This window comes from Aromatoleum toluclasticum ATCC 700605 (genome assembly GCF_000378245.1).
Taxonomy (GTDB): domain Bacteria; phylum Pseudomonadota; class Gammaproteobacteria; order Burkholderiales; family Rhodocyclaceae; genus Aromatoleum; species Aromatoleum toluclasticum.
This window is the reverse complement of sequence record NZ_KB899503.1, coordinates 1-112,661: the sequence shown is the minus strand read 5'-3', so window position 1 is coordinate 112,661 and position 112,661 is coordinate 1. Positions and strand designations below refer to the sequence as shown.

Sequence of the window (112,661 nt, the reverse complement as noted above, 5' to 3'; positions counted from 1 at the left end):
GCGGCGCGCCAGGGTTTCGAGCGACAGCTCCAGGCTCGCGGCGATATCGGCGAGCCCGTTGACGACAGCGATCGACGGGTCCGCCGGCGTCGACAGGGTCTTGAATATCGCCGGCTCGGCGCCGTCGCGCGTGACGACGAAGTCGGTGAAGGTGCCCCCGACGTCGATTCCGATCTTCAATGTCATCAGATGTGCTCCATGAACGTTTTGCGCGCGACCAGCCGGCGCACGTCGTCCTTGCGGACCTTGCCCAGCGCGGTGCGCGGGAGTTCGTCGACGAACAACACTTCCTTCGGCAGCTTGTAGCGGGCGATGCGGCCGTCGAGGAGTTTCAGCACCCCGCTGGCGTCCAGAGCCGAACCTTCGTGCCTGACGACGACCGCGACGACGCATTCGCCCCAGCGCTCGTCGGGGCGGCCGACAACCGCAACTTCGGCGATGTCGGAGGATTCGGCGAGAAGGTTCTCGATCTCGGCCGGATAGATGTTCTCGCCGCCGGAGATGATCATTTCCTTCTTGCGACCATCGACCCAGAGCCAGCCCTCGGCATCGAAGTGCCCCATGTCGCCGGTGTGGAACCAGCCGTCCTTGAGCGCGGCGGCGCTGGCCTGTGGGTTGTTCAGGTAGCCCGTCATCACGTTCGGGCCGCACACCAGGATTTCACCGCTGGTCCCCGCTTTCGCGTCGGCACCGCCGTCGCCGGCGACGCGCACGCTGCAATGGAGTGCCGCCCGTCCAGCCGCGCCCGCGTGGGTCCGCGCGTCGGCAGCCTTCACATAGGCCGCGATCGGGCAGGTTTCGGTCGAGCCGTAGATCTGCACGAGGGGGATGCCGCGCTCGTGCACGGCGCGGATCAGCCGGTCGGGCACGATCGTCGAGCCCGTCGTGATCATCCTCAGGCTGGACAGATCGGCCTTCGCCCAGCGCGGGTGCGCCAACATCGCCTCGATCTGGGCCGGCACAAGGACGGTCAGCGTGATGTGTTCGCGCTCGATCGCGTCGAAGCTCGCGTCGACGTCGAATTTCGGATGCAGCACGACCGTACAGCCCAGCGACAGGGCAGGGGTCGTCTGGTTGTTGAGCCCCCCGACGTGGAACAGCGGCAACGTCGTCAGGATGCGGTCGCCGCCCGTGAATTCATGCAGGTCGACGCTGTTCGCGGCGTTCCACGCCAGCGCGTCCTGGGTCAGCAGTGCGCCCTTGGCCTTGCCCGTCGTGCCCGAGGTGTAGCAGATCAGCAGCGGCGTGCCGGGCCCGACCCGCGGGTCGCGCGCCACGGGCAGGCCGCCGCGCCGCATCAGGTCGTCGAAGGCGATCCAGCCCGCCGGTGGCGCGCCGAATACGACCAGCGTCACGCCCGCGAGCTCATCCCGGAAGGCGTCGATCTGTTCGACGAAGCGCGGCTCGACGAGCAGCACCGTGGGCGGGCAGTCGGCGAGCAGTTGCCGGTGCTCGGGCCCCGCGAGCCGCCAGTTCAGCGGCAGGAACAGCGCGCCCAGACGTGCACAGGCGAACAGCGCCGCGAGCGTCTCGGGCCGGTTGTAGCCGAGAAACGCGACGCAGGCGCCGCGCTCCACGCCCGACGCATGCAGCGCCGACGCGAGCCGCTCGATGTCCGCGGCGAACGCCGCGTACGTGAGGTCGCGCTCCGGAAAGCGGATTGCCGTCTTGTCGGGCGCGAGCCCGGCGTGACGGACGATCCATTCGGACAGGTCCATCCCCACTCCTCCTCCAAGTTCGGTCATGGGCGCTTTGCGCGCCTCTTCTGACTCGTTCGAATCCGGTTGGGGATGCTGCTCCGGGCGCTTTTGCGCCTCTCGTTTCTCCCCAGGGGGAGAGGTGGTGCGTAGTCCTGTACTGCCTTGCGCCGCTTATCCCTTCGACGGGGGCCGCGCGCCTGCAACGCTTACCGGTCGCCGACCTCGACGACCACCGCCATCGCCGTGTCACCCGCCGCGCAGCCGGTGAAAAGCCCGAAGCCACCGCCGCGCAACGTCAACTCCTCGACGAGCTCGATGATCGCGCGTGTGCCCATCGGCGCCTGCGGATGGCCCCACACCAGCGAGCAGCCGTAGTTGTTCATGCGGTCGAGATCTGCACCGGTCTCGCGGGCGAAGACGATATCGTTTACCGCGAACGGGTTATGGGTCTTGATCGCGGTCATGTCGGCGATGCCGCGGCCAGCCTGATCTAGCGCTCGCCGCGCAGCCGGGATCATCGCTTCGGGCATGTGGGCGAGTGCGGTGCGCGCCAGGCCGAAACCATGCAGGCGCACCGCGATGGACGGGTCGCGCGACAGCTCCTTCGCGCGCTCGGGCGTTGTTACCAGGATCGCCGCATTGCCATCGGCCGGGTGCGTCTGGGCGCCGTACGTTACCGTGCCGCCTTCCATCGCCGGCTTCAGTTTTGCGAGGCCCTCGGCCGTCGATCGGGACACCCCTTCATCGCCGTCGAGCGAACCCGCGCTCTTGCGGAAGTCCGCGCTCGGCACGTCGAACGGCAGCGTCATGAAACGTCGCAGGAAGGCCGAGTCGTCCTTCAGCGCATCGGCGTATTGCGCCTCGCGCCGCAGCACCAGTTCGTGCTGCCGGGCCGTGCTGACACCGTGCTTTGCCGCGACGTTCTCCGCCGTCTGCAACATCGAATGTCCGCCCAGCGGGTCGCAGCCGAAGTTGTCCATGACCCAGTTCTCGGACGCGCCGGTGCCGCCGGGGCCTTTCGGATTCGGATAGTAGAGATGCGGGCCGTTCGAGGTGCGATCGCAATTGACCGCCAGCGCGACCTCGGCGAGACCGGCTTCGATCTCCTGCGCCGCGGCGAGGAGCGTCCGAACGCCGGTCGCGCAGGCCTGCATCATCGTCGGCCCCCCGGCGCGCGTCGCACCGACCAGACCGGCGAGCCAGGGCAGGCCGTAGAAGGCTTGCTGCTGCGGCACGGAGAAGCCGAGCACGCCGTAGTCTATCGACTGCGGGTCGATGTTCCGCTTCGCGAGTTCGTTGCGCGCGACGTGCGCGGCGAAGCGCACGCTGTGCAGCGACGCGAAACTGCCCTGCCAGCGCGCGAAGGGCGTGCTCCAGTAGGCGCCGTACGGAATTTCGGCCGTGTAGCGTGTCATCGTCTGCGGTCTCCGGTATTTGTTCTTCTAGCGCACGGGCAGTCGAATGCCCGGGTCAGGCCTGGCCGTCTTCGGTGAGGCCGACGGCGGCGATGAACGCCCGCTTCGCCTCGACGAGGTGTTCGAGCATGGCTGTGGCAGCCGTGTCGCCGTCACCCGCAGCCAGTGCCGACGAGATGCGGTTCAAGCCGCGCAGCACGATCGTGCGGATCTCCGGATCGTCGAGCGTCAGCGTGCGGATACGCTGCATGTGATCGGCGTACTGCTCGACGATGCGCACGAGCCGCGGATTCGGCACCACGGCGAGCCACGCGGCGCGGAAGCAGATCGTCGCCTCCCGGAACCCTGCGGCGTCGCCCGCCTTGTGTGCGCGGACGATCGCCGCGAGCGCGTCCTCGATGCCGCGGCGGTGCTCGGACGAGCGCGTCAGCGGTGCGATGCTACGGATCGCCGCCGGCTCGATGAGGAAGCGGATCTCGTAGATGTCGTTGACGTCCTGCAGCGTGAGCGCCGGCACGACGAAACTGCGGTTGTCGGACACGAGCAGGCCTTCGCTCGCGAGGCGCCGCAGCGCTTCGCGCACGGGAGTCCGCGAGACGCCGAGCTTTTCCGCGAGCTGGACTTCCTGCAGCGGTTGGCCGGCGAGGATCTGGCCGCTGCGCAGATGATCACGCAAGGTGTGATAGACCCGTTCACCGAGGGCAAGAGGGCGTTCGACGGGCTGAAGCGTGGAAACCATATTCCGGAGCCTTTGATGGTTCGTTGTTGGCGGCGGCTTTCGAGTTGATGTGTACTGTATACAGTATTTTTTAGGGTGTAAAGTACATCTTGTCTCTACCGGTGGAATCGGCTTCGGCACGGACTTCGCCGGTCCCGCGTCCGAAACTGTCCGCCCCCGAAAGCCGCTGCAGCAGTTTGCCGGCACGACGGCGGCTTGGCTATGATGGATATCCAATCAATTGAGTGATGCGCATGAGCCTTGATGCCTGCCATGAAGAAGAGCGTCGCGCCCCGGACGTCGAGGCTGCGATCCTTGGGCTCGCGCGCGACGAGCCGGGGCTGGGCCAGGCCGCGGTCTCGGCGCGGCTGCGGCGCGACGGATTCGCGATTTCGCCCTCCGGGGTGCGCTACATCTGGCAGAAGCACGGCCTCGAGACTGCCGTGAAACGCTTGCGGGCGATCGCGCAATCGACGAGCGAGGGCGTCTCGGCGCTGACCGATACCCAGCGCGGATTGTTGGCGCGCGGGGCGCTCGCTGCGCAGCTCGTCTCCGCCGACGCCGCGACCGACGGCGAGCCGCCCGACCGCCGTCAGGTGATCCTCGATGCGGCGGCCGCGCTCTTCGCGGAGCAGGGCTACGACAGCACTTCCATTCGCGACATCGCCAGCCGGGTCGGGCTCCTGCCCGGGTCGATCTACCATTATTTCGCGTCGAAGGAAGAGCTCTATCTGGCTGTGCACCGGGAAGGCTTCCGGCGCCTGATGGCCGCCGTCGCAGACGCGCTGGCCGGTGCGAGCGATCCGTGGGAGCGACTCACCCGCGTCTGCCAGGTGCACGTCGCGGCGATCACCAGCGGCACCTATATCGACCGCGTCACCGGTCACAGCCTCGCGATGACGGGCAACCCGGAACTCTTCGCCAAGATCCGCCCGATGCGCGAAGCCTACGAGAACGTCTACCGCGGGCTCATCGAGGACTTGCCGCTCGCACCCGGTGCCGACCGCAGCCTGCTGCGGCTGATGCTCCTGAGTTTCCTGAACTGGGTGCACGTGTGGTATCGCGAAGGCCGGCGCTCGACCGACGAGATCGCCGCGGCCATGGTGGACACGCTGCGCCACGGCGTGGAATCGCCCGGCATCGCGTCGAAACCCCTGTCGGCGTTCTGAAGATTTCCGGTGCTCGCCTCTCGGTGCCGGTTCATCCGGCGCCGGAGCGGTTGCTTTTTTTCTTAAGTGCACAGGATACTGTATACATCAAAGATAAACGGCGGCAGAAGACCGCCCACCGCCCTGAACGGGTGCCCCAGAGGAGTTAGCCGGCCGGCGCCGTGTGGTCGGCCGATAAGGATGCGTGCCGCAAAGACGGTTCGCCGCTCACGAGACAACCGAAGGAGGCTCCCTGATGGTCACCCGTTTCGCCAATCCGCTGCTCGCCACGCCGCAGCGCCCGCTGCCGCGCACCGTCGCGATAATCGGCGCCGGCACGATAGGTCCGGACATCGGCTATTACCTGAAGAGCGCATTGCCGGGCCTGAAGCTGATCCTCGTCGATGTCGCCCAGGCGGCCCTCGACAGTGCATTGCAGCGCTTCGCGGACTACGCCGCAAAAGCGGTCGCGAAAGGCAAGATGAACGAGGCCGAAGCCGCGGCGGTCACCTCTGGCGTCGTCGGCACGCTCGACTATCGCGACCTCGCAGAAGCGGACTGGGTGCTCGAGGCGGCAACCGAGAACCTCGCATTGAAACGCCGCATCTTCGCCGACGTCGAGGCGGTCGTCGCAGCGGACGCGCTGATCACGTCGAATACGAGCTCGCTGCCGGCAGCGCAGATCTTTTCCGCGCTGAAGCACCCCGGGCGCGCCACCGTCACGCACTTCTTCGCCCCCGCCTGGCGCAACCCGGTCGTCGAGGTCGTCCGCTGGGCGCGCACCGATCCGGCCGTCGTCGAATACCTGCGCTGGGTATTCTGCACGACCGGCAAGGTGCCGCTCGTCACCGACGACGTGGCGTGCTTCATGCTCGACCGGATCTTCGACAATTGGTGCAACGAGTCGGGACTGCTGCTCGACCGTGCGACCGCGGCCGAGATCGACAGCGTCGCGGGCGAGTTCGTGCACGCGGGGCCGTTCTTCGTCCTGAACCTCGCCAATGGCAATCCGATCATCACCGAGACGAACACGCTGCAGGCCGAACTCGAAGGCGAGCATTATCGCCCCGCGCTCGTGTTCCGCTCGGTCGACCGCTGGCTGACCGCGCCCCCCGGAAAGCCCGTCGGCGTCGCGGACGATACAGTGTCGATCGTGCGTGAACGCCTGCTCGGCGTGCTGTTCTCGCAGACGGTGGACATCCTCGACCGCGACATCGGGGAACCGGCCGACCTCGATTTCGGCTGCCGTCAGGCGCTCGGGTTCAAGAAGGGGCCGCTGGAGCTGATGCGCGATCTCGGCGAGGCCGACGCTGGCCGCATGCTCGCGCACTTCTGCGACGAGCGCCGCGGCATGCCGGCGGCGCGAAAACCGCTCGGCGACTACCAGGGCTTCCTGCGCCATGTGCTCGTGGACGACATCGGCGACGTCAAGGTCATCACGCTGCGTCGCCCCGAAGCCCTGAACGCGCTCCACGACGAATTGACCGACGAGATCCTGTCCGTCATCCAGCGCTTCGAACACGATCCGGCCGTGGCGGGCTTCGTCCTCGTCGGCTACGGCAACCGCGCGTTCTGCGCCGGCGGCGACATCGGGCGCTTCGTCAACATGCTCGGCGATGCGCCAGCGTCCGCGCAGTACGCCCGCGACTGTTCGCGTCTGCTCGTGCATCTCGATCGCATGAAGAAGCCGGTTGTCGCCGCGATCAACGGCATGGCGCTCGGCGGCGGCTTCGAACTGGCGATGCGCTGCCACGGCATCGTCGCGCTGGCGAGCGCTTGGATGCAGATGCCCGAGATCACGCTCGGCATCGTCCACGGCATCGGCGCGATGGTCGTGCCGTATCGTCGCTGGCCGCAGGCGTCGGCCGAATTCCACGGCATGCTGCGCCGGGCCGAGCGGCTGAAGGCGACGAAGGCGTTCGAGCTGGGCGTCGTCGACGGACTCGCCCGCGACTATCCGGAACTCATCCAGGCCGCCGTGGCCCGCGTCAAGGCGCTCGACGGCAATGTGGGGGGCATCCCGGACGGCGCGGTGGAGATCGCCCGGCTCGACCCCATCGCCCCGGTCGCCGCCAGCGGCCAGCCGCTCAGCGCCGAAGTCATCGGCATCCTCGAGCGGGCAGTGGAGGCCGCAGCAGCTGCGCCGACGTTCGAGGATGCGCTGGAGATCGGCTACCTCGCGTGGGGCGACAGCGCCTGCACGGCCGCTGCCCGCGAAGGCATCACGGCCTTCCAGGAGAAGCGCAAGCCGGATTTCACGAAGACGCCGTGAGGGGAGGGGGCCATACCGGGTGGGGGGGGCGCCCGAGGCGGCGCGTGGATACATTGGGCCCATGACCACGCGCAAGGGAGATACCACGATGACAGACCTCAGCAACGCCATCGCGTTCGTCGGCGACGCCGAAGCGAGGAAGTCCGCTCCGGCGCGCCCGGCGATGTTCGAGCGCGAGGTGCTGGTGCGCTTCGCGCATTGCGACCCGGCGGGCATCGTGTTCTATCCGCAGTACTTCGTGCTCCTCAACGGGCTTGTCGAAGACTGGCTCGCGGACGGGCTCGGCACCTCGTTCGCGGATCTGATCATGACGCGCCGGCTCGGAATTCCGACGGTGCGCATGGACTGCACCTTCACGCGGCCGAGCCGGATGGGCGACGCGCTCGTGCTCGGGCTCACCGTCACGCGCATCGGCGAAAGCTCCATCAATCTCGACGTGCAGGGACGGGTCGGCGATGAGCTGCGCCTGCGGGCCAGGCAGACGCTCGTCACGATGGACCTCGAGACGATGAAGTCGGTGGCGATCCCCACGGACATCCGTGAGCGTCTCGGGCGCTATTGCCAGCCGGTGCCGGAGATCGCGCCCGATGGTCTTTCCATTCCCGCCGACGGCACGCGGCGGGAAACTGACGGAGGCAAGCATGCAGATTGAACTGGAAGCGGACGAACTCGCGACCGCAGAGGATTGCTTCGGCGACCTCGCGCCCTGGCAAACCATGCTCGACCGGTGCGCCGTGCTCTTCACCGACATGGACGAAGGCTCGTCGGTCGGCTTTGTGCCGCGGAGCGGCTCGGGCATCCAGCCCGGCAAGCATGTCGCGGGGCTCGTCGACAACCACGGCGACGTGCCGATGATGAAGTGGACCGCCCACGGCAGCGGCATGAACGCCAGCCTGATGCCCTACCGCGGCTTCCAGGACGCGCGCGTGGATCTCCTGTTCGTCGCGGACGACGCGGCGCTCGAAGCGATGCGCGCGAGCCTCGCCGGAGACAGCTTGTCGCTGATCAAGCGACTGATCCGGCAGGGGCATATCATGTTCTTCGTGCTGCGCACGAAATTCGAACTTCAGGACGCGGGCTACGAGGAATTCCTCGATACGCTCGGCCTTGCCTTCCTCGGAGCCTGCCGATGATCTTCCAAAATCCCGCCGGCGCGCCCGAGCTCGCGTGCGAGCAGTGCGGCTGCCGCTGGTTCGACCGCATCCACGACACCTGCTATGAGTGCGGCACGAAGGTGAGCGACGAATCGATCGCGGAGTTCAACCAGGCGGTGGAGCGCTTTCGCGCGCGGGAGACCCTTCGCGCCGACACGCCGGAAGCATCGGCGAATTCCTCCGTCCGCTAGGTTCCGCATCCTGAATCCCGCCGCAGCCCGATGAAGAAGACCGCGACTGCCGTCCCGTATCGTCTCGCCCTGAAGACGATGCCGCCGCATTCGGCGCGCCAGGCGGTGGCCCCGCCGCGGCTGCTCGCGAGGCTGCGCGAGGCCGTCGAGCAACCGCTGGTGGCGGTGACTTCGCTCGCCGGTTTCGGCAAGACCTCGCTGCTCGTGCAGCTGCGCCGCGAACTCCTCGCACCCGGCGCGGCCGTAGCGTGGCTGACGATCGAGGCGAGCGACGACCGGGCGAGCGTCGCGCCCGCGATCATCGCGTCGCTGAGCACCGCGCTCGGGCTCGAGATGCCTGCGCGCGCCTTCGATCAGGTGGGGCAGGCCGGTGCGGACCTGTGGGCCGCGAGCGAGCTGCTCGTGCAATTGCACGAACTCGCCCGCCCGACCTGGCTGTTGATCGACGACCTGCACCAGCTCGCCGACCGCGACGCGATCGATTTCATCTACTACCTCGTCACGAACGCGCCGTCCAACTTCCACGTCGTCGTCAGCTCGCGCACCGACCCCCCGTTCCCGGTCGAGGAACTGCGCGCGCACGGGCTCTACACCCAGTTCGTCACCGAGGACCTGCGTCTGCGGCTGGAGGACACGGTCGGCTTCCTGCGCCGGCGCCTCGGCGACGAGGTCGATATCGAAACCGGCGCGCGCCTGCACGAGCGTACCGAAGGCTGGCCGATGGCGCTGCAGATCGTGACCTCGGCGATGGCCCGGCGTCGCGACGTCGCCGGAACGGTGGCGAGCCTGTCCGGAGCGAGCGGGGACGTGGCGCGCTATTTCTCCCAGTTCGTGCTGGAAAGTCTCGACGAACGGGCGGTCGCGATGCTGGTGCGCGCGTCCCTGCTCGAAACCCTGCATCCGGGGCTGTGCGCGGCGCTCGGGGGCGGCGTCGACGCGGCCGAGATCCTCGTCCGGCTGGAGCAGCAGACCGGCCTCGTGACGTCGGTCGACGGTGGTGACGTCTACCGCATGCATCCGTTGTTCCGCGAGTACCTCGCGAGCCTTCTCGCGGAGCTGCCGGCTAGCGAACGCACCGCGCTGCACGCGAAGGCGGCGGAATGGTTCGCGGCCCACAACATGCTCGAACACGCCGCCGAGCACGCCTTCCTCGGCGGACTCGAGACGCGGGCGATGGACTGGATCGAGAAGCGCGTGCGTTACCTCGGCGTGCAGGGGCGCATCGTCGAGGTGCTCGCGTGGCTCGACCGCCTGCCGCCGGAGGAGATCGCGCGGCACGAAGGCATCCAGCTCACGGCGGCGTGGGCGTGCGCGTTGTGCTACCGACCGCAGGACGCGGAGCGCCTCACCGACGTGATCCTGGCGCGCGCCGGGGTGACGCCCGAGGTGGTGCTGCAGGCGAACATCGTGCGGTCGGCCGCGGCGATCCATTGCGACGACTACCAGCGCGCACGCGGCTGCATCGACACCTACGACCCCGCGCTCGGTCCGCTCTACTGCAACACGCTCTCCTTCATCGCGATCCACAGCGGGTTCCCGGAGCGTGCGCGCTACTACCAGCAGATTTCCGACGGCCACGGCCGCGTGGCGCGCAGTTTCTACGATTCGATCTACGGCGCGTTCGCGGTCGGGCTCAGCTACCTGATCGAAGGCCAGGCGAAGGAAGCCGCCGGCGTATTCGCTGCGGCGCTCGAACGCGCGGAGAGCGTGACGGGATGGCGGTCGATGCCGGCCGCGATCCACGCGGCGGGGCTCGCCGCTGCGAACTGGGAACTCGGCGCGGAAGACGAGGCGCGCGCGCTGCTCGCGAACCGGCTCGACCTGATCGAGCAGGCCGCGCTGCCGGACGCGGTGATCCTCGCCTACCTGACGCTCGCGCGCTACGAGAGCCAGAAGGGCAGCGAAGGCAAGGCCTTCGACGCGCTCAACAGTCTCGCCGCGATCGGCGAGCTGCGCGGCCAGCCGCGCCTCGTCGCCGCAAGCCTCGGAGAACAGATCCGCCAGCACGCGATCCGCAACCGGCTCATGTCGTGCCGCATGCTGATGAACGGTCTCGACGCGATCGCCACCGATCCGGACCGCGGCGATCGCGGTCTCGAAGCGGAATTGCGTCTGATCCGCGAAATCGCGGCGGCGCGCGTCGCCCTCCTCGAGCACGACGATGAGGCTGCACTTGCCGCGCTCGATCACGCCGGCGAGATCGCCGCACGGCTGCGGCGCGGGCGAGATCAGATCGCGGTGCGCATCGTGCGCGCAAGCAGCCTGCGCGACGACGACGAGGGCCCCCGCCTACTCGCCGAAGCGCTAAGTCTCGCCGAGTCCTTCGGCCTCGTGCGCGTGCTCGCGGACGATTGGCCCGCCGCACTCGACGTCCTGCCGGAACTCGACCGCTCCGGCTGCGGTGCCGCGGCCGGGGTATCGTCTGTTTTCGTCGAACGCGTCACCGAGCGCTGCCGCGTCGGCTGGGTCCCCAAGGCCGCGGCTCCCAAATCGGCCGCTACGAACCAGCGCCCCGCGCAGCTGTCAGCACGCGAAATGGAAATCCTTGGCGCGCTGGCACACGGGCGGACGAACAAGGAAATCGCGAACATCCTCGACGTCGGTCCCGAGACGATCAAATGGCATATGCGGAACCTGCTGTCGAAGCTCAACGCCGCGAACCGCCGGCATGCGGTGGATCGCGCGCGGCTGTTGGGGATCCTCGACTGAGCCCGGTCGGCACTCCTGCTCAGCGATTCGCCTGATCGTGGTCATGGCTGCCGCTCCACAGGGTTGAAGGTCGATCAGGCAGGCCTGCGGAAGTCGTCCGCGAGCCACGCATGCGCGCTGGCCGTTGTCAGTTTGAAGCCCGTATCGACGCGCAGCCGAGCCAGTTCTTCACCCGCGGCGTCGTAGGCCCCCAGCAGGGCATGGGGGTCGTATTCGTCGACCACGATGTCGAGCGTGACGATGACCGGGCCGGACCCGGTGTTCACGGTGATCTTCTTGTGAAGCGTCGCATGCAGCTGTTGCTCATGGCGGCGCAGGACTTCAGAGGCAGTCTTGACCAGGGTGTTGAATGCCGAGGAGTCGAGGGGCTTCGGGTTCTTCTTGTCGCGCCCCATCGTCCAGGGGCCGACCAAGGCGGGCTCGGGCTCGCCATCCTTGATCATTTCGACCGCCCATCCTTCGTCGTCCATGTTCTTGATGACGCGGGCGGTCCAGCCTTCGTCGCGCCACAGGCGTGGCTCGTTCACCGGGGTGGCCGCCTCGTCCGCTGCTGTTTCGTTCATTGCATTCGATGTCATGCGCGGATTTTACGTCGCGTGACGCTCACGACGCGAATCGTGGTTCGGGACGATCGCTCGAAGGACGGGTTCTGCGCCGGTTGGAGCCGGGCCTCGCGGAATTGCTGCGGGGCCGCGCGCCGGATGCGCTCGCGGAATTCCGCGAGCCCGGACTCGACCTGGACAGGTAACACGGAAAACGTTGCGGCCGGAGTCAGCTGCGCGTGTCCTTGCGACCCTCTTCCCGAATTTCGCGCAAGACTTCGCCTTCGATCACCATACTGTCACCCGCCGCCGGGCCGCGCGGGGCGGATCCTCCGGCCTGCGCCCGGGCTTCCTGCATCACCTTGCGCAGCGCGCGGGTTTTCCACCAGACATAGCCCCAGATCAGTCCGCCCGCTGCCACGACGACAGCGAAGAACAGGATGGAGAAGGTCAGCGCGAGGCCGAAGACGAGCACGGCAGCGGCGATCGCAGCGACCTTCTGCAGCGGGCCGGCAGGCTTGGGCGGGTTCTGCTTCAGATTGTTGAACAGGGCGTCGAGTCTCGGATCGCGTTGCATGCGGGGTCCTGCTTGTGGCTTGGCTTAGCGGATGGACGGGAGATGGCGATGGGAGTTCCGGTGAGGCGGAGCCGATTCTCGCCTTGGCGCACCGCAACGCGACGATTGCCGCCTCGTGGCTTCAGCTCCGGCTCGCCGCCTCGATCTCCTCGGAAAGCTGCAGCCAGTTGTCCTCGTGGGTGGTCAGGAGTTCTTCGATCTGCTGCAACTCCTTTCCCAATTCAGCGAGCAGCTGCACCGACGGCGAACCGGCCAGGCGGGCTTCGGTGGCGTGCTTGCGCGCTTGTACGTCCAGGATCGTCTGCTCCAGTTTGCCCAGGTCGCGCTTGAGGCTCTTGAGTTTCTCCGGACTGATCCGGTTGGCGGGAGCGGGTGCCGGCGCGGCTTCGTGTTTCGGGCTCTTGAGCGAGGCCTTGAGCTCTTCGCGGGCGCGGCGGGCTTCGTCGAGCAGGTATTGCTGGTAATCGTCCAGATCGCCGTCGAAGGGCTCGACGCCGCCGCAGGCCACCAGCCAGAACTCGTCGCACACCGAGCGCAGCAAGGCGCGGTCGTGGGAGACCAGCATCACGGTGCCCTCGAATTCGTTGAGCGCCATCGCCAAGGCTTCGCGGGTGGCGAGGTCGAGGTGGTTGGTCGGTTCGTCCAGCAGCAGCAGGTTGGGGCGCTGCCACACGAGCATGCACAGCACGAGGCGCGCCTTTTCGCCGCCGCTCATGGTGCCGACCGGCTGCTGCACCATGTCGCCGCTGAAGTTGAAGGTGCCCAGGAAAGTGCGCAGATCCTGCTCGCGGCCGCTCTGGCCCGCCGGCAGGCCTTCGCGGGCCATGCGGACCATGTGTTCGAGCGGATTGTCCTGCGGACGGAGCACGTCCAGTTCCTGCTGCGCGAAATAGCCGATGCGCAGGCCCTTGCCCTCGGTGACAACGCCGCTGATGGGAGTGAGGTCGCGCGCGATGGTCTTCACCAGCGTGGATTTGCCGCGGCCGTTAGCGCCCAGGATGCCGATGCGCTCGCCCGCCATCACGGACTTGTTCACGCCCCGCACGATCACCGTCGGCGGCGTGCCGGCCGGGGCGCCGTCCGCCGGCGGATACCCGAAACAGGCGTCTTCCATCGCCAGCATCGGGTTGGGCAGGTTGAGCGGCTCCTTGAACTCGAAGGTGAAGTCGGCGCTCGCGAGCACGGGCGCCAGCTTGTCCATGCGGTCCAGCGCCTTGACCCGGCTCTGCGCCTGCTTGGCCTTGCTGGCCTTGGCCTTGAAGCGGGCGATGAACTTCTGCAGGTGGGCGATCTTGTCCTGCTGCTTGGCGTAGGCGTTCTGCTGCAGTTCCAGCTGCAGCGCGCGGGTGTCTTCGAAGGTCGAGTAGTTGCCGCCGTAGCGGGTCAGCTTATGGTTGTCGATGTGCACCGTGACGTCGGTGATGGCGTCGAGGAATTCGCGGTCGTGGCTGATGACGACCAGCGTGCCCGCGTAGCGCTTGAGCCAGGCTTCGAGCCAGACCAGCGCGTCGAGGTCGAGGTGGTTGGTCGGTTCGTCGAGCAGTAGCAGGTCGGACGGACACATCAGTGCGCGGGCGAGCTGCAGGCGCATGCGCCAGCCGCCGGAGAAGCTGTTCACCGGATTGCACAGCTCGGTGGTCTTGAAGCCGAGCCCGAGGATCAGCGCCTGGGAACGCGCCTGCGCGTCGTGCGCCCCCGCGTCGTGCAGGGCCATGTAGGCGTAGGCCATGCGTTCGCCGTCGTCGCTCGCTTCGGCCGCGGCGACTTCCTGCTGCGCGGCGAGCAGCGCGGTGTCGCCCTCGATCACGAAATCGGTGGCGGACTGGCTGGTTTCCGGCATGTCCTGCGCCACCTGCGCCATGCGCCAGGCCGCCGGCATGTGGAAGTCGCCCGCGTCCTCATGCAGCGTGCCGTTGAGCAGGCCGAACAGCGAGGACTTGCCGGCCCCGTTGCGCCCGACCAGGCCAACCTTTTCGCCGGGGTTGAGCGTGACGGAGGTGCTGTCGAGCAGCACCTTGGCGCCACGACGGAGGGTGACGTCCTTGAGGGTGATCATGAGATAAGGCTCTGGTATCAGGGAGTTGCAGTTGCGGGCGGATAGGGGAACGAACGCGCACGGGACCGCACTGCGGAGCTCGACCGAACCGGGAAGGGCGCTAGGATACTTGCTTTGGCGATGTGTCGGTGCTGCAGGCGAAGGCGACGATCTGCTTCCCGAGCATCATTTTCACCGCAAAGCTCCGCAAAACGGGGCAGGCCGGAGCGATGCAGATGCGCCCGATCGATGCTGATTATTTCGATTTAATGAAGAATGTTTTTGACCATTCTTCGTTTATGGGTTTTGCTTTAGTCGCCACAATACGTCCCGAAATCGGCCGAACGTCTTAGTACCTTTTCTTCACAGGAGCAAATCATGGCCAACGTACAGAGCGGACAGAACGGACAGACTGCGGGTCTCCTTATCGGGCGGATCCTCCTGGGGCTGATCTTCGTCATTTCCGGCATAGGCAAGATCGGGAAATTTGCCGGTGTCGCGGGCTATATGAGTTCGAAGGGCATCCCGCTGAGCGAAGTTCTACTGGTCGGCACGATCGCCCTCGAAGTGCTCGGTGGCCTGGCCATCATCATCGGCTGGAAAGCGCGATGGGCGGCGGCTGCCATCGTCCTTTTCCTGGTTCCGGCGACGTTGGTCTTCCACCAGTTCTGGGCAGCCGATCAGGCCAGCTATCAGAACCAGCTGAATCACTTCCTGAAGAACCTCGCGATCATGGGCGGCATGATCTATATCGTTCTGACGGGCCCGGGGAAGCTCAGCCTGGACCGCAGCGCCGCAAACGAGGCGATGTCTTCCGCCCGCTAGAAAAACCGCGGAGGAGCGGTCAGTCTGCCTGACCGCTCCTGTCCCGAATGCGCAATCGCCGTACCACTGGCACAAGCTCGTCGAATTGAGCAGAATCAGCGGTTGGCGCGGGCATCCTTGCCCCGCCCTTAGCGGGTCGTCGCACCTTCCGGCGGAGGTGTCCCGGACCTGCAACACGGGTTTCTTCCATCGCCTACGGGCGTGGGAGGGAGGAAGGCTCCGATCGCGTAAAGCGGAGACAGGGAAGGGGACAAGATTGCACCGGCAACTGAGCGGCACATTGAACTTTCGCAGCCTGGCGGGCTTGCCGACAAAGGACGGACGTCGCATCGCGGGACATGTGGTGCTGCGCTCGGACCAGCTGGATCGTCTGCAGCCAGCGGACTGGGAGGTGCTTGCTTCGCTCGGCGTGAAGACGGTGTGCGACCTGCGCACGGCCTCCGAGCGCAACCGGTTCCCGAACAGCCTGCCGAAGCAGGGCATGAGGCAGATCCCCATCGAACTCGTCGGCGATGTGCGATCCAACCCCGAACTGGTCGAGCCGCTGCGCACGCGCCACGGTGTCGAAGGCGCCGTCGAGATGATGAGGCAGCTGTACCGCCAGTTTCCCGAGGCACTCGCTCCACATCTGTCCACGCTGTTCCGCCTTTTTCGCGAGGACGAAGTGCCGGTGCTCGTGCATTGCGTCGTCGGGAAGGACCGCACCGGCTTCACCGTCGCGGTGATCCTGCACGCGCTGGGTGTCGCGGATGAAGCCGTGATGGCGGATTACCTGCTTTCGGCGCGCATTCGTGAAATGGCGGATGAGGAGCGTCGCGCGGCGACAGCACGGATCATCAACCGCATCACCGAACGGGATGCGACGGAAGCAATGATCGACGCGATTCTCGACGCCCGCCCGGAGTATCTGAGCGCTGCCCTGGACGCCGTGAATGAGCGCTACGGATCGATGCTGGGCTACCTGAGGGCGCGGGCCGGCCTGGACGAGCAGGCGCTCGCCGAACTGCGCGAGCGCTGGCTGGAATCACGATAGGGCGGACTGGCGCGGCGCCCGCTCCGGCACGCCGGCGTTTCTACGCCCTCGTAATGTGACGGGCGAAAAATCCGGGCAAGCCGAACCTCATTGACCGCATCCCGCCCCTTCGGCAAGCTTCGCGGTTTTGCGGAGAGGGCGAATGCATAACGAGCGCTTCGTCGGCGCGGCATACGTAGCGGTGTCGGCATCGGCCTTCGGCGCGATGGCGATCTTTGCCCGGTTTGCGCGCGACAGCGGTGCGGACGTCGTGACGGTCCTGTTCCTGCGCTTCGTGATTTCCGCCGTGCTCATGTCGGCCGTGATGTTTGCGACCCGGCGCCGCTGGCCTTCCGCACGGAATACGGCGATTCTCGCTGCCATGGGCGGAATCGGGTACGTCGCCCAGTCGTATGCCTTCTTCGAGGCGCTCAATTTCGCTTCGGCGGGCCTCGTGGCCCTGCTGCTGTATCTCTATCCGATCCTCGTGACGGTCCTGGGCGCGGTATTCCTGCGGCAGCGGCTCACGACGGGGCGCGTGCTCGCCGTGCTGACTGCGCTGGCAGGAACGGCGCTGACGATCGGCGGCGAGCTCAGCGGGCGTCCGCTCGGGGTCGTCCTCGGGGTGAGCGCGGCCTTGATCTATTCCGTCTACATCCTCGTCGGCAACCGCGTGATGAGCCAGGAGGCGCCGCTCGCGAGCGCGACCGTGGTGATGATGGCCGCGGCCGTGGTGTTCGGCGGACTGATCGGGGTTTCCGGCGCCGCCTGGCCGCAGGGCGCGACAGGCTGGATCGCCGTGCTGATGATCGCCGTCGTGTCCACCGTGATTGCGATGGTCAGCTTCTTCATCGGAATGCAGAAACTGGGCGCGGCCGATGCCGCATGCCTGTCGACGCTCGAGCCGGTCGTCACCTTCGTGCTCGCGGCGATCTTCCTCGGCGAGGCCATCGCCCTCAACCAGGTGCTCGGCGGCGCCGTGATCCTCGGTGCGGTGATCTGGCTCGCGCGGCACCCGCCGGCCGCGACTGCCTTGCAAGTGCGCGAGGAGCGCGGATGACCTTCGCCGCGCCTTTCGCAGGAAGGCGCGGATGCCCGATCAGTCGCGGCGCTTGGGCAGGTCGGGCGTGATGTGGCGCAAGTCGGCCGCATACATGCGCGAGTTCTGCACGTAGTTCTTCGCGTTCTGGCGCAGGTCGGCGATGTCCTCGTCGGTGAGCTCGCGGATGATGCGGCCCGGCGAGCCGACGACCAGGGAGCGGTCGGGAATGACCTTGCCTTCGGGAATCAGCGCGTTGGCGCCGATGATGCAGTTCTTGCCGATCACCGCGTGGTTGAGGACGACCGCGTTGATGCCGATGAGCGTGTCGTCGCCGACCGTGCATCCGTGCAGCATCACCATGTGCCCGACGGTGACGCCGGAACCGATCTTCAGCGGCACGCCGTCGTCGTTGTGCAGGACCGACCCGTCCTGGATGTTGGTGTTATCGCCGATCGTGATCGGATCGTTGTCGCCGCGGATCACCACGTTGTACCAGACGCTCACGTTGGACCCGGCTTCCACGCGCCCGATCACCGTGGCGTTGTCCGCAACCCAGCACCCCTCGCCGAAGCTCGGGACATGTTCGCCCAGCGCGTAAATCGCCATCTTTTCTGTCTCCGTTGGAGCCGGCGGTGCGCGCCGGCAGCCCGCAATCATAGCAGGCAGTGTTAGCATTCGGCGCCTGACCCCGTTCCGCATCCTCCATGCTCAGTTACCGCCACGCCTTCCATGCCGGCAACCACGCCGACGTCCTCAAGCACTTCGTGCTGATCGAGCTCCTGCGCTATTTCAACCGCAAGGACAAGCCGTGGTGGTACATCGACACGCATGCCGGTGCGGGCTGCTATGCGCTCGACAGCGAGCAGGCCGGCAAGAACGCCGAGTTCGCGGGCGGGATCGGACGCCTGTGGGGGCGCGACGACCTTCCCGAGGCGCTGCGCGCCTATATCGACGCGGTCGCCCAGTTCAATCCGCACGGGCGGCTGACCTTCTACCCGGGCTCGCCCGCGCTGGCGATGACGCAACTGCGCGAACAGGACCGCATGCGCCTGTTCGAACTCCATCCGGCCGACGTCTCGTTGCTGGAACAGACCTTCGCGCGCGACACGGATCGCGTTCAGATCCGCAAGGCCGACGGTTTTGCCGGATTGCGCGGTCTGCTGCCCCCGGCTGCGCGGCGTGCGGTGGTGCTGATCGACCCGCCCTACGAGGTGAAGGAAGATTACAAGCGCGTGGTCGATACCGTCGCCGACGCGATGAAGCGCTTTCCGGGCGGCACATACGCGGTGTGGTACCCGATGCTGGCGCGCCCCGAAGCGCGGCAGCTTCCGGAGCGGCTGGCCGGCCTCGAGGCGGAGAGCTGGCTCGACGTGCGGCTCGCGCTGCGCAAGCCGGGGCGCGATGGCTTCGGGATGTTCGGCAGCGGCCTCTACATCGTCAACCCGCCGTGGGTGCTGCCGCAGACGCTGGAGTCGGTGATGCCGTGGCTGGTGCGCGCGCTCGGCGAGGACGAGAACGCCGGGTTCGATCTGGAGCACCACATCGAATGAGCGCCCCCGCCCGGCCGCCCGAAGGGGGCGCTCTTCCTCCCTTGGGGAGGGTGTCGCGCAGCGACAGGAGGGTAGTCCGGTGACCGGGCAGGACAGCCTCGACGAGCTGCGCGACGCGCTGCGCGCATTTGCCGCCGAACGCGACTGGGAGCGCTTCCACACGCCGAAGAACCTGGCCATGGCCCTGTCCGGCGAGGCCGGGGAGGTGATCGAGCACTTCCAGTGGCTGAGCGGCGAGGACTCGGTCGCATTGCCCGAGCAGACGCGGGGTGAGGTCGCGCTGGAACTGGCCGACGTGCTGCTCTACCTCGTGCGTCTGGCCGACGTTCTCGGCGTCGATCTGGCTGATGCCGCGAGGACGAAAATGCGCATCAACGCGGATCGCTATCCCGTCGACAAGGCCCGCGGACGGTCGGAGAAATACGATCGGCTCTGAGGAGCAGCCGGATTCTGCGAAAATGAGCGGCTTCGCCGTTCGCATAGTGGTCAGCTGAAAGTTGGAACTCAAACACATCGACGAAATCGACAAGGCCACGCGCCAGGGGCACGGCGAACTGCTGCGCCTGGGGGCGACCATGCTCTTTGTCGTCGGCGTGATGCTGTATGCGGCGCTCAAGGGCGGCGCGTCGGGCGGCGTGCTCGTGGTGATCGGCGCCGTCCTCGGTGCGTACATGGCCATGAACATCGGCGCCAACGACGTTGCGAACAACGTCGGGCCTGCCGTGGGCGCGCAGGCGTTGACGCTCACCGGCGCGCTCGGTCTCGCGGTGGTGTTCGAGGCCGCGGGTGCCCTCATCGCGGGGGGCGACGTGATCCGGACGATACGCAGCGGCATCATCGATCCCGCGGACATCGGCGACAGCTGGACCATGGTGTGGGTCATGATGGCCGCACTCCTTGCAGGCGGCCTCTGGATCAACGTCGCGACCGCATTCGGTATGCCGGTGTCTACGACGCACTCGATCGTCGGCGCGGTGCTGGGCGCCGGTGTCGCTGCGGTGGGTTTCGACATCGTGAACTGGAGGGTCGTCGGCGCGATTGCGGCGAGCTGGGTGATCTCGCCGGTGTTGGCCGGACTGTTCGCGGCGCTGTTTCTGTACCTGATCAAGCGCCGCATCACCTATCAGGCCGACATGGTCGCGGCCGCGCGGCGCGCGTTGCCCGGGCTCGTGGCATTCATGGCGTGGTCGTTCTGGACCTTCCTGCTGATGAAGGGTTTCGGGCGGCTGTGGGCCGCGGATTTTACCGTGGCGGCGCTCAGCGGCATCGCCGTCGCGTGCGTCGCGTACCTGTACGTGCGGCGGACCCTGTCGAACCCGAACTACATCATCGCGAATACCAAATCGGGCGTGAACCGCCTGTTCAACCAGCCGCTGATCTTCGCCGCAGCGCTGCTGTGTTTCGCGCACGGGTCGAACGACGTGGCCAACGCGGTCGGCCCGCTTGCGTCGATCGTCGATTCGCTCGCGCATCTCGACGGGCCTGTCGCGCAGGTGACGCCGGTACCCTACTGGGTGTTGCTGACCGGCGCCCTCGGCCTGGTGCTCGGACTCGCGCTGTTCGGCCCGCGCGTGATCCGCACGCTCGGCGAGGAGATCACTGAGCTGGATCAGATGCGCGCGTTCAGCGTGGCCCTGTCCGCGACGGTGACGGTGATCACCGCCAGCGTGCTGGGCCTGCCGGTCAGTTCGACCCACATCGCGGTCGGCGCGGTGATCGGCGTCGGTTTCCTGCGCGAGTACCTCAAGGGCAATTACGCCCGCATGGTCGCGGAGATGAAGGCGCACCACCCGGCGGACGACCAGGCGGCGATCGACGATTTTCTCGGCCGCTTCGAGCGTGCCGGCGTGTCGGAGAAGAAGGCGCTGCTCGCCGATCTGAAGGCGCGCTCCAGGGAGAAGGCCGATCCGGCGAACTTCTCGAAGCGCGAGCGCAAGGAATTGCGCGAGGTCTATCGGAAGGAACTGGTCACGCGCACGCAACTGCAGCGCATCTTCGCGGCGTGGCTGCTGACGGTGCCGTTGTCGGCACTGCTGGGCGGCGTGTTCTTCTTCGTGATGCGCGGCATGGAGCTCGAATGATGATCCGCTGTCTGCACCCGTTTTTGCGGAATCCGCGACAATGACTTTTGCCGAGTTGCTGGCCCTGATGCTGCTGTGCCTGTGCGGCTGGTTCTGGCTGGACAGCGCCAGGACGCGCGAAATCGGCGTCCAGGCGGCGCGTGCGGCGTGCCGTCGCGAAGGCGTGCAGTTCCTCGACGAAACGATCTCGGGCCGCTCGTTCCGTTTCGTTCGCGACGAGGACGGCCGCTTGTGCCCGCAGCGCGTCTACGAGTTCGAGTACTCGGTTTCGGGCAATGATCGCGTGCGCGGTTCGGTGATGCTGCGCGGCAAGCACGTCGTGATGCTCGAGATCGGCACACAAGGGGCGCCGACCTTCACCCTTCACTGAAGAGGGGAGTCAGCGCGCGCTGCGCCCTGAGACCGCGTACAGGAACTCGCTGCGCAGGTGCTCGCGTGTCTCGAATTCGCCGGCGAAGGCCTGCGTGACGACGCGCTCGTCGCCGCGCCGGTCCTCGCCCAGCAGCAGGCACAGCTGTTCCGCCTCGATGATGCACGCGGCACCCCGCGCATGGCCGTGCTGCAGCAGGGCATCGGCGATGTCGCGGGTCATCCACTCCTGATACGTGAAGCGGTGCCCGATGGCATCGACCAGGCGCGCGATGCGCCCGAAGCCGTGCAGGCGCCCGCCGGGGAGGTAGGCGACGTGAGCGACGCCGCGGAAGGGTACGAGATGGTGCGGACACACGCCATGCACGGCAATGCCGCGAATCACGACCATGTCCGAGCGTTCGTCGGGGAAGCCGTCGCCGAGTGCTTCGGCGGGATCGAGCTCGTAGCCGCCAAGCAGGCGCCGCTGCCACAGTTCGCGCACGCGCGTCGCGGTGCGGCCCATGTGGGTGGCGTCGGGGGCTATGCCGCAGGCGGCCAGAAGGTCGTTGACCGCGCGCTCGAACGCGGCAGGGTCGAATGATCCGCTGCGCGGAATGCCGACGCCGGTGCAGGGAGCGTGGGGCGGGTGTTGTTCGTCGAAGTGGCTCATCGCGGTCTTTCCCGGTCCGGAAGGCAGCCGATTCCGGTGCCGGAGCTGGTTGCAGGATCGCAGAATAGCACCTTGCGGACCTCGAGCCGCATTCGGCGCCGTCTCGTGCGGGGGATCGCAGCGCTGTGCGGCATGAAAATGCTGCGTAGCAGCAAAATGGCCTTTGCGCCTATATCTTTGGAAATATTGCGACGCAATGTGAGCCTTTTGACGGTGGGATCTTGCGGGACTTTGCGCAATGCAGCATGCTACTCCCACGGCCATCGAATCTCTTCATTCGAGCAGGGCTTCGACGGGCTCGGCCCGACCTGTTCTCGTTGCCGGATCGATAGCCATCAGGGCGCCTTGGCGCCGTCACCCTCGGCAAGCATGCAATGACACAATCAAGCTACATCTTCATGGATTTCGATGGCGTCACCCATCCCTGGGGCGAGGTCGAGGACTTCCGCTGCCTGCCGCAGATCGAAGCGGTGGTGAGGGACTACGCGGAGGCGCGTATCGTCATCACCGCTGACAGCCGGGCGCATTTCACGCTGGCAGATCTCGTCGCCCGCTTCGCCGAGGATGTCCGTCCGCGCGTGAGCGGGGTGACGCCGCACCTCGTCCCGAGGAGTGGCGCCGAGCTGCACGGCCTGCGGGAGCGCGAGGCAATGTTGTGGCTCGCGCAGCATGTGACGGACACGTCTTCTGCATCCTGGTGCGCGCTGGACGACGCACCGGGCAACTGGCTCACCCGCTCGCGCCTCATCCTCACCGATTTCAAGCGCGGTTTCGGTGACGAGGACGCGGCCGCATTGCGGCGCATGCTCGACAGCTTCCGTTCCGGCACGGCCCAGCCGCTCAAGTCGCGCGAGCCCTCCTTCCTGCGGCGAGCCTGACGGGGCGCCGTCAAAGCGACCAGAGCGGCGGCTCGTCCATCGCGGCGACCTGCTCGCGCAGTTCCAGCACACGGTCCTGCCAGTAGCGCTGGGTGTTGAACCACGGGAAGGCGAGCGGGAAGGCCGGATCGGTCCAGCGACGGGCAATCCACGCCGAGTAGTGGATGAGGCGCAGCGTACGCAGCGCCTCCACGAGATGCAGCTCGCGCGGGGAGAACTCGTGGAAATCCTCGTAGCCGGCCAGCACGTCACCGAGCTGGCGGCTCATTTCCTCGCGCGAACCGGACAGCAGCATCCAGAGATCCTGGATGGCGGGCCCCATGCGGCTGTCGTCGAAATCGACGAACTGCGGCCCCGGGGCGGCGGCGGACTCGCTCCACAGCACGTTGCCGGCGTGGCAGTCGCCGTGCAGGCGCAGGTGCGCGACGTTGCCGGCACGCTCGAAGCAGCGCCGCACCCCGTCCAGCGCCTGGTCCACGGTGCTCGTCCACGCTGCAAGCAGGTCGGCGGGGATGAAATCGTGGTCGAGGAGGTAGCGCCGCGGTTCGACGCCGAAGCTCGCAATATCCAGCGTCGGCCTCTCGAGGTAGGGCTGCAGGGCGCCGACGGCGTGGATGCGGCCGATGAAGCGCCCCATCCATTCCAGCGTTGCCGGGTCGGACAGCTCGGGCGCGCGGCCCCCGGCACGCGGGAAGGCCGCGAACCGCTGGTCCGCGAAATGGTGCAGCGTGGCACCGCCGAGCACGAGCGGCGCGACGACGGGGATCTCGCGCGCGGCCAGTTCGGTGACGAAGGCATGCTCTTCGGCGATCGCCTCGTCGCTCCAGCGCGCGGCGCGATAGAACTTCACGACCAGCGGCGCGGCGTCCTCCATGCCGACCTGATAGACGCGGTTCTCGTAGCTGTTCAGGGCCAGCATGCGGCCGTCGGGGCACAGCCCGACACTCTCGAGCGCGTCGAGAATGAGATCGGGGGTCAGGGATTCGAAGGGGAGGTCGGACATGGTCATCGCCATCGAGGAGGATGGACGCATTCTGGCAGGAATGACGCATTGCACAAGACCGGCCCTTGCGGCGTCGGGCGATATTTGCCGTCCGCTCGCGCGGGGCTCAGAATACGGCCCCTTCCAATCATCCTTCCAATCCTCCTTTTCCCGGACCGCAGACATGACGCAAGACGTATCCGCCGAACCGATCCCGGTCGACTCCCTCGCCGCACTGGCCGCGGTCGACGTGCAGAAGCTCGCCGCGCGCATGGCGCAGGACGGTTTTGCGCAGGTGTTCCGCCTGACGCTGGACGAGGACGATGCGGGTCGAACCCGCGGGGTCGAGACGCTCGCCGCGGCGCTCGGGAACTGGAGCCGTGCCGCAGCCGACGATGATGCGCGGGCACTGCGCCTGGCGATGCTCGTCTCGGGGCTGGACCAATGGGGGCTCGCGTACAGCCAGGCCTTCGGGCTGGTTGCGATTCCCGGTCTGTCGGAGCTCCTCGGCGCCCTGCGCACCGCGCTGGGGCCCGAGCAGGACGCGCGCTTCCAGCGCCAGTTCGCCGAGATTGAAGAAGGCGAAGGCAACGCCATCGACTTCAAGATCGACCTCAGGCGCGGCATCCATCTCGCCCTCTGGCACGCGATGATCGCCAGCGACGAGCGCGAGCAGGCGACAGCGATCCTGACCCGTCTCGGCGGGATGATGTTCGCGCTGACCGAGATGATGCCCGTGCTCGGCTGGCGCCTGGTGGCCGATGCGGTCGCACATATCCAGATCCAGTGCCTGGCCGAGGGCCTGGCGGCAGACGGGCTGGCGCGCGAAATGAACGAGTCGCTGTTCGGTGCCTTGTCGCGCGAACTGCCAGCGCAGTTCCGCGACCGCGTGATGGCGCACGCGACACAGGCGGTGCTCGCGTGGCAGCAGGCGCGCCGCGCCGCCGGAAGCACCACGCACTGAAGCGCTGCACAACCCATCAACCGCGGCCGAGGCCGCAGCGGGAACCGAACGACATGGCCCTCAAGGCAACCATTTTCAAGGCCGAACTCGTGGTCGCCGACATGGATCGCAACTACTACGGCGACCATAACCTGACGATTGCGCGCCATCCATCCGAGACCGACGAGCGCATGATGGTGCGCATCCTCGCGTTCGCGCTGTACGCCGATCCCGCACTCGCTTTTGCCAAAGGCCTGTGCGTGGACGATGAGCCGGACCTGTGGCAGAAGGACCTGACCGGGCTCGTCGAGCGTTGGATAGACGTCGGCCAGCCGGACGAGAAATGGATCCGCAAGGCCTGCGGCCGCGCGCGCGAAGTGGTCGTGATGAGCTACGGGCGCGCTGCGGACGTCTGGTGGAACGGCATCCGCGACAAGCTCACGCGGCTGACGAACCTCACCGTGCTGAATCTGCCCGGCGACGTTGCCCCCGCGCTCGCCGCACTGACTGCACGCAGTATGCGTCTGCAATGCACGATCCAGGATGGGCAGTTGTGGATCACCGACGGGGCCGAGACCGTGTCCGTCGAGCCCGAACGCCTGATGGCGCCGCGCGGCTGATCGCCCCCGGCGGGAAACGACGCGACATTCGTGACGGGATTCCCGCCGCTCGTCATCACCGATTCGCCTTTCTCGTCCGGACACCGTACATTAGACGAAGGTGTCAGCTTTCCGATTGCTGCAGGGGGATCGGCCATGAGACGCAGTTTGGCGAGTTGCATGCTTCTCGGATATCTCGCGAGCGGGGGGGCGGTGGCGGCGGACGAGCCGGGTGCGCCGCAGCCGACCGAGTCCGGATCGTCCATCCTCGACCGCAGCCGTGTGGTGGTGCACGACTTCACCGAGGGCGTCGCACGGCGCGTCGACAGCTGGTTCGGTGACAAGCCGTTCGAGCAGGGCGGGAAGGTGTCGGGACAAATCGGCTTCAAGTTCCTCGCCCGGCAGCACGAAAATCCTGACGCGAGTTTCCGCTTCGGCGCACGGCTCGACATGCCGAACGTGAAGGAAAGGAGCTATCTGTTCTTTGGCCAGGAAAACGAGCGCGAACTCGTCACCGATCAGCCTGAGCCCTTCACCCGACGCGAACTGCTGCTTCCCGAGGACCGCAGGCAGGACCAGACCCTGTTCGCCGGAGTCGGCTATGCGCTGCGCGACAACATCGACTTCCGCGCCGGCCTGCGCAGCGGCATCAAGCCCTACGCGCAGGCGCGCTACAAGAAGGATCTTGTGCTGGGAGAGCGCAACCGCTTCGACTTCCGCGAGACGATCTTCTGGAACCGCAAGGACGGAGTGGGTTCGACGACCGGGCTGAACTTCGGTCACGCCTTTACGCGATCCGTCGCATTCCGCTGGCAGCTGGCCGGAACGATCTCGGACGAGACGGACGGCTTGGCATGGTCGAACAGTATGGGTATCTTCAAGACTTTCGGCGACCAGCGCAGCTTGTCGCTGGAAGCCCTCATTGGCGGAATGACCGCCGGTTCGGACAATGTTTCCGAAACCGGGGTGCGTGCGATCTGGAAGCAGCCGGTGTATAGGGACTGGACGCTCGTCGAGGTCAGCCTGGGGCACTTCTGGCCGCAGGGCGATGCGAAGGACGACAGCGAGCGCGGCTGGGCGCTGGGCGTCGGCTTCCAGATCCTCTTCTGAACGGGACGAATCCCAGCGTCTGTTGCAGACACGCGATGGCGCATCGCCGCTGCGGGAGACTGCTGCGGACGAGTGCGGAGTGTCATTGTGAGTCTGTCGAATCAGTTGCTGGTCATTGCTGCGCTCATCGCATTGAGCGCGTTCTTTTCGATTTCGGAGATTTCCCTCGCCGCGGCGCGCAAGATCAAGCTGCGGCTGATGGCCGAGGGCGGCGACGCGGCCGCGGCGCGGGTGCTCGCGCTGCAGGAGAACCCGGGCCATTTCTTCACCGTGGTCCAGGTCGGGCTGAATGCGATCGCGATTCTGGGCGGCATCGTCGGCGAATCGGCGCTCTCGCCGGCAATTTCGGGCGTGATCGCGCTCGTCTATGACGGGCCGATGCTCGACACGCTGAGCTTCGTGCTGTCCTTCGTCGTCGTGACCTCGCTGTTCATCCTGTTCGCGGACCTGATTCCGCGGCGGCTGGGGATGGTCGCGCCCGAGCGGGTCGCGGTGGCGGTGGTGAAGCCGATCCAGCTGTTCCTGATCGCGTTCGCGCCTGCGGTGTGGTTCTTCGACGGGCTCGCGAACCGCCTGTTCGCGCTGTTCAAGCTGCCCAACGTGCGCGTCGAGGACATCACCTCGGACGACATCGTTGCGATGGCCGAGGCCGGAGCCCTGACCGGCACCCTGTTGAACCAGGAGCGCGAGCTCATCGTTAACGTGTTCGAACTCGATACCCGGACCGTCGGTTCGGCGATGACGAACCGCGAGAACATCGTCTTCTTCACGCTGAACGAATCGGAGGAGAGCATCCGCACGAAGCTCACCGATCAGCCGCACGGCAAGTTCCCGGTGTGCGAGAACACGATCGACACGGTGGTCGGCTATGTCGACCTGAAGGACATCTTCGCGCGCATCCTGTCGGGGCAGAAACTTTCGCTGCGCGCGGACCCGATGGTACGCAGCGTGCTCGTCGTTCCCGACACGCTCACGCTTTTCGAAGCGCTCGACCGCTTCCGCGCCGCGCGCGAGGACTTCGCGCTGATCGTCAACGAATACGCGCTGATCGTCGGCCTCCTGAGCCTGCAGGACGTCATGAACACCGTGATGGGCGAACTCGGCAGCACGCAGCAGGAGGAGCTCATCGTCAAGCGCGACGCCGATTCGTGGCTGATCGACGGCATCACGCCGATCGAGGACGTCATGCACGCGCTGGAGATCGACGCATTCGAGGGCAGCGAGAACTACGAGACACTCGCCGGGTTCATGATGTATGCGCTGCGGAAGGTGCCCAAGCGCACTGATTTCGTGATTTACGGTGGCTACAAGTTCGAGGTGGTCGACATCGACAACTACCGCATCGATCAGCTGCTGGTGACGCGGGAAGCGGCTCCGCGCCCGAGCGCCGACTAGCGCGTAGTGCCACCTCAGGTCTCGTCCAGCCCGAAGCGGATTCCCTGTGCGAGGGGCAGGGCGCCCGAATAGTTGATCGTGCAGGTTGCGCGCCGCATGTAGCCCTTCCACGCGTCAGCGCCGGACTCCCGGCCGCCCCCCGTATCCTTCTCGCCACCGAACGCGCCGCCGATCTCGGCACCGGACGGGCCGATATTCACGTTGGCAATGCCGCAATCACTGCCCGCAGCGCAGAGGAAGCGCTCGGCTTCGCCGAGGTCCTGCGTGAAGACCGACGACGCGAGCCCTTGCGGCACGTCGTTGTGGAGCGCGATCGCCTCGTCGAAGCTCGAATAGCGCAGCACGTAAAGGATGGGGGCGAAAGTCTCTCGCCGGACCGGGTCGGTCTGGGCCGGCATCTCGACGAGCGCGGGACGGCGGTAGCAGCCGCCTTCGCAGCCATGGACCACCACCGGATCGCCGCCGAACACCGTTCCTCCGGCAGCCTCGGCTTCGGACAATGCCGCGGCCATCGCTTCGCCAGCGGCCGCATCGATCAACGGGCCGACGAGCGAGGCCGCATCGAGCGGACTGCCGACGGGGATGCGTCGCCATGCTGCACGCAGGCGTTCCGTCAGCGCGTCGGCGATCGATTCGTGCACGATCAGCCGCCGCAGCGTCGTGCAGCGCTGGCCCGCGGTGCCGGCCGCCGCGAAGAGGATCGCGCGCTCGGCGAGGGCGAGATCCGCGCTGGGGCAGACGATCGCCGCGTTGTTGCCGCCGAGTTCCAGGATGGCGCGGCCGAGGCGCGCTGCAACGCGAGGCGCCAGCACGCGCCCCATCGCACACGAGCCCGTGGCGGAGAACACTGCGACGCGCCTGTCGTCGGCGAGCAGGCCGGCGTGTGTGCGACCACCCGTCATGAGGCCGAGCAAGCCCTTCGGCGCCTCGCCGAGGCCCCGGCAGGCACGCTCGAACAGGGCCGCGCAGGCGAGGGCGCTGAGGGGGGTGCGTTCCGACGGCTTCCACACCACGCTGTCGCCGCACACCCAGGCGAGCGCGGCATTCCACGCCCATACCGCGACCGGGAAGTTGAAGGCCGACACGACGCCGACGACGCCCGCCGGATGCCATTGCTCCATCATGCGATGGCCGGGCCGTTCGCTGGCAATGGTAAGGCCGTGCAGCTGACGCGACAGGCCGCAGGCGTAGTCGCAGATGTCTATCATCTCCTGCACCTCGCCGAGGCCTTCCTGGCGGATCTTGCCAGTCTCGATCGTGACCAGCGTGCCCAGGTCGGTCTTGTATTCACGCAGGAGGTTGCCGAAGCGGCGCACGAGTTCGCCGCGCCGTGGCGCAGGGACCATGCGCCAGGCTTCGAAGGCCTCGTGCGCGGTGGCGAGTGCCGCATCTGCGGCCGGAGCAGGAGTCGAGGCAACGTGGCCGATGAGACTGCCGTCTATCGGGCTGCGCACGGCCATGTCGCCGTGGTCGAAGCGGTCTGCGGCAACACCGAAGCGGGCGAGCAGCGACGAGGTCAGCGATGCGAGTTCCATGACGGACTCCCTAGCCACGATGCCTCGTTGACCGCTGCGGGCGGGCGATTGTTCTACGCGTGCGGCAAGGTGTCCCGCGTGTAGCGGAAAAGCATCTTTTCGCAGCGGGCGCAGGCCACTAAGCGGCGGTCGTCCTCGGCATCGTCGAGACCGAGTTCGCGCGTTTCGGTGGATTGGCAATGCGCGCAGGCCACCGCCTGCAGCCCGTGGGTGGCGAGGTATGCGTCGCGTTCGGGTAGCGCGCGCTGCGCATTCTGATGCCGCATCGCCAGGTGGACGATGGTGAGGGAGGTAAGCAGGAAGACGGCGGCGACAAGAACGGGGAAGGGGACATCGGACATGATTGTGCGCCGCGGTCAGTTTATGGACTTTCAGCTTACCAGCGCGCAACCGCCCCGTACTTCACCGCGATCAAGTTTGAACATCCATGTCCGGATCAATACACGAAGCGTTCGCGCAGGTCGTCCAGGTTCAGTTCGGCGAGGATCTGCTCGAGCCGCTCGCGCGCATTGCCGCGGCGCTGGCCGGTGGCGCGGGCGATGATCAGCTCGTTCTTCATCGAATGCTCCCAGCCCACGAGTTCCGTGACGGTGAGCTGATAGCCGTGCGATTCGAGCAGCAGGCAGCGCAGCACGTTGGTGATCTGGCTGCCGAATTCGCGCGTGTGGATGGGATGGCGCCAGAGTTCGGACAGCGGGGTGCGACCGAAGGAGTCGTTCTTGTGCTTGCGCAGCGTGGCCGCGACTTCGGCCTGGCAGCAGGGCACCAGCACGATGAAGCGCGCGTGCTTCTCCAGCGCGAAGCGGATCGCGTCGTCGGTGGCGGTATTGCAGGCGTGGAGCGCCGTGACGATGTCGATGCGCTCGGGCAGCTCGGCCGAGCGCATCGAGTCCTCGACCGAGAGGTTGAGGAAGCTCATGCGCTCGAAGCCGAGGCGGCTCGCGAGTTCGCGCGACTTCGCGACGAGCTCCTCGCGGGTCTCGATGCCGTAGATGTGGCCGCTCGCCAGCGCCTTCAGGAAGAGATCGTAGAGGATGAAGCCGAGGTAGGACTTGCCCGCACCGTGGTCGGCCAGCGTGAGGTCGCCGCGCGCGCTCATGACTTCGTCGAGCAGCGGCTCGATGAAGTTGTACAGGTGGTACACCTGCTTCAGCTTGCGCCGGCTGTCCTGGTTGAGCTTGCCGTCGCGCGTCAGGATGTGAAGTTCCTTGAGGAGCTCGATCGACTGTCCCGGCCGGACGTCGGGGATCACGGCCGGTGTCGCGGGCCGGGCCTCCGGCGTCGCGGGCTTGTGGCGTGCGCGGCTCACTTCTTCTCGTCCCTCGTTTCGTCCTTCATTTGGTCCCAATCGCCGGGAATGCCCAGCGCCTTCCAGCCGGCGAGCCCGAGCTTCTTCAACGTCTCGATGTTGCGCTCGTAGATCGCGTCGGCTTCCGGGTAGGCCGCGACGGCGCGCTCGATGCTTTCCTCGCGCAGCAGGTGCAGGGTCGGGAAGGGCGAGCGGTTGGTGAAGTTGGCGATGTCGTCCTCAGCCGTGTCCTCGAACTGGAAGCGCGGATGGAAGCTCGCGACCTGCAGGATGCCTTCGAGCTCGTGCTCTTCGACCGCTTCCTCGGCGATGCCGGCGACCTCGTTGAAATCGAGGAAATCCGCAAACAGGGTGGGATGGACGAGCAGGGTCGTGTCGACCTCCTGCGGGTCGGCTTCGGCGAGGAATTCCAGCTCGCGGTCGAGTTCCTCGAGGAAGCCGTCCAGGTGCTTCGCCTCGCTGACGACGATGCGTACCTGGTTCTTCACATACACCGACTTGGCGAACGGGCACAGGTTGAGCCCGATCACCGCTTTCTCGATCCACTGCCGCGTGGCTGCGATCACTTCGTCACGATTCATGCACTACCCCTCGAAAGGCCGCCATTTTGCCCCAATCGCGAGCCGAACGAGGCGATAATGCGCGCCTTGTCCAACGCTTACTGTCCAGATGTCCATCCAGTGGTTTCCCGGTCACATGACCTCGGCGCGCAAGAAAGCGGCCGAGACCATGGCGATGACCGACGTCGTGATCGAGGTGCTCGACGCCCGCATTCCCGAGGCGAGCAGCAACCCCATGATCCGCGAATTGCGCCTGTTCCGGCAGCGTCCGTGCCTCAAGCTGCTCAACAAGGCCGACCTTGCGGACCCTGTCGCGACGCGCGCCTGGCTGGACTTCTTCAATGCCCAGCCAGGCGTGAAGGCGGTGGCCCTGTCGTGCAAGAAGCCGGGCGATGTCGCGCGCGTGCCCGGTCTGTGCCAGGCGCTCGCCCCGCACCGCACGGACGGTACGAGGCCGCTGCGCATCATGATCATGGGCATCCCCAACGTCGGCAAATCGACGCTGATGAATGCGCTGTTGAAGCGCCGCGTCGCCGCCGTGGGCGACGAGCCGGCGGTGACCAAGCAGCAGCAGACCTTCGACCTCGGTTCGCACATGACGATCACCGATACGCCGGGGCTGATGTGGCCGAAGATCGCCCACGATTCGGACGGCTTCATGCTCGCGGCGAGCCACGCGATCGGCCGCAATGCCGTGATCGACGAGGAAGTCGCTGCCTTCCTCGGTGACGTGCTGCTCGAGCGCTACGCGGATCTCGTCGCGCAGCGCTACGGCATTGCGCCCGAGCGCATGGAGGCGCTTGATGGCGTCGGGGTGGTCGAGACCGTTGCGGCGCGGCGCGGCTGCCGCCTCAAGGGCGGTGCGCCGGACCTGGAAAAGGCTGCACAGATCCTCCTCACCGACTACCGCAGCGGTGCGCTCGGGCGCATCAGCCTCGAGACGCCTGCAAGCCGCAGCGCGATGCTCGACGCCGACCGCGGCCTCACTCCTCCAGACGGAACCCCACCTTCAGCTTGACCTGGAAGTGCGCGACCTTGCCGTCGGTGACGTGCCCGCGGATCTCGGTCGCCTCGAACCAGTCGATATGACGGATCGTCTTGCCGGCGGTCTCGATCGCATTGCGGATCGCGGCATCGACACTGTCAGGGGACGAACCGACGATTTCGACGAGTTTGTAGGTGTGGGCGGACATCGCGTTCTCCTTGAGGATTGAACGGGCAGCGCTCCCAGTATAGAGAAGCGTTCCCCCGTTGCCCTGTCACCGATGCGTGACGATCCAGGCATGGCGTGGCCTGCGTCACGCTGCGGAGGGGGTATTCGGTCCGGCATGTGCTCGCGTTGTATCAAGGGCGTTTATGTCGGAATCAGAATAGCTTGCGCCGCCGCTTTCCATACCATACCGTATCGAGACCAACGATAAGGACAACCGCGATGAGAGAGCAGATGCAGCGGATGAAGGTCCTCGGGGCGGGCATCCTGAGCCTGATCCTGGTGATGGGCGTCGCGCGCTTCGCCTACACGCCGCTGCTTCCGCTGATGCAGCAGCAGGCCGGCCTCGGCGTGGCGGACGCCGGCTGGCTGGCGGCATGGAACTACGCGGGCTACCTCAGCGGCGCGCTGATCGCCTCGATGATCAGCGACCTCGTGCTCAAGGACCGCCTCTACCGCATCGGGCTGGTCGTCGCAGTGCTGACCACGGTGATGATGGGCCTCACGACGAGCGTCTTCTGGTGGTCGGTTTCGCGCTTCCTTGCCGGATTGAGCACCGCGGGAGGCATGCTGTTGGGTACCGGCCTGATCCTGAACTGGCTCATTCGCCACCAGCACCGCTCCGAGCTGGGGATCCACTTCACCGGCATCGGCCTCGGCATCGCGGGCTGTGCCGCGGTGGTGGCGCTGATGACGCAGTGGCTGGACTGGCGCACGCAGTGGTTCGTGTTCAGCGTGCTGGGCGTGCTGCTGCTGATCCCTGCGTGGCGCTGGCTGCCCCCGCCCGACAGCACGTCCGTCACGGTCGGCGGACAGAAGATGGAGGACAACCCGCCCGGTGCAGGCTTCCTGCGCGTGTTCATGGCGGCCTATTTCTGCGCCGGTGTCGGCTACGTCGTCAGTGCGACCTTCATCGTCGCGATCATCGACAAACTGCCGGGGTTGGGCGGGCGCGGGGCGCTCGTGTTCCTCGTGCTCGGGCTCTCGGCGGCGCCGGCTTGTATCGTGTGGGACTTCATCGCGCGCCGCGTCGGCTACCTGAACTCGCTGCTGCTGTCCTTCGTGCTGCAGATCGTCGGTATGCTGCTGCCGCTCGTCGGCGGCCTGATCCCGGCCTTCCTCGGGGCGATCCTGTTCGGCGGCAACTTCATCGGCGCGGTGAGCCTCGTCCTGACGATGGCGGGCCGCTACTATCCGACCCGTCCGGCGAAGATGATGGGCAAGATGACCATCGCCTACGGGATCGCGCAGATCGCCGGCCCGGCAATTACCGGCACGCTCGCGGCACGCGGCGGTAGCTATGCGGACGGCCTCTACATGGCGGCGGCGGTGATGGCGATCGGAACGGTTCTGGTCGCAGTGCTCAGGGTTATGGCTGCGCGGGGGCCCGAAAACGCGGTGACGGCAGGCAATCCCGTTTAAAATCGCGGCCTTCGACGTGCACGCCACGTCCCCGAGAACCTGCGACCGGAATCACCATGCTGCGAATCAACGAACTCAGGCTGCCCCTCGACCACCCCGAGGACGCACTGAGGGACGCCATCGTTGCCCGTCTGGGCATCCAGCCCGCCGAACTGAACGAATTCACCGTGTTCAAGCGTAGCTACGACGCGCGCAAGCCGAGTGCGATCACGCTGAGCTACACGGTCGACATGGAGCTTGCGAACGAGGACGCGCTGCTCGCCAGGTTCGCCGGCGACCGCAACGTGGCCCGCACGCCCGACACGAATTACCGCTTCGTCGGCAAGGCGCCGGAGCAGCCCGGCCATCGGCCGGTGGTGGTCGGCTTCGGTCCCTGTGGCATCTTCGCCGCGCTGATCCTCGCGCAGATGGGCTTCCGCCCGATCGTGCTGGAACGCGGCAAGGCGGTGCGCGAGCGCACCAAGGACACCTGGGGCCTGTGGCGGCAGGGCGTGCTCGACCCCGAGTCGAACGTGCAGTTCGGCGAAGGCGGGGCAGGCACCTTTTCGGACGGCAAGCTCTACAGCCAGATCAAGGACCCGAAGCACTACGGCCGCAAGGTGCTGACGGAGTTCGTGAAGGCCGGTGCGCCGGAAGAGATCCTGTACGTGAGCAAGCCGCATATCGGCACCTTCCGCCTCGTCGGCATGGTCGAGGCCATGCGCGCGGACATCATTGCGCTGGGCGGCGAAATCCGCTTCCAGCAGCGCGTGGCCGACGTCCGCATCGAAGACGGGCATCTGCGTGGCGTCGTGCTCGCGAATGGCGAGGAGATCCGCTCGGATCACGTCATCCTCGCGCTCGGCCACAGCGCGCGCGACACCTTCGAGATGCTGCACGAGCGCGGCGTGTACATGGAGGCCAAGCCGTTCTCGGTCGGCTTCCGCGTGGAGCATCCGCAGTCGCTCATCGACAAGGCGCGCTTCGGCCCCAACGCGGGGCATCCGGTGCTGGGCGCGGCCGACTACAAGCTCGTCCATCACGCGAAGAACGGCCGCTCGGTGTACAGCTTCTGCATGTGCCCGGGCGGAACGGTGGTGGCAGCGACCTCCGAACCCAATCGCGTCGTCACCAACGGCATGAGCCAGTATTCACGTAACGAGCGCAATGCCAACGCCGGCATCGTCGTCGGCATCACGCCGGACGATTACCCAGGCGGACCGCTCGCGGGCATCGCGTTCCAGCGTCATTGGGAATCGCGCGCGTATGAGCTGGGCGGCGGCGACTACATCGCGCCGGGCCAGCTTGTCGGCGACTTCATCAAGGCTCAGCCGTCGAGTGTGCTCGGTTCGGTCGAGCCTTCGTACAAGCCGGGGGTGAAGCTGGGCGACCTTTCCACGAGCCTGCCGGACTACGCGATCGCTGCGGTGCGTGAGGCGCTGCCGGCCTTTGAGCGCCAGATCAAGGGTTTCTCGATGCGCGACGCGGTGCTCACCGGGGTCGAGACGCGCACCTCATCGCCGCTGCGCATCACGCGCGGCGGGGACTGCCAGAGCCTGAACGTGAAGGGCTTGTTCCCGGCGGGCGAGGGCGCCGGGTACGCCGGCGGCATTCTGTCGGCCGGTGTCGATGGCATTCGCGTCGCCGAGGCGGTGGCGAATTCCATCCTGGGCGATGTCACCGTGGTAGCGGAGGAGGCATGATGGAAGAGCGCCTGGACCGTATCGAGAGCAAGCTCGCGTTCGCCGAGGACGCGATCGACGAACTCAACATGACCGTGTTTCGCCAGCAGCAGCTGATCGACCGCCTGCAGAAGCAGATCGTCGACTTGCACCGCCAGATGTCGGCCGGTTCGCCCGGTGAGCGGCGCGACCTGCGCGAGGAAATTCCGCCGCACTACTGAGGCGGGCGCCCGGGAAAGTGTGGTTGAGGTCGTCTAGAGTGGGAGAGCGCAGGCCCGGTCGCGGGCCCGCCTCACGCCAGGAGGGATGCCATGACCGAACCGGAACCGACCATCGCACAGAAGGGGCCCTATGCCGTCGAGCTGGAGGCCGGCAAGAGCTATTACTGGTGTCGCTGTGGCAAAAGCAAGAATCAGCCGTTCTGCGACGGTTCGCACAAGGGCGGACCATTCCTGCCGGTAAATTTCACTGCGCAGGAGACGGGCACGGCCTATCTATGCGGCTGCAAGCACACCGGCCACCAACCGTATTGCGACGGCACGCACAAGACGCTGTAGGGCATTCTGCATTCATATCGCTGCAGGGTATTCTGCATTCATATAGGTCACCTTGCGGACGGGCTGAGGATGTCCGGGGCGCCGGCATCAGGCGCCCGGTGATCGACGGGGAATATCACCCATGGCTGACGACAGGGTGATAAAATTGTCCCTGAATAGATAACGGCGACATGTCGAATCCTCCGTTCGTCCCGGTCCGAGAGGTGCGTTCTGATAGCCGATTCCGACTCCAATTCCGGGCGGCAAGCCAGCCCCGAGTCCTTTGACTCAAGCCGCCTGGCTGCAAGCGCCGACACACGGGCAGAGCAAACCACTCCCGCCGGTGCCGCAGGGCCTGCCGCCCTGTGGCTGAGGATCGTCGTGGTCGCGGCGATGTACCTTGCGGGGGGACTGTTTGCGCACGCGCTGACACAGTCATCCGGCTATGCGTCGTCCGTATGGCCTCCGGCCGGTGTCGCGGTTGCAGCCTTGCTCGTCTGGGGCGTGCGTTGCTGGCCCGGCGTCTGGCTCGGTGCCTTCCTCTTCGTTCTTCTGCCGGACCGCACGGTGGCCGGCGCAATGGTGGCTGCGCTCATCGCCACCGGCGCAACGCTCCAGGCACTGCTCGCTGCCCGCCTGGCCGGGCGCTTCCTGCGCATGCCAATCCTTCGCGCGCGCAATCGCGATCTTGCGCGCTTCCTGGTGCTGGCCGGGCCGGTCGTCTGCCTGCTCGCGCCCAGTATCGCCGTCTCCGTGCTCCTGGGCTTCGGACGAATCGAACCGTCAGCGCTGGGGAGCGAATGGCTGGCACGGTGGTCAGGCGATACGTTGGGAGTATTGCTGTTCGCGCCCCTGATGCTGCTTGCGTGGCCGGGAGCTCACCGGCTGTGGGCGCGCCACGGGGGCAGGGCGAGGATTTCCGTCCTGCTGCTGCTTGCAATCGTACTGTTCTCGGCCGGCAGTTTCAGTGTCGCGCGCCTGGAGGACGGCCGCAAACGCGCCGAGATCGTCCAGCGGATGGACGAGGTGTTCGAGATCGGCTTCTTTCCGTTGCCAAGTGTCATCATCCCCCTCGAGGGGGTCGAGCGCTTCATCAGCGCGAGCGCGGCCCTGAACAGGGACGAGTTTGCGACCTTCACGACATGGATCACGCGCCATCCGGCGGTGATGTCGATCGATTGGGCTCCGCGCGTGCAGCACGACGAACGGGAGAGCTTCGAGCGCGCCGTCCGCGCAGAGGGGATGCCCGATTTCTACATCTTCGAGCCTGACGGCGACAGCAATCCGCGACGGGCCGCGGACCGGCCGGATTATTTCCCGGTCCTGTACACCGCTCCCGCGGAAGAGGGGTTGAGGATCCTGGGGCTCGACCACGGTTACGATCCGCGTCGCCGCATCGAGATGAGGCACGCGACCGAAAGCGGTGCGGCCCATCTGGTCCGTGCGGTGCCGCTGCTGCGGACGAAACGGCAGTCGTTGCTAGTGTTCCAGCCGGTATACGGCCTGGAGCGCGCTTCATGGGCCGGCGCGGAGCGCGCCGGAACCCGTGGTCCGCTAGGGCATGTGGTGGGTGTCTACGACGTCGCGCAACTGTTCGCTCCACTGGCCGATTCCGCACGTGCGCGAAGTATCGGGTTCCGCGTATCGGACGTGACGGCGGGCGATCCCCCGCAGACCTTGCTCGACGAAATGCCGAAGGGTGCCACGCCGACCGTGCGCAAGGCGATCGAGTTCGGCGGGCGGACGCTGAGCCTGGAGATGGCTCCGGACGGGGCCACCCGATATACGGGTTACGGTGTCGAGGAGCGCATCTATCAGGTCTTTTCGGTTCTGGCGGGCTTGCTGGTGGCCTACGTCACGCTGAGCAGCGTCGGCCATACGGCGGCGATCGAGACGGAGGTGGCGGAGCGGACTGCCGACCTCAAGCGGGCATTCGATGCGCGGCTGGCCGCCGAAGACGAACGCGACCGCATCTTCGATCTTTCGCTCGATCTGATCTGCATTGCAGGACTGGACGGCTATTTTAAACGTGTGAATCCGGCTTTCGGGCGGACGCTCGGCTGGAGCGACGAGGAGCTTCTGTCACGGTCTTTCCTCGATTTCGTGCATGCCGACGACGTCGAGGCGACTCTCGCGGTGGTGGACGCCATCGCGCACGGCCAGACAACGATCGGATTCGAGAATCGCTATCGTTGCAAGGACGGCACGTGGCGCTGGCTGGAGTGGAAAGCCTTGCCGCAGCCCGGCGGATTGATGCTTGCGACGGCGAGCGACTGCACCCAGCGGCACGAGAATGCCCAGCACCTGCTTGCGCTCAACGCCGAACTGAACCGTCGCGTCGATGAGCGCGAGGCGGCGCTGAAGGCTCTCGGAGCGAAGAGGGAGGAGATCCGCGCGGCGCTGGACAACCTCATCGAATGCGTCGTGACGATCGACGCGCGGGGTATCGTACAGGGGGCGAACACGGCCGTCGAAGCGGTGTTCGGATACCAGTGCGACGAAATCATCGGGCGGAATGTCTCGCTGCTGATGCCCTCGCCGCACAGGGAAAAACACGACGATTACCTGGCGCGCTATCTGCGGACCGGCGTCAAGCGCATCATCGGCACGACCCGCGAAGTGGAGGGGCGACACAAGCTCGGCCACCCGATTGCGCTGGAGTTGAGCATTGCCGAGTATCGCGTGCACGACGAGCAGTTTTTCATCGGCACGCTGCGGGACATCGGCGAGCGCAAGGCATTGATCGCGGCGCTGACACAGGCGCGGGAAGACGCAGAGCAGGCGAGCCAGGCGAAATCGGCCTTCCTTGCGGCGATGAGCCACGAGATACGCACGCCGATGAACGGAGTGATCGGGCTGATCGAGGTGCTGGCGCGCAGCCGCCTGACGGAGCATCAGGCCGATCTCATCGCAACGGTCCGCGAATCGTCGGCCACGCTCATGCGCATCATCGACGACATTCTCGATTTTTCGAAGATCGAGGCCGGCCGGCTGGAGCTCGACATCGGGGCGGTACCGCTCGCAGATCTCGTGGAAGGCGTGGCCGGTTCGCTTCTTCCGCTGGCGGTCCGTCGCAATGTGGACCTGTCGGTGTTCGTGGCGCCGCAGGTGCCCGAGCGTGTGCAGGGTGACGAGGTGAGGCTGCGGCAGGTGCTCTACAATCTCGTGGGCAATGCGATCAAGTTCTCGTCCGGCCGTCGGCTGGTTCGCGGGCGAGTGTCGGTGCGCGTGGCGGTCGCCAGTACCACGCCCTTGCGACTCGCGTTCGCGATCGCAGACAACGGCATCGGTATCGACCCGGACAAGGTGGGGGAATTGTTCAATCCCTTCACGCAGGCGGAAACCTCCACAACGCGCCGCTTCGGGGGAACCGGACTTGGACTTGCGATCTGCAGGCGGCTCGTGAACCTGATGCAGGGAGATATCACGGTTTGCAGCGAACCCGGACACGGTTCGACGTTCACGGTGACGATCCCCTTCGTGCAAGCGGACGAACAGCCGGTGCGGCCTCTGCCGGAGCTCGGCGGAGTACATTGCGTCCTTGTCGATAGCCCGGACTTCAACGCTGACGACCTGCGCGCGTATCTCGAGCACGCGGGCGCAAGCGTGTTCGCAGCGCACGACGACGCTGCAGCGAATGTGATGGCTGCGCGATTGGCTGCGCCAGTGGTCGTGATCGGCGCGGCCAATGACCGGCAGAGTGCGGAAAGTGAGGAATCGGCCGTCCCCAGCGGCGCAGCCCGCGTACGGATCACGCGCGGCAGGCGCCGGCGTCCGCGCATCACGAGCCCCGACACGGTGATGCTCGACGGCAATGCGCTGCGCCGGCAGGCGCTGCTGCGGGCGGTGGCGGTTGCTGCCGGGCGTGCGTCGCCGGAGATATTCCACGCGGGAACCCCTGATCGCAGCCTGCAGGCAACGAAGCCTGCGCCGAGCATCGACGAGGCGCGCCGGCAGGGACAACTGATCCTCGTCGCGGACGATGACGAGATCAACAAGAAAGTGATCCTCGAACAACTCGCACTGCTCGGCCACGCTGCGGAGGTCGCCGACGACGGGGCCGAAGCCCTGCGGATGTGGCAACGCGGCGGCTATGCGTTGATCCTGACGGACCTGCACATGCCGAACATGGACGGATATGGTCTTACGGAGGCCATCCGCGAGGCGGAAGGAGGGGCGACGCGCATTCCGATCGTGGCGCTTACGGCAAACGCCCTGCTGGGCGAATCGCGGCGGGCGCTCGCAGCCGGGATGGACGCATACCTGACCAAGCCGATCAGGCTCGATGTGCTCGGCGCGCATCTCGAAAGATGGCTACCGCGCTCGGGTGCGCCAGTCACGGCGAAGCAGCAGGTCGCACCCGAGCGCACGCCGCCGGCTTTCGCGCTCGAGTTGCCGATCCTCGATGTGTCGGTCCTGGGCGGACTGGTGGGGGATGATCCGGTGGTCATTCGCGAGTTCCTCGGCGACTACCTTGCCTCGGCGGGGAGCCTTGCCGCGGAAACCCGGGCCGCGTTTGCCGCGCGGGACAGCGGCGCGGTCGCCGCGGCCGCGCACAAGCTCAAGTCATCGTCGCGTGCCGTGGGGGCCTTGGCCCTTGGGGACTTGTGCAACCGTATCGAGCGCGCGGTGCGGGATGAAGATCTGGCAATGCTGGAGCAGGAGATGGGCCGGTTCGATAATGTGCTCATCGCAACCGAAACCCGTGCCGCCAAACTTTTGATCGAACCGATGAACGAATGGATTGCGGTAGTCGAGGCTAAGCAATGAAGATACTCGTGGTCGATGACGAGCCGTTCGTGCGGAAGCTCCTGATTCACCAGCTCGGGCGTTTGGGGTTCGAGCACGTGCAGGCCAGCGCGAGCGCACAGGAGGCCTTGTCGATGCTGGAGGCTCCGGGTGAGAGTCCCGATCTGATCTTCTGCGACCTCCAGATGCCGGGAATGGACGGTGTCGAGTTCGTCCGTCATCTGGTGAACGTGAGTTATGCGGGCGGTCTGGTGCTGGTCAGCGGCGAGGACGAACGGATCGTGCAGACCGCGGCCAAACTCGCCCGGGCCCACAACCTGAAGGTGCTCGGCGCGCTGAACAAGCCGGTACCGATCGACAGGCTGAAGCAGATTCTCGAAGATGGCATCACCCACAGCCCCGCCCAGCCACGTGCCGAACGCAAGACTTACTCCGCCGAACGGCTGCTGCGGGCGATCGTCGACGGCGAGCTGATCAATCACTACCAGCCCAAGGTCGAACTCGCATCGGGGGCTGTCGCCGGATTCGAGACCCTGGTGCGCTGGCAGCACCCGCAAGACGGATTGATTCTCCCCGATCAGTTCATTCCGATGGTCGAAGAGAGCGGGCTGATCAACGAACTCACCCGCTCGGTGTTGCGCACGGCCTTGCGCCATGCGCGCGCGTGGCGCGACGACGGCTTCCCGTTGCAGGTTGCGGTCAACGTGTCGATGGACAATCTGGTTGCGCTCGACTTTCCCGACTTCGTCGAGCGCGCGGTCGAAGAGGCCGGCATCGCGGCAAGCGGCCTGTTGCTGGAGGTGACCGAAAGCCGTCTGATGAAGGATCCCCTGGCGCCGCTGGAAGTGCTGGCACGCCTGAGGCTCAAGCGCATCGGTTTGTCGATCGACGATTTCGGCACCGGACACTCCTCGCTCGCCCAGCTGCGCGACATCCCGTTCAGCGAACTGAAGGTCGACCGCGGCTTCGTCCATGGTGCGTGGCGCGACGCCTCGCTGCGCGCGATTCTGGAGGCGAGCCTCGGCATGGCGCGCCAGCTCGGCATGAAAACGGTGGCCGAAGGGGTCGAGGACAGGGAGGACTGGAATTTCCTGCGCAGCAGCGGCTGCGAACTGGCGCAAGGCTGGTTCATTTCCAAGGCTCTGCCGCCCGAGCAGATTCCTGACTGGATCGCCGGCTGGAATCTGCGGCGATCGACATTTGTGGAGCCCGGGGCATGAACAGGCCGGTGAGGTTTTTCGCTGCCGCGGACCTCGCCGTCACCGCTCGGGCTGCGCCTGTCGAAGCACGACCGATCCCCCTCGACAAGCTCGGGGCGAACAGCTGCGATTTTATCAGGCCGCGATCACGCACTCGGCAAAGCCGGCGCGCAATTCATCTTCGCGCAGCCGGCGGCCGATGACGACGATGCGCGAGCGCCGCGCGTCATCGTTCCATTCCGCACCGTAGTCGAAGCCGGCGAGGCGGTGCACGCCCTGGAACACCAGCCGGTTCGCCTGGCCGGGAATCGCGAGCACGCCCTTGTAACGGAGCAGGTCGTCGCCGTGGCGGTCGAGGAGACCCTGCACGAAACTGCCGATGCGGTCGAGGTCGACGTCGCCCGAATGTTCGAGCAGCAGCGAGCCGATCTCGTCGCTGTGCGCGCTTCCGCCAAACACGCGGCTGCCGCCTTTCGTTGCCGCGCGGAAGCGCGGCGTGGCGGGAGCATCTTCGGCGAGCAGGTTCTCGTTCAGGTTGAAGCCGCGGATGTCGAGCAGGAAGCCGACATCGAGCTCGCCGGCGACGAGCTCGCGGATCGGTGCGCGCGGGTTGATGCGCACGAGCCGGTCGATCAGCGCCTCCAGCGCACCGGCGGCCACGCCCTCGCTCTTGGATACGAGCAGGCGGTCCGCGAAGCCGATCTGCTTGAGCAGAACCGGATGTTCCTCGATCTGGCGCGCGGCGTGCACGGCATCGACCACCGTGAGCACCGCATCCAGGAGATAGGCCTCGGCAAGTTCAGGCTCGGCAAAGAAGGTCTGGATCACCGGCCCGGGATCGGCCAGCCCGGTGGTCTCGATAACGATGCGGTCGAAGGCGAGCTCGCCCGCATCGCGGCGCGCCTTCAGCTCGACGAGATTCCGCGCCAGGTCGCCGCGCACCGTGCAGCACAGGCAGCCGTTGGTCATCTCGACGACTTCCGCGCTCTGCTGTACGAGCAGTTCGCTGTCGATATTGACCGGCCCGAACTCGTTCTCGATGACGGCGATGCGATGGCCGTGGGCCGTCGTCAGGATGCGGTTCAGCAGCGTGGTCTTGCCTGCGCCGAGAAAGCCGGTGAGGACGGTGACCGGCACCGGACCGGCGGCGTTGGGATTGGGGTTGGGGTTGGGGTTGGGGGTGGGGTTCTCGTGCATGCTGGATCCCTCGTGTTGTGTGGCGCGTCAGCAGCAGCGGCCGGTGCCGCCGCCGTAGCGCGCTTCCTGCCGCTCGCGGAAGAATGCCTCGTAGCTCATCACCGGCCGGTCCGGGTGCGTCGCCTTCATGTGCGCGACGTAGGTGTCGTAGTCGGGCAGGCCTACCATCAGGCGGGCGGCCTGCCCGAGATACTTGCCGAGCCTGGAGAGGTCGTTGAACACGGGCTTACGCCGCCGCGCCCTGCGAGGCGGTGGAGGGTGTGCCCACTTCCTGCGTGGTCGGATGCGCCACGCGGTAGGCCTGCCAGCACGAGCGCACGCCGTAGAAGAGGATGCTCACGACGACCAGCATGAAGAACAGCGACAATCCCGCGTCGATCTGGTTGTTGAGGATGATCTGCTGCATCTGGCCGACGTTCTTCGCCGGGGCGAGCAACTCGCCGCGCGCCAGCGCATCCTGGTAGCGCGAGACCTGCGCGAGGAAGCCGATCTTCGGGTTCGGATCGAACATCTTCTGCCAGCCGGCGGTCAGCGTGCAGGCGAGCAGCCAGATCGTCGGCACGACCGTCACCCACGCGAAGCGCTCGCGCTTCATCTTGAACAGCACGACCGTGCAGAGGATCAGCGCCACCGCGGCGAGCATTTGGTTTGAGATGCCGAAGAGCGGCCACAGGGTGTTGATGCCGCCGAGCGGATCGACGACGCCCTGGTACAGGAAGTAGCCCCAGGTCGCGACACACAACGCGGTGGCAATCGCGTTGCCGACCCACGAGTCGGTACGCTTCATCACCGGAACGAAGGTGCCGAGGAGATCCTGCAGCATGAAGCGGCCCGCCCGCGTGCCGGCATCGACGGCGGTGAGGATGAAGAGCGCTTCGAACAGGATCGCGAAGTGGTACCAGAAGCCCATCATCGCGGTGCCGCCGAACATCACCGAGAAGATCTGCGCCATACCGACCGCGAGCGTCGGGGCGCCGCCGGCGCGGGCGATGATGGTGTTCTCGCCGACCGCAGCAGCGGTCTGCGTCAGAACTTCAGGCGTGACGACGAAACCCCAACTGGAGATGACTTGCGCGGCGCTCGCGGCGGTGGGCCCGAGCACGGCGAGCGGGCTGTTCATCGCGAAGTAGATGCCCGGATCGATGATCGACGCGGCGACGAGCGCCATGATCGCAACGAAGGACTCCATCAGCATGCCGCCGTAACCGATCAGGCGCATGTGCGATTCGTTCTCGATCATCTTCGGCGTGGTGCCCGAGGAGATCAGCGAGTGGAAACCGGACACCGCCCCGCAGGCGATCGTGATGAAGAGGAAGGGGAACAGGCTGCCAGCCCACACCGGGCCCGTGCCGTCGATGAACTTCGTCACCGAGGGCATCTTCAGTTCGGGCGCGACGAACACGATGCCCACTGCCAGCGCGAGGATCGCGCCGATCTTCAGGAAGGTCGACAGGTAGTCGCGCGGCGCGAGCAGCAGCCACACGGGCAGCACCGAGGCGATGAAGCCGTAGCCGATCAGCATCCACGTGAGCTGCACGCCGGTGAACGTGAACAGGGGCGCCCAGGTGGGGCTCGCGGCGACCTGGCCGCCGCCGATGATCGCGGCCATCAGGCCGATGAAGCCGATGACCGACACTTCACCGATGCGGCCCGGGCGGATGTAGCGCGTGTACAGGCCCATGAAGATCGCGATGGGGATGGTCGCGCCGACCGTGAAGGTTCCCCACGGGCTTTCGGCCAGCGCCTTCACGACGATCAGCGCGAGCACGGCGAGGATGATCACCATGATCATGAAGGTGCCGAACAGCGCAATGACGCCGGGGATGGGGCCGAGTTCGGACTTGACCAGGTCGCCCAGCGAGCGGCCGTCGCGGCGTGTCGACACGAACAGCACCATGAAGTCCTGCACTGCGCCCGCGATGACGACGCCGGCGAGGATCCATAGCATCCCGGGCAGGTAACCCATCTGCGCCGCGAGCACGGGGCCGACCAGCGGGCCGGCGCCGGCGATCGCCGCGAAGTGGTGGCCGAACAGCACGTACTTGTTCGTCGGCACGTAATCCAGGCCGTCGTTGTGCCGGTAGGCCGGGGTCATGCGCTCCGGGTCGAGCGACATCACCTTGTTCGCGATGAACAGGCTGTAGTAGCGGTATGCGATGAGGTAAACCGAAACTGCGGCGACAACGATCCACAGGGCGTTGATCGTTTCACCGCGGTTCAGTGCGACATATGCGAGCGCGAAAGCGCCGAAGATGCCGACAAGCGCCCATAGCGCGTGTCTCGACAGCGTGGCCATCTATACTCCTCCTCTCTCCGGATAGGCCGTTGAATCAGGCTCTGGTCTTACCGGATCTGGTTCCGGGGCCCGGCACCCGTGCGCCGGGATCACGCGACACTTTCGGCGCAAACGGGCTGCGGGACCATTCGCACTACTACTTTCCGCGGCTGCGTAGTTCTACGCAGAGGCCTCGCGCGACCGTCCGCCGGCACTACAATCGGGGGCGAATCGAGGGGAGAACAACACTTGCATATCAAGCACAAGGTCATCGTCCTGGCCGTGCTGCCGCTCATCGCGGCGGTGGCGGCGATCGCGATCCTCGTCGCGATGCAGGCACGCGACCTGGAACGGCAGCAGGAAGTCGTGTTGAAGGATGCGATGCTGGTCGCGAAACGTGCCGAACTGCAGCACTACGTCCAGCTTGCCCAGACCTCGATCGATCACCTCTATTCCTCGGGACGCGACGACGAAGCGACCAAGGGCGAGGCCAGGCGCATCCTCAGCGAGATGAACTACGGTGACGATGGCTACTTCTTCGCCTACGATCTTACCGGCCTCAACATCGTGCATCCGCGCCAGTCCGAGCTCGTCGGCCGCAACCTGTGGGACATGCACGATTCGGAGGGGCTGCCCGTGATCCAGCGCCTGATCGTTGCGGCCGCCTCCGGCGACGGCTTCCTCCAGTACAAGTGGCGCAAGCCTTCGACGGGCAGGGAAACCGACAAGCTGGGCTATGTCGTGAAGCTGGACCGCTGGGGCTGGGTGCTCGGGACCGGGATCTACCTCGATGACGTCGAGACCATCCGGAGCATGCTCCGCGACCGCATGGCGGCACGCATCGCTGCAACCGTGCTGGGCTTCACCGTGGTTGGGATCGTCGCGGCGCTCATCGTGTTCGCAGGCGGCATGGCGCTGAACATCAGCGAGCACCAGCTCGCCGACCGCAGGCTCAAGGCGCTCGCGCAGCGCATCGTCACGTCGCACGAGGAAGAGCGCACGCGCGTCGCGCGCGACCTCCACGACGGCCTCAGCCAGTTGCTGGTGTCAGTCAAATTCCACCTCGAACTCGCGAAGGAGCGAGCGCTCGCCGGGCGTGACGACGTCGCGGAGCACATCGCGAAGGGGCTGGACGGGCTGGGGGTCGCGATCGGCGAGATCCGCAGCATCTCGCACAACCTGCGTCCCTCGCTGCTGGACAACCTCGGCCTGTCCGCCGCGCTGCAGCAGCTCCTCGACGAGTTCCGTGTGCGCACGGGCATCATTGTGGATGCCGATATCGGCAAGGTCGACCTGCTGGCCGACGAAGCGGGGGCCACGACGCTGTATCGCATCGCGCAGGAAGCATTGACGAACATCGAGCGTCACGCCGGCGCGCATCACGTCCGCCTTGCCCTCGTCGCGGAGCGGGGGACCGTGCGCCTCGTGATCGCGGATGACGGGCGGGGCTTCGACACTGCGCGCATCGACCATCCGCGCAGCGGCGGTATCGGACTGCGCAACATGCGCGAGCGCATCGAGCATCATGGCGGCGAGCTTGCGGTCAGCTCCGTGCCCGGCCATACCGAGCTCAGCGCGTCGCTGCCGTGCCCGAACGCGAAGAAAGGAAGCCTGTCATGATCGATACAACCGACCCCGGCACCCGCATCCGCCTGCTGCTCGTCGACGACCACCAGCTCGTACGCGACGGCCTGCGGGCGCGGCTGGGCGACATCGAACAGATCGACATCGTCGGCGAAGCGGCGAACGGACAGCAGGCTCTTGCGGCAGCGCAATCCCTGCTGCCCGACCTCGCACTGGTCGACATCGGCCTTCCCGACATCAACGGCATCGAACTCACGTCGGCGCTCGCGGAGTGCTGCCCTGCGCTGCGCGTGCTGATCCTGAGCATGTACGACAGCCAGGGCTACGTGATGTCGGCGATGCGTGCCGGCGCGCGCGGCTACGTGCTCAAGGATGCGCCGTCGGCCGAGATCATCGCGGCAATCCGGGCGGTCGCCGCCGGCGGCGTCTATTTCAGCAGCGCCCTGACCGCCGCGCTGGCGACACAGCCGGACGATGCGACGGCCCTGACGGAACGGGAAAGGGAAGTCCTGATCCTCGTCGCCCAGGGCGACAGCAACAAGCGCATCGCGCAGAAGCTCGACGTCAGCGTGCGCACCGTCGAGACGCATCGCCTCAACCTGCGCCGCAAGCTCGGCATCGAGACGGCCGCCGGGCTCGCGAGCTACGCCCTCAAGCGCGGCTGGATCCGGGGCTGAAACGAGGGCGGATCAGGACTTCTCGCCGCGGGCCGCCATGTAGATGCCCGCGAGCAACAGCGCAAAACCACCGAACTGCAGCGGCGCGAAACCCTCGCCGAAGAGAACGAAGGCCATCGCCGCGCTGCAGACGGGCTCGCCCAGGGTCACGACCGCGACGAAGGTCGCCGACACGTGGCGCAACGACCAGTTGTAGGCGGTGTGGCCGAGCAGTTGCGGGCCGAGCGCCATTCCCGCGAGCACCGCCCAGGCCGTGAGGCTGAACCCGCTCAGCGCTGCGCCCGTCGCCCCGCTGCCGGCGACGAGGAACAGCGCGCCGGCGCCGTAGGCGAGCCACACGTAGGCCGGCAGCGGCAAGCCGGCGCGCAGGCGGCGTCCAATCAGGAGATAGGCCGAGAAGCACCACGAGCCGACCAGCGCGAGCAGGTTGCCGAGCATCGGATTGCTGCCGGCTGCGGCATTCTGGCTGTCGCTCCAGAAGATCAGCAGACTGCCGCCGAAGGACAGCGCGATGCCGCTCAGCATCATGCGGCTCGGCCGTTCGCCGAACAGCACGAAGGACGCGAGCCCGATCCACAGCGGATTGGTCGTCACCAGCGCGGTGCTCGACGCGACCGATGTGTATTCGAGCGAGCTGATCCAGGTGCTGAAATGCAGCGCGAGGAAGAAGCCCGCCGCCAGCGCGAGCGCGCACTGGCGGCCGCTCAGGGCCGCGAGCGCCGCACGCGACTGCAGCAGCGCAACGGGCGTGATGAGCAGGGCTGCCAGCCCCAGACGCCAGGATGCGACGGCGAGCGAAGGCACACCTTCGGCCTGCGCGTAGCGCGCGAAAATTGCGCCGAAGGAAACCGCCAGCAGCCCGATGCCCAGCACGGCGAAGGGCATCCAGCGCGGCGGCGTGGCGGCACCACTCGTCAATGGCCCCCCTCCAGATAGGCCGCGCGCACCTCCGGACTCGCCAGCAGCTCCTGCCCGCTGCCCGCCAGCACGATCTCGCCATGCTGCAGCACATAGCCGCGATGCGCGACGCGCAGCGCATGGTGGGCGTTCTGCTCCACCAGCAGCACCGTCATGCCGTGCTCGGTGTTGAGCTCGCGGATGATCTGGAAGATGCGCTTGATGTAGATCGGCGCGAGGCCCAGCGAGGGCTCATCGAGCAGCAGCAGCTTGGGCCGGCTCATCAGCGCGCGGCCGATCGCGAGCATCTGCTGCTCCCCGCCCGAGAGCGTGCCCGCACGCTGCGCCGCACGTTCCTCGAGGATGGGGAACATTGCGTAGACCCGCTTGATATCGGCGTTGAAGTTCGCCGGGTCGGCGAAGGCCGTGCCCATCAGCAGGTTCTCCATCACCGTCATGCGCGGGAAGATGCGGCGGCCTTCGGGCACGATCGCGATCCCGCGGCGCGAGATCAGGTGGCTCGGCACGCGCGTGATGTCTTCGCCGTCGAACACGATGCGCCCCGAAGAGGCGCCCGGTTTGCCGAAGAGGCTCATCATCAACGTCGATTTGCCGGCGCCGTTGGCACCGATCAGCGTCACGATCTCGCCGACCTGCACGGTGACGTCGACCCCGCGCAGCGCGTGGATGTGGCCGTAGTGGGCATGTACGCCTTCCATATGCAGCATCATCAGGCGTTCCCCCCCATGACGGTAGCCGGTTCGTTCTCGTCATCCTCGCCGAGGTAGGCCTTGATGACTTGCGGGTCATTGCGGATCTGTTCGGGCGTACCCTCGGCAATCTTGCGGCCGTAGTTGAGCACGCAGATGTGGTCGGACACCTTCATCACGACGCTCATGTCGTGCTCGATCAGCAGTATCGCGATGCCTTCCTCGCGGCACAGCGACAGCAGCAAGATGTTGAGTTCCGCGGACTCACGCGGGTTCAGGCCCGCCGCCGGCTCATCCAGGCACAGCAGCACCGGATCGACGCACAAGGCACGCGCAATTTCGATGCGCCGCTGCGTGCCATAAGGCAGGTCGCCCGCGGCGACGTCGGCGATGTCCGTGAGCCCGAGGCGCTCGAGCCAGTGCGCCGCGGTCCTCAGCGCCTCGGCCTCCGCCTTGCGGTAGGCCGGCAGCCGGAAGATACCGGCGATCGAGAAGCGCGATGCTTCCTGCAGGAAGTTGTGTTGCGCGACGATCAGATTCTCCAGCACCGTCATCTTCGGGAACAGGCGGATGTTCTGGAAGGTGCGCACGACCTGCGCATCGCGCGCGACGCGGTGCCCGGTCATGGTCTCCAGACGCATTTCGCCCTTCTTCGGATGCACGAGACGCACGCTGCCGGTGGTCGGCTTGTAGAAGCCGGTCAGGCAGTTGAAGAAGGTCGTCTTGCCCGCGCCGTTGGGGCCGATGATCGCGGTGATCTTGCCGGCCGGCACCGACACCGACAGGTCGTCGATCGCCGTCAGACCGCCGAAGCGCATGGTCAGGTTTTCAACCGAGAGCAGGGTAGCGGTGCTCATGCCTGACCTCCCAGTCCGGCGGCCTTGTTGTCCATTGCAAGGGCCTTGTTTAGACGGATCGTCGGTTCACGCGACGCGAGCAAACCGCTCGGCTTCCACACCATGATCAGTACCATCGCCGTGCCGAACATCAGCATGCGGTACTCGGAGAAATTGCGGCCAAGTTCGGGCAGCAGCACCAGCACCAGTGCGGCAAGCACGACGCCCAGCTGGCTGCCCATGCCGCCCAGCACGACGATCGCGAGAATCGTCGCCGACTCGGTGAAGGTGAAGCTCTCGGGCGAGATGAAGCCTTGGCGCGCGGCGAAGAACACCCCGGCGAAGCCGCCCAGCATCGCGCCGATCGCGAAAGCCGACAGTTTCACGTTGGTCACGTTCATGCCCATCGCCTTGCACGCGATCTCGTCCTCGCGCAACGCTTCCCAGGCACGCCCGACCGGGAGCTTCCTCAGGCGCGACACGAAGACGTTGGTGAGCAGCGCCAGCACCAGGATCAGGTAATACAGGAAGATGATGCGGTGCATGCCCGAAAAGTCGAGCCCGAAGAAGCTCGCGAAACTCTGCGTGCCTTCGGCCGGATTGCGCTCGAAGGGCAATCCCAGCAGCGTCGGGCGCGGAATGGAGCCGATGCCGTTGGGGCCGTTCGACAGTTCGGTCCAGTTCACCAGGATCACGCGGATGATCTCGCCGAAGCCCAGCGTGACGATCGCGAGATAGTCGCCGCGCAGGCGCAGGATCGGGTAACCGAGCAGGATGCCAAAGGTCGCCGCCATCGCGCCTGCCACCGGCAACGCCTCCCAGAAGGTCCAGCCGAAATGCGAGAAGAGCAGGGCGTAAGTGTAGGCACCGACCGCGTAGAAGGCGACGTAGCCAAGGTCGAGCAGGCCGGCGAGGCCCACGACGACGTTCAGGCCCCAGCCGAGCATCACGTAGATCAGCACCGTCGTTGCGGTGTCGATCACGTAGCGGTTTTCGGAGAACATGATCGGCAGCGCGATCGACGCACCGAGCACCGCCCAGCCGATCGTCTTGATCGCCAGCGGCGTGCGGTCGAGCTTCGCAACTGCCGGCTTGGCCGCGCGACGGCCACGGACCTGATCCATGATCCAGCGGAAGACGAAACGGCCTGCGAAGGACACCCCGACGAAGATCCCGAGCATGCCGAAACGGGTCTGGACGGTCAGTGCGCCGCCCTCATCGACGGTCGTCAGGCCGACCATCGGAATGCCTAGCAGCAGGGCGACGAAAGCCACCCAGGCCGCGTCCTTGAAGCGCTCGGCGGGCGTGCGCCCGTGGCGCGCGATGATGACGGCGCTCATCAGACCTTCTCCACTTCGGGACGGCCGAGAAGTCCGCTGGGGCGGAACATCAGTACGAGGATCAGGATCGCGAAGGTCGCGACGTCCTTGTATTCCGGCGACAGGTAGGCTGCCCAGAACGCTTCGATCAGGCCGATGATCAACCCGCCGAGCATCGCCCCCGGCAAGGAGCCGATCCCGCCCAGCACTGCGGCCGTGAAGGCCTTGATGCCCGCGACGAAGCCGATGAAGAAGTCGACCACGCCGTAGTACACCGTCACCATCACGCCCGCGACCGCCGCGAGCGCCGCGCCGAGCATGAAGGTCGCCGAGATCGTGCGGTCGACGTTGATCCCCAGCAGAGCCGTCATCGTGCTGTCCTGCTCGCAGGCGCGTTGCTGACGACCAAACGCGGTCTGCGTGATCAGGTAGGTGAAGGCCACCATCAGCACGATCGTGACCAGCACGATCATGATCTGAGTCCAGGAGATCTGCACCGTGAAGCCTCCCGACTGCCAGATTTCGATACCGCCTTCGAGCACAGGCGGGATCGGCTTCACGCGCGCACCCTGCGTGAGCTGCACCATGTTCTGCAGGAAGATCGACATGCCGATCGCGGAGATCAGCGGCGCCAGACGGGTCGAGCCGCGCAGCGGCCGGTAAGCCATGCGCTCCACCGCCCAGCCGTAGGCCGACGTGAAGAAGATCGCTGTGATCAGCACCGCGGTGATCGCCAGCGGCAGCGACGTGATGTCGAAGGCCGCCAGCAGCGTGAAGGCAGTGACCGCGATGAACGCGCTCACCATGAAGATGTCGCCGTGGGCGAAGTTGATCATGCCGATGATGCCGTACACCATCGTGTAGCCGATCGCGATCAGGCCGTACACGGCCCCCAGCGTCAGGCCGTTGATGAGCTGTTGCAATGCGTATGCCACAGCAGTCTCCTTTCTCGTTTTTTGCGCGGTTTCCGGTGCGTCGCTGCGCCCGCCGATCGTGAAACTCCGTTCGGGTCGAGCCCTTCGACAAGCTCAGGACGAACGGACGTGCAAGTGAATGCGTTGAAACCGGAGAGGGCGCCGCCGGCCTTTTGGACCGGCGGCGCGAAGGCCGGGCGGGTTGCCCGGCCGGTAAAAGAAACTACGGGGGATTACTTGGCCGCGTAGTCGTACTGGCCGCCCTTCCACTGGTACACGACGAAGCCGGGCTTTTTCTGGTCGCCCTTGGCGTCGAACGAGAGGTCGCCGATCACGGTCTTGAAGGTGCCACCGCGCATCGCTTTCTCCAGGTCGGCGAACTTGGTGCTCTTGGCCTGGGTCGCGGCTTCCGCAAAGAGCTGGAACGCGGCGTAGGCGTACATCACGTAGCCTTCCGGCTCGACCTTGGCGTCGCGGAAGCGCTTCACGACCGGCGCGGCGTCGGGGTTCTTGCGCGGGTCGGGCGAGAACGTGAACATCACGTTGTCGGCGTTGGCGCCCGCTGCGGTCACAAGCTCCGAGTTCGTCATCGTGTCGCCGCCCATCACGGTCAGCTTCAGGCCGGCCTGCTGCGCCTGACGCAAAATCAACGCGACTTCGGTGTGGTAGCCGCCGTAGGCCAGCACTTCGACGCCGGCCTGCTTGAGCTTGGTCACGATGCCCGAGTAGTCCTTCTCGCCCGCGGTGATCGACTCGCGCAGCGTCGGCTTCATGCCCTTGGCGGTCATCGCCTTGGCCATCTCGTCGGCCAGGCCCTTGCCGTAGGCGCTCTTGTCGTCGAGCACGGCGGCCTTCTTGCCCTTGAACTTGTCGGCGATGTAGCTACCGGCGACCAGGCCCTGCTGGTCGTCACGACCCATGATGCGGAAGATGTTCTTCAGGCCGCGCTCGGTAACCTGCGGGTTGGTCGACACCGTCGCCATCGGAATGTCGGCCTCGACGTACACTTCCGATGCCGGGATCGTCGAGCTCGAGCACCAGTGGCCATGCATGAACACGATCTTCTTGTTGACCATCGCGTTCGCTACCGACACCGCCTGCTTCGGATCGCAGGCGTCATCGCCGACTTCGAGCTTCAGCTTCTGCCCGAGTACGCCGCCTTTGGCATTGATGTCGGCGATCGCCATTTCGGCACCGCGACGGATCTGGTCGCCGGCCGAGGCGTACTGGCCGGTCATCGGGCCCGCGATCGCCACCGCGAGGTCGGCGTGGGCGAGTTGGGCCTGCGCGCCGAGCGCGAGGAAGGCGGTCGCAATCAGGGTCTTCTTCATGTGTTTCCTCCGTGGTGTCTGTGGTCTTTCAGGTACTGCACGAGCGAGGCCCCCGCATCGAGCACATGGGCTCGCGTCAGGGACGCCGCAGCGTCGGGGTCGCGCCGCGCGAACGCATCCAGGATGGCGGCGTGTTCGCTTTGCGTCTTGGGCATTTCGGTCTGCGCCGTCATTGCCAGCAGCGCACGCACATAGCGCTCCAGCTTGTCGTAGAGCGCGCGGATCTCGGCCAGCAGGATGGGCCGGTCGGCGTCGGCGTAAAGCGTCGAATGAAACAGCCAGTTCAGTTCACCCCAACGTCCGGGGTCGTGCGACGCGCCGAACTCGGCCAGCTTCTGGCGAGCCTCGTTCAGGCGTTCGTCGTTGATGCGGGCTGCGGCGAGCCCGGCCGCGCGCGCTTCGAGCATCGCGCGGATGTCCATGTATTCGAGGATTTCGGCCGGCGATAAGCCGGCCACCACTGCACCACGGTTCTTCGTGAAGCGTACCAAGCCCTCTGCTTCCAGCCGCTTCAGTGCTTCGCGCACCGGAATCTTGCTGACGTGGAATCGGCCCGCGATCTCATCCTGGCGGAGCACCACACCGGTCGCGAGATGCCCCCTGACAATCGCGTCGCGCAGCGAACCGGCGATCTGATCGGATGCCGAGAGACGCAGGAAGCGCGGGACAGCGAGTTGTTCGAGCGACGACGCCATGGAGGGGGCTTGTGTAAGATCGTATACGTTATACGAAGAGGCGCGAAAATTACCTGCCCGCGTAACGGAATGCAAGCTGCGCTGCAACATCATGATTTACCGATGAACTCGGGGCTGCTGGCATTACGGCGGGAATCAAATGCCGCCGTTCGCCCCGAGCTGCTCGAAGGGCTCAGCGCAAACCGTAATCCGTGGCCGGGTTATAGCTCAGGTGCCGTTTCCCGAGTCCTTGCCGGGGGCCTGCAATTCGGCCCACATGACCCACTGTCCGCAGGCATTGCGCGGGCTGCGCAGGGTGCCGTGCCACGGCCCCTCGTTGCACGCGCCGCGGGCGTCGTCCTCGTACTCGACTTCGCCCGGGTTCGCGCCCGGCTTGCGCGCGCCGCCCCAGCGCTTGCATGAGACGCAGCGTTTGCGGTCGGCAGGCTGGACGGGCATCGGTGCGGCGAGCAGGAAAGGGCAGGACTAGGGGAGGGGCGTCAGGCTGCAGCGACGCGCGGATGCTCGGCGAGTGCCTCGCGCAGATTGCAGTCCTGCTGCCACGCCTGGCGCTCGTCGTTCGCGCCGGCGTACGCGCGCGCCTCGTCGTCGCCGAGCGCGGTGAGTGTTTCCAGCGTGCGCTGGAGGAAGACGTGCTGCGGCAGCATGGTGCCGTAAAACAGCACGACGTCGCCGCGCTGGATCAGCAGGGTGGGGAAGTTTTCCACATCGAGGTCTCCTGCGACGTCCGCATCGTCCTCGACATCGACCCAGTAGAAACCGGCCTGCGGCCACTGTGCGGCCAGCGCCTCGAAACCGGAGCGGTATTCACGGCAGGTGCCGCACCATTCGGCGCACAGGCAGACAACCAGGAGTTCGGGAAGTTGGTCGGAGCTCATCGGGACGGCAGGGGAACTTGGCGGCCCGAGGCTAGCACATCCGGCGACCGCGCACAGCCGGGATTCGTCATGCATCAGCCGGCGGAGGCCTCCGGCCGGCGCATCCGCAGCTCGATGGCATGGGCACCGAGCGCTTCGGCCACGCGGCGGGTCGCCTCGTTCGCGCTGCCGGCGAAGTAGTCGAAACGCCGCAGCGTCTCGATCCCGTCAAGACCGGCGGCGCGGAACATGTCGATGTAGGCTTCCTCCGTCACCGCACCGACGACGCATTCCGCCCACAAAGCCGGATTGTTGCGCGACTTCTCGCCGATGGGCTGCGAGACGACGATATCGGCGATCTGCACGAAACCGCCCGGACGCAGCACGCGGAAGATCTCCGCAAAGGCACGGGGCTTGTCGGGGACGAGGTTGAGTACACCGTTGCTCGTGACCACGTCGACGCATGCATCCGGCAGCGGTATCGCCTCGGCATTGCCCTCGACGCTCTCGACGTTCGTTGCCGCGGCCAGCTCGGCATTGCGGCGCAGCTTGTCCCGCATGGCCACCGTCATGTCCAGCGCGAGCACGCGTCCTTGCTGCCCCACCAGGTTCGCCGCGATCAGCGTATCCGTGCCCGATCCCGCGCCGACGTCGAGGACCCGGTCGCCCTTGCGGATCACGTCCGCCGCAAACGGAAAACCCACGCCGGCGAAGGACTCCTGCGCCGTCTCCGGCACCCCCTCCAGCCATCGTTCCGGGTAGCCGACGAAGCGGCAGGCCGGGCGTCCGGTCGGAAAGTGGAACAGCCGCCCGGGCTCGTTCGCCACGTCCGAATACATCCGGCGCACCGCGTCGAAAATCTGGTCCTTCTGCAATCCGGCGATCGCGACCATGATGTCCCCCGCGGGAAAGGGTCAGAAGGCGTCGAGCAGCGACTTAAGCCGCCGCCTCAGCGAATCGGGCGGTGACGCATCGTCGAGCGTCCTCAGCCGCTGCCGCAGGACGCGTTCGAACTCGGCACGCGAGTAGCAGCCGCGGCACTCGGCGAGATGCTGCTCGATGCGCTCGCGCCGCCCGATGTCGATCTCCCCGTCGAGGAATTCGAGCAGATGCGCGACGACTTCCTCGCAGCGGATGCGGTCCGGTTCAGTCATGAGCGTCTTCCTTGGCAGGCGTGCCGTGCACCAGGCCGGCGGCCAGCGCCTGATTCCAGAGCGCGCGCTGCAACTGTGCGCGCGCACGGTTGAGCCGGGAGCGCACCGTCCCGACCGGGACGGCGAGCATCTCCGCAACCTCGGCGTACGAGTAGCCGAGCAGATCCACCGGGATCACGACCGCGCGGTAACAATCGGGCAGCGCGGCGAGCGCGTGGTCGATGTCCTCGCACAGCAGCTTGTGGATCAGCTCCTGCTCGGGGTTGCCCCACCACAGGAGAAAGGGCTGGTGCAGGCGGTCGAAGATCGAGAAGCCCGCGTCGTCCCCGTCGCAGGGGTCGACCGGGTCCTCGCGCGCGTGCCGGCACTGGCTGAAGAAGGTGTTTGCGAGGATGCGGAAGATCCATTTCTCGAAGCACACCCGGTCCTCCAACTGCGGGAGGTGCATCCACGCCTTCGCCACCGTCTCGGCGACGAGATCCTCCGCCGCAGCCGGATTGCGCGTGAAACGCAGCGCCGTACCGTAGAGCCGGTCGGTCAGCGCCTCGACCGCGGCGCAGAAGAACGTGCGCAGGACGGCGTCCTCGGCGGAGCAGGGGGGACGCCCGCCCGCCGGCGGGGCGCGCTGCCACGATGTTGTCGCACGCTGATCCATGTGTTCATGCCTTCACGGCGAGCACCGACACGCTCTTCACTCCATACTTCGCGCAGGCTGCGCGCGCGTTTTCCGACAGGAATCGATAGGCCGGGTTGTCGCGCATGCGGACCACGCGCAAACCGGCGTCCTCGATCATGCCGCGGTAGTCGTCCTGCTGTGCGGCGCCACCGATGCAGGCCGCCCACAGCGTCGCGTTACACACGATGCCATCGGGCAGCTGCCGTTCGGACACGATGTCCGAGATCGCCAGCCGGCCCCCCGGGCGCAGCAGGCGCGCGGCTTCGCGGAACGCCGCCGGCTTGTCTGCCGAGAGGTTGATGACCCCGTTGCTGATCACCACATCGACCGAAGCGTCGGCTTGCGGAACATCCTCAATATAGCCCCCCACATAGACCACCTGAGGAAAACCGTGCGCGTCGCGCAGGCGTTCGGCCTTCGCCCGTTGGGCGTCGGTCATGTCCACGCCGACGACCTGCCCCTGCGGCCCGACGCGCAGTGCCGCGACGAAGGTGTCCATGCCCGACCCGCTGCCCAGGTCGAGCACGCTCTCGCCTGCATTCGGCCCGGCAAGATCGAAGTGGTGCCCGACGCCGGCGAAGGACTCGATCGACGGCAAGGGAACGCGGTCGAGTTCGGCCGGGGTGTAGCCGAGGCGCTCCGCGAGCGCGCGGCCCATCTCGAAGTGGAATTCACCGTGCGGGTCCTCGGCGACCGACTGGTACATCGCCTTGACCTTCTGTTCCAGTTCGCACGGATCGAAGACAGTGTTCGTCATCTCGTCTCCTCCTGCGGTGTGCGTCGTCACGCGGCCTTCACTCGTGGAAGACGGTGTCTTCGAGCGGCTTCCAGCCCGCCGTGGCGACCACGAGCAGCACGAGGTCCTCGTCGCCCGTGCGCTCGAACGCATGCTTCTTGCCGCGCGGCAGGTTGAACACGTCGCCGGGCCTTGCCGGGCGCGAGTCGATCTGCCCGCTGGCGTTCTCGAGCCGTGCGGTCCCGTTGCCGCGAGCGACATAGACCACGTGGTCCTCCTGCGCGTGATGATGCAGGCGGATCTTACTGATGCGGATCACCTGGAGCTCGCTGTTGCCGGCCCGCGCGGTCGAGATCACCTTGGCCGTGGGGCCGCCCGCCGGCAGCGGATTGGCCGCGACGATCGCATCGAGGGTCGTGGTCTCGATCTGTTTGCCGTCGGCGCCGTGGGCGGTGGGGGAAAGCTGGAACGCCGCGAGCGCCACGGTCGCCAGCAGCACATGCCTCGTTCTTGTCATGATCGCTGCTCCTTCGGGGTTGGGGGCCTCCCTGTTTTTTGCCCAAAGGACGCGCGAGACGTGCAAACGGTTCCAGCGTACCGCCGACGCCGTGACCGGGTCAGGAGGTGGCCGCGGCGATGCGGAACACTGCGGGATCGTCGGCGTGCTCGATCAGGATGCGGCGCACGCGCTCCTGCCAGAGCGCCCCGAAACGCCGCGCGAGCGCGCGGTCGCCCGGCACGGCGAGGCACTGCGCGAGCAGTTCCGGCATCTCCGGCGCTGCGGGCACCAGCGACAGGTCCGCCTGTGCGTCGACCGCGGCGCCCGTGTCGATGCGCGTGAAACGCAAGGCAAGCGGCTGGTCGACGCCGAAGTCGAGCAGCCCGCGGCGCGCGAAGCGCCCGCCAAGTCCCTTGAAGCCGCCGTCCTGTGCGGCACCGGTGAGCAGGGTCGCGATGCTCGCGATCACGCCATTCACGCCCTCGTCGAGGCGCCCGCGCAGCGTGACGCGGACGCCGCCGCGTTCGGGCACGCCATCCGGATACAGGGCGCGCAGGGCGTGGCAACTCAGCATCCAGGCGGACGCCACGGTGGGGCAGGAATGGCCGGCCATCTTGACGGCATCCTCATAAGCGTATTCGATGATGCCGTCGTCGGCCGCGCCGAGGAAATCGGCGAGCGGATCGCGCAGTGTGATCCGGCGGACGTCGGCAAAGAAATCGGGAAAGCGCATCACGGTCCTCGCTGTCGGGTGAAGCGCAAGGATCTCAACAAGCACCGCACGGTCTCATTGACGCCAGTCAATTCGGCCCCGCGACGGAGAAGGGGATATCCATGTTGATTCCATCGTCTTTGCGCCTGCGCGCTCGAATCGCGCGTTCCCTCATCGGCGTTCTTGCGGCCCTTGCTGCAGCGCCGGTCATCGCGCAGCCCGTCGTGCGCAGCGAGGCGGCGAACTTCCGCATCAGCACCGTCGCTTCCGGCCTGGAAACCCCCTGGTCGCTCGCCTTCCTGCCCGACGGGAACATGCTCGTCACCGAGCGCCCCGGGCGGCTGCGTGTCGTCACGCCGGACGGCAAGCTGTCGGCACCGATCCGGAACGTTCCGCGCGTCCATGCGGCCGGGCAGGGCGGATTGCTCGACGTCGTCATCGGGCCCGATTTCGCCCGCGATCGCCTCATCTGGCTGTCGTTCGCCCAGCCGACGCAGAAAGGCGCACGTACCGCCGTTGCCCGCGCGCGGCTGGACGAATCCGCTCTCAGTCTGCAGGACGTCGAGGTCGTGTTCGCCCAGCGCGATGATCCGGAAGGACGCAATCACTGGGGATCGCGGCTGGTGTTCGACCGCGACGGGAATCTCTTCGTGACCTTGGGAGACCGGTACTCGCACCGCGATAGTGCCCAGGACGTGGGCAGCCATCTCGGCAAGATCGTCCGGATCCGGCCCGATGGCGGCATCCCGCCCGACAACCCTTTCGTCGGCAAGACCGGCGCATTGCCCGAAATCTGGTCCTTTGGCCACCGCAACGTACAGGGTGCGGCGCTGCACCCGGTCACGGGCAAGCTGTGGGCGAACGAGCACGGACCGCAGGGCGGTGACGAGGTCAATGTCGTCCGCGCCGGCGCGAATTACGGCTGGCCGGTCATCACGTACGGAAAGGAATACGTCACCGGATTCAGCATCGGGGAGGGCACGCAACGTGCAGACGTCGTGCCGCCGGTCAGGTACTGGGTTCCGTCGATCGCGCCCTCCGGGATGACGTTCTATACGGGCGATGCGTTTCCGAAGTGGAAGGGCAACCTCTTCGTCGGTGCGCTGCGCGGGCAACTCCTCGTCCGGATCGAGTTGGATGGCGAAAAATTCGTCCGCGAGGAGCGCCTGTTGACGGAACTGGGCAGCCGCATCCGCGACGTGCGCCAGGGTCCGGACGGCAAGCTCTATCTCCTCGACGAGACCGAGGGCCGCATCCTGCGCCTCGATCCCGGCTGAATCGCGGGTGCCGCTTCAGGCAGCGTTCACCCGCTCCAGAAAGCGCGGCGGAATCGGCGCGACCTTGCGCGTCGTGTAATCGAAGAACACGAAACCCAGCTTCGCCCGCGCGACCTCGCGTCCCGTTTCGCGGTCGCTGACGCGGCAGACGATGTCGCCGCCATATTTGTTGAAATCGTTCGCTGCGAGGCCGAACACCAGCGTCTCGCCCTCGAAGGCTTCCGCGAGGTACTGGAACGCCGCATCGGTAATCACCGTCCCGACGCCCTCGACGTCGTTCTGCTGGTAGCCGAGACCGACGAAGAAGGCCTCGCGCGCTTCCGATATCAGGACCACCATCTGCGCGTTGTCGACATGGCCGGCGCCGTTGATGTGCCGCGCACGCACGGGAATCTCGGTTGCGAAAATAAAACGCTCTGGCAGCTCGACCTTGATTCGTGGCATGAGGAAATCGCTAAAGAGTTCAATTGCGGAGCCGTAATTATAAAGAAGGCGCCCATGCGCCGGTACGCGCCTGCCATTCGTGCCGTCTCGCGGACCGGCCGTCGGAATACCGCGTCGCAGCGTCGTTTGAAGCATCGAAGGGGCGAATGAAATGTGTCAAACTGAGGCAGTTTGAGATTCGCCCTCAGTCCGGCGACAGTAATCGCCATTGTCCCGTACCGCCATCGAAGCGGAGCATCTCGTGACCAACCTGCAACCATCGCGCCAGACCGGAGCTCCCGATGCGTTCCGTCCGCATCAGGGGGTCCTGCTCGAATGCCGTGACTTCGTCAGCCAGCGCGTACGCGAAGCGCTTGCCCGGGCCGTCGGCGACCTCGGTGACGAAGTCCAGGCTCGCCGAATCGGCGCAAGGAATGCCGAGGAAGCGCAGAAACTGATCGAACTACAGGCGCTCCTGCGCGGTATCGGTGCCGATATCGATCGTGCCTTCAGCTCCGGTTTCGAAGATCAGTTCCAGGAGCGCGCCAAGACCTCGAACGTCGGCGGCTCGTTCTACGAGAGCGAAAACGGCTTCTTTCCCGAACTTTCGCTCGTCGACGAAACCGAGATCGACGAGACCCTCGCCGTGAAGAACCTGGCAACCCGGCTCGAAAGAGCATGCGAAGCCGAGAACCAGGATCTGCAGACCCGTGTCGCCTTCATGCTCGGCGAAAGCGACATCGACAACACCGCGAACCCCATCGGTCCGACCGCAATCTGCGAAGCGCTCAAGAACATCTGCTGGAGCCAGGAGGGAACCGGCGGCCTGCGCGCAACCGCGCTCGAACTGCTGATTGGGCGGCTTGCGGGAGAACTGTCCACCGTTTATCACGATGTCAACGCGCTGCTCGTCGCACGGCGCGTGATGCCCAACGTCCGTCCGCGTGCGAAACGCGGCAAGGCCTCGCAGCGCATGGCCGTGCGCAAGAGCGCAACGCTTCCGGGGGATCCCGATCCTTCCGACGTCGTGAAACAGATCTTCACAGCCCGGGCTGCCGCCGCCGACAAGGCCGACTGGCGCCAGCGCGCCGGTACCGCCGACCTCATGCAACTGCTGGATGGCCTGCAACAGGGGCGGGGGGACCTGCAGTTCGGCGGGCAGGACTTCGCGCTTCCAGCCGACGGCCAGGCCGCCGGCAACGTCATCAGCTCCCTCATCGAGGCCGGTCTCAGCAAGCAGGTGAGTTCCGTCGACGGCATCGTCATCGACGTCGTCGCCACGCTGTTCGACTACATTTTCGACGACTCGCGCGTTCCCGACGCCATGAAGGGGCTGATCGGACGCCTGCAGATCCCGGTGCTGAAGCTGGCGATGATGGATCACGCCTTCTTCTCCAACCGTACCCATCCTGCGCGTCGGCTGATCAACTCGCTCGCCCAGGCAAGCGTCACGTGGGACGGCCCCCTGGCCGAGGACAGCTCCCTCTACCGTATCGCCGAAGGCATCGTCGTCCGCATACAGAATCAGTTCGCCGACGACGCCAGCGTCTTCGCAGGCTGCTTGCAGGAACTCGAGAACTATCTCGTCGAACAGGAACGCTATGCGGACGCGCGCGCGGCAACGCTGACCGAACGCCTCAAGGAACGCGAGCGCGTCGACCTCGCCCGGCAGGTCGGCGAGGACGCAATGGCCGCTCACCTCGCGAACGAGGAAATACCCGCCGCCGTGCGCGACTTCATCCGCGACACGTGGACGAGGGTGCTCGCGCATGCCGCCCTCGAGAGCGGCGCCACGGCAGCGCCGCCCGCCAACAGCGAGCGCTGGACCAATGCGATCTCCGCGGTCGGCGAGCTCGTGTGGAGCGTCGTGCCGAAACAGAGCATGGAAGAACGCCAGCGCATGGTGAAGCAGCTTCCGGCAATCCTGCGCAACCTCAAGGCGGGCATGACGGGGGCGGGGGTGGACGAGGCCCGCCAGAAGGCATTCTTTTCCGAGCTGGTCCAATGCCATGCGGCCGCCCTGAAAGCGCCGATCACACCCGCGCCGGCGCCGGTGCGTCCTGCATCGAACGCTCCGGCCCGGCCCGCCGGACGCTTGCCCGGTCTTCAGCCCGTCGGAGAAGAGCCGACGCCCGAGATGCTGGAGCTCGACCTCCTCACTCGCGGAAGCTGGGTGGAGCTCAGGGACGAATCCGGTGACGTGCGTCGCGTACGCCTCACCTGGATCAGTCCCGCACGGACCATGTACCTGTTCGCCAACCGGCAGGGGCAGCGCGCACTCGCCCTGACGCGGGCCGAGCTCACGCGGCGTTTCTCGAACGGGGAGGCATCGACCGCCGATCAGGAACCCCTCCTGGACCGTGTCGTGGATGACGTGCTCGACGAACTGCGGAGCTGATCGCCGGGGCGCTCGAACCGGCACGAATGAAAGAGAATCCCGCAGTCGGGCGATGGCTCGGGCGACATAGCGGAAGGCCTTGCCCAACTGCGCAGCACAAGAGGTAATAGGAATGAATTCAGCCAGCAACCAGCGAGACCGTGGCGAGGTGACCGGAAACATCCGCGATTTCCTGCTCGCTGCCGACGAGCTGCCCAGCCCGCGCGGAGCGGCGCTGAAACTCATCGAGCTTGCACGCGACCCGGACGTGCGCATCGACGCCGTCGTGCGCGTGATCCGCTCCGACCCCGCGCTTTCGGGTTTCGTCCTGCGCGCCGCTTCGGCCGCCCGCTTCGGGAGGACCGAACGCTCGCTCGACCTGCAGCAGGCAGTCATCCGGCTGGGCATGAACATCGTTCGCGCGCACGCCGTCGCGCTGTCGCTGGTCACGAATCGTCCGAAAGTCACCTCGAAGCGCTTCAACTACAACGCCTTCTGGACCTCGTCGCTGCTCAATGCGGCCGTGATGGAAACGCTTGCCCACCACCGCGGCGATCTGCCGGGGTCCGAGGCGTTTACGCTGGGGCTGCTGAGCGAGATCGGCACGCTCGCGTTCGCCACGGGCGCGCCCGCGACGTACGACCTCACGCTGGAGCAGGCCATGCGAGGCACGGATCCGGTCGAAACCGCCGAAATCGCCAATTTCGGTTTCGACCGGCACGAGTTATCGGCCGTCCTGCTGGCTGACTGGGGCCTGCCGACCTCGCTCGCCGACGTTGTGTACTGGCAATGCGATCCCGAAGGCGGAGGATTCGAGCCCGATTCCCGTTCCTATCGTCTCGCCTGCGGCCTGCAGCTGGCGACGCGGCTCGCCGATACCTGCCTGGCGGCCCAGCCCGATCCCGATTCTGTGGCGACGATCTACCTTCGCGCAGCCATTCTCGACCTGTCGCCGGAAGAAACCCGCAAGCTCGCAACGGATGCGCTCGCCGAGCTCCCGATGTGGACCGATCTCGTGCGCCTTCCAAAGCCCACGATCACGGCCCTGCCATCGTCCTGGGTGGACTGAACCGGCGCCTCAGAGCACCTTCAGCAGATCCTTGCGCAAGTCTTCCGCCCTGCGCCGCCCGGAGCGGCTATCGACGATGAGCCGGTACCACTCCGGGTAAAGCTCGCGCAGCGCTTCATGCGAGGATGCTGCGTTGATGTTGCTCATCAGCGAAATGGGGCCGTACAGGCTGCAGAAATTCTTCAGTGTGTTGATCATGAAGTTGCGCGCCATGTCGAGTTCCTTCGACTGGTGCGCCGCTGGCAGCTCACGGAATGCCGTGATCGAGGGCAGGGGGCCTGCAGGCTCATGGCTGGCGCCGATCGCCGAAATCTTCTTGCGCACCTCGATCAGGCCCAACTCCTCGAGTGCACCCAGGGTATGCGTAAGATCGTCGGCGGCCACCACCTCACGAAGGTCGGTGACCGTTTTCCGGCCGTCCACCAGGATCAGCACCCTGCGCACGCGGGGCGACAAGCCCCCGTTGCGGTTGGCAATTTCGTCCTGACCGCTCGTCGTCTTCGCGAATACAACTCCCATTGATATGTCTCCTCGTTATTCTGTCTGCAACGTCCGTCAAGGGACGCAACGCGATTCTGGCATGACTCGCGGCCTTGCTGCGAGAGCGTGAAGGCATGCCGTGCGATTCGGTCGACGCGGACGCCAGCGGACAGCGCTCGAGCGAGTGCTTTTCCGCAAAGTCTCGTCGCATGCTTGACGAAGGAATTCCCGTCCCACTACAATCGCGCCTCTTCGCCACACTGGGCGGTTAGCTCAGCGGTAGAGCACTGCCTTCACACGGCAGGGGTCACTGGTTCGATCCCAGTACCGCCCACCAGTCGATGACGAAGACGCACGGAATTCCGGGCGGTTAGCTCAGCGGTAGAGCACTGCCTTCACACGGCAGGGGTCACTGGTTCGATCCCAGTACCGCCCACCAATGCAAGGCCCTGGAACTCCGGTTTCAGGGCCTTTGTTCTTTAGCGTGCGGATTTCTGCCGGCATCGCCCCCCGCGCCGTTGAGGAGGGCCGATGGCGTAGAATCCGCGTCTTTAGACCCGGCCCAGAGTCCTCATCGATGGCTTCCAACGTTCGCACCCGTTTCGCCCCCAGCCCCACCGGCTACCTCCATATCGGCGGAGCCCGCACTGCGCTCTTCTCGTGGGCCTTTGCGCGTCGTCATGGCGGCACCTTCATCCTCCGCATCGAAGACACCGATGTCGCGCGCTCGACGCCCGAAGCGGTGCAGGCGATCCTCGACGGCATGGAATGGCTGGGGCTCGACGCCGACGAAGGCCCGTTCTACCAGATGCAGCGGATGGACCGGTACAAGGAAGTCATCCAGCAGATGCTGGCCGCCGGCACGGCCTATCACTGTTACACGTCTTCCGAGGAACTGGACCGCATTCGCGAGGAGCAGCGCGCACGCGGCGAGAAGCCGCGCTACGACGGCCGCTGGCGCCCGGAGCAGGGCAAGACCCTGCCGACCCCGCCCGAGAGCGTGAAGCCCGTGGTGCGCTTCCGCAACCCCGCCGACGGCGCCGTTGCGTGGGACGATCTGGTCAAGGGCCGCATCGAAATCGCCAACACCGAACTCGACGATCTCGTGATCGCCCGTGCCGACGGCACCCCGACCTACAACTTCTGTGTCGTCGTCGACGATCTCGATATGGGTATCACGCACGTCATCCGCGGCGACGACCACGTCAACAACACCCCGCGGCAGATCAACATCCTGCAGGCGCTCGGCGCCCAGGTGCCGCTGTATGCCCACCTGTCGATGATCCTGGGCGACGACGGCACCAAGCTGTCGAAGCGCCATGGCGCGGTCAGCGTGATGCAGTACGACGACGAGGGCTACCTGCCGGAGGCGGTGGTGAATTACCTCGGCCGGCTGGGCTGGAGCCACGGCGACGATGAGATCTTCTCGCGCCAGCAATTCGTCGAGTGGTTCGATCTCGACCACATTACGCCTTCGGCGGCGCAGTTCAACACCGAGAAGCTCAACTGGCTCAACGCCCACTACATCAAGCAGGCCGACAATGCCCGCCTCGCGGCCGAAGTCGCGCGCCGTCTCGCGCGCCGCGGTGTGGACCCCGAAGCCGGGCCCGCGCTCGAAGCGGTCATCGCCCTCTACAAGGATAGGGTCGCCAACCTCAACGAGCTGGCCGACTCCGCGGAGCTCTACTGCGTCGAGCTTCACCCCGCCCCGGAGCTCGTGGCCCAGCACCTGACGGACGTGTCGCGCCCGGCGCTCGCCGGTCTGAAGGCGCGTCTCGAGGGCGTCACGTGGGAGAAGACGTCCCTCAATCAGGCAATCAAGGACACGATGGCCGAGCATGGCCTGAAGATGCCCCAGGTCGCCATTCCGCTCCGTATCGCGACGCTGGGTGTGGCGCAGACCCCGGCCATTGACGCTGTTCTCGAGCTCCTCGGCCGTGAGCGCGTGCTCGCGCGCATGGCCCGCTACGTCTGACGCCTGGGCGAAGATGCGGCCCGGGACGAAGCGGTGCCGCAGGCTGTCATGCTTCGAGCGGGGGCGCTGCGGGCGCTCCCGCTGCATTTCGGGGCTCGCGTACCCGCGGTCGTGCTTGACTACGATCAACGGGTCGCCGGTTTCCAGCGTGCGGCCAAGCTTCAATCGGCCGCAAAGCATTCGCTGAAGTAGCGGTCCCGCAGCGTCCGTGCGCGCAATTCATGGTCGCGCTTGTAGCGGTTTCGCCGCAGGTGCATTCTGGCGTCCGCATCGGCCCGTTCTGCACGTTCCTGATAGCCCGCACAGCGCAACGCCTGTGCCTGCCGTTCCTCGTCGTTCCGCTTCAGCTCCGATCGCGCGCTGCGCCTCGCGGCTTCCCGCTCCGACTCGATTTCGGTGACGAATCGTTGTTCCTTGCGCACCCGTGTCCGCGCAGCCGCTTGTTCCCCCGGGGCCGGATCGCGCGCGTGGAGCTCGACGCGCCGCTCCTCGTTTTCGCAGGGGAGTGCCTGATAACTAGCCTGCCCGTTGCCGGCCACGCACTTGAACACCGCTGCGGAACAAGGGGATGAGACGATGGCCAGGACCGTCGCGAGGGCGGCGAGGGCGTGCAGTTTTCCGCGATTCATGGGGGCATCTGCTGACGAGGTCATCAATGATGCCATACGCATTATCCGGTGTCTCGTGCTGCGGATCACGAACGCTCGAGGGCAAATTTTTGCGGTTAGTACGAATGCCCGCAGCCTCATCTGCATGTTGCAATCCAGCTCAACCTTGAGCACTATAATTCATCGGCACTTTATTGCCGCTCAAATAGGGGTAACCCCAATGTCCAACGATGAGAATTCATCACGGCTCAAGCGCCCGGACCTGTCGCTGGAAGAGAACAATTACCTGCTGATGCTCGGTGATCGCATTCGCGATCTGCGCGCGCAGCGCGGAATGACGCGCAAGATGCTCGCTCACCAGTCCGGGGTGTCGGAGCGCTACCTTGCCCAGCTGGAAACCGGGCACGGCAATATCTCAATCATCCTCTTGCGTCAGATCGCGCAGGGTCTCGGCTTTCCCATCGTCGACCTCGTGCGCGAGGAGGCGGAGCAGTCTCCGGAGCTGACGCTGCTGATCCAGTACCTCAGCCGCTTTCCGCCCAAGACGCATGAATGGGCGCGTCGCCTGCTCCAGAACGAGCTCGAGTCGTCAGGGCGAACTGCGCGCAGGCAGCGCATTGCCTTCATCGGTTTGCGCGGGGCAGGGAAGACCACGCTGGGGACGATGCTGGCCGAGCAACTCGGCGTGCCCATCCTCGAGCTCGCGAAAGTGATCGAACAGGAAGCGGGCGCCGATCTGTCCGAAATCTTTTCGCTGTACGGCCAGGCGGCATACCGCCGCTACGAGCGTCGCGGGCTGGAATCGGTGGTCGCAAATAACGAGGCCTTTGTCCTCATCGCGGGCGGCAGCATCGTGTCCGAGCCGGCAAACTTCGACCTGCTGCTGTCATCGTGCTTCACGATCTGGCTGTGTGCGTCTCCCGAGGAGCACATGTCCCGCGTCATGGCGCAGGGCGACTACCGCCCCATGCACGGAAACCAGGAAGCGATGGACGACCTGAAGCGCATCCTGGCGGGTCGGACGGCCATGTACAGCAAGGCGGACGCGATCATCGACACGTCCGGCCGAACGGTCGAGCAATCCTTCCTGGACATCCTCGAAGTCCTCGCGCGCTGAGCGTGCTCCAAACACCCGGCGCCCGCCAGTCCGCGCCTGCAGAGCGCGGAACACTTTCCTGACACCCCAGGGGGCGACAAGCTCCCCCCGCATTCCCCGAATCCCCGGAAAAACGGCTATCGCACTGCAGCATCCTGCATTGCGCGTTCCGGGATCCTCTCCTTGTCCGCTCGACCTCCCCGAAAGCCTTGCCCGGACTGAGTTCGCGGCCGGTTCGGATTCCTCTTGTTGCGTCACCGCGTTTGCGAGCTTGCGTGTCGCAGTGCACCAAAATACATTTATTTGTGCATTGCAGCGAACTTGAGTGCAGTTTGTCCCGTAAAAAATGCAGTCCAGTGCATGTAAAGGTGCCTGACATTTGACATAGGTCAACATCACCTGCACTGCAGTGCGTAACATGCGAAATCATGCAGGACCGGCACAATAATGCAGCAAACGCGGACTCGGGGACGGATCCGCAACACATCAGAGGAGATAGTTCGATGAGCGATGGTTTGTTCGACCAGTTCAAGACCTGGTACGAGAAGCGCCACGATTATGCACGCGACTGGAAGGCGCGGACAGGTGGCCAGGTTGTGGCAACGATGTGCACCTACACGCCGGAAGAGCTGCTGATCGCGGCCGGCATGCTGCCGGTGCGCGTGCTCGGCGCGCACGAGCCGCAGAACGTGACCGAGCCGCACATCTTCGGCATGTTCTGCCCGTTCTGCCGCGACTCGCTCGCACAGGGCCTGCTGGGCCGCTTCGACTACGCGGAAGGCGTGACGCTGACCCAGTCGTGTATCCAGTATCGCCAGACCTTCGGTTCGTGGCGCCTGCACGTCCCCACCGTGAAGTGGGACTACTACGTGCCGATGCCCAACGAAGTCCAGTCGCAGCATTCGCGCAAGGCCCACTACGAGGAAGTGCAGTCCTTCCGCGTGTTCCTGCAGACGCTGACCGGCAAGGAAATCACCGACGCCATGCTGAGCGACGCGCTCGCCGTGTGCGACGAGAACCGCCGCCTGCTGCGCGAACTGTATGACTATCGCAAGGAAGCCGACCCGAAGGTGACCGGCGTCGAGGCCCTGTACGCATCGCTGACCGCGCAGTTCATCGACAAGCGCGAGCACAACGAGATGCTGAAGAAGACGCTCGCTGCGCTGCCGACCCGCAAGGTCGAACGCAAGACCGGCGCGCGCTTCATGACGATCGGTTCCGAGAACGACGACATCGCGTTCATGGGCATGGTGGAGTCGGTCGGCGCGACCATCGTCATCGATGACCAGTGCTCCGGCAGCCGTTACTTCTGGAATGCATCGAAGCCCGAAGGCGATGTCATCAAGGCGATTGCCGAGCGCTACTGCGATCGTCCGGCCTGTCCGACCAAGGATTACCCGGCGCACACGCGTTTCGATCACGTCCTGGGTCTTGCCAAGGACTACGACGTTCAAGGCGCGATCTTCCTGCAGCAGAAGTTCTGCGATCCGCACGAGGGCGATTACCCGGATCTGAAGCGTCATCTCGAAGAAAACGGGATTCCGACGCTGTTCCTGGAATTCGACATCACCAATCCGATCGGGCCCTTCCGTATCCGTATCGAGGCATTCCTCGAGACGCTGAGCGAAGAAGAGCTGTTCTGAACTGACGGGAAAGAGGGGTAAACGCCATGGCAAATCTGTATCCGACCGAGCCGCTGAAGCTCTGGAAGAAGGCGAAGGAGCTTCGCGAGCAGTACTACATGAACTACGCCCGTGCGAAGGAGAAGGGCGGCATCCGCTGGTCCGGCTCGGCCTGGGCGCTCGACGCCATTCCCGCCGGTCTCGGTGAGGACGTCTATTCGCTGACCGGCGAGCCGTACGCCGCCGCCGTCGCCCACGACCGCAAGTTCGCCAAGGAGTGCATGGACGCAGCCGAAGCCTACGGTTTCGCCCGTGACCTGTGCTCGTACATGCGGATCTACTGGGGCGGCATGCACCTGAACAAGTACGCCTTCGGCGGGGAGTTCCCGAAGCCCGACTTCGTCTTCCAGACCCAGATTTGCTGCTCGCACTCGAAGTGGTACCAGCACGTCGCGAAGGAAGAGAAGATCCCCGAGTTCTACCTCGACGTCGGCGTCGGTCCCTACAAGGACATGACGGATGCGCGCCTCGACTACGTTGCCAACCAACTGCATGACGGCATCGAGTTCGTGCAGAAGGCCAGCGGTCGCGAATTCAACGACGAGCTGTTCATCGAAGCGGTGAAGAACGAGATGCGTTCGACCTCCCGCTGGGCGGACATCTGCGCGCTGAACAAGGTGAAGCCGGCGCCGCTCGACGAGAAGACGATGTACTCGCTGTACGTGCTCTGCACGCTGTCGAAGTCTTCGAAGTGGTGCGCGGATTTCATGGACGAGCTGTACGAGGAAGTGAAGGATCGCGTCGCCCGCGGCATCGCTGCCGTGCCGAACGAATCGATCCGCCTGATGACGGACACGCAGCCGCCCTGGTCCTTCCTGAAGATCTTCCGCTACCTCGAGACCTACGGTGCGGTTTCGATCGGCTCGCTCTACACCTTCGCCCTCGAAGGCATCTGGGAAGAGAAGGCCGATGGCACCTGGGGTGGCCGCACGCTGCCGTGGGACAAGGGTATCGAGATCAAGGATCGGGCCACCGCAGTGCGCCTGTATGCCGACTGGAACCTGTCGAAGCCGCAGTGGCAGCACTTCTACGACCCGACCATCAAGAGCGACATGATGCTGCGCATCATCAAGGAATGGCAGGTCGACGGCGTGATGCTGCACCTGAACCGCGGTTGCGAAGGTCTGTCGGTCGGCATCATGGAAAACCGCCTCGCGATCGCGAAGTCGGGTACGCCGGTGATGACGTTCGAAGGAAACATGGGCGACGAGCGCGAGTTCGACGAAGTGCGTACTCAGGCACGGGTCGACGCCTTCATGGAACAGCTTGGGGTGCGCCGTCAGGCCGCCTGATCGGAAACAGAGCCAAGAGGAGACGAGAATGATTACCGCTGGAATCGATATGGGCTCCCGCAGCGTCAAGGTGGTGCTGCTGGAACAAATCAAGATTGAAGGTGCCAAGGAGCCGAGCTTCGCGGTCAAGAAGGCTCATCTGATGATGCCGGGTGACCTCGACGCCGATCAGGCTGCCGAGAAGGCATTCGACACGGCGCTCGCCGAGGCTGGCGTGACGCGTGACCAGGTGAAGTCGATCTTCGCAACCGGCGCCGGCCGTGGCCAGGTGGCCTTCGCGACCGAAGGCGTCACCGAGATGACCGCCGGGGCGCGTGGTGCGGTGTTCATGTATCCGCAGGCCCGCACGGTGGTGGACGTCGGTGCCGAGGAAGGCCGCGGCATCAAGACCGATCCGGACGGCAAGGCGATCGACTTCGCGGGCAACGAGAAGTGCGCCGCCGGTGCCGGTTCCTTCGCCGAGGCGATGAGCCGCGCGCTGCAGCTCTCGCTCAAGGAGTTCGGCGAGGCGAGCCTGAAGTCGGACAAGAGCATCCCGATGAACGCGCAATGCACGGTGTTCGCGGAGTCGGAAGTGGTGTCGCTGATCCACTCCTCGACGCCGAAGGAAGACATCGCCAAGGCGGTGCTGGATGCGGTGGCGAGCCGCGTCTGCGCGATGGTTCGTCGCGTCGGCATCGAAGGCAACGTCGTGCTGATCGGTGGCATGGGCCACAACCCCGGTTTCGTCCAGTCGCTGAAGACCGCGATGGACGTCGATGAGGTTCTCCTGCCCGAACTGCCCGAGTTCGTCAGCGCCCTGGGTTGCGCGCTGATTGCAGCCGAGCGAGTGCACTGAACCGACACGCGAACAGATACGGATTAAGGAGCGATCAAATGAATGCAGAAGTTGCTGCCGCCACCGCCGCCCCCGAGAAGAAGGAATTCTGGCGCTGGCAGGAAAATACCTGGTTCGACGAGTCGAAGAACTGGAAGGACGCCAAGATCATCACCTGCGGTATCGACGTCGGTTCGGTGTCCTCGCAGGCGGTGCTGGTCTGTGACGGTGAGCTGTTCGGTTACAACAGCATGCGCACCGGCAACAACTCGCCGGACTCGGCCAAGAATGCGCTGCAGGGCATCATGGACAAGATCGGCATGAAGCTCGAGGACATCAACTATGTCGTCGGCACCGGCTACGGCCGGGTGAACGTGCCCTTCGCCCACAAGGCGATCACCGAGATCGCGTGCCACGCTCGCGGCGCGAACTACATGGGCGGCAACAAGGTGCGCACCATCCTCGACATGGGCGGTCAGGACTGCAAGGCCATCCACTGCGACGAGAAGGGCAAGGTCACCAACTTCCTGATGAACGACAAGTGCGCAGCCGGTACCGGCCGCGGCATGGAAGTCATCTCCGACCTGATGCAGATCCCCATCGCCGAGCTGGGCCCGCGTTCGTTCGACGTCGAAACCGAACCGGAAGCCGTGTCGTCGATCTGCGTGGTGTTCGCGAAGTCCGAAGCGCTGGGCCTGCTCAAGGCCGGCTACACGAAGAACATGGTGATCGCGGCGTACTGCCAGGCGATGGCCGAGCGCGTCGTGAGCCTGCTCGAGCGGATCGGCGTGGAAGAGGGCTTCTTCATCACCGGCGGTATCGCGAAGAACCCGGGCGTCGTGAAGCGGATCGAGCGGCTGCTGGGAATCAAGCAGCTCGAGACCAAGATCGACAGCCAGATCGCCGGCGCGCTGGGCGCTGCGCTGTTCGGCTACACGCTGATGCAGAAGCAGGCCGCCAAGTAACAGGCGCGAGAACCACGACTTTCGCCGGAACTCGCCCGACGCACGGCGGGCTCCGGCGGGTTGCGGCGCAAACGAATCCAGGAGGACGAACATGATCGCGAACTACGGTTACAAGGACGGTTCCGGCGAGTATTACATCAGCATCGACACGGACAAGTGCATCGGCTGTGCCGCGGATCGGGCCTGCCTGACCGCGTGCCCCAAGCACATGTTCGAAATCATCACCGACGACTACGACGACGAGGTGGCGTGGGTGAAGAAGGAATGCACGCGCGCTCTGGCCTACGACTGCGCCGGCTGCAAGCCCGCGGGCGGCTACACCAGCCTGCCCTGTACCACCGCCTGTACGCCGGGCGCGATCAAGCATTCCTGGTAAGGAGTAGGCCATGTTCCCGGCGATGACAGAGGGTTCCAAGATGAGCACGAAGAAGACGATCCCGATCAAGCTGGCCGGCGCTGCGTCGCGTGAAGAGGACGTCGAGGAGCGCCTGTTGCGGGAAGGCTGGAAGCGCCTGACGACGATCGGCGAGCCGCGGCTGTCGGAAATCGCCGAAGCGTACCGGGGCATGGGCTTCGAGGTGCACGTCGAGAGCTACCAGACCGAAGGCGACGGCTGCACGACTTGCCTCGACACCGACCAGGAAATGGGGAAGGTCATCGGCACGGTGTACACGCGCCGCTCGACGAAGCCCCAGCAGGAAGACGAACTGTTCTGAGAGGCGGTGACGCGAACGGACGCGGAACTGCCAACCAAAGGAGATAGGTAAATGTCTGACCAGAAGCGTGTGATGCGGGTGCTGAAGAAGGAAGACCTGAATGCGATCGTCGAGATCGACGCGGCAGGCTCCAAGCAGAACCGTCGCGAGTACTACGAGCGGAAGCTGGAAGGGGTTCTGAACCCGCAGCACAACATCAACTCCTCCCTCGTGTGCGAGATCGACGGCAAGATCGCCGGTTTCGTGATGGGCGACGTGTATTTCGGCGAGTTCGGCATTCCCGAGTCGACCGCGACGATCGACACCATCGGCGTCGATCCGCGCTTCCAGAACCGCGGCGTGGCGAGCGAGCTGCTCGACCAGTTCATGATGAACATGAAGGCAGCGGGCGTGAAGAAGGTCTATACGCTGGTGAACTGGGACGACTTCGCGCTGGAGAAATTCTTCTCCCGTCAGCGTTTCTCGCCGTCCAAGCGCATCAACCTCGAGTACACCGTTTCCTGAGCGGCCAGGCCGGCGCACGGAGTCCGTCCGATGTGGATCGATTGCCATTGCCATACCAAGTATTCCTACGACAACTGGCTCGAGCCGGTGGATCTGATCCGCCGTGCCAAGGAGCTGGGACTCGACGGAGTGTGCATCACCGAGCATTACTCGTACGAAGCGTCGCTGCCTGTCGAGCAGGTGGGGCGCGACGAGGGCTTCCTGGTGCTGCGCGGGGTGGAGATCGCAACCGACCGGGGACACATGCTGGCGTACGGTATGCAGGATGACGGCTGGAACATCTGGGGGCGCGACAACTACCTCCCGATCAACGAGGTCATCCAGCACATCAACAGCATCGGCGGAATCTGCGTGCCGGCCCACCCCTTCCGCGAGGTCGGGGTTGCGAGCCTGCTGCACGGGCTGCTGGACATCAGGGACATCGCCGCCGTGGAAACGCACAACGGCGGCAACCTCGACAGCGACAACGATCTGGCAATCAGTGCCGCTCGCCACATGGCCCTGCCAGCGCTGGGCGGCAGCGATTGCCACAAGACAATTGCCGTCGGGCGGTGCGCGACGAAGTTCTCGCAGCCCGTGACCGACATGGCGAGTTTCATTGCGGCCGTGCGGGCGGGCGCCTGCCAGGGGAGCTACTACCCGGGTTACGCGCAACTCGCGCAGGCTGCTTGAGAGCGGTTAGGAACGGGCACACGCTAAGCCCGGAGCAGAATAGAGGACGAGAGAGACATGGAAGCCGTACAGACATCGGAAATCAGGTGGTGGAAGGCGAGCAAGCCGGCCGGGATGGCCGAGTTCGGCGCGCCGGTGAAGCTGAGCATCGACGGCGTCGAGGTCGAGGCGCCTGCCGGCGCGTCGGTCCTGAATGCGGCGACTGCCGCGGGCCTCTACATTCCGGCGCTGTGCGCACACCCCGATCTTCCTCCCGCTGGCCAGCGCGGCGCGGGCGAAGGCGGCTGTAACCTGTGTATGGTCGAGATCGACGGCGTTGATGGTGTCGTCAAGGCCTGTTCGACCACCGTCACAGCCGGCATGGTCGTGACGACCCAGTCGGCAGCGATCCAGGAAGTGCGCCAGGCCAGCCTCGCGAAGGTCCTCGGCCCGCATCCCCACGTCTGCCTCACCTGTCCGCAGCGCGACGGCTGTTCGCGCTCGCAGTGCTCCTACGGCAACCCGCAGGAGACGCGCTGCTGCACGATCTTCTCGTCCTGTGAGCTGCGCAAGATTTCCGACTACATCGGCATCCCGAACACGACGCCTCCCTACAAGCCCGCGCAGTTGCCGGTCGTGCTCGACGAGCCCTTCTTCGACCGCGACTACAACCTGTGCATCGACTGCCGCCGTTGCCTCGTCGCCTGTAATGACGTGCGCGGCGTGGGCTGTCTCGAGGTGAAGGAAGTCGAGACGCCGCAGGGCAAGCGCACCTACGTCGGCACGATCGCGCCGACGCTGATCGAATCCGGCTGTACCTTCTGCCAAGCCTGTGTGACCGTGTGCCCGACCGGCGCGCTGATGGACCGCACGCTCGACCCCGCCAAGCGCGAGGAGTCGATGGTGCCGTGCAAGAACGCCTGTCCGGCCGGCATCGACGTGCCGCGCTATGTGCAGCTCGCCGCCGAAGGGAAGTACGGCGAGGCGATCGCGGTCGTTCGCGAGAAGCTCCCGTTCCCGGGCATCCTCGGCCGCGCCTGTTTTGCGATGTGCGAATCGGCCTGCCGCCGCAAGGATCTCGACGACCCGCTGTCGATTCGCAACCTGAAGCGCATCGCCGCGGACAACGACACCGGGATCTGGCGCGAGCATGCGAAAAAGCTGCCGGCGACCGGCAAGAAGGCCGCGGTGATCGGCGCTGGCCCTGCCGGCCTGACGGTGGCGTACTACCTTGCCAAGCAGGGGCACGGCGTGACCATCTTCGACGCGCAGCCTGCCGCGGGCGGCATGGCGCGTTACGGCATCCCGTCGTACCGCGTGCCGGCCGAAGTGATCGACAACGAGGTCGCGGAAGTTTCTGCTCTCGGCGTCGAGTTCCGCTACGGCGCCAAAGTGGAAAGCGTCGATACGCTGTTCAGTGACGGCTACGGTGCGGTGTTTGTCGGTATCGGCGCGCAGGGCGGCGACAGGCTCGGTATCCCGGGCGATGACCTGCCGGGCGTGGTCGACAGCCCGACCTACCTGAAAGCCGTGACGATGGGCCTCGTGAATACGCCCGAGGGCATCCAGACCGGCAAGAAGGTGGCGGTGATCGGCGGCGGCAACGTCGCGACCGACAACGCGCGTTCATCGCGCCGCTTCGGTGCCGATGTGGACATGGTGTATCGCCGCACCCGCGAGGAAATGCCGGCGCGTCTGGAGGAATTCGAGGGCTGCGTGGAGGAGGGCGTGAATATCCGCTACCTGCTCGCGCCCAAGAAGATCGAGCCGGGCACCAACGGCTTCCGGCTGCAGATCACCTACGCGAAGATGGCGCTTGGCGAGGCCGATGCGTCGGGCCGCCGCAAGCCGGTCGAGACCGGCGAGGAAGTCGTCGAAGGCGTGGATCTGGTGATCGCCGCGATCGGACAGTTCCCGAACCGCTTCGAAGGTTTCGGCGTCGAGACCGACCGCAAGGGCCGTATCACGGTGCGCGAGGATTCGATGCTGACGAGCCGGCCCAAGGTCTATGCCGGTGGCGACTGCGTGCTCGGACCTTCGACCCTGATCGAGTCGGTTGCGCAAGGCCGTGTGGCGGCCTCTGCGATGGACGTCGTGCTCGGTGGCGACGGCGACATCTCCGAAGTGCTGCTGCGCGACGGCTGGGAGACCAGCCCCTACATCGGCCGCAAGGAAGGCTTCAACAAGATCCGCAAGTTCCACCCGATCATGCTGGCGCCCGAGCAGCGCACCGGCTGGGACGAGGTCGAGCTGGGTTTCGACGATGCGACGGCACGCGCCGAGGCCGCGCGCTGCTTCAAGTGCAACCTCGCGCCGAAGATCGCCGACGCGGTGCTGCCGCCGGAGTCCTCGCTGAAGTTCGACGAGGCGACGATCGCTTCGGTGCCGACCGAATCGGGGGTGTTCCAGCTCCTCGATGCGGAGAAGAACGTGCTGATGATCAAGGGAGTGGAAAACCTGCGCGAAGGACTGATGGAACAGTTCGAGCGCGGTGGCGACGCAACGAACTTTGTGTTCGAGGAAGCGGCGCTCTTCACCTCACGCGAGAGCCAGATGATCCAGGCCTATCTGCAGCAGTTCGGAAAGATGCCGGGTGGCGGGTCGGACGAACTCGACGATTTGTTCTGACCGGAGGTCGCCATGGGACAGGTCATCGATTTCTGGTCGGCGGAGGAAGTCCGCCCGGCCATCAAGCCCGAGGCCAAGTGCCGGTGCACGAACTGCGGCGCGGACCTGTGGCACATCCGCTGCGACGGTGAGGTGTGCTGTGCGGACTGCGATGCGGTGTGCCCGTACCGGCTGCAGATGAAGAACGAGAACTGAAGTAACTGAAAACGCACTGAGCGAACGAGAACGAGGGGAGACACGACATGAGTAGTGCGCAATTCCAGTTCATCACCTACGGCGTGGCCGACGGCCTCGCAACACTGACGATCAACCGCCCGCCGTTCAACGTCCTCGACATCCCGACGATGGAGGAGATGAACGTTGCACTCGACCAGTGCCTTGCGGACAACAGCGTCAAGCTGCTGATGATCACCGGCGCGGGCGAGAAGGCTTTCTCTGCCGGCGTCGAGGTCGCTGATCACACGCCGGACAAGGTGGACCGCATGATCGAGGTCTTCCATGGCATCTTCCGCCGCATGCAGCAGTTGCCGATTCCGACGCTGGCCGCGGTGAATGGCGTCGCACTGGGCGGCGGCATGGAAGTGGCGATCGCGTGCGACATGCTGGTCGCGGCATCCAACGCCAAGTTCGGCCAGCCCGAGATCAAGTTGGCGGTGTTTCCGCCGATCGCCGCGGTGCTGCTGCCGCGCCTCGTGCCGCCGGCCCGCGCGCTGGAGCTGCTGCTGGGCGGCGAGAACATCGGCGCCGACGAGGCGAAGGCGATCGGGCTGGTGAACCGGGTGTTCGCGAAGGAGTCGTTTGCGGCGGACGTGCAGGGCTTCGTCGCTCCGTTCCTGACGCTGAGCCGTGCCGCACTGGCCAGCACGCGCAAGACGATCCGCGCGGTGGCGGACAAGCCCTTTGGCGCGGCGCTCGATACGGCCGAGAACATCTACCTGAACGAATTGATGCACACCGACGACGCGAAGGAAGGGCTGGCTGCCTTCCTGGAAAAGCGGAAACCGGTTTGGCGGAATAGCTGACGGACTTTCGTGCCGATGGCCTGCCCCCGCCGAGGCATGTTCCGCGCCTCGTTGGCGCAAGCGGACGCCTCGGCACGAAACACGCCTCGACGGGGGCTGCTGCAGAGCAAACCGTCGGGCCGCACCTGAAATGATGTTTGAAGATGCGAAATCAATGGGAGACGAAGCGTGATTCCTGAATTCATCGATACCTGGCAGATGACCGAGCCGGGCAAACTGCAGAAGACCCGCGTTCCGATGCCCGAGCTACAACCGGGCGACGTCGTCGTGAAAATCGCCGGCTGCGGCGTGTGCCATACCGACCTGTCCTACTACTACATGGGCGTGCCGACGGTGCAGAAGCCCCCGCTGTCGCTGGGCCACGAGATCTCGGGCGTCGTGATCGGCGGCGAAGCGTCGATGATCGGCAAGGAAGTGATCGTGCCGGCCGTCATCCCCTGTGGCGAATGCGAGCTGTGCAAGACCGGCCGCGGCAACCGTTGCCTGTCACAGAAGATGCCGGGCAACTCGATGGGTATCTACGGCGGCTATTCGAGCCACATCGTCGCGCAGTCGAAGTACCTGTGCGTGGTCGAGAACCGCGGCAGCACGCCGCTCGAACACCTCGCCGTGGTGGCCGATGCAGTGACGACGCCTTACCAGGCTGCGGTGCGTGCGGACCTCAAGAAGGACGATCTGGTGATCGTCATCGGCGCGGCCGGCGGCGTCGGCAGCTTCATGGTTCAGACCGCCAAGGGCATGGGTGCGAAGGCCGTCATCGGCATCGACATCAATGAAGAAAAGCTGACGATGATGAAGGACTTCGGTGCCGACTTCGTCATCAACCCGAAGGACAAGAGCGCGAAGGACGTCAAGGAGCTCTTCAAGGGCTTCTGCAAGGAGCGCGGCCTGCCGTCGAACTACGGCTGGAAGATCTTCGAGGTCACCGGCAGCAAGCCCGGCCAGGAACTCGCGCTGTCGCTGCTGTCCTTCACCGGCAAGCTCGTCATCGTCGGCTACGGCACGGCGGAGACGAACTACATGCTCTCGAAGCTGATGGCCTTCGACGCCGAGATCATCGGCACCTGGGGCTGCCCGCCGGACCGTTACGCCGCCGTGCGTGACATGTGCCTCGACGGCCGCATCAAGCTCGGACCCTTCGTCGAAACGCGGCCGATGAGCCAGATCGAACAGGTGTTCGACGAGGCGCACCACGGCAAGCTCAAGCGGCGCGTCATCCTGACGCCCGATTTCTGATCAAGCACACCACTGGACAACACAGGAGACATCTCATGGCACTCGATTGGCTGCGCCGCGACAACGAACTCAAGGATCACGCCCTGCTCGGTGAAGAGCATTTCGGCGCCGAAGCGCCTTCGGTGATCTTCGAGAAGCGCCCCGTTACCGATCCGCAGGGCAACCAGGTTCCCGGGCTGTACGCCGCCTGGATCATCCTGAACAACCCGACGCAGTACAACTCCTATACCACCGAAATGGTCAAGGCGGTGATCGCGGGCTTCCAACGCGCGTCTTCCGACCGTTCGATCGTCGCCGCGGTGTTCACCGCGGTCGGCGACAAGGCTTTCTGCACCGGCGGCAACACCGCCGAGTATGCCGGCTACTACTCGAAGCGCCCGAACGAGTATGGCGAATACATGGACCTGTTCAACGCCATGGTCGACGGCATCCTGAACTGCAAGAAGCCGGTGATCTGCCGCGTGAATGGCATGCGCGTCGGCGGCGGCCAGGAGATCGGCATGGCGACGGACCTGACGATCACGTCCGACATGGCGGTGTTCGGCCAGGCCGGCCCGAAGCACGGCAGCGCGCCGGACGGCGGCTCGACCGACTTCCTGCCGTGGATGCTGAACATGGAAGATGCCATGTACAACTGCATCTCGTGCGAGCCGTGGAGCGCGTACAAGATGAAGGCGAAGAACCTGGTCACGAAGGTTGTGCCGGTGCTGAAGAAGGATGGCCAGTGGGTGCGTAACCCGCTTGTGCGCACCGACGCCTACGTCGATGACGGCGAGCTGGTGTACGGCGAACCCGTTTCCCCGGACCAGGCCAAGGCGGCGAAGGAGCTGATCGGGCAATGCACGACCGACTTCGCGAAGCTCGACGAAGCGGTCAACGCGCTGGTGTGGAAGTTCACGAACCTGTTCCCGCACTGCCTGGTGAAGACGATCGAGGGCATCCGCGGCAAGAAGAAGTTCTTCTGGGACCAGCTCAAGGTCGCGAACCGTCACTGGCTGGCCGCCAACATGAACCACGAGGCCTATTTGGGCTTCACGGCGTTCGACAGCAAGAAGCAAACCGGCAAGGACGTCATCGACTTCATCAAGTACCGTCAGCTGATCGCCGAAGGCGCGATGTTCGACGAGAACTTCGCCGAGCAGGTGCTGGGCAAGCCGAAGGCCTGACGTCTTTCGATGCATACAGTTTCATAAGGTCTCTCCCTTCCCGGGGTGGTGGACGCGGCGTTGGCCGTTTTCCTTCCACCCCGGCCTTTTCGCAACCGGGGGGAGCATTTGCAGTTCACCGGCGGCTTGACTGTCGCCATGCAATTAAAGGGGACTCGCATGCAGTTGAAGGACAGGGTCGCAATCGTGACCGGAGCAGGGCAGGGCATCGGAGCGGCCGTTGCCACGGCCTATGGGCGCGAAGGTGCGAAGGTCGCAGTCATCGACCTGGATCTCGCCGCCGCCAACCGGATCGCGGCTCAGATCGTCGAAGCGGGTGGTCAGGCGATCGGCGTGGCGTGCGACGTCGCCAACCGCGAGCAGGTCGAGGCGATGGCAGCCAGGGTCAACGCCGAATGGGGCCGCATCGACATCCTCGTCAATAACGCCGGCATCACGCGCACGGCGATGCTCAACAAGATGACGCCGGAACAGTGGAACCAGGTGCTGTCCGTGCATCTGACGGGCGCGTTCAACTGCCTGCAGGCGGTGGTCGGCGGCATGATCGAACGCCAGTACGGCCGCATCATCTACGTGACCTCGACGGCCGGCGTGCTCGGCACGATCGGACAGATCAACTACAGCGCGGCAAAGGCCGGCGTGCTCGGCATGACCAAGAGCACCGCGAAGGAGCTCGCGCGCTACGGCATCACCGCGAATGCGATCGCACCGGGAGCGGCCACGCCGATGACCGAGACGATCCGCACGGACGAACGATTCAAGGAAAAGTACCTCGACCGCATCCCGCTCGGGCGCTGGGCCGAGCCGGAGGAGATCACTCCGGTATTCGTGTTCTTCGCATCCGGCGCGTCGAGCTATGTCACCGGACAGATTCTGGCGGCGGACGGCGGAATGACGATTCACTGAGACATCCGCAGCGCCACGCCAGAAAGAACCATAAGGAGAGGAGGAGCAAATGGCAGAACTCAGCGTCGCGGATCAAAGTGTCAGTCCTCCGCGAATCACCATCCCGCGTGAGTACAATGCGGCGCACGACCTGATCGAGCGCAACCTGCGCGCCGGGCGTGGCGGCAAGACCGCGGTGATCGACCAGGCGGGAAGCTACACGTATGCGCAACTCGCCGAGCGCGTCGATCGTTTCGCGCACGCCTTGGGCGAAATGGGCATCAGAATGGAAGAGCGGGTGCTGCTGTGCCTGCTTGACACCGTCGATTTCCCCACCGCCTTCCTCGGCTGTATCAAGGCCGGGGTCGTGCCGATTCCCGTCAACACCCTTCTGACGGCTTCCGATTACACCTACATGCTGCGCGACAGCCGTGCGCGTGGCCTGGTCCTCTCGTCGGCCCTGCTGCCGGCGTTCACCAGTGCGATCGAGGCGAGCCCCTTCGTCAAGAACATCGTCGTCTCGGGTGGCGACGCAGGCACGCGGGGCGGCCATCTCGGGTTCGCCGAACTCATCGCATCACCCCGCCCGCCGTACGAGACGGCGCAGACCTGTTGCGACGATCCCTGTTTCTGGCTGTATTCGTCCGGTTCGACCGGCGCCCCCAAGGGAACGGTGCACCTCCACTCCAGCCTGATCCAGACCTCGGAGCTGTATGCGAAGCCGATCCTCGGCGTCCGAGAAGACGATGTCGTCTTCTCGGCGGCGAAGCTATTCTTCGCCTACGGTCTGGGCAACGGGCTGACCTTCCCGCTCGCCTCGGGCGCCACCGCCGTGCTGATGGCCGAGCGGCCGACGCCGGATGCGGTTTTCCGCGTGCTGCGCGAGCATCAGCCGACGATCTACTGCGGCGTGCCGACGCTGTATGCGTCGATGCTGGCGAGCCCGGCGCTGCCGGGGCGCGAGGAACTGTCGATCCGCCGCTGCATCTCTGCCGGCGAGGCCCTGCCGGCCGAAGTCGGAAAGCGCTGGACCGAACATTTCGGCGTCGAGATCCTCGACGGGCTCGGTTCCACCGAGATGCTGCACATCTTCCTGTCGAACAGGGCAGGGGATGTGCATTACGGCACCAGCGGCAAACCGGTGCCGGGATACGAGCTGCGTCTGATCGGTGACGACGGGCAGGAGGTCGAGAAAGGCGAGGCCGGTGAACTCCAGGTGCGAGGGCCGACCAGTGCGGCGCTGTACTGGAACAACCGGACGAAGAGCCGCGAGACCTTCATCGGCCAGTGGACGCGCAGCGGCGACAAGTACAGCCGGGACGAGCACGGCAACTACGTGTACGCGGGGCGCAACGACGACATGCTCAAGGTCGGCGGCATCTACGTCTCCCCGATCGAGGTCGAATCGGCCCTCATCACGCATGCTGCAGTGCTCGAAGCGGCGGTGGTCGGAAAGGCGGACGATGACGGACTGATCAAGCCGCTGGCCTTCGTCGTGCTGAAGCCCGGACGCATGCCCGCTGCGGATCTCGCGGACGAGCTGAAGCTTCACGTCAAGAGCAAGCTCGCGCCGTACAAGTACCCGCGCTGGCTGGAGTTCGTGGACGAGTTGCCCAAGACGGCAACCGGCAAGATCCAGCGATTCAAGCTGCGTTCGCTTTCAGGGGCGTAGATCCCGTAGCGCACACATAACCAGAGCCGCCCAAGCGGCCTAACCGAAGGAGGAGTGTGAAATGGAGCAAGGATTCAATCGCCGTCGTTTCCTGCTGTCCACTGCCGGTATCGCGGGGGGGCTCGCCCTGCCCGGGACACCGTTGTTCGCCCAGAGCGCCAACAAGATCCGCGTCGGCCTGATGCTGCCGTACACGGGAACCTACGCTTCCTTGGGAAACGCCATCACCAACGGGTTCAAACTCGCCGTGGAGCAGGGCGGGGGCAAGCTCGGCGGACGCGAAATCGAGTACTTCACGGTCGATGACGAGTCGGACGCCGCGAAGGCACCCGAGAACGCCAACAAGCTGATCAAGCGCGACAACGTCGACGTCCTGATCGGCACCGTGCATTCGGGCGTTGCGCTGGCGATGACGCGCGTCGCACGCGAGACCAAGACGCTGCTGATCGTGCCCAACGCCGGCGCCGACGAGATCACCGGCCCGCTGTGCTCGCCCAACATCTTCCGCACCTCTTTCTCCGCGTGGCAGCCCGCCTACGCGATGGGACAGGTGATGGCCGAGAAGAAGCACAAGAACGTCGTCACGCTGAGCTGGAAATACTCCTTCGGCGAGCAGTCGGTCGCGGGCTTCAAGGAGGCCTTCGAGAAGGCGGGCGGCAAGGTCGTGAAGGAAATGTACCTGCCTTTCCCGAACGTCGAATTCCAGCCCTATCTCACCGAGATCGCCGCGCTCAAGCCTGACGCGGTGTTCGTGTTCTTCGCCGGCGGTGGTGCCGTGAAGTTCGTGAAGGACTATGACGCGGCCGGCCTCAAGAAGACGATCCCGCTCTATGGCTCCGGCTTCCTCACCGACGGCACGCTCGAAGCACAGGGCGATTCCGCCGAAGGCATCCTGACCACGCTGCATTACGCAGACGGGCTCGACATCGCCAAGGACAAGGCTTTCCGCACAGCTTACGCGATGGCGTACAAGATGCAGCCGGACGTGTATTCCGTGCAGGGCTACGACGCCGCACAGCTCTTCGCGGCGGGACTGGCCGGGGTCGGGGGCGACGTCACGAAGCGCGAGGCACTGATCGCCGCGATGGAAAAGGCGACGATCGACAGTCCGCGCGGGCGCTTCACGCTGTCGAAGGCGCACAATCCGGTGCAGGACATCTATCTGCGCAAGGTCGAGGCGAAGCAGAACAAGGTTATTACGGTCGCAGCGAAGGCGCTGGCCGATCCGGCACGCGGTTGCCGGATGTAACCCGGTTGCCGGCCCCGGCGGGGCGTGCGCGGGCGCGACATAAAGGGGCGCCCCCGCGCAGTACACGTCCCGCCGGCGCGGCACCACCGCTTCGGCAGGCGTTCGCCATCCTGGTGGCGAACGCCCGATCCGCTTCACCTTCACTCGGGCGCGCGCTGCGCCCGGAGGGATACGGCGATGGACGTCTCGACCTTCCTCATCCAGCTGTTGAATTCGCTTCAGTACGGGCTGCTGCTGTTCTTGGTAGCCAGCGGACTGACGCTGATCTTCGGCATCATGGGCATCATCAACCTCGCCCATGGCAGTTTCTACATGATGGGCGCCTACATGGCGTTCTCGCTCACTGCCCTCTCGGGGAATTTCCTCGTCGCAGTGCTGGTGGGCGTCGCGCTGAGCGTGCTGATCGGATTTCTGCTCGAGTGGGCGCTGTTCAGCAGGCTGTATAAGCGCGACCACCTGGACCAGGTCCTGCTGACCTACGGCCTGATCCTGATCTTCGAAGAGCTGCGCAGCCTGCTCGTCGGCGATGACGTGCACGGTGTGCCGATCCCCGAACTGCTGTCGGCGTCGATCCAGCTCAGCGAGACGCTGAGTTATCCGGTGTATCGGCTGTTCATGTCCGCCGTCTGCATCCTGCTGGCGATCGTCATGTACTGGCTGATCCGCTACACACGCCTCGGGATGATGATCCGCGCGGGCAGTTCGAACCGCGAGATGGTGCAGGCGCTGGGCATCAACATCGACCTGATCTACCGCATCGTGTTCGGCCTCGGCGTGACCCTTGCCGCATTCGCAGGGATGCTCGCGGCCCCGGTGTCGTCGGTCTATCCGGGCATGGGCAACCAGGTGCTGATCATCTGCTTCGTCGTCGTCGTCATCGGCGGCGTCGGGTCGGTGTGGGGCGCGCTGGTCGCTGCGCTGCTGATCGGCCTGACCGATACCTTCGGCAAGGTCATCGCACCCGACTATGCCGGCCTTGCCGTGTATGTGCTGATGGCTGCGGTGCTGCTGTGGCGGCCCGAAGGCATCTTCCGGAGGATCTGACCATGCCGCTCCCGCGCAAGAAAACCCGCAATTACCTGCCGCTCGTGCTGCTGGTGCTGGCCCTGTTCCCGCTATTCGGTTCGGGTTACTACAACGAGCTCATCGCGAAGATCATGATCATGGCGATCTTTGCGATGAGCCTGGACCTGCTGGTCGGCTATACCGGTCTCGTCAGCTTCGGCCACGCGGCATTCTTCGGCGTGGCGGCCTACAGCGTGGTGCTGCTGTCGCCCAAGTACGATCCGGGAAGCCTGTGGCTCGTGCTGCCGGCAGCGATCCTGACCGGGGCGGCAGTCGCCTTCGTCGTGGGGCTGTTCGTGCTGCGCACGAAGGGGATCTATTTCATCATGGTGACGCTCGCGTTCGCGCAGATGATCTATTTCGTGTTTCACGACACGCCGCTCGGAGGCGGCTCGGACGGCGCCTTCCTCAACGTGAAACCGGAACTGCGCATCGGCGAGAAGGTGCTGATCGATCTCAACGAGCCGATGCAGTTCTACTACATCGTGCTGGTCTTCCTGGTCGCGGCCTACGTGTTCCTGCGGGTGCTGTTGCGCTCGCCGCTGGGGCATGCGCTGGCGGGGATCCGGAGCAACGAGCATCGCATGCAGTCCCTCGGCTTTCCCGTGTTCCTGTACAAGCTCGCGGGGTTCGTCACCGCCGGCGGGCTCGCCGGGCTTGCGGGTTTCCTGTCGGCCTGTCAGTACGGTTTCGTCACGCCGGAAATCCTTTCCTGGCACCAGTCGGGCAACGTGCTGCTGATGGTGATCCTGGGCGGCATGGGCACGCTGAACGGCGCCGCCATCGGCGCCTTCGCCTTCGTCGTGCTGCAGGAGGTGTTTTCCGCGCTGACGAAGCACTGGCAGCTTTTGATGGGGGCCGTCATCGTCACTGTCGTGATGGTGCTGCCGGGCGGCCTTTCGAGCCTGCCGCGACGCCTCAAGGGCCTGCTGATCGGGGGAGGCAACCGCAATGGCTGATCTCGTGCTCTCGGCGCGCGGCATGTCGCGCCGTTTCGGGGGGCTGTACGCCAACAAGGATGTTTCGCTGGACATGCACAAGGGCATGTTGCACGCGGTCCTGGGGCCCAACGGCGCAGGCAAGTCGACGCTGATCAACCTGCTGTCGGGCGACCTACCGCCGTCTGCCGGGCAGATCCTCTACCGCGGCGAGGATATCTCGGGCTGGAGCCCGGACAGGCGTTCGCGCGCCGGGATCGGCCGCAGCTACCAGCGCACCAACATTTTCCCCGGCTTCACGGTGTTCGAGAACTGTCGGCTGGCCGCACAGTCGCGCAAACCGCGGGCGCTGCGCATCTTCTCGAAAGCCGTCGCTTACGACGACCTGCGCGACGCCGCCGACCGCGCGATCGAACAGGCCGGCCTTGCCGAGCGGCGCGATGTCGTCGCGGCGACGCTGAGCCACGGCGAGCAGCGGCAGCTGGAAATCGCGATGGTGCTCGCGACCTCGCCCTCGGTGCTGCTGCTCGACGAGCCGCTCGCCGGCATGGGCCCGGAGGAATCGCAATCGATGGTGGCGCTGCTGAAGAAGCTCACCCCCGATCACGCCATCCTGCTCGTCGAACACGACATGGATGCGGTGTTCGCGGTCGCCGACGTGATTACCGTGATGGTGACGGGGCAGGTGCTCGAAAGCGGGCCGCCGGACCAGATCCGCGACAGCATCGCGGTTCAGGAAGCCTACCTGGGTGAAGGAGAGCCGGACGATGAGTGACGTACTCCTGGAAGCCGAAGGGCTGCACACGTTCTACGGCAGCAGCCACATCCTGCACGGCATCGATTTCCACATCAGCCGGGGCGAGACGGTCGGCCTGATGGGTCGCAACGGCATGGGCAAGAGCACGCTGATCCGCAGCATGCTCGGCCACGTGCGCCCGCGCCACGGACGCGTCGCCGTGCGCGGCAAGACGATGACCGGCGCGCGGCCCTATCTCATCGCGCGCAAGGGCATCGCCTACGTGCCCGAGGGCAGGGGCATCTTTCCGAACCTCACGGTGCGCGAGAACCTGATCATGGCCGCGAAGCCGGGCGTGGACGGGCGCCGCGACTGGACCTACCAGCGCGTGCTCGACACCTTCCCGCGGCTGGGCGAACGGCTCACCAACGGCGGCAACCAGCTTTCGGGCGGCGAGCAGCAGATGCTGACGATCGGCCGCGCGCTGATGACGAACCCGGACCTGCTGATCCTCGATGAGGCAACCGAGGGGCTGGCGCCGCTGATCGCCAAGGAGATCTGGTACATCATCCGCCAGATCCGTGCCACCGGCATCGCCACCATCGTCATCGACAAGAACCACGCGGCCGTGACGTCGATTTCCGACCGTAACGTCATTCTCGTGAAGGGCAATGTGGCCCACGAGGCGAGCAGCGCCGAGCTGCGCGCGAACCCCGACCTGCTGCACAAACATCTGGGCGTGAGCTGATCGCCCATCACCAAACTGCGCTGCTCCGCGAGGAGCCGTACGGGATTAAAACGATACCAGGAGACACGGCGGCATGAGAAACATCGATGTACATAAGTTGATCGACGAGGCGAAATTCAATCGCTTCCACTGGCAAGTGCTGTTCTGGTGTGCGCTGATCATCATCTTCGACGGCTACGACCTCGTGATCTACGGGGTCGTGTTGCCGGTGCTGATGAAGGAGTGGGGCCTGACGCCGATCCAGGCCGGCACCCTCGGCAGCTACGCGCTGTTCGGCATGATGTTCGGCGCACTGCTGTTCGGTCCGATGTCCGACCGCTTCGGACGCAAGAAGGTGATCGCGGTATGCGTGCTCCTCTTCAGCACCTTCACCTTCCTCAATGGTTTTGCGCGCGACGTCACCGAGTTCGCGGTCTGTCGCGTTCTCGCGGGGCTGGGGATTGGGGGCGTGATGCCCAACGTCGTCGCCCTGATGACCGAGTATTCGCCGAAGAAGCTGCGCACGACGCTGGTCGCGATCATGTTCAGCGGCTATTCGGTGGGCGGGATGCTGTCGGCGGGGCTGGGTATCTACCTGATCCCGGTCTATGGATGGTCCTCGGTGTTCTTCGTTGCAGGGCTGCCGCTGCTGCTGCTGCCCGCAATCCTGTATCTGCTGCCTGAATCCATCGGCTTCCTGCTGCACGCAAAACGTGACCAGGAGGCGGCGATCCTGTTGTCGCGCGTCGAAGAAAAGTTCATTCCGCAGCCGGGCGACCGTTATGACTTTCCGACCGGCAACACCGGTCAGGTTCCCCTGGTCGCACTGTTCCAGCACGGCCGCGCGCTCAGCACGCTGATGTTCTGGCTGGCCTTCTTCATGTGCCTGCTGATGGTCTACGCGCTGGCATCGTGGTTGCCGAAACTGATGACGCAGGCGGGCTACGGTCTCGGCTCCAGCCTGTCCTTCCTGCTGGTGCTGAACCTCGGCGCGATCTTCGGCGCAGTAGGCGGCGGGGTCGTCGCGGATCGCCTGCACCTGAAGACGGTGCTGATGGTCTTCTTCGTGATCGGATCGGTGTCCATCAGCCTGCTCGGCTACAAGAGCCCGACCGCGGTTCTGTACGTCCTCGTCGCGCTGGCCGGCGCGACCACCATCGGTTCGCAGATCCTGCTGTACGCGTATGCGGCGCAGTTCTATCCGATGGCGATCCGCTCGACCGGCATCGGCTGGGCGTCGGGCGTCGGCCGCAGCGGCGCGATTCTCGGGCCCATCGTCGGCGGCACGCTGCTGGCGATGGCGATGCCGCTGCATTTCAACTTCCTGTTCTTTGCGATCCCGGGTGCCATTGCGGCATTCGCGGTCTCGCTGATCGCGCGCAATGCGCTGCACGCGCCGGAAGAAGAGGAAGCGCTCGCCTTTGCAGGCGAAATCGGTGTCGTGACCGAGTAAGGCTGATGAGAACGCCCGCCCCGACCAAGGGCGGGCGCCCATTGCGCGACGGACGATGGCGGCAGACACTATCCGCCTTCAGCTTGCCCGGTGCGTTCGCATCGCCCGGCGCTCTGCCGCGCGGCGCGTGCCGTGGGGAAACCCGACGCTTCACGAAACCATGAATCGATTCTCTCTGATCGCGGGCTGCCTGCTCTCCGGGCTGGGTGTTGCCCTCGGGGCCTTCGGGGCCCACGGGCTGCGCAATGTGCTCGGCGCCGCAGAACTCGGATGGTGGCACACCGCCGTGCAGTACCAGATGTGGCACGCCACCGGGCTCCTCGCGCTCGGCGCCGGGCGCTTGCCGAACATCGGCCCGGCGGCGGTGCTGCTCGTGCTCGGTACGCTGGTCTTTTCCGGCAGCCTGTACGCGATGGCCCTGAGCGGCTGGCGCGTGCTGGGGATGATCACCCCGATCGGCGGCACGCTGATGATCGCCGGCTGGCTGCTGCTCGCGTGGCGGGCGCTGCGCGCGTAGGCGGCTTGGGTAAGGTTAGGGAGTAGGGGGCCGTTCAGCGCACGACGGGGCGGTTCGGCAGCTGGTTCGCTCGCGCGGCACCTTCGTCGCCCGTATCCGGCGCGGGGAAACCGGATCGCAGGGCAGCGCTCACGGCATCGATCGCGCGTCCCAATCCCTCTTCATGGCGGCCGGCCTGAAATTCGGGCATGACGTCGGCGATCATGCGCTGCCAATCCGCGTCGCTCACGGTCCGTGCGACGGCACGGTCGGCGACGATCTCGATCCGGTGTTCCGCGAGTTGCAGGTAGATCAGGACGCCGTTGTTGAGTTCGGTGTCCCAGACACGCAGCTTTCCGAACAGCGTCACGGCACGTTCGCGCACGACAGCGGCGATTGGAGCGCCCTTGAGGTGGCGCCACAGATAGGTCAGGGGAAGGCTGGCCTCGACGCACAGGCAGATTTCGCCCGTGTGCTGGCGTTCGCTGTCGCGCACGCGCGACTCCAGACGCTGCAGCGCGTCGGGGCCGACGGCCCGTCGGGCATCGCCGGCGTCCAGCCAAAGGTGGCGGGCGAGGCGGGCGAGGGCGCTCATCGACGTTCCCCCGTCGTGGAAGTGATCTTCGCTACCATCGTCCTGACGCGCCTCCGCCGCCGAAACTTCCGCCCCCGCCCGAGCTGAAACCGCCTCCGCCAAAGCCGCCCCGGCCTCCGCCGCCCCAGATGACCGGCCCGCCGGGGCCACCTCGTCCGCCCCGGCCACCGCCGCCCGTGCCGAGCACGAGGACGAAAATGAAGGCGAGCACGCCGGCGAGGAGACCCAGCAGGAGGCTGCCGAGCAGGAATTTCGCGAGGAGGCCGAAGATGCCGCCGGTTGCCAGCGCACCGAGCTTGCGGCCCAGGACCGCGACGAGCATGCCGCCGACGATGGGGACGCCGAACATGACGAAGACGGCGATTTCCTGCAGCGAGGCGAAGCCGCCTGAATCGCGGGTTTCGGGTTCGGGCAGGGCGAGGTTCTCGCCGCGGATGCGTGCCATCAGCGCATCCACCCCCTCGTCGATACCGGCGGCGAACCGGCCTTCGCGGAAGGCGGGTGTGATGGCGCGGTCGATGATGTGGAACGCGGCCAGGTCGGGCACTGCGCCTTCCAGCGCGCGCGCGACCTCGATGCGCACGCGCCGGTCGTTCTTCGCGACGATCAGCAGGAGTCCGTCGCCGACGTCGCGCCGGCCGATTTTCCAGTCCGCTGCGACGCGATTGGCGAAGGCGGCGATGTCCTCGGGTGCCGTCGTCGGCACGATCAGCACGACGAGCTGGCTGCCGCGCTCGGTTTCGAATCGGGCAAGCTTGTCTTCGAGCGCCTGCCGCTCGCCCGACGACAGGGTTCCCGTCTGGTCGATGACGCGTGCCGTGAGCTGGGGAACCGCGATCAATTCCTGCGCGCTCGCAGCGCCCGGCCACAGCAGTAGCGCAAGGACGCACATTGCCAGGCGCAGGGCGTATGCGAGCGCAGGCATGGGGCGGGCGTCGGCCGGCTTCAGCGCAGGGGGCCGGACGGCTTCAGCGCTTGGCTGCGCCACCGCCGAAATCCACCGCCGGGGGCTGCGAAATCTCCTGCTCGTTCGCGACGGTGAATCCCGCCTTAGGCGCGTAGCTGAACACCATTGCGGTCAGGTTCGTCGGAAAGCTGCGAGCGAGGATGTTGTATTCCTGCACGGTCTTGATATAGCCGTTGCGCGCAACGGTGATGCGGTTCTCGGTGCCCTCGAGCTGCACGCGCAGATCCTGGAAGGCCTGGTTGGCCTTCAGGTTCGGGTAGTTCTCGGCCACCGCGAGCAGGCGCGACAGGGCGCCGCCCAACTGGCCTTGCGCCTGCTGGAAGCGTTCCATCGCCTGGGGGTCGGCCAGCATTTCGGGGGTGAGCTGGATCGAGGTCGCTTTCGCGCGTGCCTCGATCACCCTCGTGAGCGTTTCCTGCTCGAAGTTTGCTTCGCCCTTGACGGTCGCGACGAGGTTGGGGATTAGGTCCGCACGTCGCTGATACTGGTTCAGCACCTCGGACCAGGCCGCCTTGCTGTGCTCGTCAAGGCGCTGGAAATCGTTGTAGCCACAACCGGCAAGGGTCAGCGAAGCCGCAACAATGGCGGCCGGCGCGAGGCGGCGCAGGAAGGATCTCGACACATCACACTCCCGGGATCAGGTCAGTTACGCAAGGCGGCTCGGAGCGTCGCGCACGGCCTGTGGCCGGGGCGACACCCGATATGCGGCGGTAATGATAACCCGCCGCAGGCCGGTTGCGGCTGCGGCGGGGAATACCTTGCGAGAGGGGCGGCGATGTGTATCCGCTCAGTCGTCGCGCTTCTTGTCCGGCCCGTGAGGCATCACGGTGTCGATGGAGATCACGTTGCTGCCCCCCATCCAGGGCAAGGTCGGCACACGCAGGCGCATCGACAGCCTCGTCGCTTCCGCCCCGGGCTCGTCCTCGGAGCGGCAGAAGGGAATCACCGTCGACTCGATCCGGGGAACCCACGGGAGTTCCGCGTGCCGCCGCTCCGGACGCCGCGAGCGGGCGCGCCCGGAGGAGCGCGCCGGGGGATGGCCTTCGTCGTGCTGTCCGAGCCACGTTGCCCAGGACTGCATCCACAGGTTGACCCAGGGCATCCCCATCCAGGCCGCCGTTACGTCGGCAAACGGCCAGGTCGCACGCGATTCATCGGGTGCCGCATCGATCGGCGGCGCATGCGCGGGCTCATGAGCAGTGGCTTTTCTCGGCATGATCGGCTCCTCGGGGTCGAAACGGGTCATTTCATGTATAGAGCACCTTCCCGACTGACCGCAAGAGCCGGCCGCGCGTTCCCCGGCGCACTGCCGCTATTTGGGCTGAGGAACGATGCGGAGGTAGGGCTTGGGAGCCTTCCATCCGTCCGGGAAGCGCGTTTTCGCCTCCTCGTCGGAAACCGAGGGCACGATGATCACGTCCTCGCCCGCCTTCCAGTTGACCGGCGTCGCCACCTTGTACCTGGCCGTGAGCTGGATCGAGTCGAGCACGCGCAGGACTTCATCGAAGTTGCGGCCGGTGCTCATGGGGTAGGTGAGCATCAGCTTGATCTTCTTGTCCGGCCCGACCACGAACACCGAACGCACTGTCAGGTTGTCCTGTGCGGTGCGGTCCTGTGCGCTGCCGCTGGCGTTGGGGTGGATCATGTCGTAGAGCTTGGCCACTTTCAGTTCGGGGTCGCCGATCAGCGGGTAATTGACGCGATGCCCCTGCGTCTCCTCGATATCCTTCGACCAGCGATCATGGTCGCTCACGCTGTCCACGCTCAGGCCGATGATCTTGGTGTTGCGCTTGTCGAATTCCTCCTTGAGCCCCGCCATATAGCCCAGTTCCGTTGTGCAGACGGGCGTAAAATCCTTCGGATGCGAGAACAGGATTGCCCACCCGTCCCCTATCCACTCGTGAAACCGGATCGTTCCCTGGGTCGTTTCCGCCGTGAAATCCGGTGCATCGTCGCCTAATCGCAGTGCCATGGCACCCTCCATGCATTCGTAGCTCCCTGTGCTTCCCGTTGTCGTGTTACCCGTCTCCACCCGACCAGAGTCCGGTCGACACGTAGCGCTCGCCGGTGTCGGGCAGCACCGTCGCGATGCAGCGCAAGCCATCCTCGACGGCGACCCGGCAGGCGACATGCACCAGCGCGCCGGCCGACGGGCCGACGAACAAGCCCGTTTTCGCCAGCTTCCGGCACATCGGGATGGCGTCTTCCATGCGCACCGGCACGCGACGGTCGATCAGGCCTTCGTCGAGAATCGCCGGCACCATGTCGCCCGGATGGCCGAGGGGCTTGAGGCCTTCGATGCCGGGGAATTCGTCGGGAATCGCCGCGACCACGATCGTTGCCGGCCGGCCCTCCTTGAGCCGGCGCGCGACACCCGTCAGCGTGCCGCCGGTGCCGATGCCCGCGACGAATGCGTCCGGCGGCCGCCCGGTGTGGGCGACTACGCCCCGCAGCAGTTCGGGGCCGGTGGTTTCGTAATGCGCGCGCCAGTTCTCGGGGTTCGAATACTGGTCGCAGTACCAATAGCGGTCGGGATGGTCGCGCGCCAGGCGGCGTGCCTCGGCTACGGCGAAGTCGTATCCTTCCAGCGGATCGGTGAGGATCAGTTCGGCGCCGCTGGCGCGGATGCGATCCAGGCGTTCGCGGCTGGCATTGCCCGGCACGACGAGAGTGACCGACACGCCCAGCGCCGCGCCGTACAGGGCGTAGGAGATTCCCGCATTGCCGGACGACGAATCGAGCAGCCGCCGTCCGCCGTCGAGGCGACCGGTCTGCAGGGCCTTCATCAACATGCGCACGACCGGGCGGTCCTTGATCGAGCCGCCGGGATTCACACCCTCCAGGGTGGCAAACACACGGCAAGCGGGCGCCAGCTCGCGGGCGGCGTGGACTTCGACCAGCGGAACGTGTCCGACGCCGGAGAGCAGGGCGGATTCGCGGATCGGGATCGCTGCCATGACCGTTTTCCGTTGCAGCACGCTTACGCAGCCGTTGCGCAGAATGCGTCGTAGTCGACGTAGCCCGGGAACGCGCGCCCTTCCGCGCACAGCGCGCAGTCGGGATTCGCGGCGAGCCGGTATTCGTCGAAGCGGGCGCGCAGGGCGTCGTAATGCAGCAGCCGCCCGACCAGCGGGTCGCCCAGACCCAGTAGCAGCTTGATCGTCTCGACCGCTTCGAGCAGCCCCACGACGCCGGGCAATACGCCCAGCACGCCCGCGTCCGCGCACGAAGGCGCAAATTCGGCGGGGGGCGGTTCGGGATAGAGGCAGCGATAGCAGGGGCCGCGCCGCGTCGGATAAGCCGGCCAGAACACCGTGACCTGGCCTTCAAAGCGGTACACGGAGCCGTGTACGCAGGGAATCTGCAGGCGCACGCAGGCGTCGTTGACGAGGTAGCGGGTGGGGAAGTTGTCGGAGCCGTCGACGACCACGTCGTAGCCTTCGAGGATGCGTTCCACGTTGGCGGAAGTGAGGCGTTCCGCCCAGGTTGCGATGTCCACGGACGGGTTGAGGCCCTGCAGCGTGCGGCGCGCGGAGTCGACCTTGGGCTGGCCGATGCGTTCGTCGTTGTGCAGGATCTGCCGTTGCAGGTTGGAGCGATCGACGACGTCGTGGTCGACGATGCCCAGCGTGCCGACACCGGCCGCGGCGAGATACAGGGCCGCCGGCGAGCCCAGTCCGCCTGCCCCGATCAGCAGCACGCGGCTGTCCAGCAGGCGCCGCTGCCCGGCTTCGCCGACTTCCGGCATCGTCAGGTGGCGCGCATAGCGTTCGCGCGCGTGCGGATCGAGGCCGCGCGGGGTCTCGAAGGGCAGGCCTTCCGCCTTCCAGCGCGAGAAACCGCCGGCCACCGACGCGACCTTGCGATAGCCGAGCCGCTGCAGGCCTTCGGCCGCGAACAGCGAGCGGACGCCTCCGCCGCACATTATCAGCAGCGGCCGGTCGGTATCCGGAATGGCTTCCTCCACGCGCAGTTCGAGAAAACCGCGACCGAGGCGGAATGCGCCGCGGGGGCTGCCCTGGGCGATCTCGTCCGCCTCGCGCACGTCGATCAGTGCTGCGCCTTGCGCCTGTTGGGCCAACGCTTCGCGCGGACCGACCTCGGGCACGCTGGCCTTCAGTTCCGTGATGCGCCGTTCGCGCGCGCCGCCCGCGCCACCTGCCACCGCAGGAACGATCGCGAGCACGGCGCCGTCATGGGGCAGGGCAACCGCGAGTCCGCCAAGGTCGCGTATGTTGTCCGCGCCGAGGTAAATGTTCACGAAGGGGCGCAGCGATCCGTCGGCCGCACACACGCGCGACAACAGCCCTTCGTGACGATGGGCCAGCGCCTGCAGCGCATCGCCGACCGTGGCGGCCTCGACCTCGACTTCGTCGGCGCCATCCGTGTAGGAACGCAGCGGAGTCGGAATGCGAACGATGACTCGGCTCATGACAGCACCTCCTCTTCGTCGAAGGTTTCGCCCTCCAGCCGCCACGATCGCAGCTCGGTGGCGACGCCGGCATTGACGGCGACGATCGGATAGGACCAGCCCGCCCACGCGAATTCGCGATCGGTGGCGGACGGGCGGGGCGGATGGTCCGGATGCGAGTGCCACACACCGACCACCTGCAGCCCACTGGCGGCAGCCTCGTACTCGGCGTCCAGATAATCCTGCGCTTCGATCAGGAAACGGTCCGCGGTGCGATCCGGGTGCACGTTGCGGGCGGCATGGACCGCGCATACGGTCACGGCGTCGGCATCCTGCCGCCCCAGCAGGAGTCCGCACACCTCGTCGGGATAACCCGTCTGCGCCGCAGAGATGAGCTTGTCGCGCAGCGGGGCCGGTAGTCGCAACGTCGCCATGGAGGCCCCCTCGTTTCAATGTTAGATAATAGTCGACAAAAATAGTTTACTTTTGAGCGTCGTCGGGCGACCGGAGTTCGCCGCGAAAACCTTCGAGGAACAAATTTCACCCGGCAACGCCCGCTCCGTCGTCGTGCATTGCGGTCGGGCCACCGTGTTCTATACATCAGATAAGGAACGGCTCCGCCGGATCGAACCTGCACCGAGATGCCGAAGATGACGGGAAAAAGATGGCTGTGGCTTGGGCTGCTGCTCGCCGGCTTCGCCGTCGGCGGCCAGTCGGACGGGCGCAGGCAACTCGGGGATCGGCAGGTCGTCGGCCTGCCGACGGATTTCGACGCGGGCGCGCGCACCGAACCCTACGCCGGCCCGCATCCGTCGCGCCTGCAACGGCCGGACGAAACCTTCCGCTTTCCGATCATGCTCGGGCAGGTCGGCCCGGATGAGCCACTGTTTGCCGGCCCGAAGCGATACCCCTTCATTTGTGATACCGCCAGTTCCGGCCTGGGAGCGCCCCTGGCGGACAACTCTGCGGGGGTCGGCACTCCGGTCCTCACTCCGGTCGATTCCGCCGACGGCGCCATCAAGGGAACACGCAAGGCGGCCTTCAGCAAGGATTGCCTGGCGCCGACTAAGGCCTGGTACTTCTACAAGCCCGTGGGCGAAAAGCATTTCGCGCGTTGGAACGGCCAGTCGAAGGATGAAGTCGAGACGATCACCGTCAACGGCGTGCGCGTGCCCTTCATCCTGCGGGTCGAGATGGGCACGATCAACCGCTTCATCTACCTCATCGCGGTGCTCAAGGGCGCACGCGAGATCATCGACGCTCCCGCCGCCGACCGCTGGAACCGGCGCCTGATCTACCAGTTTTACGGGGGAGTGGGAATCGGTCATAGACAGGGCAGGGCGAACGTGAAAGCCGTGCTGGAAGACCGCCGCGAACAGCTCGCGCAGGGCTACGCGGTCATCGCATCGACCGGCACGACCACCCGCAACCACTTCGACATCTGGCTCGCGGAAGACACCGCACTACGCGTCAAGCGGCAGTTCGTTGCCCTGTACGGCGAGCCCGATTACACGGTCGGCGTGGGCGCCTCGGGCGGCGCGATCCAGCAATACCTGCTCGCGCAGAACCGCCCCGGTCTCATCGATGCGGCGATTGCCCAGTATTCGTACCCGGACATGATCACGCAGACCATCCCGGTGTTCGATTGCGAACTGCTCGAGTATTACTTCGACGTCACCGACGGTGACAACCGCACCTGGCGCAAGGCGGAAAACCGGAGCTGGATAGAAGGTTTCAACGCCAGCAACCATCATGAAAGCTCGGGCGGGCTGAAGCGGATCGACGTCACGACCCGGGTTGCCTTCATGATGCGCGGCGAAGCGCTGGGCGAACGTAAGGGCGACACGGAATGCGTGATCGGCTGGCGAGGGCTCACGCCGCTCGTCCTGAATCCACGGTTCGCGCCCTTTGAATCGCATCTGACGCGAGACGTTTTCCGGCAGGTACGCTGGAGCTACTTCGAGGATCTGAAGCGCTTCTTCGGCACCGATGCGCGTGGCTACGCGCGCATTCCGTGGGACAACGTCGGTGTGCAATACGGGCTGCGGGCGCTGCAGCGCAAACAGATCACCCCGGAGCAGTTCCTGCGGCTCAATGCCCGCATCGGCAGCTGGAAAACGCCTGCCGACATGCAGCCCGAGCACTACTGGCTGGTCGACGGCGGCGAGAGCGAACTGCGCGAGTTTTCACCCTGGAGCGCCCACAACATCAATACGGGCCCGGATAGCGATCGCCCGGCGCCGCGCTTCGAGGGTGACCGCGAAGCGATCGCGGCCGCCTATCGCTCGGGTCAGGTCTTCCTCGGCCGCGTCGACATCCCCGTCATCGACGAGCGCCTGTACCTCGAAGCGGAGCTCGACATGCATCACGCCGCCGCATCGTTCTCCGCGCGGGCGCGTATGATCGCGGCGCAGGGCGATGCGGGGAGCCAGGCGATCTGGGTGAGCGACAAGGCCTACGACCCCACACCCCGAGCCTTTGCCGCGATCGACCAGTGGCTGCGTGCGAAACGTGCGCGTCCGGAACTGTCCTGGGCCGAAGTGCGCCCGGGGACGGCTGCCGATCGCTGCTTCGACGCCCGCGGCCGGGTCATGTTCAACGGAGACCGGGTGTGGGACGGCAGCTGGAACCGGCTCCCGGCGGGCGCTTGCATGCGCGCCTATCCGATCTACGGCAATTCGCGCATGGTGGCCGGCGACGAGATCCACGGCGACCGCTTCAAATGTGCCTTGCAGACGGTGTCGGCCGCGCTCGCCGGTGGCGTGTACGAGCCGGTGGCGATGAGCGCCTACAAGGCGCGACTGGAGCAGATCTTTCCCAATGGGGTGTGCGATTATCGCCAACCCGACCAAGGGCGTCCGAAGGATCTGGCGGACGGAGATACGGCGAAAGGGACTTCGTAGAGCTGCCTGGATGGCGGGTGCAGGATGGATCTGCCAATGCATCGTAAACCGCCATAATTGGTATTATGTAAACTACAGTTTACAGGCGTCCTGCCTTCTTCGATACCTGACGACGAGTTACAGAAAGATGGCACCATTTTTAACAGAAAAATGGCGACAGCCAGACGAAGCAAAGCCGCTGAACAGTACAGCGATGCTTCTAGTCGTGAGCAGCATCAATCCAACCCTGTTTGTATTCTAGACTCGCTGACGCGATTGAGAGTGCCGAGTCGTAGCGCCGATTCGATGGCCTTCGACGTCGCGGCCGATCTGGCCTCCATCATCGGCGTGTTCTACGGCGGCCACGATCACGAAACGATCCTGCACGAGGATCCCAACGACAAAAGCACGGGCGACGAGTGAAAGGGTTGATCCGCGACGAATCGCTTAGCGATCCTCATCTATCGAGCTTTCGGGCCCGGCGTTGTGGTTACTGGACCCGCGGCTGCATCCGGCGACGATTTCCGTCCCCGCAGCTTGGGCTTTGGCGTGCTGGGGTGTGCGTCGCTAGGTTCTCGGACGGGCCGCATTTGCTGCGCCATAGTATTGATCTTCTCGTCACGGAGCTCCAACTCACGCTGCAGGAGCGCAGCCTCGGTTGTCCGTTGTGAAAGTTGCTCGCGCATCACGTTCATCTGTGCGAGGTGCTGTTCCGCGACCTCCCTCATCTTGATGAGGCTGCCTTCTGCGGCGCCCAGGGCTTGGCGGACGTCGCCGAGCTCCTGTTGAAGAGCACCCAGTTCGTCCCGCTGCCGTAGAACAAGATCCGCATTCGTCTGCCGGAGTTGCGCCAGTTCCTTCTGTGCTTTCGCAGTGGTCGTGCGTTCGCGGTCGATCTCCAGCAACGCACGCTTCTCGGCTGCTTCATGGCGATCCTCCTCCCGCCGCAAAGCATCGCGCTGCTTTTCGAGCTCGGACGCAAAGTCCTTACGTGCCGCGGACAATTCCACTTCGAGCGCCTGGTGCTGTTGCCGTGCTGCCGAAAGCTCCCGGGCAAGCGCCTCCTTTTCCGCGCGCTCCGCTGCCACAGCGCGTTCCAGTGAAAGGTTGCGCTCCGAAGCCCTATCCAGCGCCTCGTGCAGATGCTCGAGCTCGTCGTTGGCAGCCTGCCAGTCGTGCTCGAGGCGCCGCGTTGCAGCCTCGGCCGCGGCGACGCGAGCGTCGGCCTCCTGTCGAAAGGCGCTCAGATTTTCATGTGCAGCCGCTTGGGCATCGTTCCATAGCCGGCCGACCAATTCCCCGGCCGCCGCTTTCAGTGTGTCGGGAAGGTCAGGGTGTTCGATGCGGACCCGGCTCTTCTCTCGCAACTCCTCCCAGAAACGCGCCAAGGCTTCCGACGGCGCAGACATGCTCCCTTTTCTGACGAAGTGATAGAGCTTGTTGGCGGTCGGCGTGATGCCGTAGCGGAAGAACAATAGCGCGCAAGCCTCTCGATACAGCTCTTGAGTGTTCGCCGTCGTGTCGCGCAGCGCGTCGATGGCCTCACGGATTTCGCTTTCAGTGTTCATGGCTGCGACTGGGCTACACAGGATAAACGGCGATGTTTGACGGGAAGTTTATAAATAATACAACGTAAAACGTATTATTTCGTACGCTCTGCGCCTCCGCTTTGACATTATGACTCTAATGTCGAAAACTAGCGGTACGTTCATGGTTAGAAAATAATGAGGCCCAGGATCGCTCCGAGGATGCGGAAAATGACTGATTCCCTCATGGTTCCCGGCCCGTTCGAGGGCCTCCGGCTTCCGTCGGATCTGGATGGCAGTCACGGCCACAATCGTGCCGTCGGCAAGGTGGCCCAGATTGCGGCAATTAACGATCTGCAGGCGATCCAGGCGTGGCTCGCGCGCTTTGCCGACACACGCACGACCTTCGATAACTACCGCAAGGAAGCCGAGCGGCTGTATCTCTGGGCGGTGTTTCAGCTCGGACGGCCGATCTCGTCGCTCACGCACGAGGATTTCCTCGTCTACCAGCGTTTTCTCGCCGATCCGCAGCCGCGCGACAAATGGTTGGCCGGCGCCGGTCGGAAGCACCCCCGGGGCGATCCACGCTGGCGCCCGTTCTATGGACCACTGGCCCCGACAAGCCAGCGGCAAGCGATGGTGATCCTCAACGTGATGTTCGCGTGGCTCGTCGAGGCCGGCTACCTGGCCGGCAATCCGCTGTCGTTGTCGCGGCATCGTACTCGTCGCCCCAAACCTCGCATCACGCGTTACCTCGACCCCGATCTCTGGCAGGAGGTGAAGGCCTACATCGAGGGCATGCCGTGCGAGACCGATCGACAACGGGCCCACTATTTTCGAATCCGGTGGCTCTTCACCCTCCTCTACCTGGGCGGACTGCGGATCTCCGAAGTCGGCTACAACACCATGGGCGGCTTCTTCTGCCGGCGCGATCGGGACGGCGAGGAGCGTTGGTGGCTGGAAGTGCTCGGCAAGGGCGAGAAGGAACGGTTAGTACCGGCTACCAATGAAATGATCGTGGAACTCGCCCGGTACCGGCGTGAGTGCGGGCTTGCCCCCTACCCCACGCCCACCGAGGACACCCCGCTCGTACTTCCCATCGGCAAATCACGGGAACCGCTGACCCGGGCCGCGCTGCACGCGATCGTGAAAAAGGTCTTCGACGGCGCCGCTTCCCGGCTACGGCAACGTGGCGAGGAATACGCCGCTCGAGCCAATCAACTCGAACGCGCCTCCGCTCACTGGCTACGGCACACCGCTGGTTCGCATATGGCGGATCAGCAGATTGACCTGCGCTCGATCCGCGACAATTTGGGACATGAATCGCTGAAGACCACCAGCCAGTACTTGCATACGGACGACGATGTTCGTCACAGGGAGACGGAGCAAAAGCATCGGATCGGTTGGTAGGGGCGTCCGGGCCCTCGGCTAGGCGCCCAGTCCATTAGGCCAACCTTGAGACTGGCCTCAAAGAAGATCTCCCGATGGATGTAGGCGAGGGAATGAATAGCCGAGCTAAGCTCCCCGAAATAAATCACTCTTCGAAACCGAACTTATTGACTCCTCAGCCAATTCTATCCATGTGACACGAGCGTCCCGGCTGGCTACCCATGCCTTCACGTTCGGCGGGTTACCGCAATTGCCAACAATCACCATCAAATAGCGTTCCCTGTCTCTCTGGAAAGCAGATAGGTATTCTTTGGTTGTCTGTCGATCTTGGCCAGATGGACTGGGGTCTGCTTCCGGATGCGTGTGCCACAACCCAACAGCATGCAAACCCGCGGCGAACTGCCGCTCTCGATCACGGGCTGCTGCTTCGATGTCTGGATTGTAGGAATGCCGAGTGCGGCGGTCGCCTCTGTTAGGTCCCGTGGCAGTAGTCACGATAAGGCTCTGGGCGTCTGGATCGATTGCATAAATCTCCCCGCCGGCCTCCTTCTGCCACAATCGTCGCTGAACATGCCTATACATATGCTCGAGCGCACTGGCCGTGAAGAGGACGTAGCTCCCGTAGTCCGGGTAGAAGAACAGTCGATTGTTCACGGGAATGAGCGTTCAATAACCAATCCATCATGCGGCGTAGCCATGGCCGCCCAGTCCCGCAGCGTCAGGCCATGTCGCTGGTCATTCAGATAACGCTGGCCACGCACCCAACTGACAATACGAGATTCAGCGATCGTCCCGTCCACCATCTTCACCGCGTTCTCAGCCACCATGGCCACCGCATATGCGGCCGCAACAGCGGTGTAGCTCTGGAAACGGCTGCTACAACCTGGCTCCTGTCTGATCACTGCGCGCGGCCGCGCCCACATCGGGAACCCGCTCCACTACTCTTCCGCCAAACACGTTGCGCCGATCACGGAAAAAGAACCATCCAGCACATGTGCTGGATGGGTAAGTCGCCAACGGCGGGAGAGGAGACTCCGCTGGACGAAACCGGTTTATTGCCTCGCCGAAGGGCACTCCAACAAGGAATGAAGATCAAGCGCGACCCCTATTGCTCGGCGCCAGCATTCTCGCCCACGAGGTCGAAGACATGTCCCATGCGACCTGCTTTCGTGTCGAGATAGGCCGCGTTGTGGGCGTTTCGTCCGCTCGGCAACGCCACGCGCTCGACGACTTCGAATCCCATCGCCGTCAAGGCATTGGTCTTCGCCGGATTGTGCGTCATCAAGCGTAGTCGCCGCACGCCGATATGCGCGAGCATCGGGCCGCAAACCGCATATTCCCGGGCGTCGACCGAAAATCCCAGGCGCAGATTGGCATCCACGGTGTCCGCACCGCAATCCTGCAGACCATATGCCCTAATCTTGTTGTGCAGCCCGATACCCCGCCCCTCCTGGCGCAGGTAGATCAGCACTCCCCTGCCTTCGCTGCCGATCTGTTGCAGCGCACTGCGCAATTGATGGCCACAGTCGCAGCGCTGGCTGAAAAGCGCGTCACCGGTGAGACATTCCGAATGGATTCGCGTAAGCACCGGCTCGTCCCCGGCGACGTCGCCCAGCGTCAGAACCAGATGTTCCTTGTGAACCGCATCGACGAAACTGTGGGCGACGAAAAGGCCCCACCGCGTCGGCAGCTGACTCGATGCGATGAAACGCACACTCAGAGGCGGGCGACCACGGGCGACGCACGAGGTGGCATCTCCTGTCGCTTCGAGCTTCTCTTCCGGTTCGTGAACTGCGTGGTATCGAGACATCCTCGCTTCTCCCCTAGCAACTGATACGCATCGACAGGTCGATCGCCTTGACGTCCTTGGTAAGGCTTCCGATCGAGATGCGATCGACACCCGTTTCCGCCACTTCGCGCAGATTGTCGAGCGTGATGCCGCCCGAGGCTTCGAGCTCGGCCCGCCCCGCGGTGATCGCGACTGCCTCGCGCATTTGCTCGACGCTGAAGTTGTCGAGCAGGATCAGCTTCGCCCCGGCTGCGAGCGCAGCCTCGAGCTCGGCATGGTTCTCCACCTCGATCTGCAGCGGAATGCCGGCCGGCGTGAAGGCTTCCGCGGATCGCAGCGCCTGCGGGATGCCGCCCGCCACGGCGATGTGGTTTTCCTTGATCAGCACGCCCGCATAAAGACCCATGCGGTGATTGTGGCCGCCCCCGACCCGCACCGCGTATTTTTGCGCCATGCGCAGACCGGGCAAGGTCTTGCGGGTGTCGTAGATTCGCGCGGGGGTGCCGGGAATCGCCTCGACGTAGCGCCGCGTCGCCGTCGCGGTGGCTGAAAGCGTCTGCAGGAAATTCAGCGCCGCGCGCTCGGCACTCAAGAGCGCACGCGCGTTGCCGGCGATTTCGCACACGACGTCCCCGGGCGAGACTTCGACGCCGTCCGCTGCGCGCCAGCGGATCTCGACGCCGGGGTCCAGCTCGCGAAAACATTGTTCGAACCATGGGGCGCCGCACACCACCGCCGCTTGGCGGCTGATCACCGTCGCGTATGCCTGGCGGTCGGCAGGAAGCAGATTCGCCGTGTAATCGCCTTCGCCGATGTCTTCCTCGAGCGCCGCGCGCACCGCGGACGCGACGTCGAGTTCGAGAGTCGAGTCGTTCATCGCAGTCCTATGCTCCTGCCTCGGCCCCGCAGAGGGCGACATCGGGATTGAGCGTGTAACGTCCGGTCAGCGTCGCCTCGGCCAGCACATGCGGACGAATCGCCTCGACGACATCGCGTGCGCCGAAGGTCCCCGACACGGGACATTTCGCAATGTCGAGCGCGTACAGCGTAAACACGTAACGGTGCGGAATCTCGTCGTTCCACGGCGGGCACGGCCCGTCGTAGCCGAAATACTGCCCCGCCATGTGCTCGTCGCCGACAAACCATTGGGTGTAATCGTTGAGCGCCTGCCGGGTGCTATGCGGCGCGTCGGGCCCGGGTTTGCCGCGGGGAACGACGGCGTCCGAGAACTCCCCTTTCCCGATGCCCGGCAACTCGGGCGGCAGATCGACCAGGGCCCAGTGATACAGGTCGATCCGCGGAACCGCCGCCGACACGACCCGCCCTTCCCGATTGAAGTCGTCGAGCACCGACGGCACGTCGGGATCGTGGCAGATGACGACCAGCGACTTCGTGCCCGCTGGAAGACCGCTCCACGCGAGCGCGGGATTGAGATTGCGTGACAGGCCGATCCGCGTCTCCGGGTGAGGCGCGGCAAACGCGCATTCTTGCGGAATTCTTCCGTCGTCCTCGAAACAGCTGCTGGTCAAGCGCATGACGTTTTCCTCACGTGGTCAAAACGATTTTCAGGCACTGCGATCGGCCGCCATTCCATGCCATACAAGCCAACCGCCTATGGCGGCAGCGAGCGCCGAGGCCATCTGGACCTGATACGAAGGAACCATCAGGCCGACACCGGCACCGAGAAAGCACAGACGGTGCACCACGCCGAGCTGCCGCTTCCAGTAGCCCTCGGTCGCGAGGCAAAGACAGCCGGCCGCGGCCGCCGTCGCGACGCACGCGAGCACGATCTGGCCCGTCGATCCGGACAGCAGGACGCCCTCGTTGTAGACGAACGCGAATGGAACGACGAACGCGGTGATCGAGATGCGCACGGCGGCAAGACCGACCGCGAGCGGATTGGCGAGCGCGATCGGCGCGGCGGCGAACGCGGCGACCGCGATCGGCGGCGTCATCGCGGACAGGCTCGCGTAATAGACGAGAAAGAGGTGCGCCGCCATCAGCGACACGCCGAGCTTCGTCAGCGCCGGCGCGACCAGTACGGCGGCCAGGATGTAGACGCTCGGCGTCGGCATGCCCATCCCGAGGACCAGCGTGATGACCGCGGCGACCAGCAGCGAGACGAACAGGTTGGATCCGGCAATGAGGAAGATCAGATCGGCGACTTTCACGCCGAGGCCGGTCATCGACAGCCCCCCCACAACCAGCCCTGCCGCGGCGCAGGCGGCGACGACCGGGACGATGCGTAGCGTCGCTTCGGCGAGGATGTCGTAAAGCCCTTTCAGGCCGAAACGCGTCTCGCGCCGGGACATCGCGACCGCGACGACGGCGAGGGTACCGAACGCGGCGACGAAATTGGGCGAGTAGCCGATCAGCAGCGCGGCGACCAGCGCGAGCAGCGGAACCAGGAACATACCGCCGCGGCGCATCGTGTCCGCGAGCGCCGGCACGTCGTCGAGGCCGGTGATCCCGTCCTTGAGCGAGCGCAGATGCACCTGCAGGTAAAGACAGAAGTAGTAGAGCAAGGCCGGCACGATCGCGGCGACGGCGATGTCGGTGTAACGGATGCCGGTGAATTCGGCCATGATGAAGGCGGCCGAGCCCATGACCGGCGGCAGGATGCTACCGCCGGTCGAGGCTGCGACTTCGATGCCCCCGGCGACTGCGCCCGAATAGCCGAGCTTCTTCATCATCGGAATCGTGATCGAGCCGGTCGTCACGACGTCGGCGGTCGGACTGCCGGAAATCGTGCCGTACAGCCCCGACGACGCCACGGCGATCTTCGCCGGACCGCCGGGGCTCCTGCCGCTGACGGCGGCCGCGGCATCGAAGAAGAAGTCGCCTCCTCCGGCGCGCGAGAGAAAAGTGCCGAAAAGACCGAACAGGAAGACGTAAGTCAATGCGACCCGGATCGGCGCGCCGAAAATGCCGTCGGTGGTAAACGCGAGCACGTCGAGAAAGTGCGGATAGTCGATGGGACCGTGGCCGAGCACGCCGGGCAGCAGATCGCCCCACAGGTTGTAGGCGAGGAACATGAGCACGATCGACGTGAGCCCCGGGCCGACGGTGCGCCGCGTCGCCTCGAGCGTGATCAGCAGCAGGCCGCTGCCGCAGACGAGGTCGCCGGTCGTGAGCTCGTCGAGCAGCGTGATGCGCGTGATGATCCGCTCGTTGTTGAACCAGAAATAGGCCGAAATGGCGAGGCTCGCCGCGGCGAGCAGGCCGTCCCAGACCGGCACGCGGTCGCGGTTCGAGCTCGCGGTCGCGCCGGTCGACAGGAACACCAGCGCAAGCATCAGTCCGAGAAACACGATCGTCATCGCGTAGATCTGGACGATCTGGATCGTCGTGACCCAGACGATGCCGACCGCGATCAGCGCCGCCAGCGGTTTGAGCACCCAGCCGGCACAGTGGGTCGGGTCGCGGCGCGCGCCGGACGTCAGGAATCTGCTCAGAAATGAAAGGCTCATACTGGACACGTTCGAATCTCCTCAGAGGTCCGCGTCCGACGACTCCCCGCTTGCGGCGGCGCGGGTGCGGGCGGCGCGAATCGCGAGACGGCCGCGTCGCCGCGCCCCGGACCGGGGCGGATGGCGACGCCACCAGTCGGCGACGACGACGGAATGGCTTGGCAGCGCGGCGCGGCCGGAATGCGGCGTGCGCGGTTCGCCGTCCCTACTTCAGCAGCCCGGCTTCCCGGTAATAGTCTTCGGCGCCCTTGTGATAGGGCACGATCTTCTGGCTCGCGAGGAACTCGGGCGTGATCACCTTCAGGCTGCCGTGCGCGCCCTGCAGCTTGTCGATGTGCTTGTGCAGCGCGCCCGCGAGATCGTGCGCGACCTTGTCGTCCATGTGGCTATTGACGACCAGCACCGCGCTCAAGGCCACCGTCGGCACGTCCGTCGGCTGCCACGCGTAGCTGCCGGCTTTCACGGTGAAGGGCGCGACGCTCAGCTCCTGCGACACTTTCTCGACGGCGCGATCGGAGACGGGCAGCAGGACGAGTTCGACCGCATCGCCCGCCTGCACGATGAAGCTCGTGCGGACGAACACGCCGTTGGCGAACATGTCGATCCGCTTGTCCTTCATCAGATCGCCCTGCTCGTCGGAAGCCGCGTAGATGACGTCGCCGCCCCATTTCTTGATGTCGTCGAGATTGACGCCGATCGCCTTGAACATCTCGACGGCGACGTGCTCGGTGATGTTGCCGCGCTTGTTCAGCGCGAGCCGCAGCGGCGGTTTCTTGGCTGCGATGTCGTCGAAGCTGTGGATCTGGTACTTCTCCGCGAACGCCTTCGACATCACCATCTGCATCGGCGCCCAGTTGTACAACAGCGCAAGCGCGCGCAGGCTCGTGATCGGCTTGGAGAACGGTTTCGCGCCGGAGCTCGCGATGCGCAGCTCGGCGTCATGCGCGATGCCGAGCTCGACCTTGCCCTGGTCGAGCAGCGCGATGTTCGCGAGTCCGCCGCCCGACGTTTGATACGTGATCGACGAGCCGGGAAAACTTTCCTTGACGGCGCCGTCGATGCCGATGCCGATCATGGTCCACAGCCCGCTCGGGCTCGCGCCCGATAGCGTCATCTTGTAAGGTTCCGCATTCGCGCCAAGACTGGACAACGCAAACACGACCCCAAAAATAATGGTGCGCAACATCTGTCTCCTCCTTATCGTTTTACCTGATGCCCAAGCAGCGTCGGAGTGATGTCCGGATCACGGACTTATTGTTATTGCACAGCGTATTGTCAGGCTAGCATTGGGGTTTTCCATCCAGCAAGAACGTATGGGGCGGCGCGCCCGAAGAAAACATCCACGATCCGGACGCTCGCTCGCTTCGCGCCGCGGGCGCGCAATTCCTGGTCACGCGAACGCCCCCTGCTCCTCGAGCGCCGCGTATTCCTGTTCGGAGATCCCCAGGAAATCACGAGACACCAGCGCGTTGTCTTCCCCGAGGCGGGGGGCTGCGCCCGTCACATCGCCGGGCGTGGCCGACAGATCGAAGGCCGAGAAATAGCAGGCCACGTCGCCGATCTCGCCGTGCAGGCGTCGTCGCCAGATCCGTCGGTAGGCGAGCTGCGGGTCGCGGAAGAGGTCCGCGATCGTATTGACCGGATACGCGTGGACCCGCGCGGCTTGAAGCCTCGCGGCGACATCCCCGGCGTCCTGCGTGACGAGACACGACGCGATGATCGCGTCAAGCTCGACGCCGTTGGCCTTGCGCGCGGCAATGGTCGAGAAGCGCGGGTCGTCGGCGAGCTCGGGCCGCCGCAGCGTCTGCGCGAGGCGCGCGAATTCGTCGTCGGACCAGCACGACAGCGCCAGCCACGTTCCGCCGCCGCACTGATAGGCGTCGTGGGGAGCCGCGCCCGGGTCGGCATTGTTCGCCCGCTCGGCGATGCGTCCGCTCGTGTGGTAGTCGAGCAAGGCACCGGCGACGAACAGCAGTCCGCTCTCGTATTGCGCGAGATCGATCCACGCCCCGTTCCCGGTGCGCCGCTGCCGGTCGAGCGCCGCGAGCACCGCGGTCGCGCCCAGCGTCGACGCGATGAAGTCGATATACGGACCGTACAGCAGCATCGGCGGGCCGTCCGGATCGCCCGTCAATCCGCAGAAGCCCGCGAGCGCCGACAGTTGCGAGCCGAAGCCGGGCGTTTGCGCGCGCGGCCCCGTCTGGCCCATGTTGCAGCTCGAGATCATCACAACCCCCGCGTTCAGCTCCTTCGCAGCCTCGTAACCGAGGCCGAGGCGGGACATCACGTCCGGACGCATGTTCTCGATCACGATATCGGCCCAAGCGGTCAGGCGTCGCGCGACCTCGATACCGGCGGGCGTCTTCAGGTCCAGCGTGACGTCGTATTTCGAGTCGTTGAAGATCGCGAAACAGCCGCTGCGGTCCTTGCCCGGCCGGCCGTCCTTGTACGGCGGATATTCGGTGCGGAATCCGTCGGGCCGCTGGTGCGATTCGATGTGCACGACGGTCGCGCCGAAGGTCGCGAGCATCTTGCCGATATGCGGGCCGGCGGCGTACGCGCCGAACTCGACGACTTTCACGCCCGCCAGGGCTTGGGAGATCGCGCTCATACGGTTTGCCTCTCGTGTGCGGTTTCGGGCGCGGAGCGGATGCGGTCCGCGCCGAATTCGGCGAGCAGCGTGCGGACGTCGACGGCAGTGCCAGGCGGGTGCGCGAGTGGCTGCCGGTTGCCGTCGATGATCGCGAAGCTGCCGCAATGGCGCTGCGGCTCGCCGCCGGGAGTGGTCAGGTCGTGCCAGAACTCGCGCGCTTCGAGCTGCGGATCCTCGGCGATGTCGCGCATCGTCGAAACTGGATAGCCGAGCATCTCGCGGCGGCTCGCCTGCTCGAGGAATTCGCTTTTCTTCAGGCCGAGAAAAAACTGTGCGATCGGCCCCTCGAGCGCATCGACGTCCTGCTGCGTGGCGAGCCGCGGATCGAAGCGCTTCCAGTCGATGTCGGCGAGCGCGCCGAGCTCGGCACCGCGTTCGCGCATCCACGCGACGAGCTGTGCATTGGTCCGTCGTCCGGCGGGCCCGCCGTAGAGGACGAAGTTCAGATAGCCGTCGGCGCACGGCCAGAAGGCGCGGTAGCGCGCGCCCTTGATCGAGCGCCCGGTCACGAACGCGCCGGCGCGCGTCGGCACGATGCCTTCGAGGTCCCAGAACGCGGGTGCATGCGACAGCGCGAGGATCACCGCCGCCTGCCCGGACACGTCGACGTGCTGCCCCTCGCCGGTCGCGGTGCGATACAGCAGCGCCGTCAGCGCGCCGACCGCGGCCTGCGCGCCGGCCCAGCAGTGGGACTGGGGAACGGTCACGCGCTTGGGCACGTCGTCGGGCTCGCCGGCGAGCGACATCGCGCCGCCGGCCGCCATCATCTCGAGATCGGACGCGAGCCAATCGGCACGCGGCCCGCTCGTGCCGAAGGGCGTCACCGATACATGGATCAGCCCCGGATTGAGCTCGCGCAGGCGCGCCGGGTCGAAGATCCGCGCCCGCTCCTCCGGCGAGGCCGATTCGACCAGGAAGTCGACGCCGGCGACGAGCCGCTCGAAATCCGCGTGGCCACCGGGCGCCGCGAGGTCGAGACGCAGCAGCCGCTTGTTGACGTTGTACGCCTGCCAGTCGGGACCGTCGATGTCGGCCCCGGGCCCTTCCACCTTGATGACGTCGGCCCCGAGATCGGCGAGCAACCGCCCGGCAAGCCAGCCGGTCCGGTCGCTCAGATCCAGAACCCGGTATGCTTCAAGCATCGCGGCTTCCTCCTGGTGTTGGGGGTGGCGGCGCTCAGCGCCCGGTGCGTGCGAGCGACAGCACCCAGCCGGCCATGCGCGACTTCATCTTCTCGATGTCGCCGTTGCTGAAGAAGTCTTCGGGCTTGACCAGATCGACCCCGTACACCGGACGGTGGAAGTCGCTCTCGTAGCCGTACGGCACCGTCGCGTCGATCCCCATCCCGCCTTCGAACAGCGTGTTCGACGCGGTCCATTGCTTGTCGCCCGAAGTCATGCGCTCGGCCGGCATGAAGGTCTGGCCGCGCCCGCCGGGGATCGGGTTGAGGATGTCGGTCTGCGGATTCACGCGTGTGGTGAGGCACCACATGATGTCGTCCATCGAGTAGATGTCGACGTCTTCGCTGACCGCGATCGCGAGCCGCATCCCCTGCGAGCACGACAGGATCGCCGAGAGGAAATTGCGCTGCCAGCCTTCCTCGATCTGGTTGCGCTTCTTCACCTGGATGATGCAGCCGCCCCAGTCGGTCATGCAGTACGGGATATGCACGTTCTGCACGATGCCCGGCTGCAGCCGCTCGCACAGCGCGAAGATCGCCGACTCGCGCACCGAGGTGTCGATGTTCGAGTCGTCGGCCGTATGCACGCCGAGCGGGAAGATGATCGGCTTGGTCTCGCGCTTGCGCATCGTGATGGCGGTGACGTGGAAAGTCGGCGCCTTGTAGGCCTTGCCCATGTAGCCGGCCCACTCGGGGTGGAAGTGGAAGCGGCCCTGGATGTCGGCGGCCTCGGATTCGGCCGTCTCGTAGCGCTTGTCGCGCGGGTGCAGATAGCCTTCCAGGACGTATTCCGCATCGGCCAGGGTGTAGGCGTCGATCGTGTGGCATTTCACCAGGCGCACCGGCGAGCCCTGGATGGCGCCGGCGATGCCGATCTCGTCGCAGCCCTTGGGCAGGATCGCGTAGTCGAAGCCCGCGCCGGCGACGTAGGTGCAGGAGGGCGGCACGCCGAAGCACATCGTCAGCGGGATCGGCTCGTCGTCCTTGTAGTGCTCGGTCATCACCTGCCACATGTGCGATCCCGGCGAGATCTGGAAGGTGCCGACGTTGCCCCAGCGGAAGTTCATGCGGTTGTAGCCGATGTGGCTGCCGCCGTCGAAATACGGGCCGACCACGCACGAGATCCCCGAGCCGATCGTCAGCTCGGTCTCGAGCGGTGTGTGGCGGATCGCGGTGAGCCACTTATTGACGTCGAGGTCGGAGGTGAGGACCTCTTCCTGCACCGGCGCTTCGTCCTGCGAAATGATGATCGGCTTCAGCGGATGGTCGATCGCACGCGCCACTTTCTTGACGCGGTCGAGCGAGTCCTGCCAGCCGAAGAGTTCCTCGACGACGCGGATGTCGCCGAAGAGGTTCGTGATCGCCCGCGCATGCGGCATGCCTTTGACGTTGTTGAAGAGCATCGGCAGGCTGCCGTCGAAGATCTTCTGCAGGCCGGTGATCTC

113 protein-coding genes and 2 tRNA genes (1 of these 115 running past the window's edge) are annotated in these 112,661 nt (G+C 65.6%); 60 read left to right on the top strand and 55 right to left on the bottom strand.

The window, feature by feature from the left end:
- The 4 genes from F464_RS0119725 to F464_RS0119710 form a co-directional block, all read right to left on the bottom strand.
- A protein-coding gene (locus F464_RS0119725; RefSeq protein WP_018991578.1) for a hydantoinase/oxoprolinase family protein crosses the window boundary here: on the bottom strand, window positions 1–186 show its 5' end (the start). 1,935 nt of this gene lie to the left of the window's left edge; 186 of the gene's 2,121 nt are visible here — the first part of the coding sequence; it begins with the start codon at window positions 184–186; its stop codon lies off the left edge, out of view.
- On the bottom strand, window positions 186–1,718 hold the full coding sequence (locus F464_RS0119720) for an acyl-CoA synthetase (protein ID WP_018991577.1): 1,533 nt from the start codon (window positions 1,716–1,718) through the stop codon (window positions 186–188). Before F464_RS0119720 ends, F464_RS0119725 begins: the two co-directional genes overlap by 1 nt.
- 188 nt (window positions 1,719–1,906) lie before the next feature.
- A complete protein-coding gene (locus F464_RS0119715; RefSeq protein WP_018991576.1) occupies window positions 1,907–3,115 on the bottom strand; it encodes a thiolase family protein in 1,209 nt (402 codons plus the stop codon).
- Window positions 3,116–3,170: 55 nt separating this feature from the next.
- The gene (locus tag F464_RS0119710) at window positions 3,171–3,854 is read right to left on the bottom strand and encodes a GntR family transcriptional regulator (protein ID WP_018991575.1); all 684 of its coding nucleotides are present in this window, start codon (window positions 3,852–3,854) and stop codon (window positions 3,171–3,173) included.
- Between the two features lie 227 nt (window positions 3,855–4,081).
- Here F464_RS0119710 and F464_RS0119705 point away from each other — a divergent pair, with 227 nt between their 5' ends.
- From F464_RS0119705 to F464_RS0119680, 6 genes are all read left to right on the top strand, one after another.
- On the top strand, window positions 4,082–5,002 hold the full coding sequence (locus F464_RS0119705; RefSeq protein ID WP_018991574.1) for a TetR/AcrR family transcriptional regulator: 921 nt from the start codon (window positions 4,082–4,084) through the stop codon (window positions 5,000–5,002).
- Window positions 5,003–5,237: 235 nt separating this feature from the next.
- Window positions 5,238–7,253 carry a 3-hydroxyacyl-CoA dehydrogenase/enoyl-CoA hydratase family protein gene (locus tag F464_RS0119700; RefSeq protein ID WP_018991573.1) on the top strand — a complete coding sequence of 672 codons (2,016 nt, stop codon included), beginning with the start codon at window positions 5,238–5,240 and terminating at the stop codon, window positions 7,251–7,253.
- An 88-nt stretch (window positions 7,254–7,341) separates the two neighbouring features.
- On the top strand, window positions 7,342–7,905 hold the full coding sequence (locus tag F464_RS29080) for an acyl-CoA thioesterase (RefSeq protein ID WP_018991572.1): 564 nt from the start codon (window positions 7,342–7,344) through the stop codon (window positions 7,903–7,905).
- A complete protein-coding gene (locus F464_RS0119690) occupies window positions 7,895–8,386 on the top strand; it encodes a hypothetical protein (protein ID WP_018991571.1) in 492 nt (163 codons plus the stop codon). Before F464_RS29080 ends, F464_RS0119690 begins: the two co-directional genes overlap by 11 nt.
- Window positions 8,383–8,598 (top strand): hypothetical protein, encoded by a 216-nt coding sequence (locus F464_RS29075; protein ID WP_018991570.1) that lies wholly within the window; start codon window positions 8,383–8,385, stop codon window positions 8,596–8,598. The genes F464_RS0119690 and F464_RS29075 overlap by 4 nt, the downstream gene beginning before the upstream one ends.
- A 30-nt stretch (window positions 8,599–8,628) precedes the next feature.
- Window positions 8,629–11,307 carry a LuxR C-terminal-related transcriptional regulator gene (locus F464_RS0119680; RefSeq protein WP_018991569.1) on the top strand — a complete coding sequence of 893 codons (2,679 nt, stop codon included), beginning with the start codon at window positions 8,629–8,631 and terminating at the stop codon, window positions 11,305–11,307.
- Between the two features lie 74 nt (window positions 11,308–11,381).
- On the opposite strand, the gene F464_RS0119675 is transcribed toward F464_RS0119680, so the two are convergent.
- The 3 genes from F464_RS0119675 to F464_RS0119660 all read right to left on the bottom strand — a co-directional run bounded on the left by F464_RS0119675 (window position 11,382) and on the right by F464_RS0119660 (window position 14,482).
- Entirely contained in the window at window positions 11,382–11,870 is a 489-nt protein-coding gene (locus tag F464_RS0119675) for a hypothetical protein (RefSeq protein WP_018991568.1), read from the bottom strand.
- A gap of 208 nt (window positions 11,871–12,078) precedes the next feature.
- Window positions 12,079–12,426, bottom strand: a complete 348-nt coding sequence (locus F464_RS0119665) for a type II CAAX prenyl endopeptidase Rce1 family protein (protein ID WP_018991566.1) — start codon at window positions 12,424–12,426, stop codon at window positions 12,079–12,081.
- A gap of 121 nt (window positions 12,427–12,547) precedes the next feature.
- Complete coding sequence (locus F464_RS0119660; protein ID WP_018991565.1) at window positions 12,548–14,482, bottom strand: ABC-F family ATP-binding cassette domain-containing protein; 1,935 nt, start codon at window positions 14,480–14,482, stop codon at window positions 12,548–12,550.
- A gap of 128 nt (window positions 14,483–14,610) precedes the next feature.
- On the opposite strand from F464_RS0119660, the gene F464_RS0119655 reads away from it, so the two are divergent.
- The 4 genes from F464_RS0119655 (at window position 14,611) to F464_RS0119640 (ending at window position 17,358) form a co-directional block, all read left to right on the top strand.
- Window positions 14,611–14,814 (top strand): hypothetical protein, encoded by a 204-nt coding sequence (locus F464_RS0119655; protein WP_018991564.1) that lies wholly within the window; start codon window positions 14,611–14,613, stop codon window positions 14,812–14,814.
- Between the two features lie 25 nt (window positions 14,815–14,839).
- Complete coding sequence (locus F464_RS0119650; RefSeq protein WP_018991563.1) at window positions 14,840–15,286, top strand: DoxX family protein; 447 nt, start codon at window positions 14,840–14,842, stop codon at window positions 15,284–15,286.
- Window positions 15,287–15,443: 157 nt separating this feature from the next.
- A complete protein-coding gene (locus F464_RS0119645) occupies window positions 15,444–16,319 on the top strand; it encodes a tyrosine-protein phosphatase (protein WP_269744909.1) in 876 nt (291 codons plus the stop codon).
- 142 nt (window positions 16,320–16,461) lie between these two features.
- Window positions 16,462–17,358: a DMT family transporter gene (locus tag F464_RS0119640; protein ID WP_018991561.1), complete on the top strand. Its 897-nt coding sequence runs from the start codon at window positions 16,462–16,464 to the stop codon at window positions 17,356–17,358.
- Between the two features lie 39 nt (window positions 17,359–17,397).
- On the opposite strand, the gene F464_RS0119635 is transcribed toward F464_RS0119640, so the two are convergent.
- On the bottom strand, window positions 17,398–17,946 hold the full coding sequence (locus tag F464_RS0119635) for a gamma carbonic anhydrase family protein (protein WP_018991560.1): 549 nt from the start codon (window positions 17,944–17,946) through the stop codon (window positions 17,398–17,400).
- Between the two features lie 98 nt (window positions 17,947–18,044).
- Here F464_RS0119635 and F464_RS0119630 point away from each other — a divergent pair, with 98 nt between their 5' ends.
- From F464_RS0119630 to F464_RS0119615, 4 genes are all read left to right on the top strand, one after another.
- Window positions 18,045–18,890 (top strand): 23S rRNA (adenine(2030)-N(6))-methyltransferase RlmJ, encoded by an 846-nt coding sequence (locus F464_RS0119630; RefSeq protein WP_018991559.1) that lies wholly within the window; start codon window positions 18,045–18,047, stop codon window positions 18,888–18,890.
- Window positions 18,891–18,969: 79 nt separating this feature from the next.
- Window positions 18,970–19,326, top strand: coding sequence for a nucleotide pyrophosphohydrolase (locus tag F464_RS0119625; RefSeq protein ID WP_018991558.1), 357 nt, complete (start codon window positions 18,970–18,972; stop codon window positions 19,324–19,326).
- Window positions 19,327–19,387: 61 nt separating this feature from the next.
- Window positions 19,388–20,971 (top strand): inorganic phosphate transporter, encoded by a 1,584-nt coding sequence (locus tag F464_RS0119620; protein ID WP_018991557.1) that lies wholly within the window; start codon window positions 19,388–19,390, stop codon window positions 20,969–20,971.
- 40 nt (window positions 20,972–21,011) lie between these two features.
- The gene (locus F464_RS0119615; RefSeq protein WP_018991556.1) at window positions 21,012–21,341 is read left to right on the top strand and encodes a DUF3301 domain-containing protein; all 330 of its coding nucleotides are present in this window, start codon (window positions 21,012–21,014) and stop codon (window positions 21,339–21,341) included.
- A gap of 9 nt (window positions 21,342–21,350) precedes the next feature.
- Here F464_RS0119615 and folE read toward each other — a convergent pair whose 3' ends face one another.
- Window positions 21,351–21,992, bottom strand: a complete 642-nt coding sequence (gene folE, locus F464_RS0119610) for a GTP cyclohydrolase I FolE (protein WP_018991555.1) — start codon at window positions 21,990–21,992, stop codon at window positions 21,351–21,353.
- A gap of 374 nt (window positions 21,993–22,366) precedes the next feature.
- Here folE and F464_RS0119605 point away from each other — a divergent pair, with 374 nt between their 5' ends.
- On the top strand, window positions 22,367–22,870 hold the full coding sequence (locus F464_RS0119605; RefSeq protein WP_018991554.1) for an HAD domain-containing protein: 504 nt from the start codon (window positions 22,367–22,369) through the stop codon (window positions 22,868–22,870).
- Window positions 22,871–22,880: 10 nt separating this feature from the next.
- On the opposite strand, the gene F464_RS0119600 is transcribed toward F464_RS0119605, so the two are convergent.
- On the bottom strand, window positions 22,881–23,873 hold the full coding sequence (locus F464_RS0119600) for a serine/threonine protein kinase (protein WP_018991553.1): 993 nt from the start codon (window positions 23,871–23,873) through the stop codon (window positions 22,881–22,883).
- A 163-nt stretch (window positions 23,874–24,036) separates the two neighbouring features.
- Between F464_RS0119600 and F464_RS0119595 the strand changes: the two genes are divergently transcribed.
- The 4 genes from F464_RS0119595 (at window position 24,037) to F464_RS0119580 (ending at window position 27,899) form a co-directional block, all read left to right on the top strand.
- Window positions 24,037–24,816 carry a hypothetical protein gene (locus tag F464_RS0119595; RefSeq protein ID WP_018991552.1) on the top strand — a complete coding sequence of 260 codons (780 nt, stop codon included), beginning with the start codon at window positions 24,037–24,039 and terminating at the stop codon, window positions 24,814–24,816.
- A gap of 53 nt (window positions 24,817–24,869) precedes the next feature.
- Complete coding sequence (locus F464_RS0119590; protein WP_018991551.1) at window positions 24,870–25,415, top strand: YaeQ family protein; 546 nt, start codon at window positions 24,870–24,872, stop codon at window positions 25,413–25,415.
- Between the two features lie 159 nt (window positions 25,416–25,574).
- Complete coding sequence (locus tag F464_RS0119585) at window positions 25,575–26,504, top strand: hypothetical protein (RefSeq protein ID WP_018991550.1); 930 nt, start codon at window positions 25,575–25,577, stop codon at window positions 26,502–26,504.
- Window positions 26,505–26,591: 87 nt separating this feature from the next.
- On the top strand, window positions 26,592–27,899 hold the full coding sequence (locus tag F464_RS0119580; protein ID WP_018991549.1) for a hemolysin family protein: 1,308 nt from the start codon (window positions 26,592–26,594) through the stop codon (window positions 27,897–27,899).
- 14 nt (window positions 27,900–27,913) lie between these two features.
- Here F464_RS0119580 and amaB read toward each other — a convergent pair whose 3' ends face one another.
- The 4 genes from amaB to F464_RS0119560 form a co-directional block, all read right to left on the bottom strand.
- Window positions 27,914–29,434 carry an L-piperidine-6-carboxylate dehydrogenase gene (gene amaB, locus F464_RS0119575; RefSeq protein WP_018991548.1) on the bottom strand — a complete coding sequence of 507 codons (1,521 nt, stop codon included), beginning with the start codon at window positions 29,432–29,434 and terminating at the stop codon, window positions 27,914–27,916.
- Between the two features lie 53 nt (window positions 29,435–29,487).
- Complete coding sequence (locus F464_RS0119570; protein ID WP_018991547.1) at window positions 29,488–29,775, bottom strand: hypothetical protein; 288 nt, start codon at window positions 29,773–29,775, stop codon at window positions 29,488–29,490.
- A 95-nt stretch (window positions 29,776–29,870) separates the two neighbouring features.
- Entirely contained in the window at window positions 29,871–30,686 is an 816-nt protein-coding gene (locus tag F464_RS0119565) for a class I SAM-dependent methyltransferase (RefSeq protein WP_040395578.1), read from the bottom strand.
- A 53-nt stretch (window positions 30,687–30,739) separates the two neighbouring features.
- On the bottom strand, window positions 30,740–31,324 hold the full coding sequence (locus F464_RS0119560; RefSeq protein ID WP_018991545.1) for a DUF1415 domain-containing protein: 585 nt from the start codon (window positions 31,322–31,324) through the stop codon (window positions 30,740–30,742).
- 88 nt (window positions 31,325–31,412) lie between these two features.
- Between F464_RS0119560 and ylqF the strand changes: the two genes are divergently transcribed.
- On the top strand, window positions 31,413–32,321 hold the full coding sequence (gene ylqF / locus F464_RS0119555) for a ribosome biogenesis GTPase YlqF (protein WP_018991544.1): 909 nt from the start codon (window positions 31,413–31,415) through the stop codon (window positions 32,319–32,321).
- On the opposite strand, the gene F464_RS0119550 is transcribed toward ylqF, so the two are convergent.
- Complete coding sequence (locus tag F464_RS0119550; protein ID WP_018991543.1) at window positions 32,287–32,496, bottom strand: dodecin; 210 nt, start codon at window positions 32,494–32,496, stop codon at window positions 32,287–32,289. The two genes, ylqF and F464_RS0119550, sit on opposite strands and share 35 nt — an antisense overlap.
- A gap of 239 nt (window positions 32,497–32,735) precedes the next feature.
- Between F464_RS0119550 and F464_RS0119545 the strand changes: the two genes are divergently transcribed.
- From F464_RS0119545 to F464_RS0119520, 6 genes are all read left to right on the top strand, one after another.
- Complete coding sequence (locus F464_RS0119545; protein WP_026296159.1) at window positions 32,736–33,935, top strand: YbfB/YjiJ family MFS transporter; 1,200 nt, start codon at window positions 32,736–32,738, stop codon at window positions 33,933–33,935.
- Between the two features lie 56 nt (window positions 33,936–33,991).
- Entirely contained in the window at window positions 33,992–35,617 is a 1,626-nt protein-coding gene (locus F464_RS0119540) for an NAD(P)/FAD-dependent oxidoreductase (RefSeq protein WP_018991541.1), read from the top strand.
- Complete coding sequence (locus F464_RS0119535) at window positions 35,614–35,817, top strand: SlyX family protein (protein WP_332309979.1); 204 nt, start codon at window positions 35,614–35,616, stop codon at window positions 35,815–35,817. Before F464_RS0119540 ends, F464_RS0119535 begins: the two co-directional genes overlap by 4 nt.
- 90 nt (window positions 35,818–35,907) lie before the next feature.
- Window positions 35,908–36,153 (top strand): CDGSH iron-sulfur domain-containing protein, encoded by a 246-nt coding sequence (locus F464_RS0119530; protein ID WP_018991539.1) that lies wholly within the window; start codon window positions 35,908–35,910, stop codon window positions 36,151–36,153.
- A 372-nt stretch (window positions 36,154–36,525) separates the two neighbouring features.
- The gene (locus F464_RS0119525) at window positions 36,526–40,902 is read left to right on the top strand and encodes a PAS domain S-box protein (protein ID WP_232428995.1); all 4,377 of its coding nucleotides are present in this window, start codon (window positions 36,526–36,528) and stop codon (window positions 40,900–40,902) included.
- Window positions 40,899–42,101, top strand: a complete 1,203-nt coding sequence (locus F464_RS0119520) for an EAL domain-containing response regulator (protein ID WP_018991537.1) — start codon at window positions 40,899–40,901, stop codon at window positions 42,099–42,101. Before F464_RS0119525 ends, F464_RS0119520 begins: the two co-directional genes overlap by 4 nt.
- A 114-nt stretch (window positions 42,102–42,215) precedes the next feature.
- Here F464_RS0119520 and F464_RS0119515 read toward each other — a convergent pair whose 3' ends face one another.
- The 3 genes from F464_RS0119515 to F464_RS0119505 are packed head-to-tail and all read right to left on the bottom strand — an operon-like array spanning window position 42,216 to window position 45,573.
- Window positions 42,216–43,277, bottom strand: coding sequence for a CobW family GTP-binding protein (locus F464_RS0119515; protein ID WP_018991536.1), 1,062 nt, complete (start codon window positions 43,275–43,277; stop codon window positions 42,216–42,218).
- A 27-nt stretch (window positions 43,278–43,304) separates the two neighbouring features.
- Window positions 43,305–43,499, bottom strand: a complete 195-nt coding sequence (locus tag F464_RS0119510) for a YbdD/YjiX family protein (RefSeq protein ID WP_018991535.1) — start codon at window positions 43,497–43,499, stop codon at window positions 43,305–43,307.
- Window positions 43,500–43,503: 4 nt separating this feature from the next.
- Entirely contained in the window at window positions 43,504–45,573 is a 2,070-nt protein-coding gene (locus F464_RS0119505; RefSeq protein ID WP_018991534.1) for a carbon starvation CstA family protein, read from the bottom strand.
- Between the two features lie 228 nt (window positions 45,574–45,801).
- Between F464_RS0119505 and F464_RS0119500 the strand changes: the two genes are divergently transcribed.
- Entirely contained in the window at window positions 45,802–47,172 is a 1,371-nt protein-coding gene (locus F464_RS0119500) for a cache domain-containing protein (RefSeq protein ID WP_018991533.1), read from the top strand.
- Complete coding sequence (locus F464_RS0119495; RefSeq protein ID WP_018991532.1) at window positions 47,169–47,813, top strand: response regulator; 645 nt, start codon at window positions 47,169–47,171, stop codon at window positions 47,811–47,813. Before F464_RS0119500 ends, F464_RS0119495 begins: the two co-directional genes overlap by 4 nt.
- A gap of 12 nt (window positions 47,814–47,825) precedes the next feature.
- On the opposite strand, the gene F464_RS0119490 is transcribed toward F464_RS0119495, so the two are convergent.
- From F464_RS0119490 to F464_RS0119420, 15 genes are all read right to left on the bottom strand, one after another.
- Entirely contained in the window at window positions 47,826–48,698 is an 873-nt protein-coding gene (locus tag F464_RS0119490) for a DMT family transporter (RefSeq protein WP_040395576.1), read from the bottom strand.
- Window positions 48,699–48,727: 29 nt separating this feature from the next.
- Window positions 48,728–49,438: an ABC transporter ATP-binding protein gene (locus F464_RS0119485; protein ID WP_026296157.1), complete on the bottom strand. Its 711-nt coding sequence runs from the start codon at window positions 49,436–49,438 to the stop codon at window positions 48,728–48,730.
- 2 nt (window positions 49,439–49,440) lie between these two features.
- Window positions 49,441–50,277 (bottom strand): ABC transporter ATP-binding protein, encoded by an 837-nt coding sequence (locus tag F464_RS0119480; protein WP_018991529.1) that lies wholly within the window; start codon window positions 50,275–50,277, stop codon window positions 49,441–49,443.
- On the bottom strand, window positions 50,274–51,596 hold the full coding sequence (gene livM / locus F464_RS0119475; RefSeq protein ID WP_018991528.1) for a high-affinity branched-chain amino acid ABC transporter permease LivM: 1,323 nt from the start codon (window positions 51,594–51,596) through the stop codon (window positions 50,274–50,276). Before livM ends, F464_RS0119480 begins: the two co-directional genes overlap by 4 nt.
- Entirely contained in the window at window positions 51,596–52,510 is a 915-nt protein-coding gene (locus F464_RS0119470; protein ID WP_018991527.1) for an ABC transporter permease subunit, read from the bottom strand. The genes livM and F464_RS0119470 overlap by 1 nt, the downstream gene beginning before the upstream one ends.
- A gap of 212 nt (window positions 52,511–52,722) precedes the next feature.
- Complete coding sequence (locus F464_RS0119465; protein ID WP_018991526.1) at window positions 52,723–53,820, bottom strand: branched-chain amino acid ABC transporter substrate-binding protein; 1,098 nt, start codon at window positions 53,818–53,820, stop codon at window positions 52,723–52,725.
- Complete coding sequence (locus tag F464_RS0119460) at window positions 53,817–54,515, bottom strand: GntR family transcriptional regulator (RefSeq protein ID WP_018991525.1); 699 nt, start codon at window positions 54,513–54,515, stop codon at window positions 53,817–53,819. Before F464_RS0119460 ends, F464_RS0119465 begins: the two co-directional genes overlap by 4 nt.
- A 207-nt stretch (window positions 54,516–54,722) precedes the next feature.
- The gene (locus tag F464_RS0119455) at window positions 54,723–54,953 is read right to left on the bottom strand and encodes a hypothetical protein (protein ID WP_018991524.1); all 231 of its coding nucleotides are present in this window, start codon (window positions 54,951–54,953) and stop codon (window positions 54,723–54,725) included.
- A gap of 41 nt (window positions 54,954–54,994) precedes the next feature.
- Window positions 54,995–55,393: a thioredoxin family protein gene (locus F464_RS0119450; protein WP_018991523.1), complete on the bottom strand. Its 399-nt coding sequence runs from the start codon at window positions 55,391–55,393 to the stop codon at window positions 54,995–54,997.
- Window positions 55,394–55,467: 74 nt separating this feature from the next.
- Window positions 55,468–56,265, bottom strand: coding sequence for a methyltransferase domain-containing protein (locus F464_RS0119445; RefSeq protein WP_018991522.1), 798 nt, complete (start codon window positions 56,263–56,265; stop codon window positions 55,468–55,470).
- A gap of 21 nt (window positions 56,266–56,286) precedes the next feature.
- On the bottom strand, window positions 56,287–56,526 hold the full coding sequence (locus F464_RS0119440) for an anti-sigma factor family protein (RefSeq protein ID WP_018991521.1): 240 nt from the start codon (window positions 56,524–56,526) through the stop codon (window positions 56,287–56,289).
- Entirely contained in the window at window positions 56,519–57,181 is a 663-nt protein-coding gene (locus tag F464_RS0119435) for a sigma-70 family RNA polymerase sigma factor (RefSeq protein ID WP_018991520.1), read from the bottom strand. The genes F464_RS0119440 and F464_RS0119435 overlap by 8 nt, the downstream gene beginning before the upstream one ends.
- A gap of 4 nt (window positions 57,182–57,185) precedes the next feature.
- Entirely contained in the window at window positions 57,186–57,959 is a 774-nt protein-coding gene (locus F464_RS0119430; protein WP_018991519.1) for a methyltransferase domain-containing protein, read from the bottom strand.
- Between the two features lie 37 nt (window positions 57,960–57,996).
- Window positions 57,997–58,455, bottom strand: coding sequence for a cupin domain-containing protein (locus F464_RS0119425; protein WP_084600545.1), 459 nt, complete (start codon window positions 58,453–58,455; stop codon window positions 57,997–57,999).
- 100 nt (window positions 58,456–58,555) lie between these two features.
- The gene (locus tag F464_RS0119420; RefSeq protein WP_018991517.1) at window positions 58,556–59,170 is read right to left on the bottom strand and encodes a hypothetical protein; all 615 of its coding nucleotides are present in this window, start codon (window positions 59,168–59,170) and stop codon (window positions 58,556–58,558) included.
- Between the two features lie 101 nt (window positions 59,171–59,271).
- Here F464_RS0119420 and F464_RS0119415 point away from each other — a divergent pair, with 101 nt between their 5' ends.
- Entirely contained in the window at window positions 59,272–60,426 is a 1,155-nt protein-coding gene (locus F464_RS0119415) for a PQQ-dependent sugar dehydrogenase (protein ID WP_026296156.1), read from the top strand.
- 15 nt (window positions 60,427–60,441) lie between these two features.
- On the opposite strand, the gene F464_RS0119410 is transcribed toward F464_RS0119415, so the two are convergent.
- A complete protein-coding gene (locus F464_RS0119410; protein ID WP_018991515.1) occupies window positions 60,442–60,870 on the bottom strand; it encodes an acyl-CoA thioesterase in 429 nt (142 codons plus the stop codon).
- Between the two features lie 241 nt (window positions 60,871–61,111).
- On the opposite strand from F464_RS0119410, the gene F464_RS0119405 reads away from it, so the two are divergent.
- On the top strand, window positions 61,112–63,247 hold the full coding sequence (locus F464_RS0119405; RefSeq protein WP_157353910.1) for a DUF1631 domain-containing protein: 2,136 nt from the start codon (window positions 61,112–61,114) through the stop codon (window positions 63,245–63,247).
- A gap of 112 nt (window positions 63,248–63,359) precedes the next feature.
- Window positions 63,360–64,295: an HDOD domain-containing protein gene (locus tag F464_RS0119400; protein ID WP_051092324.1), complete on the top strand. Its 936-nt coding sequence runs from the start codon at window positions 63,360–63,362 to the stop codon at window positions 64,293–64,295.
- A gap of 9 nt (window positions 64,296–64,304) precedes the next feature.
- Here the strand turns inward: F464_RS0119400 and F464_RS0119395 are convergent, their stop codons facing one another.
- Entirely contained in the window at window positions 64,305–64,814 is a 510-nt protein-coding gene (locus F464_RS0119395; protein WP_018991512.1) for a hypothetical protein, read from the bottom strand.
- A 223-nt stretch (window positions 64,815–65,037) separates the two neighbouring features.
- Between F464_RS0119395 and F464_RS0119390 the strand changes: the two genes are divergently transcribed.
- The 3 genes from F464_RS0119390 (at window position 65,038) to gltX (ending at window position 66,750) form a co-directional block, all read left to right on the top strand.
- A tRNA-Val gene (locus tag F464_RS0119390) sits at window positions 65,038–65,112 on the top strand.
- A 27-nt stretch (window positions 65,113–65,139) separates the two neighbouring features.
- A tRNA-Val gene (locus tag F464_RS0119385) sits at window positions 65,140–65,214 on the top strand.
- 138 nt (window positions 65,215–65,352) lie between these two features.
- Window positions 65,353–66,750, top strand: a complete 1,398-nt coding sequence (gltX, locus tag F464_RS0119380; protein ID WP_018991511.1) for a glutamate--tRNA ligase — start codon at window positions 65,353–65,355, stop codon at window positions 66,748–66,750.
- A gap of 161 nt (window positions 66,751–66,911) precedes the next feature.
- Here the strand turns inward: gltX and F464_RS0119375 are convergent, their stop codons facing one another.
- A complete protein-coding gene (locus tag F464_RS0119375; protein WP_157353907.1) occupies window positions 66,912–67,415 on the bottom strand; it encodes a DUF4124 domain-containing protein in 504 nt (167 codons plus the stop codon).
- Window positions 67,416–67,578: 163 nt separating this feature from the next.
- Between F464_RS0119375 and F464_RS0119370 the strand changes: the two genes are divergently transcribed.
- The 23 genes from F464_RS0119370 to F464_RS0119260 all read left to right on the top strand — a co-directional run bounded on the left by F464_RS0119370 (window position 67,579) and on the right by F464_RS0119260 (window position 90,375).
- On the top strand, window positions 67,579–68,475 hold the full coding sequence (locus tag F464_RS0119370) for a helix-turn-helix transcriptional regulator (protein ID WP_018991509.1): 897 nt from the start codon (window positions 67,579–67,581) through the stop codon (window positions 68,473–68,475).
- Between the two features lie 482 nt (window positions 68,476–68,957).
- Window positions 68,958–70,097 (top strand): benzoyl-CoA reductase, bzd-type, subunit N, encoded by a 1,140-nt coding sequence (gene bzdN / locus F464_RS0119365; protein WP_018991508.1) that lies wholly within the window; start codon window positions 68,958–68,960, stop codon window positions 70,095–70,097.
- 26 nt (window positions 70,098–70,123) lie between these two features.
- Entirely contained in the window at window positions 70,124–71,428 is a 1,305-nt protein-coding gene (gene bzdO / locus F464_RS0119360) for a benzoyl-CoA reductase, bzd-type, subunit O (protein WP_018991507.1), read from the top strand.
- A 28-nt stretch (window positions 71,429–71,456) separates the two neighbouring features.
- On the top strand, window positions 71,457–72,266 hold the full coding sequence (locus F464_RS0119355) for an acyl-CoA dehydratase activase (protein WP_026296155.1): 810 nt from the start codon (window positions 71,457–71,459) through the stop codon (window positions 72,264–72,266).
- A 38-nt stretch (window positions 72,267–72,304) separates the two neighbouring features.
- A complete protein-coding gene (gene bzdQ, locus F464_RS0119350) occupies window positions 72,305–73,210 on the top strand; it encodes a benzoyl-CoA reductase, bzd-type, subunit Q (protein ID WP_018991505.1) in 906 nt (301 codons plus the stop codon).
- A 91-nt stretch (window positions 73,211–73,301) separates the two neighbouring features.
- A complete protein-coding gene (locus tag F464_RS0119345; RefSeq protein WP_018991504.1) occupies window positions 73,302–73,586 on the top strand; it encodes a 4Fe-4S dicluster domain-containing protein in 285 nt (94 codons plus the stop codon).
- Window positions 73,587–73,626: 40 nt separating this feature from the next.
- Window positions 73,627–73,926, top strand: a complete 300-nt coding sequence (locus F464_RS0119340) for a hypothetical protein (protein WP_228217308.1) — start codon at window positions 73,627–73,629, stop codon at window positions 73,924–73,926.
- 51 nt (window positions 73,927–73,977) lie between these two features.
- Window positions 73,978–74,430 carry a GNAT family N-acetyltransferase gene (locus F464_RS0119335; RefSeq protein WP_018991502.1) on the top strand — a complete coding sequence of 151 codons (453 nt, stop codon included), beginning with the start codon at window positions 73,978–73,980 and terminating at the stop codon, window positions 74,428–74,430.
- A 30-nt stretch (window positions 74,431–74,460) separates the two neighbouring features.
- Complete coding sequence (locus F464_RS0119330; RefSeq protein WP_018991501.1) at window positions 74,461–75,102, top strand: CehA/McbA family metallohydrolase; 642 nt, start codon at window positions 74,461–74,463, stop codon at window positions 75,100–75,102.
- 57 nt (window positions 75,103–75,159) lie between these two features.
- Complete coding sequence (locus F464_RS0119325) at window positions 75,160–77,709, top strand: FAD-dependent oxidoreductase (RefSeq protein WP_232428994.1); 2,550 nt, start codon at window positions 75,160–75,162, stop codon at window positions 77,707–77,709.
- Window positions 77,710–77,721: 12 nt separating this feature from the next.
- The gene (locus tag F464_RS0119320; RefSeq protein WP_018991499.1) at window positions 77,722–77,904 is read left to right on the top strand and encodes a hypothetical protein; all 183 of its coding nucleotides are present in this window, start codon (window positions 77,722–77,724) and stop codon (window positions 77,902–77,904) included.
- A gap of 47 nt (window positions 77,905–77,951) precedes the next feature.
- Window positions 77,952–78,731, top strand: coding sequence for an enoyl-CoA hydratase/isomerase family protein (locus F464_RS0119315; RefSeq protein ID WP_018991498.1), 780 nt, complete (start codon window positions 77,952–77,954; stop codon window positions 78,729–78,731).
- Between the two features lie 168 nt (window positions 78,732–78,899).
- Window positions 78,900–79,967 carry a 6-hydroxycyclohex-1-ene-1-carbonyl-CoA dehydrogenase gene (gene had / locus F464_RS0119310; RefSeq protein ID WP_018991497.1) on the top strand — a complete coding sequence of 356 codons (1,068 nt, stop codon included), beginning with the start codon at window positions 78,900–78,902 and terminating at the stop codon, window positions 79,965–79,967.
- Between the two features lie 35 nt (window positions 79,968–80,002).
- Complete coding sequence (oah, locus tag F464_RS0119305) at window positions 80,003–81,133, top strand: 6-oxocyclohex-1-ene-1-carbonyl-CoA hydratase (protein WP_018991496.1); 1,131 nt, start codon at window positions 80,003–80,005, stop codon at window positions 81,131–81,133.
- Window positions 81,134–81,292: 159 nt separating this feature from the next.
- On the top strand, window positions 81,293–82,039 hold the full coding sequence (locus tag F464_RS0119300) for an SDR family NAD(P)-dependent oxidoreductase (protein WP_018991495.1): 747 nt from the start codon (window positions 81,293–81,295) through the stop codon (window positions 82,037–82,039).
- Between the two features lie 49 nt (window positions 82,040–82,088).
- Window positions 82,089–83,690, top strand: a complete 1,602-nt coding sequence (locus F464_RS0119295) for a benzoate-CoA ligase family protein (RefSeq protein ID WP_018991494.1) — start codon at window positions 82,089–82,091, stop codon at window positions 83,688–83,690.
- A 61-nt stretch (window positions 83,691–83,751) separates the two neighbouring features.
- Window positions 83,752–84,939: an ABC transporter substrate-binding protein gene (locus F464_RS0119290; RefSeq protein WP_018991493.1), complete on the top strand. Its 1,188-nt coding sequence runs from the start codon at window positions 83,752–83,754 to the stop codon at window positions 84,937–84,939.
- A 177-nt stretch (window positions 84,940–85,116) separates the two neighbouring features.
- A complete protein-coding gene (locus F464_RS0119285; RefSeq protein WP_018991492.1) occupies window positions 85,117–85,983 on the top strand; it encodes a branched-chain amino acid ABC transporter permease in 867 nt (288 codons plus the stop codon).
- A 2-nt stretch (window positions 85,984–85,985) separates the two neighbouring features.
- Window positions 85,986–86,963, top strand: a complete 978-nt coding sequence (locus F464_RS0119280; RefSeq protein ID WP_018991491.1) for a branched-chain amino acid ABC transporter permease — start codon at window positions 85,986–85,988, stop codon at window positions 86,961–86,963.
- Window positions 86,956–87,717 carry an ABC transporter ATP-binding protein gene (locus tag F464_RS0119275; RefSeq protein ID WP_018991490.1) on the top strand — a complete coding sequence of 254 codons (762 nt, stop codon included), beginning with the start codon at window positions 86,956–86,958 and terminating at the stop codon, window positions 87,715–87,717. Before F464_RS0119280 ends, F464_RS0119275 begins: the two co-directional genes overlap by 8 nt.
- Window positions 87,710–88,426, top strand: a complete 717-nt coding sequence (locus F464_RS0119270; protein ID WP_018991489.1) for an ABC transporter ATP-binding protein — start codon at window positions 87,710–87,712, stop codon at window positions 88,424–88,426. Before F464_RS0119275 ends, F464_RS0119270 begins: the two co-directional genes overlap by 8 nt.
- Before the next feature lie 73 nt (window positions 88,427–88,499).
- Window positions 88,500–89,858 (top strand): MFS transporter, encoded by a 1,359-nt coding sequence (locus F464_RS0119265; RefSeq protein WP_018991488.1) that lies wholly within the window; start codon window positions 88,500–88,502, stop codon window positions 89,856–89,858.
- Between the two features lie 160 nt (window positions 89,859–90,018).
- Window positions 90,019–90,375 (top strand): DUF423 domain-containing protein, encoded by a 357-nt coding sequence (locus F464_RS0119260; protein WP_018991487.1) that lies wholly within the window; start codon window positions 90,019–90,021, stop codon window positions 90,373–90,375.
- A gap of 34 nt (window positions 90,376–90,409) precedes the next feature.
- Here F464_RS0119260 and F464_RS0119255 read toward each other — a convergent pair whose 3' ends face one another.
- From F464_RS0119255 to F464_RS0119220, 8 genes are all read right to left on the bottom strand, one after another.
- A complete protein-coding gene (locus F464_RS0119255; RefSeq protein ID WP_018991486.1) occupies window positions 90,410–90,949 on the bottom strand; it encodes a TPM domain-containing protein in 540 nt (179 codons plus the stop codon).
- A 31-nt stretch (window positions 90,950–90,980) separates the two neighbouring features.
- Window positions 90,981–91,874, bottom strand: a complete 894-nt coding sequence (locus tag F464_RS0119250) for a TPM domain-containing protein (RefSeq protein WP_018991485.1) — start codon at window positions 91,872–91,874, stop codon at window positions 90,981–90,983.
- Window positions 91,875–91,917: 43 nt separating this feature from the next.
- The gene (locus F464_RS0119245; protein ID WP_018991484.1) at window positions 91,918–92,538 is read right to left on the bottom strand and encodes a LemA family protein; all 621 of its coding nucleotides are present in this window, start codon (window positions 92,536–92,538) and stop codon (window positions 91,918–91,920) included.
- A gap of 165 nt (window positions 92,539–92,703) precedes the next feature.
- A complete protein-coding gene (locus tag F464_RS0119240) occupies window positions 92,704–93,132 on the bottom strand; it encodes a hypothetical protein (protein WP_157353904.1) in 429 nt (142 codons plus the stop codon).
- A gap of 96 nt (window positions 93,133–93,228) precedes the next feature.
- Entirely contained in the window at window positions 93,229–93,888 is a 660-nt protein-coding gene (locus tag F464_RS0119235; RefSeq protein WP_026296153.1) for a peroxiredoxin, read from the bottom strand.
- Window positions 93,889–93,934: 46 nt separating this feature from the next.
- Window positions 93,935–94,873: a PLP-dependent cysteine synthase family protein gene (locus F464_RS0119230; RefSeq protein WP_018991481.1), complete on the bottom strand. Its 939-nt coding sequence runs from the start codon at window positions 94,871–94,873 to the stop codon at window positions 93,935–93,937.
- 23 nt (window positions 94,874–94,896) lie between these two features.
- The gene (gene moeB / locus F464_RS0119225) at window positions 94,897–96,348 is read right to left on the bottom strand and encodes a molybdopterin-synthase adenylyltransferase MoeB (RefSeq protein ID WP_018991480.1); all 1,452 of its coding nucleotides are present in this window, start codon (window positions 96,346–96,348) and stop codon (window positions 94,897–94,899) included.
- Window positions 96,345–96,761: a M67 family metallopeptidase gene (locus tag F464_RS0119220; RefSeq protein ID WP_018991479.1), complete on the bottom strand. Its 417-nt coding sequence runs from the start codon at window positions 96,759–96,761 to the stop codon at window positions 96,345–96,347. Before F464_RS0119220 ends, moeB begins: the two co-directional genes overlap by 4 nt.
- 216 nt (window positions 96,762–96,977) lie before the next feature.
- Here F464_RS0119220 and F464_RS0119215 point away from each other — a divergent pair, with 216 nt between their 5' ends.
- Complete coding sequence (locus F464_RS0119215) at window positions 96,978–99,230, top strand: DUF6351 family protein (RefSeq protein ID WP_157353902.1); 2,253 nt, start codon at window positions 96,978–96,980, stop codon at window positions 99,228–99,230.
- Window positions 99,231–99,491: 261 nt separating this feature from the next.
- The gene (locus tag F464_RS31380) at window positions 99,492–99,632 is read left to right on the top strand and encodes a hypothetical protein (protein ID WP_198292300.1); all 141 of its coding nucleotides are present in this window, start codon (window positions 99,492–99,494) and stop codon (window positions 99,630–99,632) included.
- Between the two features lie 38 nt (window positions 99,633–99,670).
- On the opposite strand, the gene F464_RS29070 is transcribed toward F464_RS31380, so the two are convergent.
- Window positions 99,671–100,777 carry a DNA-binding protein gene (locus F464_RS29070; RefSeq protein WP_018991476.1) on the bottom strand — a complete coding sequence of 369 codons (1,107 nt, stop codon included), beginning with the start codon at window positions 100,775–100,777 and terminating at the stop codon, window positions 99,671–99,673.
- Between the two features lie 189 nt (window positions 100,778–100,966).
- On the opposite strand from F464_RS29070, the gene F464_RS0119200 reads away from it, so the two are divergent.
- Window positions 100,967–102,145, top strand: coding sequence for a tyrosine-type recombinase/integrase (locus F464_RS0119200; RefSeq protein WP_026296152.1), 1,179 nt, complete (start codon window positions 100,967–100,969; stop codon window positions 102,143–102,145).
- A 105-nt stretch (window positions 102,146–102,250) separates the two neighbouring features.
- Here the strand turns inward: F464_RS0119200 and F464_RS30500 are convergent, their stop codons facing one another.
- The 10 genes from F464_RS30500 to F464_RS0119155 form a co-directional block, all read right to left on the bottom strand.
- Complete coding sequence (locus F464_RS30500; protein WP_084600543.1) at window positions 102,251–102,778, bottom strand: Mov34/MPN/PAD-1 family protein; 528 nt, start codon at window positions 102,776–102,778, stop codon at window positions 102,251–102,253.
- Window positions 102,775–102,951 carry a hypothetical protein gene (locus F464_RS29065; protein ID WP_198292299.1) on the bottom strand — a complete coding sequence of 59 codons (177 nt, stop codon included), beginning with the start codon at window positions 102,949–102,951 and terminating at the stop codon, window positions 102,775–102,777. The genes F464_RS30500 and F464_RS29065 overlap by 4 nt, the downstream gene beginning before the upstream one ends.
- A 278-nt stretch (window positions 102,952–103,229) precedes the next feature.
- A complete protein-coding gene (ribA, locus tag F464_RS0119190) occupies window positions 103,230–103,934 on the bottom strand; it encodes a GTP cyclohydrolase II (protein WP_232428993.1) in 705 nt (234 codons plus the stop codon).
- A gap of 13 nt (window positions 103,935–103,947) precedes the next feature.
- Window positions 103,948–104,790, bottom strand: coding sequence for a carboxylating nicotinate-nucleotide diphosphorylase (gene nadC / locus F464_RS0119185; RefSeq protein WP_018991472.1), 843 nt, complete (start codon window positions 104,788–104,790; stop codon window positions 103,948–103,950).
- A 7-nt stretch (window positions 104,791–104,797) separates the two neighbouring features.
- A complete protein-coding gene (locus F464_RS0119180; protein WP_018991471.1) occupies window positions 104,798–105,448 on the bottom strand; it encodes a YbhB/YbcL family Raf kinase inhibitor-like protein in 651 nt (216 codons plus the stop codon).
- A 30-nt stretch (window positions 105,449–105,478) separates the two neighbouring features.
- A complete protein-coding gene (locus tag F464_RS29060) occupies window positions 105,479–107,383 on the bottom strand; it encodes a TRAP transporter permease (RefSeq protein WP_018991470.1) in 1,905 nt (634 codons plus the stop codon).
- A gap of 205 nt (window positions 107,384–107,588) precedes the next feature.
- Complete coding sequence (locus tag F464_RS0119170) at window positions 107,589–108,569, bottom strand: TAXI family TRAP transporter solute-binding subunit (RefSeq protein ID WP_018991469.1); 981 nt, start codon at window positions 108,567–108,569, stop codon at window positions 107,589–107,591.
- Window positions 108,570–108,773: 204 nt separating this feature from the next.
- Entirely contained in the window at window positions 108,774–109,994 is a 1,221-nt protein-coding gene (locus F464_RS0119165; RefSeq protein WP_018991468.1) for a CaiB/BaiF CoA transferase family protein, read from the bottom strand.
- On the bottom strand, window positions 109,991–111,178 hold the full coding sequence (locus F464_RS0119160) for a CaiB/BaiF CoA transferase family protein (protein WP_018991467.1): 1,188 nt from the start codon (window positions 111,176–111,178) through the stop codon (window positions 109,991–109,993). Before F464_RS0119160 ends, F464_RS0119165 begins: the two co-directional genes overlap by 4 nt.
- Before the next feature lie 34 nt (window positions 111,179–111,212).
- Window positions 111,213–112,661, bottom strand: a 1,449-nt coding sequence (locus tag F464_RS0119155; protein ID WP_018991466.1) for a UbiD family decarboxylase, incomplete at its 5' end; no start/stop codon positions are given.

Coding starts and splice junctions, on each gene's coding strand:
- F464_RS0119720 (WP_018991577.1), bottom strand. CDS start 1,718: ATGGACCTGTCCGAATGGATCGTCCGTCACGCCGGGCTCGCGCCCGAC.
- F464_RS0119715 (WP_018991576.1), bottom strand. CDS start 3,115: ATGACACGCTACACGGCCGAAATTCCGTACGGCGCCTACTGGAGCACG.
- F464_RS0119710 (WP_018991575.1), bottom strand. CDS start 3,854: ATGGTTTCCACGCTTCAGCCCGTCGAACGCCCTCTTGCCCTCGGTGAA.
- F464_RS0119705 (WP_018991574.1), top strand. CDS start 4,082: ATGCGCATGAGCCTTGATGCCTGCCATGAAGAAGAGCGTCGCGCCCCG.
- F464_RS0119700 (WP_018991573.1), top strand. CDS start 5,238: ATGGTCACCCGTTTCGCCAATCCGCTGCTCGCCACGCCGCAGCGCCCG.
- F464_RS29080 (WP_018991572.1), top strand. CDS start 7,342: ATGACAGACCTCAGCAACGCCATCGCGTTCGTCGGCGACGCCGAAGCG.
- F464_RS0119690 (WP_018991571.1), top strand. CDS start 7,895: ATGCAGATTGAACTGGAAGCGGACGAACTCGCGACCGCAGAGGATTGC.
- F464_RS29075 (WP_018991570.1), top strand. CDS start 8,383: ATGATCTTCCAAAATCCCGCCGGCGCGCCCGAGCTCGCGTGCGAGCAG.
- F464_RS0119680 (WP_018991569.1), top strand. CDS start 8,629: ATGAAGAAGACCGCGACTGCCGTCCCGTATCGTCTCGCCCTGAAGACG.
- F464_RS0119675 (WP_018991568.1), bottom strand. CDS start 11,870: ATGAACGAAACAGCAGCGGACGAGGCGGCCACCCCGGTGAACGAGCCA.
- F464_RS0119665 (WP_018991566.1), bottom strand. CDS start 12,426: ATGCAACGCGATCCGAGACTCGACGCCCTGTTCAACAATCTGAAGCAG.
- F464_RS0119660 (WP_018991565.1), bottom strand. CDS start 14,482: ATGATCACCCTCAAGGACGTCACCCTCCGTCGTGGCGCCAAGGTGCTG.
- F464_RS0119650 (WP_018991563.1), top strand. CDS start 14,840: ATGGCCAACGTACAGAGCGGACAGAACGGACAGACTGCGGGTCTCCTT.
- F464_RS0119640 (WP_018991561.1), top strand. CDS start 16,462: ATGCATAACGAGCGCTTCGTCGGCGCGGCATACGTAGCGGTGTCGGCA.
- F464_RS0119635 (WP_018991560.1), bottom strand. CDS start 17,946: ATGGCGATTTACGCGCTGGGCGAACATGTCCCGAGCTTCGGCGAGGGG.
- F464_RS0119630 (WP_018991559.1), top strand. CDS start 18,045: ATGCTCAGTTACCGCCACGCCTTCCATGCCGGCAACCACGCCGACGTC.
- F464_RS0119615 (WP_018991556.1), top strand. CDS start 21,012: ATGACTTTTGCCGAGTTGCTGGCCCTGATGCTGCTGTGCCTGTGCGGC.
- folE (WP_018991555.1), bottom strand. CDS start 21,992: ATGAGCCACTTCGACGAACAACACCCGCCCCACGCTCCCTGCACCGGC.
- F464_RS0119605 (WP_018991554.1), top strand. CDS start 22,367: ATGACACAATCAAGCTACATCTTCATGGATTTCGATGGCGTCACCCAT.
- F464_RS0119600 (WP_018991553.1), bottom strand. CDS start 23,873: ATGTCCGACCTCCCCTTCGAATCCCTGACCCCCGATCTCATTCTCGAC.
- F464_RS0119595 (WP_018991552.1), top strand. CDS start 24,037: ATGACGCAAGACGTATCCGCCGAACCGATCCCGGTCGACTCCCTCGCC.
- F464_RS0119590 (WP_018991551.1), top strand. CDS start 24,870: ATGGCCCTCAAGGCAACCATTTTCAAGGCCGAACTCGTGGTCGCCGAC.
- F464_RS0119585 (WP_018991550.1), top strand. CDS start 25,575: ATGCTTCTCGGATATCTCGCGAGCGGGGGGGCGGTGGCGGCGGACGAG.
- amaB (WP_018991548.1), bottom strand. CDS start 29,434: ATGGAACTCGCATCGCTGACCTCGTCGCTGCTCGCCCGCTTCGGTGTT.
- F464_RS0119570 (WP_018991547.1), bottom strand. CDS start 29,775: ATGTCCGATGTCCCCTTCCCCGTTCTTGTCGCCGCCGTCTTCCTGCTT.
- F464_RS0119560 (WP_018991545.1), bottom strand. CDS start 31,324: ATGAATCGTGACGAAGTGATCGCAGCCACGCGGCAGTGGATCGAGAAA.
- ylqF (WP_018991544.1), top strand. CDS start 31,413: ATGTCCATCCAGTGGTTTCCCGGTCACATGACCTCGGCGCGCAAGAAA.
- F464_RS0119550 (WP_018991543.1), bottom strand. CDS start 32,496: ATGTCCGCCCACACCTACAAACTCGTCGAAATCGTCGGTTCGTCCCCT.
- F464_RS0119545 (WP_026296159.1), top strand. CDS start 32,736: ATGAGAGAGCAGATGCAGCGGATGAAGGTCCTCGGGGCGGGCATCCTG.
- F464_RS0119540 (WP_018991541.1), top strand. CDS start 33,992: ATGCTGCGAATCAACGAACTCAGGCTGCCCCTCGACCACCCCGAGGAC.
- F464_RS0119535 (WP_332309979.1), top strand. CDS start 35,614: ATGATGGAAGAGCGCCTGGACCGTATCGAGAGCAAGCTCGCGTTCGCC.
- F464_RS0119530 (WP_018991539.1), top strand. CDS start 35,908: ATGACCGAACCGGAACCGACCATCGCACAGAAGGGGCCCTATGCCGTC.
- F464_RS0119525 (WP_232428995.1), top strand. CDS start 36,526: ATGTACCTTGCGGGGGGACTGTTTGCGCACGCGCTGACACAGTCATCC.
- F464_RS0119520 (WP_018991537.1), top strand. CDS start 40,899: ATGAAGATACTCGTGGTCGATGACGAGCCGTTCGTGCGGAAGCTCCTG.
- F464_RS0119515 (WP_018991536.1), bottom strand. CDS start 43,277: ATGCACGAGAACCCCACCCCCAACCCCAACCCCAACCCCAATCCCAAC.
- F464_RS0119505 (WP_018991534.1), bottom strand. CDS start 45,573: ATGGCCACGCTGTCGAGACACGCGCTATGGGCGCTTGTCGGCATCTTC.
- F464_RS0119495 (WP_018991532.1), top strand. CDS start 47,169: ATGATCGATACAACCGACCCCGGCACCCGCATCCGCCTGCTGCTCGTC.
- F464_RS0119490 (WP_040395576.1), bottom strand. CDS start 48,698: ATGCCCTTCGCCGTGCTGGGCATCGGGCTGCTGGCGGTTTCCTTCGGC.
- F464_RS0119485 (WP_026296157.1), bottom strand. CDS start 49,438: ATGCTGCATATGGAAGGCGTACATGCCCACTACGGCCACATCCACGCG.
- F464_RS0119480 (WP_018991529.1), bottom strand. CDS start 50,277: ATGAGCACCGCTACCCTGCTCTCGGTTGAAAACCTGACCATGCGCTTC.
- livM (WP_018991528.1), bottom strand. CDS start 51,596: ATGAGCGCCGTCATCATCGCGCGCCACGGGCGCACGCCCGCCGAGCGC.
- F464_RS0119465 (WP_018991526.1), bottom strand. CDS start 53,820: ATGAAGAAGACCCTGATTGCGACCGCCTTCCTCGCGCTCGGCGCGCAG.
- F464_RS0119460 (WP_018991525.1), bottom strand. CDS start 54,515: ATGGCGTCGTCGCTCGAACAACTCGCTGTCCCGCGCTTCCTGCGTCTC.
- F464_RS0119455 (WP_018991524.1), bottom strand. CDS start 54,953: ATGCCCGTCCAGCCTGCCGACCGCAAACGCTGCGTCTCATGCAAGCGC.
- F464_RS0119450 (WP_018991523.1), bottom strand. CDS start 55,393: ATGAGCTCCGACCAACTTCCCGAACTCCTGGTTGTCTGCCTGTGCGCC.
- F464_RS0119445 (WP_018991522.1), bottom strand. CDS start 56,265: ATGGTCGCGATCGCCGGATTGCAGAAGGACCAGATTTTCGACGCGGTG.
- F464_RS0119440 (WP_018991521.1), bottom strand. CDS start 56,526: ATGACTGAACCGGACCGCATCCGCTGCGAGGAAGTCGTCGCGCATCTG.
- F464_RS0119435 (WP_018991520.1), bottom strand. CDS start 57,181: ATGGATCAGCGTGCGACAACATCGTGGCAGCGCGCCCCGCCGGCGGGC.
- F464_RS0119430 (WP_018991519.1), bottom strand. CDS start 57,959: ATGACGAACACTGTCTTCGATCCGTGCGAACTGGAACAGAAGGTCAAG.
- F464_RS0119425 (WP_084600545.1), bottom strand. CDS start 58,455: ATGACAAGAACGAGGCATGTGCTGCTGGCGACCGTGGCGCTCGCGGCG.
- F464_RS0119420 (WP_018991517.1), bottom strand. CDS start 59,170: ATGCGCTTTCCCGATTTCTTTGCCGACGTCCGCCGGATCACACTGCGC.
- F464_RS0119415 (WP_026296156.1), top strand. CDS start 59,272: ATGTTGATTCCATCGTCTTTGCGCCTGCGCGCTCGAATCGCGCGTTCC.
- F464_RS0119410 (WP_018991515.1), bottom strand. CDS start 60,870: ATGCCACGAATCAAGGTCGAGCTGCCAGAGCGTTTTATTTTCGCAACC.
- F464_RS0119400 (WP_051092324.1), top strand. CDS start 63,360: ATGAATTCAGCCAGCAACCAGCGAGACCGTGGCGAGGTGACCGGAAAC.
- F464_RS0119395 (WP_018991512.1), bottom strand. CDS start 64,814: ATGGGAGTTGTATTCGCGAAGACGACGAGCGGTCAGGACGAAATTGCC.
- gltX (WP_018991511.1), top strand. CDS start 65,353: ATGGCTTCCAACGTTCGCACCCGTTTCGCCCCCAGCCCCACCGGCTAC.
- F464_RS0119375 (WP_157353907.1), bottom strand. CDS start 67,415: ATGGCATCATTGATGACCTCGTCAGCAGATGCCCCCATGAATCGCGGA.
- F464_RS0119370 (WP_018991509.1), top strand. CDS start 67,579: ATGTCCAACGATGAGAATTCATCACGGCTCAAGCGCCCGGACCTGTCG.
- bzdN (WP_018991508.1), top strand. CDS start 68,958: ATGAGCGATGGTTTGTTCGACCAGTTCAAGACCTGGTACGAGAAGCGC.
- bzdO (WP_018991507.1), top strand. CDS start 70,124: ATGGCAAATCTGTATCCGACCGAGCCGCTGAAGCTCTGGAAGAAGGCG.
- F464_RS0119355 (WP_026296155.1), top strand. CDS start 71,457: ATGATTACCGCTGGAATCGATATGGGCTCCCGCAGCGTCAAGGTGGTG.
- bzdQ (WP_018991505.1), top strand. CDS start 72,305: ATGAATGCAGAAGTTGCTGCCGCCACCGCCGCCCCCGAGAAGAAGGAA.
- F464_RS0119345 (WP_018991504.1), top strand. CDS start 73,302: ATGATCGCGAACTACGGTTACAAGGACGGTTCCGGCGAGTATTACATC.
- F464_RS0119340 (WP_228217308.1), top strand. CDS start 73,627: ATGAGCACGAAGAAGACGATCCCGATCAAGCTGGCCGGCGCTGCGTCG.
- F464_RS0119335 (WP_018991502.1), top strand. CDS start 73,978: ATGTCTGACCAGAAGCGTGTGATGCGGGTGCTGAAGAAGGAAGACCTG.
- F464_RS0119330 (WP_018991501.1), top strand. CDS start 74,461: ATGTGGATCGATTGCCATTGCCATACCAAGTATTCCTACGACAACTGG.
- F464_RS0119325 (WP_232428994.1), top strand. CDS start 75,160: ATGGAAGCCGTACAGACATCGGAAATCAGGTGGTGGAAGGCGAGCAAG.
- F464_RS0119320 (WP_018991499.1), top strand. CDS start 77,722: ATGGGACAGGTCATCGATTTCTGGTCGGCGGAGGAAGTCCGCCCGGCC.
- F464_RS0119315 (WP_018991498.1), top strand. CDS start 77,952: ATGAGTAGTGCGCAATTCCAGTTCATCACCTACGGCGTGGCCGACGGC.
- oah (WP_018991496.1), top strand. CDS start 80,003: ATGGCACTCGATTGGCTGCGCCGCGACAACGAACTCAAGGATCACGCC.
- F464_RS0119300 (WP_018991495.1), top strand. CDS start 81,293: ATGCAGTTGAAGGACAGGGTCGCAATCGTGACCGGAGCAGGGCAGGGC.
- F464_RS0119295 (WP_018991494.1), top strand. CDS start 82,089: ATGGCAGAACTCAGCGTCGCGGATCAAAGTGTCAGTCCTCCGCGAATC.
- F464_RS0119290 (WP_018991493.1), top strand. CDS start 83,752: ATGGAGCAAGGATTCAATCGCCGTCGTTTCCTGCTGTCCACTGCCGGT.
- F464_RS0119285 (WP_018991492.1), top strand. CDS start 85,117: ATGGACGTCTCGACCTTCCTCATCCAGCTGTTGAATTCGCTTCAGTAC.
- F464_RS0119280 (WP_018991491.1), top strand. CDS start 85,986: ATGCCGCTCCCGCGCAAGAAAACCCGCAATTACCTGCCGCTCGTGCTG.
- F464_RS0119275 (WP_018991490.1), top strand. CDS start 86,956: ATGGCTGATCTCGTGCTCTCGGCGCGCGGCATGTCGCGCCGTTTCGGG.
- F464_RS0119270 (WP_018991489.1), top strand. CDS start 87,710: ATGAGTGACGTACTCCTGGAAGCCGAAGGGCTGCACACGTTCTACGGC.
- F464_RS0119265 (WP_018991488.1), top strand. CDS start 88,500: ATGAGAAACATCGATGTACATAAGTTGATCGACGAGGCGAAATTCAAT.
- F464_RS0119260 (WP_018991487.1), top strand. CDS start 90,019: ATGAATCGATTCTCTCTGATCGCGGGCTGCCTGCTCTCCGGGCTGGGT.
- F464_RS0119255 (WP_018991486.1), bottom strand. CDS start 90,949: ATGAGCGCCCTCGCCCGCCTCGCCCGCCACCTTTGGCTGGACGCCGGC.
- F464_RS0119250 (WP_018991485.1), bottom strand. CDS start 91,874: ATGCCTGCGCTCGCATACGCCCTGCGCCTGGCAATGTGCGTCCTTGCG.
- F464_RS0119240 (WP_157353904.1), bottom strand. CDS start 93,132: ATGCCGAGAAAAGCCACTGCTCATGAGCCCGCGCATGCGCCGCCGATC.
- F464_RS0119235 (WP_026296153.1), bottom strand. CDS start 93,888: ATGGCACTGCGATTAGGCGACGATGCACCGGATTTCACGGCGGAAACG.
- F464_RS0119230 (WP_018991481.1), bottom strand. CDS start 94,873: ATGGCAGCGATCCCGATCCGCGAATCCGCCCTGCTCTCCGGCGTCGGA.
- moeB (WP_018991480.1), bottom strand. CDS start 96,348: ATGAGCCGAGTCATCGTTCGCATTCCGACTCCGCTGCGTTCCTACACG.
- F464_RS0119220 (WP_018991479.1), bottom strand. CDS start 96,761: ATGGCGACGTTGCGACTACCGGCCCCGCTGCGCGACAAGCTCATCTCT.
- F464_RS0119215 (WP_157353902.1), top strand. CDS start 96,978: ATGACGGGAAAAAGATGGCTGTGGCTTGGGCTGCTGCTCGCCGGCTTC.
- F464_RS29070 (WP_018991476.1), bottom strand. CDS start 100,777: ATGAACACTGAAAGCGAAATCCGTGAGGCCATCGACGCGCTGCGCGAC.
- F464_RS0119200 (WP_026296152.1), top strand. CDS start 100,967: ATGACTGATTCCCTCATGGTTCCCGGCCCGTTCGAGGGCCTCCGGCTT.
- F464_RS29065 (WP_198292299.1), bottom strand. CDS start 102,951: ATGGTGGCTGAGAACGCGGTGAAGATGGTGGACGGGACGATCGCTGAA.
- ribA (WP_232428993.1), bottom strand. CDS start 103,934: ATGTCTCGATACCACGCAGTTCACGAACCGGAAGAGAAGCTCGAAGCG.
- nadC (WP_018991472.1), bottom strand. CDS start 104,790: ATGAACGACTCGACTCTCGAACTCGACGTCGCGTCCGCGGTGCGCGCG.
- F464_RS0119180 (WP_018991471.1), bottom strand. CDS start 105,448: ATGCGCTTGACCAGCAGCTGTTTCGAGGACGACGGAAGAATTCCGCAA.
- F464_RS29060 (WP_018991470.1), bottom strand. CDS start 107,383: ATGAGCCTTTCATTTCTGAGCAGATTCCTGACGTCCGGCGCGCGCCGC.
- F464_RS0119170 (WP_018991469.1), bottom strand. CDS start 108,569: ATGTTGCGCACCATTATTTTTGGGGTCGTGTTTGCGTTGTCCAGTCTT.
- F464_RS0119165 (WP_018991468.1), bottom strand. CDS start 109,994: ATGAGCGCGATCTCCCAAGCCCTGGCGGGCGTGAAAGTCGTCGAGTTC.
- F464_RS0119160 (WP_018991467.1), bottom strand. CDS start 111,178: ATGCTTGAAGCATACCGGGTTCTGGATCTGAGCGACCGGACCGGCTGG.